The organism is Nitratireductor arenosus, assembly GCF_009742725.1.
GTDB classification, from domain to species: domain Bacteria; phylum Pseudomonadota; class Alphaproteobacteria; order Rhizobiales; family Rhizobiaceae; genus Mangrovimarina; species Mangrovimarina arenosa.
Genome location: NZ_WPHG01000002.1, coordinates 842,322 through 956,067, shown reverse-complemented (window position 1 = coordinate 956,067; position 113,746 = coordinate 842,322). Strand labels below are relative to the sequence as shown.

The following is a 113,746-nucleotide window of genomic DNA, read 5'->3' as shown; positions in this document are numbered from 1 at the left end:
ATCACCCACCGCGAGGTGCTGCAAAAGGGTCTGGCGGTGATGGATACCGCCGCGATTGCGCTTGCGCGCGAAAACAACATTCCGATAATCGTCTATTCGATACACGAAAAGGGTGGATTCGGAGCGATCCTCAAGGGAGAAGGCCGCTGCACCATTGTCTCCGACGATTGAGACAAGGTCCGCGAACGCCACCGGAAGACGGAGCCAGACAATGAGCAGCGCATATGATTACAAGGATTTGCAGCGGCGGATGGAGGGCGCGGTAAACGCCTTCAAGCACGATCTGGCGAGCTTGCGGACCGGACGCGCGTCGGCGAATTTGCTCGATCCGATCATGGTCACGGCCTATGGCTCGCCGATGCCGATCAGCCAGGTCGGCACCGTCACCGTTCCCGAACCGCGCATGATCCAGATTTCGGTCTGGGACAAGACGCTGGTCGGCGCGGTCGACCGCGCCATCCGCGAATCCAATCTCGGCTTCAACCCGATCGTCGACGGCACGACCCTGCGCATCCCGCTTCCCGAACTGAACGAGGAGCGGCGCAAGGAACTGGTCAAGATCGCCCACCAATATGCCGAGAGCGCCCGCGTGGCCGCCCGCCATGTCCGGCGCGACGGCATGGAGGGGTTGAAGAAGATGGAAAAGGACGGCGATCTCGGCCAGGATGAGGTCCGCTCGCGCTCCGACCAGGTGCAAAAGCTGACCGACGACACGATCGCCTCGATCGACAGCGTGCTCGCCGAAAAGGAAGCCGAGATCATGCATGTGTGATCGGACCAACGGGGCTGTTTGCTGATCTGAAAGGCGGCGATGACCAAACCGGCTCATATCGCGATCATCATGGACGGCAACGGCCGCTGGGCCAAGGCGCGCGGCATGCCGCGCACGGCCGGCCACCGCGCCGGCGTGGAGGTGTTGCGCAAGACCGTGCGCGCGGCCGGCGAAGCCGGGATCGGTTGGCTGACGGTCTATGCGTTTTCCTCCGAAAACTGGTCGCGTCCGGCAGCCGAGATCAACGATCTGATGGGCCTGCTCAAGCTTTTCATCCGCCGCGACCTTGCCGAACTGCATCAAAACGGCGTCAAGGTCCGCGTGATCGGCGACCGCAAGGGCCTGAAGCCCGACATCAAGGCGCTGCTTGAAGAGGCTGAGGCGCTGACCCACGACAATACCGCGATGAACCTCGTCATCGCCTTCAACTACGGCGCGCGCGACGAGATCGCCCGCGCCGCGGCCAAGATCGCGCGCATGGCGGCGGGCGGCGAGATCACCGCCGACCAGGTCACCGAGGACACGTTCGCCGCGTTTCTCGATACGGCCGGCATCCCCGATCCCGACTTGATCATCCGCACCGGCGGCGACCAGCGGCTGTCGAATTTCCTGCTGTGGCAAGCCGCCTACGCCGAATTCATCTACCTGCCGGGCCACTGGCCCGATTTCAGCCGCGACGACCTGCTCGCCGCCATCGAGACCTTCGAAAACCGGGATCGGCGCTTTGGCGGCGTTGCCGCCAGGGACGTGGCCTCGTGAACGCCGGGCCGGACCGATTGCCGGCCTCGCGTCGGGCGCGGCGATGAGCAATTTCCACCTGCGGCTCGTCTCCGCCGTCATCTTGGCCGGCGTCGCGCTTGGCCTGACCTATTTCGGCGGGGCGGCGTTTCGCGTGCTCGCTGTCGCCGTCGGCGGCGGCATTTTCATCGAATGGTGCCTGTTGAGCGGCCAGACCCGCCACAGGACGCATTTCGCGTTGATGGGCGTGGTGGCGAGCGTCCTTTTGCTGATGGTGCTTGCCGGACTGCCGCCATCGACCGTGCTGGTTGCGCTCGCGGCCGGCATCGGGCTGGCTCTGGCTTCGGGCCTGGTGTCGGGGCAGGGGCTTTGGGGCGCCGGCGGCATCGCCTATGCGGTCTTGCCGGTGATCGCCGCCTCCGCCATTCGCGGCGACGCGCCGGCGGGACTGGTCGCGGTGCTGTTCTTGTTCGCCGTCGTGTGGGCGACCGACATTTTCGCCTATTTCGTCGGCCGGCTCGCGGGCGGGCCGAAACTGGCGCCGGCGATCTCGCCGGGCAAGACCTGGAGCGGGGCAGTCGGCGGCGTGCTGTTCGCCGTTGTTGCCGGACTGGCCGTGGCAACCGTCTCGGGTCTGCGAATCGGCGGGCTGCTGATCGTATCGATCGTGCTTTTGAGCGCTGTCTCGCAAATCGGCGATTTGTTCGAATCCTGGCTCAAGCGTCATTTTGGCGCGAAAGATTCCTCCAACCTCATTCCGGGCCATGGTGGCGTCATGGATCGCGTCGACGGTCTTGTCGCCGCCGTGATTGGCCTTTACCTGATCGGCGTGGCCGCGTCGGGACCGAACGATCCCCTGGCCGCATTCGGATCCGGCTGAGCGCGGCTCGGCCTTCTCGCAAGAGCGGACCGACGCGTGCATGGGGCAACAGATAGATGGAAATGGGCGGCATGCTGGACTCGATTATCGGCGCGAACGGTCTTTTGATCGGTACAATCGTGCCGTTCCTGTTCGTGCTGACGGTGGTCGTGTTCGTGCACGAGATGGGGCACTATCTCATCGGCAGGCTGTGCGGCATCGGCGTCAACGCGTTTTCGATCGGCTTCGGTCCCGAACTGATCGGTTTCACCGACCGGCATGGAACGCGCTGGAAGCTCTCCGCCGTTCCGCTCGGCGGTTACGTCAAATTCGTCGGCGACATGAGCGCCACCAGCCAGCCTGACTCCGACGAAATGGAAGCGCTCAGCGAAAGCGATCGCGCGCGCGCCTTCCACCTGCAATCGGTCTGGAAGCGCGCGGCGACCGTGGTCGCCGGCCCGCTGTTCAATTTCCTGCTGACGATCGTGGTCTTCGCCGTGATGTTCGCCGCCTATGGTCGCTTCGTTTCCGAACCGGTCGTGTCGGAGATCCGCGCCGGCAGCCCGGCCGACGCGGCCGGCTTCCTGCCGGGCGATCGTTTCGTCACAGTGGACGGCAGCAAGATCGAGACCTTCGCCGACGTGCAGCGGCTCGTCTCGGGCCGCGCCGGCGACGAACTGACCTTCGTCATGCTGCGCCAGGGTGAGGAGGTGACGCTGCACGCGACGCCGGAAAGCACCGAGCAGACGGACGCGCTCGGCAACACGATCAAGATCGGGATCATCGGGGTCGTCAGCTCGCCGGAGGCCGGTCAACCGCGCGCCGTGGAGTACGGCCCACTTGAAGCCGTCGGCGAAGCCGTGAAGGAAACCGGCTATATCATCGCGCGCACCGGTCAATTTCTGAAACGGTTTGTGGCAGGGCGTGAGGACCGGTGCCAGCTCGGCGGCCCGGTGCGTATCGCCGACATGGCCGGCAAGGCGGCAAGCAAGGGCTTCGAGCGGCTGATACAATTGGTGGCGCTTCTGTCCGTCGGCATCGGTGTGCTAAACCTTTTGCCGATCCCGCCGCTGGACGGAGGCCATCTGGTGTTTTATGCCGTTGAGGCGGCGACCGGACACCCGGTCTCCGAACGCGTGACGGAGGCGGTTTACCGGGTCGGTCTGCTGCTGGTACTGGTGTTTATGGGATTCGTTTTCTGGAACGACATATTCGGGTGTTGAGGAACGAGAACGGCGGGCGACAGCGTATTGGATTGACTAGCCATTTACCATTTCCGGCAAATTGCGTGACGAGAAAGCCACGCACGGCGGATTAGTAAATGCAAATTAACCAGAAGCCTTGCGTGTATGGAATTTCCGGGTAATAGGGTATCAGGCACGATCAGATATCCGGTTTCTCGCCGTGGGGACTACGAGAACAAGGTAATTTAGCCCGATGAAGGCAACTAGGAAATTTTTGAGCGCCGCATCGGCGGCCGCTCTTTCGGCCGGCATGATTGTGTCCGGCTCTTTCGCGTTTCAAATGGCCACGGTCGCGGTGGCCGAGGCAGCCGTCGTTCGCTCGGTGGATATCCGTGGCAATCGCCGCGTCGACAATGAAACCATCCGCAGCTACCTGAACGTCCGCCAGGGCCAGAATTATTCCGGGGCCGACATCGACGAAGCCGTCAAGCGGCTGTTCGGCACCGGCCTGTTCGCCGACGTGCGGATCAATTTCCGCGGCTCGACGCTGGTCGTCGAAGTCGACGAATACGCGATCGTCAACCAGGTTATTTTCCAGGGCAACCGCAAGCTCAAGGACGCGGATCTGGCGCGGGCCGTCCAGTTGCGGGCGCGCGGGTCGTTCTCCAACGCGGCGATGGAAGCCGATGTCGACACCATTCGCCAGGCCTATGCGCAGATCGGCCGCGAGGACGCGCTGGTCAGCGCGCGCACCATCGATCTGGGCGAAAACCGCGTCAACGTCGTTTACGAGATCACCGAAGGCGGCCGCACCAAGATCGCGGCGGTGAATTTCGTCGGCAATAACGCCTATAGCGACAGGCGCCTGCGCGACGTGATCTCGACCAAGAAGTCGAACATCCTGTCGTTCCTGTTCCGCGACGACGTTTATGACGAAAACCGGCTGCGGGCCGACGAGGAGGCGCTGCGCCGCTTCTACTACAATCGCGGCTATGCGGATTTTCGCGTGATCTCGGCCTCGGCCGAACTCGACGAGACCTCCAACGAATACACCGTCAACGTCACGATCGAGGAAGGCGACCGCTACACGTTCGGCGACGTCTCCATCGAGACCACGCTCGACGGCATCGATACCGGCGCGTTCGATTCGTTGCTGGAGACCCGTCGCGGCAATGTCTATTCCGCCAAGGACGTGGAAGACACGATCATCGCACTGACCGAGCGTGCCGTGGGCATGGGCTACGCCTTCACCCAGGTCACGCCGCGCGGCAACCGCGATTTCGAAACCCGCACCATTTCGGTCGTCTATTCGATCGACCAGGGGCCTCGTACCTATGTCGAGCGCATCGAGATTCGCGGCAATGACCGCACGCGCGACTATGTGATCCGCCGCGAGTTCGACATCAGCGAAGGCGATGCCTTCAACCAGGTCCTGGTGCAGCGCGCCAAGCGGCGCCTCGAGCGGCTCGACTATTTCACCGCGGTCAACATCTCCACCGTGCCGGGATCGCAGCCGGACCAGGTCTATCTGGTCATCGACGTGGTCGAGAAGTCGACCGGCGAGTTCTCCGTCGGCGCGGGTTATTCCACCGGCGATTCGGCCCGCGGGCGCGAAGGCGTCAACATCGAGGGCTCGATCTCGGAGAAGAACTTCCTCGGCCGCGGCCAGTTCATCAAAGTGTCGGTCGGCGGCGGCAACGGCTCGCGCGATTACGGCCTGTCGTTCACCGAGCCCTATTTCCTGGGCCGGCGGATTTCGGCCGGCTTCGACATTTTCCGGCAGACGCGGTCGTTCGACAATTACACGTCCGAACTGACCGGCGCGACGGTACGCTTCGGCCTGCCGATCACCGAGGCGCTCACCGGACAGGTCGCCTATTCCTATTCGGTCGAGGAATACGGCCTTACCGGTGCCTGCGACAGCATCACGAACGGAACCGGTGTCGCCCCGCCTGATGGCATTCCCGATCCGGGCTGTGTGATCTCGCCGGCTATCGTCACCGCCGTCGGCCAGAGCCCGTGGGTGAAGTCGGCGGTCAGCGGCACGCTGCTCTACAACACCATCGACGACATGAAGAACCCACGCGAGGGCATCTATTCGACCTTCTCGGTCGAGGTTGCCGGCCTTGGCGGCGACGCCCAATACGTCAAGCTGACGGGACGCGGCACCTACTACCACACCTTGCTCGACGAGCAGGATGTCGTCGGCGTTCTGGTCGCCGGCGCCGGTCACATCATTCCGACCGGCCAGACCCTGCGCCTGTTCGACCACTTCCAAAACAGCGACCGCATCATCCGCGGTTTCGAGGGAAGCGGCATCGGACCCGCCTCGCTGACCTCTCCGACCGACCATCTCGGCGGCACGACCTATTTCCATGCCTCCGCCGAGGCGCAGTTCCCGCTGCCGCTGGTGCCGTACGGCTTCGGCCTGAAGGGCGCGCTGTTCGTGGATGCCGCGACGCTCTACGGCAACACGCTGCTTGACGCCGATCCGTCGACGACGGGCATGAAGTGGCGGGCTTCGGTCGGCGCCAGTATTCTGTGGTCGTCGCCTTTCGGTCCGATCCGCCTCGACTACGCGTTCCCGATCGTCAAGGAACCGACCGACGAGGTCCAGAATATCAACTTCGGTGTTTCCACCCGCTTCTAGGGTGGAAATCCGCTATCGCGGGCCGGGCGCATCCGAGCCCGCGCGACCGAGGGTTCGGATCCGGAATGGCTGAGCCGCAGTTCTACGTGCCATCGCGCTGCTATACGGCCGGCGAGGTCGCCACGCTGGCCGGAGCGGTGCTGGCCGACGAAGCGTATGCCGGCAACGAGATAAGCAACCTGGCCGCCGCCGAACATGGCGGGCCCGGCACGCTCGTCTATGTCGAAAAAGGCCGCCACGCCAAGCTGCTCGGCGGACTGATCGCCGCGGCCGTGCTTTGCCCGGCCGAACTCGCCGCAAGGGTGCCGGCCGGCATCGCCGCGTTGACGACCTCGTCGCCGGCCTTGGCTTTCGCCCAGATCGCGCGCGTCTTGTGCCCGGCCGCCGCCTCTCCGCAAGCGGTGACGGGCGAGACCGGGATATCGCCGGCCGCCCATATCGCGGCAGATGCGCTGATCGAGGCGGGCGCGATCGTGGAGGCCGGCGCGGTCATCGGTGCGGGCGCGGCGATCGGACGGGGGACGATCGTGGGGCCCGGCGCCGTGATCGGACCGGGATGCCAGATCGGCCGCGACGGTTATGTCGGCGCCTCGACAAGTATCCTCGCCAGCCTGATCGGCGACCGGGTGATCATCCACACCGGAGCGCGGATCGGCCAGGATGGCTTTCGCTTCATGCCCTCGGCGCGCGGCCTGGTGAAGATGCCGCAGCTCGGCCGCGTGGTGATCCAGGACGACGTCGAGATCGGCGCCAACACGACCATCGACCGCGGCGCGCTCAGCGACACCCTGATCGGCGAAGGGACCAAGATCGACAATCTGGTTCAGCTTGGCCACAATGTCAGGATCGGCCGGCATTGCGCGATTGCCGCCCATGTCGGCATCTCGGGCTCTGTGGTGATCGGCGATTTCGTCATGATGGGCGGGCTTGTCGGCGTCGCCGACCACGTCAAGATCGGCGACGGTGTCCATATTGCGGCGGCCAGCGGCGTTATGCATGACATTCCCGCCGGGCAAAAATGGGCGGGACTGCCCGCCCAACCCGCCAAGGACTGGTTTCGCGAGGTGAATATGATACGCAAGCTGGCCGGCAACAAGTCGCGAAAGGGAAGTGGGGATGTCTGAGACCCAGGACAATCCAGTTCTCGACACGCTGGACATCCAGTCATTGCTGCGCCACCTGCCGCATCGCTACCCGTTTTTGCTGGTTGACCGGATCGAGGAGGTCGACGGCGACAATTCCGCCGTCGGCATCAAGAACGTCACCGTCAATGAGCCGCATTTCCAAGGCCATTTCCCCGAGATGCCGGTCATGCCGGGCGTGTTGATCGTCGAGGCGATGGCACAGACGGCGGGCGCCATCTGCGTACGCAATTCCGGTCAGCACACGCCCAACCTGGTCTATTTCATGACTATCGACGGTGCGAAGTTCCGGCGACCGGTGGTCCCGGGCGACCAACTGCGCATCGCGGTGCGCAAGCTCAAGCAGCGCGGGGCGGTCTTCAAATTCGCGTGCGTTGCGACCGTCGAGGGAACCAAGGTGGCCGAGGCGGAGATATCCGCCATGATGACACCCAAACAAACCGGCTGAATACGCAGCTTCATGCAACATCGGTCCGAACACCTCATTCATCCGAGCGCGGTCGTGGAAACGGGCGCGAACCTTGCGCCCGACGTGCGCATCGGTCCGTTCTGCCATGTCGGCCCGGACGTGGTGCTGGGGGCAGGGGTCGAGCTGCTCAGCCATATTTCCGTCACCGGCGCCACCACGATCGGCGCGGGCACGAAAATCTATCCGCACGCAGCACTCGGCGGACAACCGCAGGACACCAAGCACAAAGGCGGGCGCACCAGCCTGTCGATCGGGCGCAACTGCACCATTCGCGAGGCGGTCACCATGCATGTGGGCACCGATGGCGGACGCCAGGCGACCGTGGTCGGCGACAACGGCTATTTCCTGTCTTATTCCCATGTCGCGCATGACTGCATTATCGGCAACAACGTCACCCTGACCCATGGCTCCACGCTTGGCGGGTTTTGCGAGATCGGCGATCACGTCATCGTCGGTGGGCTGACGGCGGTCCACCAGCATGTCAGGATCGGCACCCGCGCCTTCGCGGCCGGCTGCTCGGCGATCGTCGGTGATGTCATTCCCTACGGCATGGTGGCGGGTAACCGGGCCAAGCTTCGCGGCTTCAACATTGTCGGCATGCGCCGGTCGGGCATGCCGCGCGCCGAGATCCTGCGCATGCGTGAGGCCTATCGGAAGATTTTCGATCCGCAGCGCCCGCTGACGGAGAACCTCGGCATCGTCAAAACCGAGTTTTCCGACGTGGAGGCGGTGATGCAAATCGTCGCTTTCATGACCGACCGCGACAAACGCTATTTCTGCGTGCCACCGCGGGGGGACAGCGATGCGGCCACCGACGATGAGCACGTCTGAAACGATCGACACCGACGGGCGTGACCGGCGCATCGCAATCATCGCTGGCGGCGGCCGGTTGCCGGCCGATCTCGCCGCCGGCCTGGCCGAACGCGGGCAAAACCCCTTCGTGGTGATCGCCGGCGGCGAGGTGCAGCCGGGCTCCGAGCTCTGGCGCTACGAGCATGAAGTCATCGAGCTCGAGGAATTCGGCCGACTGGCCGAGGTGCTGAAAAAGGCCGGTGCGAGCCATGTCGTGCTTGCCGGGGCGATCGAGCGCCGCCCGGCCCTGTCGCGCCTGAAATGGACCCTCGACCTGATCGCGATACTGCCACGCGTTGTTGCCAGTCTGGGACGCGGCGACGATGGCATTTTGCGCGGCATCGTCGGCTTCCTGGAAGCGCGCGGCTTCACGGTGATGGGCGCACACGAAATCCTTCCCGACCTGGTGGCGACGACGGCGACGCTGACGCGCGCGCGCCCGACCGCGAAGGACCGGGTCGACATCGCCGCGGCACTGGCCGCCGCACGCGCGATCGGCGCCCTCGATATCGGCCAGGCCGCGATCGCCATCGGCGGACGGGTGGTCGCGCTCGAAGGCATCGAAGGCACGGACGGGTTGCTTGCCCGGACCGGCCAGTTGCGCTCGCATGGCCGCATCGCGGCGAGCAGCCGCGGCGTGCTGGTCAAATGCGCCAAGCCCGGCCAGGAATTGCGCGCCGACTTGCCGACGATCGGCCCCAACAGCGTCGAAGGCGCCCATGCGGCCGGCCTTGTCGGGATCGCGGTCGAGGCCGGAAACTCCATCATTCTCGACCAGAAGAGAGTCATCGAGGTCGCGGACAGGCTCGGGCTTTTCGTGACCGGGGTCGACGGACGCCAGCAATGAATACCAATCCGCCAGTCCGCATCGCGGTGGTTGCCGGCGAGGAATCCGGCGACCTTCTCGGCGCCGATCTGGTGCGGGCGCTGGCAAGCAGCCTCGGGAAGGAACCGCAACTCGTCGGTGTCGGCGGGCAACACCTTGCCGGGCTCGGCCTGCGCACGCTGTTCGACCCGGACGAGATCGCGCTGATGGGCTTTACGGCCGTCGTGGCCAGGCTGCCGCAACTGGCCCGCCGCATCGCGACCACGGCGCGAGCGCTGGCCGAAGCAAGGCCGGACGTGCTGATCACCATCGACAGCCCCGATTTCAGCCTGCGCGTGGCGAAGAAATTCCGGTCGATCGCGCCAAATATTCCGATCGTGCATTATGTCTGCCCGAGCGTCTGGGCTTGGCGTCCCGGGCGCGCGGAGCGGATGGCCGCCTTTGTCGACCATGTGCTGTGCGTGCTGCCGTTCGAGGTCGAGGTGCTGCGCCGGCTGGGCGGGCCGCCGGCCACCTATGTCGGCCACCGTCTGGTCCACGACCCCGCCGTCGAGGCCGCCGCGGATCGTCAGCGCGCCAAAAAGCCGGCGGCGGCGGGCGAGGCGGTCAGGCTGCTCGTCCTGCCCGGCTCGCGTCGCTCCGAACTGAAGCGGCTGATGGAGCCGTTTGGCGAGACCGTCGCGATTATGACGCGGCGCGGGCTGACGATCGATCTGACGATACCGACATTGCCGCATCTGCAAGAGACGGTTGCCACGGCGACGCGCGACTGGGCAACGGCGCCGAAAATCGTCACCGCGGCGGAGGGCAAATACGACGCCTTCGGCGCGGCCGATGCCGCCCTTGCCGCCTCCGGCACGGTTTCGCTGGAACTCGCCCTTGTCGGCGTGCCGATGGTGTCGTGCTACAAGGCCGACCTGCTTTTCAAATTGGCCTATTCGTTCCTGACGACATGGACCGGGTCGCTGCCGAACCTGGTCGCGGACTACCCCGTCGTACCGGAATATTACGACGCCTTCCTGCGCCCGGGCCTCGTGGCACGGCAACTCGAGCGCCTGGCCGCCGACACGCCCCAGCGTGCCGCCCAGCGCGCCGGCTTCGCCGACATCACAAAAGCGATGGCGACCGACCGGCCCGCCGGCGAGCTCGCCGCCGAAGCGGTCAAAAACCTTCTATACCAACGAAAAACGGCGCCGTAGGGCGCCGTTTGGAGAATACACGATCCGTTTCGCCGCGGCCTACCGTTTGGCGATCGCCACATAGTCGCGCGGCTTTTCCCCGGTATAGAGCTGGCGCGGCCGGCCGATTTTTTGATGCGGGTCCTCGATCATCTCCTTCCACTGGGCGATCCAGCCGACCGTCCTGGCCAGCGCGAACAACACGGTGAACATGGTGGTCGGAAAACCCATCGCCTTCAGCGTGATGCCGGAATAAAAGTCGATATTCGGATAGAGCTTCTTTTCGACGAAATATTCGTCCGTCAGGGCGATCTTTTCCAGTTCCATCGCGACTTCCAGCAGCGGATCGTCCTTGATGCCGAGTTCGGCCAGTACCTCGTGCGTGGTGCGCTGCATGATCTTGGCGCGCGGATCGTAGTTCTTGTAGACGCGGTGGCCAAAACCCATCAGGCGGAACGGGTCGTCCTTGTCCTTGGCGCGGTCGATGAATTCGGGGATCCGGTCGGGCGTCCCGATCTCGGCCAGCATGTTGAGCGCCGCCTCGTTGGCCCCGCCATGGGCCGGGCCCCACAGGCAGGCGATGCCGGCGGCGATGCAGGCGAACGGATTGGCGCCCGACGAACCGGCCAGGCGCACCGTCGAGGTCGACGCGTTCTGTTCGTGATCGGCGTGCAGGATGAAAATCCGATCCATGGCACGCGCCAGGACGGGATTGACCTTGTAGTCCTCGCACGGCACCGAAAAGCACATATGCAGGAAATTCGCCGCGTAGCTCAGCTCGTTCTTGGGATACATGAAGGGCTGGCCGATATGGTATTTGTAGGCCATGGCCGCGATGGTCGGCATCTTGGCGATCATGCGCATCGAGGCGACCATGCGCTGATGCGGATCCGAGATGTCGGTGGAATCGTGATAAAAGGCCGACAACGCGCCGACAACGCCGCACATCACCGCCATCGGATGGGCGTCGCGACGGAAACCGGTGAAAAACCGCGACATCTGTTCGTGCAGCATGGTGTGGCGTGTGACGCGATAATCGAAGTCGAGCTTCTGTGCCTTGGTCGGCAGCTCGCCGTAAAGCAGCAGGTAGCAGGCCTCGAGAAAGTCGCCATGCTCGGCGAGCTGCTCGATCGGGTAGCCGCGATGCAGCAAAACGCCCTCGTCGCCGTCGATATAGGTGATCTTCGATTCGCAACTTGCCGTTGAGGTGAAACCGGGGTCGTAGGTGAACATCCCGGTGTCCTTGTAGAGCGACGCGATATCCACCACGCTCGGGCCGACGGAACTTGGCCTGACGTTCAAATCAAAAGTGTTGCCGCCATATTCGAGCTTTGCGGTGGAACCTGTCATGGAGAACTCCTTCGTCTAAAATGGCTAGCCAAACGGGAACAGTCCGCGAGGAGATTTCGCGGTGTCAAAAGTGCGCTCTAGCTATCCTATTTCCCGTTTCGTGCCAAGCTGGCCGAAACGGTAATGCTGCGGTGCAAAAGAGCCGGCGAAGCCGGGCTCTGCGGACCACAATACCCTTGCGGGGCGCTGTCGTGCAAATTGGAATCAGGCGATGGCGTCGCCGATGCGGCCCAGGCTCTCCCCGCGTCCCAGCACCGCCAGCACGTCGAACACACCGGGCGAGACCGTGCGCCCGGTAAGCGCGGCGCGCAGCGGCTGGGCGACGGCGCCGAGCTTGAGCCCCACCTCCTCGGCGAACCGGCGGATTGCCGCTTCCGTCGTCGCCGCGCTCCAGTCCTCGCCGACCGCTTCGAGCGCCGTCTTGGCCCCGGCCAGCGTTTGGCGGGCCGGTCCTTCGAGCAGGGCGGCGGCCTTTTGGTCAAACGAAAGCGGGCGTTCGGCGAAAAGATAATGCGCGGTTTCAAGCAGTTCGGCGAGCGTCTTGGCCCGTTCCTTCAAACCGGGCAGGGCGGCAAGAAGCATCGACCTCCTCGCCGCGTCGAGCCGCTCGGCCACCGCCGCCCCGCCTTCCAGATAGGGAAGCGTCGCGACCAGCAGGTCGAGCAGTTCGGCATCCGCCATGCCGCGCAGATGATGCCCGTTCACCGCCTCCAGTTTCTTGAAATCGAAGCGGGCGGCGCCCTTGTTGATATCTTCGATCTCGAACCAGCCGATCATGTCCTCGGTCGACATGATCTCGTCGTCGCCATGGCTCCAGCCGAGCCGCGCCAGATAGTTGCGCAGCCCTGCCGGCAGATAACCCATGGCGCGATAGGCCTCGACGCCGAGCGCGCCGTGCCGCTTCGACAGCTTTGCCCCGTCCGGCCCGTGGATCAGCGGAATATGCGCCATGACCGGCACCTCCCAGCCCATCGCCCGGTAGATGATCGTTTGACGGGCCGCGTTGGTGAGATGATCGTCGCCGCGGATGATGTGGGTCACTCCCATGTCGTGGTCGTCGACCACCACGGCCAGCATGTAGGTGGGGGTCTTGTCGGAGCGCAGGATGACGAAATCGTCGAGATCCTTGTTCGGGAAACGGACCGCGCCCTGCACCCGGTCGGCAACCACCGTTTCGCCCTCGCGCGGCGCCTTGACCCGGATCACCGGGCTGACATCGGCCGGGGCTTCGGCGGGATCGCGGTCGCGCCAGCGCCCGTCATAGCGCGGTGGCCGGCCCTCGGCGCGGGCGGTCTCGCGCATCGTTTCCAGTTCTGCCTGGCTCGCGTAGCAATAATAGGCTTCGCCGCGCCGCACCAACTCCTCGGCGATTTCGCGATGCCGATCCGCGCGCCCGGCCTGCGAGACGGGTTCGCCGTGCCAGTCGAGGCCTAGCCAGGCAAGCCCGTCGAGGATCGCCGCAGTGGCAGCGTCGGTCGACCGTTCGCGGTCGGTGTCCTCGATGCGCAGCAGCATCCGGCCGCCCGTATGCCTGGCATAGAGCCAGTTGAACAGGGCGGTGCGCGCGCCGCCAATATGCAGATATCCGGTGGGCGAGGGCGCAAAACGCGTGACGACGGTCTTGTTCATGTCGATGTCCAGGAAATTCTTTGCCTCCCGCAGCGCCGATCGGCCGGCGCACGGGTGATTTTGATCGGCGTTCATGTAGCATAGGTGTCCGGCCGCGCAAGCGCTGGCCGCGTCGTGAGGCGACGGCCCGATGAGCACGATGGAGACACAACGCCCGGAAACGGTGGCGGCGCCCGCCGCCGATGGCGCGCGTGTCCCGGTCCGTCCGCACCCGAGCCGTACCAGTAGTGCCCCCCCGCCGGCCTTGTCGGGCGGCGTCTTTTCGCGGGGTGGCGCCAGGCGCGCCCTTGCCGCGATGATGGATATCGAACTGGCGCGCGGCACGCCGTTTCTGCTGGTGCCGGTGTTTTTCTGCGCCGGCGCCGCGATCTATTTCGCGCTGGCCTTCGAGCCCGGCTGGCCGTTTCTGCTGGCCGTGCTCGCCGGCCCGCTGATCGCGCGGCTTTTCGTCGGCAGGCAGGGTATCACCGCCAGGTTCTGCGTCGCCATGGCGTTTGCGGCGGCGGGCGCGGTCGCCGGCAAAGTCGAAACCGTGCGCGCCGACACCGCCATGCTCGGCTCCGCCGTCTCGACCGTCTTGACCGGACGCGTGATCAGGGTCGAGCATCAGGCAAGCGGGCGCACGCGCTACACGATCGACGTCGAGACCACCCGGCGGCCGCTGCTGCGCTATGCGCCCGAGCGCGTGCGCGCCACGGCGCGCGTCGATCCCGGCATCGCCGCCGGCGAGCGCATTCATGGCGTGGTTCGGCTTTTCCCGCCCTCCGGACCGGTCAGACCCCACGGCTACGATTTCGCCTTCGAAAGCTACATGGCCGGCATCGGCGCGACCGGCTTTTTCCTCGGCACGCCCGAAAAACGCCCATCCGCCGCCACGGACGGCATGTCCGGGCGGCTTGCCGCCGGCCTGGCCAATATGCGCCAGGCGATCGCCGGGCGGATCAGGCGCCATGTCGCCGGCGCCGAGGGCGAGATCGCCGCCGCGCTGATCGCCGGCACCCGCGCCGGCATCCCCGAGGAGGTCGACGAGGCGCTGCGCCGAGCCGGACTGGCGCATATCCTGTCGATATCCGGCCTGCACATGGCGCTGGTCGCCGGCACGGTGATGCTGGCGCTGCGCGCGCTATTCGCGCTCGCGCCGGGTTTTTCCTCGCGCCATCCGGTCAAGAAATACGCTGCCGCGCTGGCGCTCGCCGCCGCCGCCTATTATCTGGCGATTTCCGGCGCGGCGGTCGCCGCCCAGCGCTCCTTCATCATGATCGCGGTGATGCTGATCGCGCTGCTGTTCGACCGCGCGGCGATCACCATGCGCAATCTGGCGATCGCCGCGCTGATTATCGCCGCGCTGGCGCCGCACGAGGTGGTGGGGCCGAGTTTCCAGATGTCGTTCGCCGCGACCGCGGCGCTGATTGCCGCCTATACGGGCTGGTCGGAACGGGCATCCGCGCGCACACGCACCGAGCGCGTCCCGCCATATGGCGCGCTGCGCAACGCGGGCCGCCGCCTGGGTTATTTTACGATCGGGATCGCGGCGACATCGCTGATCGCCGGCGGCGCGACCACCGTGTTTGCGATCTGGCATTTCCACCGCGTCGCCCCGCTCGGGCTGGTCGCCAACCTCGCCGCCATGCCGGTGGTATCGACGCTGATCATGCCGCCGGCCGTCGCCGCCGGCGTGCTGATGCCGTTCGGGCTGGAAGGGCCGGCCCTCAAACTGATGGGGCAGGGGGTCGCCATCATGATCGCGGTGGCGCGCTGGGTCTCCGCTCACAGTCCGATCGACGCGGTCGGGGCGATGCCGCCGGCGGCATTGCTGTTGTTCACCGCCGCGCTTCTCGTCGTCACCATCGCCACGACCGGGCTGCGCTGGCTGGCGCTACCGCTGGCATTGGCCGCGACGCTGGCTTTTGTCGCGCGCGAGCAGCCGGACCTGCGCGTCTCCGAGGACGCGCGACTGGTCGCGATGATGCGCGATGACGGCCGGCTCGCCGTCAATCGCAAGCGGCCGAACGGCTTCACCATGGGCATTTGGCAAAAGGCGAGCGCGGCGTCCGGCTACGTCAAGCCACTCGACCAGGCCGACGGGACGGTATCCGAGGATGAGCTCGAGGAGGAGGCTGGCGCCGCGGCGCGGTTCGTCTGCGACGCCTCGGCCTGCCGGGCGGTCCATGCAAGCGGCGCGACGGTCGTGCATGCCAAAACCCACGCCGCGGCGGCGCGGTATTGCGGTCTGGCGACGGTCATCGTGATCGCCGACGCCACCGCCGTCAGCCCGTGCCGGGGACAAGACATTCTCGTCGTCACAGCGCGCGACCTCGCCCGCCGCGGCAGCCTCGATGTACGATTCAAGAACGCAGCATATGACGGCGGGGTCGGACCGGTGCGCGCGGCGGCGCGTTTCGCCCTGCCGCATGGCGAGCGGCCATGGTTCGCCCACCGCAAATTCTCGCGCGAAGCACGCGGCCTCGCCCCCCATAAGCGGGGCAAGGGCGGCAAGGGTAGCAAGGGCAAGCAGAACTGAGCCACGCCCCTAGGAGCGTTTCCAGGCGAAGTGGAAGCCGGGTCGCCGTTCACAAGCACGTTAAAACAATAAGTTAGAGCCGGTCTGCGATTCCGCGAAAAGCATAACGCCCCTGGGAGCGTCTAGGCCCGGCAGGCCTGCGGCGCCGGCACGGCCGGCCGCTCCACCAGCAGCGCTTGCCGGCGAGGTCGCGACAAGTCCCGACAACAGGGCGCGCGACTTTTGGCCGGAAGCGCCGACATGGGAACCGACCGGTTTTGAGCGAACCTTCCGGGTTTGGAGCGCCGGCGGCGCCGGCATGGTCGAGGGATCAGTAGCGGCGGATCAAGCCGACCAGCCGGCCCTGGACCTTGACCTGATTGGGACCGTAGATACGGGTCTCGTAGGCCGGATTGGCCGCCTCGAGCGCGATCGATTCTCCCTTGCGCCGAAAACGTTTCAGGGTCGCCTCGGCGTCTTCGACCAGCGCCACGACGATATCGCCGGGATTGGCGGTCACCGCGCTGCGGATGATGACGGTGTCGCCGTCGAGGATGCCGGCGTCGATCATCGAATCGCCGCGAACCTCGAGCGCGTAATGGTCACCGGCCGACAGCATGTCGGGCGGTACGGCGATCGCGTGAGTCTGGTGCTGGATGGCATCGATCGGCACGCCGGCGGCGATCCGCCCCATGACCGGCACCGACACGCCGCCACCGGCATCGTCATTGGCCGACACGGGCGGGGCCGATTTGGGTTTCGGCTTGCCGAGACTGCCTTCGATGACGCTCGGCGAAAAGCTGCGCGGCCGACCGAGACCCGGCGAGATCGATTCCGGCAGGCGCAGCACTTCGAGCGCGCGCGCCCGGTTGGGCAGCCGGCGAATGAAGCCGCGTTCCTCCAGCGCCGTGATCAGCCGGTGGATGCCGGATTTGGAGGCCAGATCGAGCGCTTCCTTCATTTCGTCGAAGGAGGGCGGAATGCCGGTCTCCTTCAGCCTTTGATGGATGAAAAGCAGCAGCTCATGTTGTTTTCGGGTTAGCATGGTCGCCCCCAGCGGAATCATCGATAAACAAAACCAGAACAAACACTATATGTTCCCACCTTGTTCCGCAAGCGTCTAAAATTTCGCTTCAGTTAAGTCGCCGACAATCAGTTGGCGCGGGCCTTTCGCCGCCCGGCCAGAGGGATGAGCGCGTGACGTCGGCCGGGTGCGACGCCGTCCAGGACGTGAAAGACCAAGATCGCGCAAGCCCGATAAACCAGACCTCACCGTCGAAGCCCTTGCCCGATAGTCACATCGCGCTACGGGCTGCTCCTTGCCGGAGCGAAAAATCCAGTCCATCAAACCGCCCCCATTCGAAGAGGAATGGCGCTAGGCCACTCGTCCGTGGAGGTAGTCGGCCGTGACCTGGTTCTTGGGCCGGTCCGTCAAATCGGCCATCGTCCCGTGTTCGAGCAGATAACCGGTTCCGCACTCCGTCCAAAACAGCGCGCATTCGTCGGCGATCCGTCTTGCCTGCGAAAGATTGTGGGTGACGATCACCAGTGTGACGCTGTCCTTGAGGTCGAGCAGCAATCGTTCGATCGTCATCGTCGACATCGGATCGAGCGCGCTGCACGGTTCGTCGAGGAGCAGAATTTCGGGACGCGTTGCAAGCGCCCTGGCGATGCACAGGCGCTGCTGCTGGCCGCCGGAAAGCGCGCAGGCGGACATGTCGAGCCGGTGACCGATTTCCGTGTGCAGGCCGACGGCGCGCAGACATTCGTCGATCCGCTTTTCCCGGTCGTCCCGCCGGCGCACGCCGAACTCGGTCAGCACGATATCGAAGTTCCGGCGAATCGAGAACGGGAACGGGTTCGGCTTCTGAAAAACCATCCCGACCCGTTTGCGCAACCGCAACAGGTCGGCGTCCCGCGCCAGCACATCCGTTTTACGCAAAAAGATGCGACCTGTCGCGTTCGCGCCCGGGATCAGGTCGATCAGCCGGTTGACGCAGGTCAGCAGGCTCGTCTTGCCGCAGCCCGACGGTCCGATCAGCGCGGTGATGCGCCGCGGCGGGATCGACAAGGTCACGTCCGACAAGGCTTTGATGGCGCCATAGGCGACGTTGACGTTTTCGACCCGGATCCGGCCTTCCTCGCCGCGCCCCGGTGGCGGAACGGCTTTCGCGGCGCCGGTGGTTTGAATATTCATATGAAATCCCTGCCTCGCTTGCCGTCCAATGCCGTAAACAGCGCAACCACCGCCGCCACCGACGCCAAAAGCACGGTGGCGGTGGCAAATGCGTTGCCGTCCCCGCCCGGAACGTTCATCGCCAAATCCAGGATGTGGACCGCCAGGGTCCGCCCGGAATCAAACACCGAATCCGGCATCCTCACCACGTAGCCGCTGGTGAAGATCAGAGCGGCGCTTTCGGCGACCGCGCGTCCGAAGCCGAGCCCCAGCCCGGCGAAAATGCCCGGCGCCGCCGCCGGCAGCATGATCGACCAGACAATCCGCCGCTGCGGCAGGCCGAGCGCGTAACCCGCCCTGCGGTCTTCGCCATGCATGCGCAAGGTGGTTTCCGCCACACAGGCCGCAATCGGCAGGATCATCAGGGCCAGGGTCAGTCCGCCGGCAAGGATGGAGAAGCCAAAACCGAGCCAGTCGCAAAAAATCATATTGCCGGCCAGGCCGAACACGATCGAGGGAACCGCGGCGAGCACACTCAGACAGCCCCTGGTCAGGCGCGCAGCCGTCGCCTCCGGGCGCACCGCCTCGACCAGGAACACGGCGGCTCCGACCGCCAGCGGCAATGCCGCCGCCAGCGCCACCGCCGTTACCGCCACGGTCGAGACAAGCACCGGCGCGATGCCTCCGGCGCGCCCGGCCGACCGTGGCGCGGTGGTGAGGAATTCCCACGTCACCAGCGCGGCGCCGCGCGTGACGACATGCAGCACGATGGCGGCCAGGACGAGCACCACCGCCGCTACCGCGGCCCGTACCAGGAAATCGTTGGCGAAAGGTCTAAAATTGCGGGTCATCGGGCCCGCCCCAATACCAGCGCATCGCAAGCAGCAGGCCGACCATGGCCATCAGCACCAGGCCCGAAACGAACAGGGCCGACCGGTGCACATCGATCGCGTAGGCCATCTCGAGCGCGATGTTGGCCGGCAGCGTGCGCACGGACGCAAACGGGCTGTCGGGCATGGCGACGGCGTTTCCGACCACCATCAGCACGGCCATCGTTTCGCCAAGCGCCCGGGCCAGCCCGAGCATGCAGGCGGCTGCGACCGGCCCTTTCGCGGACGGCAGAACGATGCGCTTGATCGCGGCGTGGCGTGCGCATCCGAGCGCCAGGCTGCCGAGATAGAGCGACGACGGCAATTGGCGCAGGCCCGCCTCGGCCAGCACGGCCACGGTCGGAAGCACCATGATCGACAGGACGACGACGCCGGCCAGAAGCGACGTGCCCGGCGGCTGCCACGCGGCAATGTGCGGCACCAGCACCGTCATGCCCCACAGGCCGTAGACGACCGAGGGGATGGCGGCCAGGGTCATCAGCACCACGCGAAAGGCGGCCCCGGCGAGATCGCCGGCATAGTAGCGGATGTAGACCGCGCACAAAATTCCAAGCGGCCCGGCGACCAGCAGTGCCCCGGCCGAAACCGCGAGCGTGGCCGCAACCATCGCCACCAGCCCGAATTCGCCGGCGGTGGGATACCAATCGGCTCCCAGGACGAATGCGGCCAGGCCGGCCTGCGACAGGGCCGGCGCGGAACCGATCGCCAGCACGATCAAAACGCCGGCCATCGCTCCGATCGCCAGAACGCCCGAGGCCCACAAGACGACGACGAAGACGGCGTCTTTCAGCGCGTTCGGGGTCCCGTGCCACCTAATTCGACGCCGGCGAGAAATAATGCTCGGAAATGAGGTCATGCACCTGTTCTCCGGAGGCAAACCGCAAAAACTCTTCGACCGGAGCCGCCGGGTCCGGATACGTCACCAGGTTCAGCTCTCGTCTGACCGGGTACGACCCGTTTGCGACATTGGCGGAGGTTGGTGCGACGGAACCAAGCGCGATCGCGCGTATCGGGGTCATGGCGCTTGCGTGATATTCGGCCGCGCCGATCGAGATGTAGCCCACCGCCCGGGGATTGCCGGCCACGACCTTCACCGCCTGCTCGTTGTCGCCGATAATGGTATGGGCGCGGATGTCACGAATATCGAGACCGAGATAGTGGACGAAAATTCCCAGCGTCGAGCGGCCTTCGGCCTTGCTGACGACGGTTATCGGCCCGTCCCAGGGGCCGAGCGCCTCCCAGCGCGTCACCTCGCCGGTGTAGATCGCCCGCACCTGGTCGTCGGACAAGCGCTCGAGCGGATTTTGCGCATGGACGATCAGCGCCACGCCGTCCCACGCGATCCGCGTCGCCGCGACGTCGCCTTCCTCCCTGCCGAGCGCCCGCGAGACCATGCCGATATCGGCGAGTTTGCGCCGCACGTCCGACAGGCCCCTGGAGGAGCCGCCGGTCTGGACGTCGACCTGCACGCCCGGATGCGACGCCTCGTAGCGCTGGGCGATGTCCATCATCAGCGGCGCGATCGTGCTTGAGCCGGTGACGACGATGCGCACCTCCTGCTGCGCATGCGACACGGCCTGACCGGCGAGCGCCAGCGCGGCGGACAAAATGGCGATCACGATCGTCCTGGCCGGCATCATGCGCTCCTTGTTGCCTGGTTCGCCGCACCCGGATGGTGCTTCCACCGCACGGTATCCGCGCCCGCGTGCATGGGCTGCTCCAGCAGCGCGCTGGTGATGGCCTCGGGCAGACTGCCGTCCGGCAGCAGCCAGCGCGGGCGGGTGAAATGGCTGATCGCCGGCAGGCGGGCCGTTCCGGTCTCGAAAACCAGTCCGCGGCCATGCGAGAACGCGGCCCTGACGCCGCCCAACGGGTTCAGACCGGGCACCGGCCGCGCCAGCCCCGCTTTCAGGCAATGCGCGACGTCCCAGTCGCTGCGGCGCGCCGCCGTCCCGGTGGCGATCCAGCAATGCATGCCGTCGGCGCGGCAGCCGGTGCGGTTCTGGCCGAAATAAAAACCGGCGAAATAGGCCGCCCGGCGCCCGGCCGCCCGCAGGCAGGCAAGCAAGGCGGTGTTGATGTCGACGCAGTTGCCCGACCGGATGCCGCAAAAGGTCGCCGGTCGCGCCAGGTCGGGATTTTGCCCGCCATAGCTGAACCGGCGCGCGACCGCCTCGACGATTTCCTCATCGCCGTCCGCCGCGCCGGCCCGCCCATCGAGATCGAGGAATTCGGACAGATCGCCGACAAGCCGGGTGTAGGCATTGTCGAAATCGGCAAATTCGTCGGTTTTTCCCGCCTCGGTCCCGGCGGCGAAATGGAAGGAAAATTCATGGTTTGCGCGGAAATCGCCCTCGAACAGATAGGCGCGCTGGCTGCTCTGGCTTTCGCGGACGATCTGGTAGGGCAAGGGGCAGGGGGCGCAAAACCCGACCAGCGTCTGGTGAACGGTGTTTGGCGGCTCCGGCACCAGCAGACCGATCGCGGCGGCGGCACGTTCGTCCGGGTCGATGCGCAGCGTTACGATCATGCCAGGCTCCGTTGTCTGCAAATCAGCGCTGGCGCGTCGCAGATCCCGGCCGGATCGACGCCCAAGAGCGCGGCCATTGTCGGGGCGACGTTGTCGAGGCCGCCGTCGCCAAGCGCCCAGTCGGCCCGGCTGCCGTCGGCGGTAACGATGGTAAAGGGCACCGGGTTGGCGGTATGCGAACCGAAGCCACGGCCCTGATCGTCCAAAAGCCGTTCAGCATTGCCGTGATCGGCTGTGACCGCCAGCGTCCAGCCGGTTTCACGGGCCTGGGCGACAATCTGGGAAAGAGCGTGGTCGACCGCTTCGGCCGCGAGCCGGCACAGGCCCACATCGCCGGAATGTCCGACCTGGTCGAGATTTGGAATATTGACGACGAACCCGGTTTCGCGGCTGCTTGTCATCACCCGGCGGCAGGCGTCCACCGTTTCGTCCACCCGCATGCGCGGGCAGGTTTCGGGACCGCCCGGCGTGTCGGGGATCGATATTTGCCGTTCGCCCAGCGATTGCCGGAACCCGTTGAAGAAATAGGTGACGTGCGGAAATTTGCAGTTTTCCGCGATCCGCGTCAGCGCGATGCCGCGCGCCTGCAGGGCCTGCGCCAGACCGCCCGAAAGGCTGCGGGTCGGAAAAAAGACGCGCGCGGCCGGCACCTGTTCTGAAATGCTGGTCAGCGTGGCCGGACGGCAGCGCGCGGCGAGCGCCTCGACCGTCTGCACGGCGCGGTCGGCGCGATGGCTGGTGACCAGTACGGCCTCGCCGGGCGTCAGCCGGGTGTCGGCATCGGCCCTGTGAGCGGGAAAATCGCGCTCGCTCTTGTCCCGGCAAAACTCTTCGAGCTGCCGGCGATCGAAGCGCGGCAGCGCGTCGGCGCTTAAAAGCGCATCGACCAGATGGCGCGCCAGGGCGCGGTTTCCGGTGCGGTCGGCGAACCAGGCCCGTCCGATCACGACCCCGATCCGCGCCGCCGGAACCCGCGCCGCCAGCGCCTGGCGCAGGGTGTCAAGCAAAGCGGGCCCCGAGCCGCGCATCGCATCGACCCCGTCGAGCACCGGGTGCACGACCACGGTGGAAAATCCGCTGCGCCCGGCCAGTTCCGCGCCCTGGACGATAGTGCGCCAATGGCCGTGCACGCCGGCGTCGGACACAAGGCCAAGAATGTGGAACCGGCCATTTTGGGCCGTCTCGTCGCGCAGGGTCTGCCAGACGGCGCTTTTCTTCCACGTGCCCGACCGGTAGGCGCGATCGATGGCGACGAGCGAGGAGACCACAGTGCGGCCCATGCCGAGGGTGAGATGCCCGACTTCGGAATTGCCGGCCTGACCGTCGAACAGCCCGACGGCGTCGCCGGAAGCCCTGAGCGGAACCATGCCGTAACGATCGAACAGGTCGAACAGCACCGGCATGCAGGCGCGGTCGACGACATTGCCGCGCGCCGGTGCGGCAAGGCCCGCGCCGTCAAGGATGATCAGTCCGGTTTTGGCCCGCCCGGTCATCGATCCGCAGCCGTGGCGACATGGATGACGAATTCGGACCGGTCCGGATCGAAAGCCGCCCCGCGCGGGCCGTGGAGCGCGTGCGCGTCAAAGCCGTTGGTCCCGATCGCCTTGCCGACCTCACTGGTTGTCCATGCGTGCGTTCGAATGGTGGCGGGCGCATGCCCGGCCGTCCGGTAGGTGATGTCGACAACGTCCCGCCCGACCACGGCAAGGTCGACCGAAGCCTTGAGGCCCGTACAGCAATAGGTACGGTCCTGCGCCGATATCCGGCCGGCGAGAATGGCGTCGTAGTTGCGATGGTCGAGCACGAGTGTGCCTCCATCGCGAACCAGCCGCCGGAAATTGCAAAGGGCACGATCAAGATCGGCGCGCGAAAACAGATGCGCGATCGAGTTGCCCATGCAGATGACCGCGTCGAAGGGGCCGGCCGGCAGGCTTTCGTGGTCGAGCCAATCGCCGACCGCGCAGGACACGGCCCGGCCGGCCATGGTGGCGATGTTGCGCCTGGCCCGTTCGACCATCTCCGCCGCTCCGTCGATTGCGGTGACGGCGAACCCGGCCTGCGACAACAGCACGGCGTGAAAACCGGTTCCGGTGGCCGTGTCCAGCACCGAGCGGACCTGGCACGCGCTCAACAGGTCGGCCAGAAAACTGCCCTCGGCGGCGCGTCGATCCGTCCAGCCAAGCAGCTCGTCCCATTGCGCCACCAGCGTCTTGTCATATTCGTCACGGTAATGCGTGGATGAGGTTTGCATCGTTTCCTCCCGGGCGCGGCTGCCAGCCAACTAACGGGCGAGACCATAGGATTCGGCCAGACGCGCATATTCGCTCCAGTAATCTGGAAAGGACTTCGCCACGCAGGCGGGGTCCTCGATCGTGATCTCCTTGTTCGTCAAGGCAGCGAGCGAGAACGCCATGGCGACGCGATGATCGTCATAGGTGTGCACCGAGGCGGGCCGCGGGCCGGTTCCGTCCGGCGCGATCTCCAGCCAGTCCGGACCTTCCTGGGCGCGAATGCCGATGCGTTGAAGTTCCTGGGCGGCCGCATGAAGCCTGTCGCATTCCTTCAGGCGCAGATTGGCGATGTTGACGATTTTCGTCCTGCCTTGCGCGAACGCGGCCACGACGGCGAGCGTGAGAACCATGTCCGGCATGGTCTCCAGATCGACCTCGATGCCGCGCAGGGCGCCTTCGGGCCCGCGCAGTTCAATGTCGGTCGGCGTAACCGACACCGCGCATCCCATTTCTTCCAGCACATGAACGAAGCCGACATCGCCCTGCGCGGAGGAACTGCCCACGCCCGAAATCCGGACCGCGCCACCGAGAATGGCGGCCGCGCCGAGGAAATAGGACATCGCGGAAGCATCCGGTTCCACCGCGATCGACGCGACGTCGGGCCGTTGGGGAAGCACACGCCAGGTTTGCGGCCCGACCGCACCGATATCGATGCCGGCCGCGCGCATGGTCTGGACCGTCATATCGACATAGGGACGCGAGACCAGATTTCCGGTCGCCTCGACGTGAACGGGACCGCGATCGGCATCCTGCCGCGCGGCCGATAGCAGCATGGAGCTGGTGAATTGGGACGAGACCGAGCCGTCGACCCGCCAATAGGTGTCGGTCGGTCGGCCGCCGACGATGCGCACGGGAAGGCATCCCGGATTGCCGGTTTCCAAGACCGGGCGACCGAGCGCCCGCAACGCCTCGATGCCGCTCGCCATCGGCCGCTCGCAAAGCCGCCTCGTTCCGGTAATGGTCGTCTCGCCCTCGGCGTCCGCGGCCATCGACAACAAGAAGCGGGCCGGTGTCCCGGCGGCGCCGATATCGAGCGGCTCATGCGGCGCGAGCGGTCGCTCGCCGGGGCACGAATTCTCCACATGGAAGGCGGCCCGACATGTGTCGGCCGCAACCGACAGACCGCCGAACCGGTTGATGCAGTCGGCGAACCGCACGGTGTCATCGGCATGCAGCGCCCCCACCACCCGCGTCTTGCCTTTGCGCGCCGCCGCCAGCGCCAGCGCCCGATTGGTGAGGGATTTCGAACCCGGCAGGCTGGGCTCGAAGATTGGCGATCGACCACGGGCGGAAACGGCGGGGGGTGCGATTGTCATCAAATTCACCAACAAAAACAGGCACAAAATCGTCCGCCGGCACATCGACGGAGCGGGAATGACGATCGGGAATGTCCCAATAGGGGCGGGAAGTCGGAGCACGACGGGATCAGTCGCCAAACGATCGCCACAGAACTAGTTTATTAGAATTTAGATACAACCAAAAGTCAATGTAATTTATTTAATGCAATTTATAGGGGAATTTGTCTAAAGCCGACGATTCCGGTCGACCCGCCTTCGCCGGCAATTCCCGTCACGCTTGACAGTATGCTGATACAACTATAAAGTTAGTTTTATAGTCGCATAACCAGTCCATACCCGATCGCGCCCGGCGCGGTCGCCGACGGCGCGCGCCGATGCGCCGGTATGTCGGCCGAGCCGACACGTGCATCGGAACCCGCCGAAATTCCGAACCCAAGGAGGAACACGACATGACCGAAACGATTTCATCCACCCATTCCGACAGCGGACCGGCTGGCGTAACCACCGGCGCGGTGCCGCCTGCCAAGTCGATCCCCTTCACACAGGTGCCGCTGGTTGATTTCCAGGGGTTCAGGGACGGCACGGACGCCGACAAGAAACGCGTCGCCGCCGAGATCGGCAAGGCGCTGAACGATGTCGGCTTCTTCTATCTCGTGAACCACGGCATCCCCGCCGGGGATGTGGCGGATGTTTTCGGCGCGGCGCGCGGATTTTTTACGCAGCCGGCCGGCCGCAAGGACGCGGTCTCCAGCGAAAACACCAGCAATCACCGTGGGTATTTTCCGATGGGCGGCGAAAATGTCGACCCGGCACACACGCGCGATCTCAAGGAAGGCTTCGACATCGGCTTCGAAGGACCCCTCGCGCAGGAGGCAGCAGGCAAGGGCGGCCTGCGCGGGCTCAACCAATGGCCGGACGACCCGCCCGGTTTCCGGCCCGCCCTGGAGCGTTACTACGAACACACCGTCGCGCTCGGCCGTGATTTGTGCCGCGCCTTCGCGCTGGCGCTCGACATGGAGGAAGACACGTTCGACCGCGAGATCGAACATTCCGAATCGCGCATGCGCCTTTTGAGCTACCCGCCGCAGCCCGGCGGTCCCAAGGACAGCCGCGCCTTCGGCGCCGGCGCCCATACCGATTGCGGCTGCCTGACCATATTGGCGCAGGATGCCATCGGCGGGCTATCCGCGCGCAACAGCGCCGGAGACTGGATCGCCGTCGACCCGATCGAAAACGCGTTGATCTGCAATGTCGGCGACATCATGGAGCAATGGTCCGGCGGACGTTTTGCCAGCACGGTCCACCGGGTCATCAACGATTCGGACCGAATCCGCTACTCGGTGGCGCTGTTCTTCAACCCGAACCTCGACGTGGTCGTCGACAGCTTCAAGAGCCTGACGGGAGCCAAAAGCGCCGGTGGCAAGTCGACGACCGAGGAATATCTCGGCTGCTGTTTCAGCGAAACCCGCTCGGCCTGCCAATTGCCCTGACCAAGCCCCGGTCGGCTGGAGGGCGTGGCGCGTGGCCGTGGCACGGGGCCATGGCGCGCGCTACGTCGCGGTCGCGGCGAAAACGTCCGCGATGATCGTCGCCAGTCGCGCGGCCAGCGGACCGCTGCCACCGGGCGAAGCGCTGAGCGCCAGATGGGTTTCGCCCAGATGGGGCAGCACCTCGTCGGCGATCATGCGCAGCCCGGGCTGGCCCGACAGCGTGCTTTGCGGCAACACGCCGACGGCGATGCCGGCGGCGATCGCGGCGCGAACCCCCGCCACGCTCTCGCTGGTCAGCACGATCCGGTAGTCGAGCTCGGATTGGCTCAAAAGATCGAGGCAGCGTTCGCGCCACCAGCAGGTCCGGTCGAACAACGCCACCGGCAGCGGGCGCCGGGCCTCGAGGTCCTGGAACGCGGGCCCGGCCCAGACCGCCCGTTCGGAGTGAACGATCCGATCGCTTTTGGCTACCTGTGGAGGCGAATGCAAGGCCAGGTCCAGTTCGCCCTGCGCCAGGGCGCGCGGAAAGTCCATGCTCGACGTGCAACGCACGAACAGGCGCGCCGTAGACTGTCCTTCCGTGAAGGCAGCCAGGATCGCGGGCAGGATCGTGTCGCTGTATTCCTCCGGAACGCCGAGGCGGATTTCCTCGCCGACCGGTTCGCCGCGCAATCGTGTCGCGGCCTGATCCAGCACGTCCACGACATGACGGGCGACCGGCAGCAAGGTCTCGCCGGCCGGGGTCATCACCACCCCGCGACCATGTCTTTCGAAGACGCGCGCGCCGACCGCTCTTTCCAGCTTTTGCACCTGCAGGCTGACGGCCGACTGCGTGCGCAAAAGTTGCGCCGCGCCAGCGCTGAGGCTTCCCGCCCTGGCGACGGCGAGGAACACACGCAGCAAGGTGCTGTCGAGCTGGCCGTTTTGTCCATCGGTTTTGCTCATGGTTGCTATTTATCCTATTCGTTTTGTCGATAAAAGCTTTTCCCTTATGGATCGAGTTCGAGGAGAGATGCCTTGAACATTGTCCTGTCGCGAGTCGACCGTCGGTTCATCCTCGCACTTTTGACGATCGCCGCCGGCATCGCCGCGGCAGCGCTGTGGCCGGCCAAGGCGCAAGGCGCGGCGCTGTTTGCGATCGTCAGCTTCGTGAAGGTCAGTCCGATGGTCGCGCTCGGGATCGTTCTTTCGGCATGGGTGGCGGCCAGCGGCGCGGGTGCCGTGACGGCCAATCTGTTCAAGGGTCGTCCGTCGACCGTGATCGTTACCGCCGCCGCGATCGGCGCGGTCACCCCGGTATGCGGCGTTACGGTGCTGCCATTGATGACCGGGCTATTGGTGTCGGGCGTTCCGCTGGCGCCGATCATGGCCTTCTGGCTGTCCTCGCCGGTGACCGATCCGTCGCTGTTCACCGCAACCTGGGCGGTGCTGGGCCCCGGTTTCGCCGTCGGCAAGACGATCGCCGCCTTCGCGATCGGGATCTTCGCCGGGCTGGCCACCACGCTGCTGCGCGGCACGCACATGGTGCGCGTGCCGCTACGGGCGCAGCGACGCGGCGAACAAAAATCCGGTTGCGCCCCGGCCCCCGACCGGTTCGGGCCGGCGATCTGGCGCGACCCGGTGCGCATGCGCGCCTTCGGGCGCGAGCTTTTGTGGATGACCAAGCTCGTCGTACTGTGCCTGTCGCTTGCCTTCGCAGCCGAGTATCTGCTGCGCGACCTGGTGCCGCCCGAACTTTTGAGTGTGTATGCCGGGACAAACGCGCCGCACGCGATCCCGCTCGCCGTGACGGTCGGCGCGCCGCTCTATCTCGACGGTTATGCCGCCCTGCCTCTGGTCCGCGGATTGCTCGATCTCGGCATGTCGCCGGGCGCGGCGCTCGGCTTCCTGGTCGCCGGCAGTGCCGTGAGCATCTGGGGCGTGCTGGCGGTCGTGCCGGTCCTGCGCGCCTCCACGCTGGTCTTGTTCGTGGCGCTGGCGGTCGCGGGATCGCTTGTCTCGGCCTATGCCTTCCAGGCGCTATGGGGTTTTTTTGGATAAAACCACCGCACCCCGCATCATCGGGTCCGGGTCGATCATCGCGGTTCACGGCCGGTATCGGCGTCCGGGACAGTCTTGACACCGATCCGCCGGACTAGTTTTATCGCGGTGAAGCGAGGAGAGGTGGGTTTTAAATGTTGTCCGCGCACGACGCTGCAAGGGGGTTTGACGCCGTCGGCGCGCCCGCACGCATCGTGGTGCTGCTGGCGCTGGTGCGCGCCGGGCCGGACGGACTTCTGATCGGAGAGCTGCAACGGCGGCTCGACATTCCGGCATCGACCCTGGCTCACCACGTCAGAATTCTGCTCAACGCGGGACTGATCAGCCAGGAGCGCCAGGGGCGAACCACCACCTGTCGGCCGAATTTCGCCGCCATAGAGGAACTTGCCGCCTTCCTGATGAAGGAATGCTGCGAGGACCGCACTCCGGAGCCCGCCGGGGGCGAAAAGGACGGCGCGCGGGCCTGAGCCTGTCGGATGCCGCGACCTTTGGAGGCCGCATCGGCGCATGCCTGGCGCGCTCAGGCCGCGCGCGCGGCGATCTTGACCAGGTTCTTGAGAAGCATGGCGCGCGTCAATGCGCCGACCGAGCCGTGGCGCGGCGTGACGAAGCCGGCGACATCCGCCACCGCGTCGTCGATGTCGGAGACGGTCTTGCCATCCGCGTCGGCCGATATCCCCACGCCGATGACGGCCGCGCCCGGCTTGACCATGGTCTTGGTCACCAGCCCGGCGACCCCGGTCGCCGAGATTACGATGTCGGCGCGGCGCACCGCCTCGGCCAGACCGGGCGAGCGCGAATGCAACAGGGTGACGGTCGTGTCCACCCCCTTCAGCGACAACAGCATGGAAAGCGGCCGGCCGACCAGCATGCCGCGGCCGATAATGGCGGCCGTGCGGCCGGAAAGCGGGATCTCATGGTGCCGCAGCAGGGCGAGCACGCCGGCGGGCGTGCAGGCTACGATATCGGGGGCTCCGGCGAGCAGCCGGCCGAGATTGGCCGGATGGCAGCCGTCGACATCCTTGGCCGGATCGATGGCGTCGAGAACAGCCGTCTCGTCCAGATCGGCGGGCAGGGGGAGCTGCACCATGAAACCGTGCACGGTCCGGTCGCGGTTCAGATCCGCGACGACATCGAGCAGGCGCGCCTGCGTCGTCTCCGCCGGCAGGCGCATAATTTCGGCCTCGATGCCGGTTTCGGCACAGTCCGCGCTCTTGCGCGCGACATAGGCGGCGCTGTCGGCACGGTCGCCGACGATCACGATGACCAGCTTCGGCGTGATGCCGCGGACCCTGAGGTCCGCGGCGGTGGTTGCGATCTCGCGCCGGAGCCGGGCGGCGAGCGCCTCTCCGTCCAGCAAACGGGCGCGAGGAGCCGATATCATTTCAGGCCGATCGCCGGATCGATGAAGCGGTTGGTCACGACATCCTCGGGCTTGACGTCCGGATTGGAGCGTTCGTCGAGCCAGGGCTTCACGATGACCTGCATTTCGGCGACACGCTCCATGTCGAAATCGCCCAGCGTGTCGTTGATGCCGTTGCCGACGATGCCGCGCTCCTTCATCGTCTTGGAGGCGTATTCCATCTTGCCCATCGGGGTCTTCCACCAACTGGTGGCGTGACCGGCCGCGTTGAATTCGTGAATGAGCTTGTTCACCTCGTCGGGATTGTTGATGTAGTCGATCCATGCCTGCTGCATGATCGGCACCACCTTCTCCAGGCAGGGCGCCAGCTCGTCCAAGCGCGGGGTCGCCACCGACAGCATGCCGGTATAATTGCGATAGCCGAGCTCGCCCACCGTCACGGCGTCGATCGGCTTGGCCCAGTTGTTACCGGTCGAGAAGCTGTAGGGTTCGCTGGTGACAAAACCCTGGTTGAGCCAGGTGCCGTTATTGGTGACGAAGTTCTCGCCGTCACCGCGATAGCCTTCCACGAATACGTCGCGCGACACGCCCGACTGGAGGAGGTAGAGACCGAAAGTGCGCTGGATCGTCGAGACATAGATCATGCCCTTACCCGAATCGGCGAACTCTTTCAGGTCGTCGAGCGAGTGGAAACCGTCCGGATAGGTGCCCTTGTCCCAGAACAGTCCCTGCGGCGCGTTGTCCAGCGGAGCGAACACGCCCACGGTGGGAAAGCGCTTGGAAAACAGGAAGGAATTGTCCAGTTCCTGGTAGCCCAGATGCGGCGTGACGCCGGCCCGCGAATTGCCGAGATGCAGCGCCGAATAGGCGGTTTCGCCGTCTCCGAGGCCGATGCCGCTGCCGCCCTCGAGGATCATCATGTCGATGCCGGTCGAGCCGAGCGGACCGACATATTTGCCCGCCGACATCTCGCCGCCCGCGCCGATCATCTGGTAGAAGCCGCCATGTTCGGCCTGCGCCAGCCAATCCTTCTGGATGATCAGCGGGTCGGGGCACACGTCGGCCAGCGGCGTGGTGTAGTTTTCCTTGGCGAAGGCGCCGGGTTCCTGGGCGCCTGCCGTGCCGATCGCGCCGGCGAGCAGGCCCGAGGCCAGGGCGGTTGCTAGTCTGTATTTCATCCGAGTTCTCCCATTTTCGGTTGCGAAGTGGTTCGGGGCTTGCGCCTTTTGGTGATCAGGTCGGTGCGGCGCCGGACTCATGCCATTCCGAAAACAGCCTGTTTCCGAGCCAGGCAAAGAACAGATAGACGCTGATCGATAGCGCCGAAGAGGCGATCAGCGCGGCATACATCTGTTCGTATTTGAAATCGATCTTGGCGTTGATCAACATCTGGCCGAGACCGCCGCGGCCGGCCAGGAAGAAGATCTCCGACACGATCGCGCCGATCACGGCAAGGCCGGCTGAGATGCGCAGTCCGGCAAACAACGACGGCGCGGCTGACGGGAAACCCGCCTTGCGCAGGATCACCGGCCAGCCGGTGCCCTGCAGCTTGAACAGGTCGATGACGCCGCGGTCGACGCTTTTCAGGCCGAGCAGCAGGGTGGTCGGAATGGCGAAGAAGGTGAACAGTGCCACGATCAGCACCTTCGGCATGAAGCCGAAGCCGAGCGCGCTCTGGATCAGCGGAATGATGGCCAGGATCGGGATCGACTGCAGCGCCACCAGATAGGGAAAGAAGGCGCGCTCCATGACGTGGAAGCGGAACATGATGACGCCCAGCACCATGCCGATCGGAATCGAGATGCACATGCCGACGATCGCGATGGTGATGGTCACCAGCGCACGGTCGAGGAGTTCGGCGCGCACCTCCGGCAGCGCAAAGGCGTTGGACCAGAGCGACCACGCGTCCGGCATCAGGAACTGTCGGTGCGGCTCGAGCTGGGCCCTGGTCCACCAGTAAAGCAGGATCAGCAGGAAGCCGAGAAGGATCGGCGGCATGATGGTGGTGAGAAAGCGCTGCAGCATGTTGGCCGGCGGCGGCAGCGGCACGGCGCGATAGGTCTGAGGCTTGGCTACGGGTGCTGTGGTCATGTCTGCCTCTCAATTCTCGATGGCCGCGCGCAGCGATACCGACAGGTCGCCGCACAATTCGGAAAATTCCGGCGCGTAGCGCAGTTCCGGCGTGCGCGGATAGTCGAAGGGAACGTCGTACACTTTCAGGATCCGTCCAGGACGACGCGACATGACGACGACCCGGCTGGACAGGTAGACGGCTTCGGGGATCGAATGGGTGATGAACAGTCCCGTGAACCCCTGGCGCATGAACAAGGCGATCAGCTCGTCGTTCAGACGCTCGCGGGTGATCTCGTCGAGGGCGCCAAACGGTTCGTCGAACATGAACACGCTCGGATTGAGCGCCAGCGAACGGGCCAGCGAGGCGCGCATCTTCATGCCGCCGGAAAGCCGCTTGGGATAGTGGTTTTCAAAGCCGGTCAGGCCGACCAGGTCGATCTGTTCCTTGGCGATGCGCCGCCGTTCCGCGGCCGGAAAGCCGCGCAGCTCCATCAAAAGCTCGACATTCGGCATCACCTTGCGCCACGGCAGCAGCGTCGCGTCCTGAAAGGTGTAGCCGAGATGGTTGCGGTCGACGTCGACCGTGCCCGCGGTATGGTTGACCAGCCCCGAGGCGATCTTGAGCAAGGTCGACTTGCCGCAGCCCGAAGGCCCGACGATCGACACGAATTCGCCCGGCTTGAGCGCCAGGGACACGTTGTCGAGCGCCTCGGTACCGTCGGGAAACTGCATCGACACGTGGTTGAAGGAAAGCGGCGCGCCGGCCGTCCCCTTGTCGGAACCGGCGGTCGACGTATCGGCAGGGTCGTTTTCGGGCGGCATTTTCAAAGCTTGTGCCGTCATGGGTATTCCTCCCTGGAATTGGTGGTCACGGACTGGTCATGCGGCCAGCCGCCTGGCGAATCGTTGTACGGAAAACGGCGTTCGATCGATCGACGACGGTCGGCCGACCATCAGGTCCGCGACAAGCCGCCCCGTCGAGGCGCCCGAACACATGCCGACATGCTGGTGTCCGAAAGCGAACACCACGCCCGGATAGCGCGGCGAACGGTCGATGACCGGCAGGCTGTCGGGAAGGCAGGGCCGGTGGCCCATCCAGCGCGACGGATTGCTGCGGTCGAGATCGGGAAACAACTCCCCGGCGATGTCGGCCAACCGGTCGGCGCGGGCGTAGTTCGGCTTCGCCTTCAGCCCGGCCAGTTCGACGGTGCCGGCGATCCTCAGACCGGGCCGCATCGGATTGACGAACACGCTGCGCTTGTTCCACATCACGGTGCGGCTTACCTCGATGCCGGCCTGCGGGAAGGTGACATGGTAGCCGCGCTGGGTTTCGAGCGGCACGACGGCGCCAAGCTTGCGCGCCAGGCCAGCAGACCATGCTCCGGCGGCCAGGACCAACCGGTCGAGCGGCTTGCGCCCCTGGTCGGTGACGAGCGCCGCCGGACCGTCCGGCCCCATCTCGATGTCCTTGACTTCCGCACGTACGAATTTGCCGCCATTGGCAAGCACCTGCGCCATCACCGCGTTCACCAACAGGCTTGGATCGATGGTCGACCCATTGTCGGGCGCGAAAATGCCGAGACGGAAGCGCCGCGCCAACGCGGGCTCGAGCTGGCGGATTTCGCTTTCGCCGATTTCGTCCATCGCCGCGCCCAGATTGCGCCGCAACTCCAGGGTCCACTTCGCCGCGTCGAGTTCGGCCTGGTTTTCATAAACATACAGACAGCCATTGCGACGGATCAGGGCGCGAAATTCGCCCTGCGGCAAAAGACGCTCATAATCCTCGAAGACCGGCTCCATCAAGGCGCGCATCGCGGTCGCCACCCGGGCCACTTCCTCGCGGCTGGCATGGCTCAAAAAGCGCATCAGCCACGGCGTGATCGACGGCAAATACGACCAGCGCACGGTCAGGGGACCCAACGGATCGATGAGCCAGCCGGGAATCTTGCGCAGCATGCCAGGCATCGCCACCGGCAGCACGGCGCTGGGGCTGATCGAGCCCGCATTGCCGAACGAGGTCGCCATGCCGGGATCGACACGGTCGACAACGGTGACGGCGTAACCCTCGCGCTGCAGGGAGGCCGCGCAGCATGCCCCGACGATGCCCGCACCGACGACGGTGACGTGACCTTGCGTGTCGGCGCTGTTGTTGGCTTGGTTCGTCATCCCGCGGACCGCTAGTGTTTCAGCATTTCAAGCCGGATCTTCTCGACGAAGCCCGCGGCATGGTCTGTGGAGATATTGTTGATGTCGTAAAGGGCGTGGTAGCGCACCTTCACGCGCGGATTGCAGATCACCCTGAGGAAGCGGGTGGCGTTCTTGCGCGGCGGGTCGCCGAGAACCATGGCGCGCCACCGTTTCGAACCATAGGTGGTGACGGTGGTCAGTTTGCGAATGTTGGTCAGGCCCGGTCCGATCTTGCCGTCCTTGAGCACGAACGAGACGTCGGGCAAAAAGACGCGGTCGAAATAGCCTTTCAGGATCGCCGGCCAGCCGAAATTCCAGACCGGGTGGCACAGCACCAGCGAGTCGGCGCGCCGCAGGCGCTCGACATAGGGGTCGATGCGCCGGCGGTTGATGTCGACATCGTGATAGCAGCGCCGGTCGTCGGCCGACAGCACCGGATCGAACCCCTCGCGGTAAAGATCGAGGTCGTCGACCTGATGCCCGGCCTCCTGCAGGCTTTCCACCACGGTTTTGTGCAGCGTCGCCGACAGGCTGTCTTCGAGCGGATGTGCATAGACTACGTGTACGTTCATGGTTCCGACGCTGGTTTCTACTTGGCGAAAAGGAAAGTCTTGCCGGGAACCGGCTTCCAGTCCGGCTCCGTCCAGGCGATCATCTTGCCGGGGTTCATCAGCCCCTTCGGGTCGGTCTGCTTCTTGAATTCGAGCTGGCCGACATCGGTCCTTTTCATCCCGCCTTCCTCCAGCGTCACGCGATGCGGATTGAACACCGGCAGGCCGAGCTTTGCCTCGATCGTCATGATGATCTCTTCAAGCCGCTCCTCGGAGGTGAAGCGCACCAGCGGCAGGCCGACCGGCGTCACGACGCCGTCGAAGCGGGTGAACTCGCAATGCATCATCAACTCGTCGCCGAAAGTCTCGCGTACGGCGGCGAAGCTCTCGGCGAGTTTTTCGCGCGGCAGCATCATCTGCAGATAGGTGATCGACGGATCGATGCGCAGCGCGCGCAGCGTGGTGTGGTTCCAGGCCAGCTCATAGACCGCCGGCAGCTTGCCGGGCGCTTCGGCCGCGTCGGCGCGGAACCTGAGATGCGCATGGTCGAGGCGCGACAGATGCGCGACCAGGGCGGGCAGAGTGTCGCGCGACACCATCATCGCGATCGCCGCTTCGCCGTCGACGAGGAAGGGGCCGTGGCGGCGGAAATAGAGTTCCGGGATAGGCGCCTCGAAGGTCGACAGCATCCGCTTGGAGATCGTGTCGTCCTCGCCGAGCGCGACCGCGAGTTCGGTCGCCCTGTCGAAGCCGTCAACGCCGATCAAGACGTCGACCCAGTCGGAAGCCGGATCGATCGGGATTTCGACCTCGGTAATGACGCCGTTGACGCCGTAGGCATGCGCGGCCTTGGAAATGTCGTCGCCGACCAGCTCGATGACGCGCGGCATCTCCTCCATCGTCACCAGGCGAAGCCGGCGCAGATTGGCCGGGTTGCGCAAACCGCCCCAGCGGATGGCGCCGACGCCGCTCGAACCGCCGGCGATGAAACCGCCGATGGTGGCCGTGCCCGCGGTCGAGGGGAACAGCCGGATTTCCCTGCCGCTCTCGCGCGCGGTCTTTTCCAGATGCTCGATCACCACGCCCGGCTGGGCGATCATGTGGTCGGTGCCGACCCTGACGATCCGGTCCAGATGTTTGGTGTGCAGCACCGCGCCGCCGAACAGAGGCATCGCCTGGCCGTAATTGCCCGTGCCGGCGCCGCGCACGGTGACCGGCACGTCGTGCTTCCAGCAGGTGGCGAGGATGCGCACGATCTCGTCCTCGTTACGCGGCGCGACGACGAAATCGGCCGTGACGGCGCCGAGCTGGCGCTTCAGGATCGGGCTGTACCAATAAAGATCCCGGCTCTTCTGCTGGACGGTCGCCGGATTGACGTCGAGATCGAGTCCCGACAGCGCCTCGATGCAGGCCTTCAAATCCCCGCTCATGCCTTCTCCTGTGCGGTAAATATGTCTCGCCGTTGCAGGAACGCCCCGTCAACCGGCCGGCCGTTGCGAACGACGCAGCGCGCAAGGCGCGAACGGCAAAATAGATCGATCCAGTCCGTGGCCGCGAACTGAACGAAGTCCGCCGGCAGGCCGGGCGCCAGCCGGCCATGGCCGGCCAGTCCCAGCGTCTCGGCCGGACGCCGCGAGAAGGCGTCGGCCCAGGCGCCGATCTCGCCTTCCAGATGCGCGACGCGCACCGTTTCGCGCATGATCTCGAACATGTCGAAATCGCCAAAGGGAAAGAACGGGTCGCAGATATTGTCGGACGCGAACGAGACCGGAATGGCGCGCTCGCGCATTTCCTTGACCAGAGTCAGCCCGCGCAGGCGCGGCGTCCTGCCGGCACCGCGATCCTGCAGGAACAGATTGGTCGTGGGTAGGGCGACGACATGCAACCCCGCCTTCGCCACCAGATCGAGGGTCGCGGCGGCCTGGTCATGCGGCTGCGCGGACAGGCTGCAGCAATGGCCGACGACCACGCGGCGCGCAAAGCCGGTTCGCTGAACCGCGTCGGCGATCATGGCCAGGCCGCCGGCTTTCGGATCGAGCGTCTCGTCGACGTGGAAATCGACGTCGAGCTCATGTTTGGCCGCAAGCGAGAACAGGCGATCGAGCCGGTTGGCATTCTCCATCGCGGGCGGGACGAACATGCCGAGCACACCGCCGAGACGCGAAAGCTGGGCGCATCGGTCGGAGTAGTCGGCGTCGTCGACCCGCTCCAGCGCCATCAGCGCCACCGCCTGAAGCGAAAGCATGTCGCCGAACTCGTCGCGCAAGGTGGCGAAAACCCGCCAGGCCGGGCTTTGGTCGGGCAGTTCGGGCGTGTCGAGATGGGTGCGCAGGGCGACCGTGCCGTTGGCGTAGGCGCGTTGCAGGGACCGGCGCATGCGCGCGCGCAGATCGTCTTCGGTGCGGTTCGGCGCGTCGGCGATCGACAGGCGCACGGCGTCGAGCAGCCCACCGTCGGGCAGGCCGGTGCGATGCACCGTATAGGCCTTGTCGAGATGGACATGCATATCGACGAACCCGGGCAACACCAGCGTGCCGGCCGCGTCGATCGAGATACCCTCTTGCGTATCCGGCCGAGCGGCGAGCCGGCCGTCGCGAATGAAAAGGTCGGCCGTGGCCAGACCCGATGCGGCGTCTGCGTCGCGCAGGCGGATACCGTCGCAGACCGCGATCGGCACACGCGCGTTCATAATGGCAAAGTTGCCGTCGGTCGCGTTTGGAACGGAAGTCACGGTCACGCCGGGCCTGTCGTGCGCGGCAGGTCGTGCCGGGCGACTTCCTCGATCAGGCGTGCATAGCGTATGGCCGCGTGCTCGACGATGCGCGCGCCGATCTCCGGGGTCGCGGCGGAGGCGTCGCCGGCCGCCCCGTCAGCATGCAGGTCCTCGATCGACCAGCCGGCCGAGACCGGCCCCATCAGCCGCAACACCTCGTTGGAGCGGGCGATTTCGGCCGATGCAGGCACGAAATGACGCGCCTTGCTCATGTCGACGAGATCGGGTCGGAAATGAAGCATGGCGGCGGTTTCGACCAATCCGCCATGAATGCCTTCCTGCGCCTCGCGCGGCGAGACGACGCCTTCGGGAAACCCCATGCTGACCCAGCCGGCGGCGACGCAGAACAGGCCGAGTTCGACGCGCAGGCGCCGGATGACGATCTGCAGCACGGGCACGTTGCCGCCATGGGCATTGAGGAAAACGACGCGCCTGACGCCGGCGCGGGCGATGCTGCGACCGATCTGCGTCAGGATGGCGATCAGCGTCTCGGCGTCCAGGCTGACCGTGCCTTGAAAACCGAGATGTTCGTCCGATTTGCCATAGGCGACCACGGGCAAGACCAGGGCCCGCGCATCGGTGACCCGCGACGCGGTCTCGCGCGCCATTTCCTCAGCCAGAACGGCATCGGTCGACAGAGGCAGGTGAGGGCCGTGCTGCTCGATCGCGCCAACCGGAACGACCGCGACGGCATCGGCGAGCGCGGCGTCGCCAAAGTCCCGGTGGTTCAAGTCCGCCCAGAAGGTGAAAGGCATCAAACTCTCGATTATCGAACTAATGTTCGCAAATAGTACAGAACGGGCAAATACCGTCAAGCCAAAAATGACCGGACGGTGACGCCTTTCCCCATTCGCGCTAAGTGCCGACTGCGCGCGCAGCCCCTGGCTTGACATCATGGGCCGGGTCGCGATTTATGATATTAGAACAAATGTTCTATTATCGACCGATCAGACCAGGAGCCCCGGCGTTGATCAAACCCGTCTTATTGACTCCCGACACATTCGCCCCGTTCGGTCGGGTTCTGCAGCCGGGTCTGGGAGCCGTGAAGACGATTCGCGACGGCGCGGTGCGGCTGTCGCAGAATCCGGACTTTCTCGACCACGACGGCGACGCCGTCGATCTCGCGCTCGATTTTTACGACGTGGCCCCGCACGGCGCCCGGCTCGACGCGGTCCAGGCCGAGCGCCATCCGCATTCCGCCCAGCTTTTCGTACCGCTCGTCGAGGCGCGCTACCTGGTGGTCGTGTGGCCGGAGCGGCCGGACGCCGCCGCCGCGCTCGCCTTTGTCGGCGGCCCCGGCCAGGCGGTGATCTACAAGCCCGGCATCTGGCATCACGGCATCGTCGCCCTCGAACGCCAGACATCGTTCGCCTCGCTGCTGTGGCGCACCAAAACCGGCGGCGACACGGAATTCTTCTCCCTGCCGGCGCCGGTCGTCATCGATCTCGAGAGGCCGGCCCAATGAGGATACTGACCGCCGACATCGGAGCGCGTTTCGTGGATATCGCGCTTTCGGCCGACGGTTTCTTTCATGCCCGAAAATACCCGATCGGCGCGCGCGCTCCGGCCCCAGTCCTCCTGGACGCCGTCGACGCTATGCTGGCGCAACGTGGTCTCGCGCATCGCGATCTGGCGGAGATCCGCGTCGGATCGACGGGCGCGGTCAACGCGCTGATCGCGCGTTCCGGTCCCCGGATCGGTCTGGTCGTCACCCGCGGTTTTGCCGACACTTTGGCGCTCGCGCGCCAGAACCGGATCGACCTTTACGATCCCGTCGCCCGCTCCGCGGGACCGACCTTCCTGGTGGCGCGCGACGACATCGTCGAGATCGACGGGCGGATAGCGGCCGACGGCGGGGAGGCCGAGCCGCTCGATCCCGATGGGCTGGCGCGGGCGGCGGAGCATTTTCGCCAGAACGGAATCGCCAGCATCGCCGTTTGCCTGCTGTTTGCGCATCTCGACCCGACGCACGAACAAAAATGCCGCGCCAGCCTGGCAGCCGCGCTGCCGTCGGCCGACATCGTGCTGTCGCATGAGATCGACGCGCAGCCGCGCGAATACGAGCGCATGGTGTCGACCTGCGTCGAAGCGTGGTTGCGGCCGCGCGAAACCGGGATGATGGACGGTTTCGCTGTCGGCCTCGAAACGAAAGGTTTCGCCGGCACGATCCGCTACGCCGATGCCGGCGGCGCCCTGATCGCGCAAAAGCAGGCGCGCCGGCGGGTTTCGTCCTTGCTCGGCAACGGCCCCGCCGCCGCCATCCGTCTCGCGGCGGCGGTCGTGCGTGTCGAAAACCATGGCCCCGCGATCTCGCTCGACATCGGTTCCACCAGCACCGATTTCGCGCTCGTCGACCGACAAGGCCCGGCCTCTCTCACCGAAACGCTGTTCTGCGGCGTGCCGTTGCGCCAACCGATGGTGGACATGGAAAGCATGAAAATGGGCGGCGACAGTCGCTTCGAGACCGGAGAAGGCGGCGAGGCGGCCCTCAGCGACGCGGTGGCCACACGTTTTTTCGCGGGGCGCGCCGATGCGGCCGGTCTGTCGCAGGCCACCGCACGGACCGTCATCGACCGGGCTGAAACCGAGATCGCGGCGCGGATCATCCGTCACAGCGTGCGCCGCAACGTCGACGCGGCCGGCGCGGTACTGGTGGCGATGGGCGGGCTCGGCGGCGTGCTGGCCTGCGGCATCGCCGAAAAGCTGGGCATGGCGACAGTCATCGTACCGGCCGCCCCGGCCGCGGCGGGCGCGCTCGGGCTGCTGTTGAGCGCGCCGGCGCAGTCGGCCGAAACCCAGATCGGCGAGACGGTGACAAAATTGTCCGACGCGGCCCTGGCGGAGGCGGCGCACGCGCTGGCCGAAACCCTTGCCGTGCAGGACGGGGCGAGGGGGGAAAACGTTCCGGTCCCCCCGATCTATTCGATTCGCGCCGCCGCCAACCGGCATATGCATGGTTTCACGCTCCGCCTCGGGGTTGAGCCGCCCATCACCGCGGCGATCCGCGCCGCGATCGACAGCCATTATCGCGAGCGCTACGGCGTCGCCTGTCCCGGCGAGGGCTATCTGTTTTCGTTGAGCGCCCGGATGGAGCACGCCGTTTCGAGCGCGCTGCCGGCCCTGCGCGGCGGTGATGCGCAGCCGGAGCTGGCGCGTTCCGGCGCCGTAGCCACGCCCTGCGGCGATCTGGTGGTGGCAGACGGCTGGCGGGTCGCGAACGCATACGAAACGCATTTTCTCCTGACACGGAGCCTGCATCATGGATGACTCCCGCCTGACGATCCTGCAGATGCGCCTGGACGGGATCGCCCAGGCCATGCAGGACACGCTGTTTCGCTGCGCGGTGTCGCCGGTGGTGCGCGAGGGCAACGACGCCGCCGCCGCGCTGATGGCCGCCGACGGCGAATTGCTGGCGCTGTCGGATGCGATTCCGCTGCTGCTCGGCGCACTGCAGGGCTCGGTCGAGGCGATCCTGGCGCACTATCCGGCCGAGGAGATGCGGCCGGGCGATCTTTATTTCATGAACGATCCCTATAGCGGCGGCACCCATTTGCCCGACATCACCGTGGTGATGCCGGTTTTTGCCGGTCCGACCCTGATCGGCCTTGCCGCGACCATTCTGCACCACCAGGACGTGGGCGGCATCCGCGCCGGCTCGGTTCCGCCCGACGCGGTGGAAATCTTTCAGGAAGGCCTGCGCCTGCCGCCGATGCGGCTGGGGCAGGGCGGCGCCATCGACCCGGCTATGAAACGGCTGATCGAGGCCAATTCGCGCACGCCGGCAACGGTGCTCGGCGACATCGGCGCGCAGATCGCGGCCGCAAATCGCACCGCCGAGGCGCTGGGCACGCTGGCAAGCGAACTGGGCACTGACGGTTTTCTGGCCGCGGCCACCGCCTGTCGCGACCGGGCCGAGGCACAAATCAGGGCGGTGATCGATGCCCTGCCGCCGGGGCCGTTTTTCGGCCTCGACGGTCTCGACCCGACGCCGGGCCTGCCGGAGATCGATGTCCGGGCAAAACTGACATGTGCGGACGGAATTTTCGACGTCGACTTCACCGGTACAACGCCGCAGGTTGCCGCGCCGATCAACTGCGTGCGCTCCGGGCCGCTCGCCGCCGTCTTCTACGCGCTGCTCAGCCTCGCCGGCCCGGCGCTGTTGCGCAATGGCGGCGTGCTGCGCGCCATCCGCCTGACCCTGCCGGAGGCCTGCATCATCAACGCCCGCCCGCCGGCGGCCGTCAACGCGCGCATGGGCGTGGTGCGCGCCACCACTTCGGCCGTGCTGCAGGCCGTCGCCCAAGCCGCGCCCGACCAGATGCCGGCGGCGAATTCTGGCATGTCCTACGTGCTCGCCTTTTCCGGCCGCAACGACGACGGCGCGCCGTTCCTCGTCACCGAGATCATCGCCGGCGGAGCCGGCGGCGGACCGCGCAGCGACGGCGCGCCCGGCATTTCGACCGATGTCGGCAACGCCATGAACATGCCGGCCGAAGCGCTCGAAGGCATGGTTCCGGTGCGGCTGGTCAGCGCGCAGATCCGACAGGGTTCAGGCGGGGCCGGCCGCTATCGCGGCGGCGACGGCATTTGCCGCGTCTACGAGGCGCTGGCCGACAACATTGCCGTGTCGCTGCGCGGCGAGCGTTTTCACCGGACGCCGGACGGGCTACGGGGAGGTGGGGCGCCATCGCATTCGCAGGCGCGGATTTTGCGTGCCAACGGTTCCGAACAAGCCCTGTCGTCGCGCTCGGCGGTGACGCTCGACAAGAGCGATCGGCTGATCGTGGAAAGCTGCGGCGGCGCCGGTTATGGCCAGGCCGCGAACAGATGATGACCGAGGCGGGTGCCTCATGTTCCGGCGCGCGGCTGGCGGACAGGTTTGCCTTTGGGCAAAAAAAGCCGATAAGGCGACGGCTGGGATTCGCAATTACGCTCATTCGTCGAGAGGCGCTCGGTGCTGAACGAGAACGACAAGGAAATATCGCTCACCTTCGCCAAGGGCCTGTCGGTGGTTCTGGCCTTCGAGGGCAACGACCGGTCGTTGTCGATGACCGAGATCGCCAAAAAGGTGAACCTCAACCGGGCGGTGACCAGAAGGCTGGTGCGCACGCTCGAGCAGCTCGGCTACGTTTCCTACGATCGCGGACGCTACGAACTGACCCCGCGCATCCTGCGGCTTGCCCAGGGGTTTATCGAGGGGCGCGGCATCTCGCAGTTGATCCAGCCGATCCTCAGGCAATCCTCGCAAGACATCGGCGAATCGGTGTCCTTCGCCATGCTCGACGATCAGGACGCGGTCTATGTCGCGCACTCCTTCGTGCCGAGCAAATTCACCTTGAACATGGTGACGGTGGGCAGCCGCGCGCCGCTGTTGCCGACGGCGGTGGGCCGGGCGATCCTGGCCTTTCTCAACGATTCCAAGAAGGAGGAGATCATTTCCTCCGAACAGTTCAAGGCCTATACGGAAAAGACCGAAACCAATCACGACCGCTTTCTGAAGCTGTTGAACGCGGTCAAGGAAAAGCGGTTTTCGTTCGCCGAAAGCGAATATGTCGAAGGGGTCAGTTCGCTGGCCGTTCCGGTGTTCGGTTCCAATTTCCGCGTCATCGGCGCCGTGTCGATCATCTTTCCGAGCGGCACCTACACCGCGGCCGAGATCGAACCGGATCTGGTCAACAAGCTGAAGCGCTGCGCCGCCGATATCGGCGGCACCTTCTGAGCGCGGCCGCGGGGCCGGCGGTTTTCGCGGCGTGGGCTGCCTGACATGGCCGAACGCAAGACACGCCTTTTCAAGGGCCTCGATCTCGCCGCCCGCATAAACACGGAAAGCCGCACACTGGCCGCCGGGCTCGACACGCCGCCGGTCTGCCTGGTGCTGGCCGACCGCGACAATGCAGGCGCGCGCGCCTATTGCGAGCGGCAGGCGGCAACCGCCGCGCAGGCCGGCATCGACATGCGGATCGCCGACTATGCCGGCACGGCCAATGCCATTCACGCACAGATCGACGCCATCGCCGCCGCCGCCGACATCGACGCCGCGGCCATGCTTTTGCCCCTGCCGCATGGCTGCGAGCCGGTCGAGGCCGCGCTGCGGCTCGGTCCCGAAAAGGATGTCGACGGCCTGCATCCGCTCAACGCCGGCCGGCTCGCAATCGGCCTGCCGGCGCGACCGCCGGCAACCGCGATGGCGTGCCTGTTATGCGCTGAGGAAATTTTCGGCGCGCTGCGCGGTCTCGACGTGGCGATCGTCGGCGCCTCGCGCATCGTCGGACGCCCGCTCGCCACGCTGCTTCTCGACGCCGAGGCGACCGTCACGCTGTGCCACGTCGCCACAAGCGATCTCGCCGCCCACACACGGGTCGCCGACCTGGTGGTGACCGCCGCCGGCGTGCCGGGCCTGATCGGCGCCGGTCATCTCAAGCCGGGCGCGGTCGTGCTCGACGTCGCAGTCACCGCAACGCCGGACGGCTTGCGCGGCGACGTCGATCTCGCCGCCGTCGACGGCCATGCCGGCCTCGTCTCACACGTGCCGGACGGGGTCGGCCCGGTCACCACCGCCTGCCTGTTCCGCAACATCGTGGAAGCCGCGCTCGCACGGCGCCGGGCGGCGCTACAAGCCACGCGAACGGCTCACTGAGGCAACGAAGGCTCGCCATGACGACAGACGACACCCCCGACATCGCCCTTAAGAATACGATCCGACAGGCAGCGCTCGCCCGGCGGGACGCGCTGGCGCCAAGCTGGCGCGCCGACATCTCCGCCCGGCTGGCCGGCGTCGACGGACCGGCGATCGCGCTCGATCCGGGGGCCGTGGTCGCCGGGTTTCATCCGATCCGTTCCGAGCTCGACGTGCGTCCGTTGCTGGCGCGGCTCGCGGACCATGGCGCACGAATATGCCTGCCGGCGATCGTCGATGCCCATACGATCCTGTTTCGGCGCTGGATACCGGGCGCGGCGCTGGTCGAGATGGCGCTCGGCACGGTCGGGCCCGGCGATAGCGCCGAAGCGCTCGATCCCGACGTGATCCTGATGCCGCTGTCGGCCTTCGACCGCCATGGCGGCCGCATCGGTTATGGCGGCGGGTTCTACGACCGGGCGATCGCGGCCTTGCGGACGCGGGGCCTGTCGCCGCGCCTGATCGGCGTCGCCTTCGACTGCCAGCAGGCAGACCGCGTGCCGACCGAGCCGCACGATATCGCGCTCGACGAGATCCTGACCGAATCGGGCCTGCGCCGCCTGCCTTATTGAGCGCGGCATGCCGCGCGCTTGTCGCGACGTCCCGCGTGGCTTGTGCTCGGTATCGTCTTCAAGACCATTCCATCGTCCCGTTCTCACCCCGACCGTCGCGTACCGCGATAGCTGAACAGTCACGACGCGCTGTCAGGCCGGTTTGTCCCCCGGTATCGATCGGCCATTGTTCGATTTGCTCGCGCGCGGCATTCGCGGCACACTGTTGCGGCGCGAGAGATCGCGGTGCGTGGCGTAGCGGAGGGAAACGGTGAGCGACAGCTATCGGGAAGTGACCCGGACCTCGTGGTTCGGACGCATCGGCAATTCGATCGGCGGTGTCGTTTTCGGCCTGCTTTTAATCCTCGCCATGATCGTGGGCCTGTTCTGGAACGAGGGCAGGGCGGTCCAGACCGCCCGCTCGCTTGCCGAGGGCGCCGGTATCGTCGTGTCGGTCGGCGCTGAGCGCATCGACCCCGGCAAGGAGGGAAGCCTGGTCCATGTCGCAGGCCGGGTGACGACCGACCAGGAGCCAGCCGATCTCGCCTTCGGCATCACCGCCGAGGGAATCCGGCTCGAGCGCAAGGTGGAAATGTATCAGTGGCGACAGAAGGCCAGTTCGGAGACGAAAAAAAAGCTCGGCGGCGGCGAGGAGACCGTCACCACCTACAGCTATGATCGCAGCTGGTCGGCGCAGCCGATCGACTCGGGCAGCTTCAAGAAGCCGGAAGGCCACCAGAACCCGGCGATGCGCTACCGCAGCCAGGATTTCCAGATTGCCGCCGCCAAGCTTGGCGCCTTCGATCTCGACGGCCAGGTACTCGGCCGGATCGGCGGCGGCCAGGAAGTGCCGATCACGCCCGGCCTGCTGCCTTCGATCGAGCGTGCCTTCACCGGCGGCGAGCCGCTGTCGATCGCCGACGGCCGCATCTATCTGGGTGACAATCCGGCCACCTCGCGGATCGGCGACTACCGTATCGCCTATCGGCTGGTTCCGCTCGGCACCGTCAGCCTCGTCGCACGCCAGGCCGGAACCGGCTTCGCGCCGTATCAGACCGAGGCCGGCGACCGGCTGTTGATGGTGGAAACTGGCACGGTGGCGCCGGAAAAAATGTTCGCCGACGCCGTCACCGGCAACACGGTCTTGACCTGGGTACTGCGGATCGGCGGTCTGGTTTTGTTGATGGTCGGCTTTTCCCTGATCATGCGCCCGCTCGGCGTGATCGCGGACGTCATTCCCTTCCTCGGCAGCCTGGTGCGCATGGGTACCTCGGCGGTGGCGTTCGTACTTGCCGTGCTGGTCGGTTTCACGACGATCGCGATCGCCTGGTTCTGGTACCGCCCCTTGCTTTCGATCGCGCTGATCGTGATCGCGCTGGCCGCCGCATGGGTCGTCGGGCGTCTTGGCAGGCGACAAGCGGCCGAACAGGCCCCGGCTTAAGCGCGCCTTACGGACGGGCGATGGCGATACGGCCCTGGCCGCGCCGCGAGCCTGCCTTGGGAAGATAGGCTTCGATCAATTCGGCCATATGGGCGTTGCGCGCGCGCGCGGTTTTTTCGCCCATCACCACGGCTACGACACGGCGACCGTCCCGGCCGACGGAGGTCGCCAGGTTGAAGCCGGACGCGCGCGTATAGCCGGTCTTGATGCCATCGGCGCCGCGGACCGTCTCCAAAACCTTGTTGTGGCCACGTATGGTCTTGCCGCGATAGGCAAAGCTGGTCAGCGAAAAATAGGGATAATAGGCGGGAAAACGCCGCCTGAGCGACATGCCGAGCTTGGCCATGTCGCGCGCGGTGGTGCGCTGGCGCGCATCCGGCAGACCGGAAGCGTTGCGGAACACGGTGCCGACCATACCGAGTTGACGCGCCTTGGCCGTCATCATCGCGCCAAAACGCTCCTCCGTTCCGCCCAGAAACTCCGCCACGGCAGTTGCGACGTCATTGGCCGATTTGGTCGCCAGCGCCCTGATCGCGGTATCGGTGGGCAGGGTCTGGCCGGCCTTGAGGCCAAGTTTCGAGGGTGGCCGGCTTGCCGCGTAGGCCGAAACCGGGATCGGGGTGTCGCGGTTCACGCGGCCCTGTTCCATCGCCTCGAACAGGAGATAAAGCGTCATCATCTTGGTCAGCGAGGCCGGGTAGCGCGCGGAATCGGCGTTGCGCGCGAAAAGCACGCGTCCGTCGCGCGCGTCGACAACGATCGCGGCGTATTTCGACGACGAGGAGGAGGTCGAGGTCGGAACCGCCGTACGCAGGGTTTCCGAAGTCGAGCAGGCCGCGACCAGAACGACCAGGCCCAGACAGAAAAAACTCCTGGCAAGAAAGGCGAGCGCCGCAACCCCGCTTTTTTTGTGACGATCCGGCCCCCGCGCCGCGGGGCTGCAAAATTCACCCGACGATATGTCCATGCCCACGCCCATTTCGTTCCCCACTCCCGGCGGACCATGCCACGCCAAGCTTTCCCAAGGCTATTCACATCACATATGATTGCAACCGCGCCGCCGGCAATTCTGCCGGCCGCCCATGCGCATATGGAATGAATGCACCGGTCGCGGGGGCCGCGCCGGGCGTCATTGTCCGACAAAACACAAGGCGTACGGGCCCGGCTTGCACAGCGCGCCCAGTTGGGGCAGATGGGCGGTATGTCCGTTGCCGCATATCCGCTTCCGCTCGATCACCTGGTTCTCCCGACGGCCGACCTGGCGACGGCCAGCGACCGTCTTTCCGCTTTGGGCTTCACGGTCGCGCCGACCGGCACTCATCCCTTCGGCACAGTCAACCGCTGCGTTTATTTTGCCGATGGCTGTTTTCTGGAGCCGCTCGCGATCGGCGATCGGGGCCGGTGCGCCGCCGCGATCGCCGAGGGCAATGTGTTCGTGGCCCGCGACGACGCCTTTCGCCAAGCCCGCGGCGAGGAGGGGTTTTCCGCGATCGTGTTCGCCACGCCGGACGCCGAGGCCGAACACGCCCGTTATGTTTCCGGCGGCATCTCACCGGGAAAGCCGCTTTCTTTCGCGCGCCCCTTCGTCGACGCGGACGGACAAGCGGGAGAGGCGAGCTTCAGGCTGGCATTCGCCACCATCGCCGGTTTCGACGAGCCGTTCTTCTTCGCCTGTCAGCGCATCGGCGTTCCCGCCGTCGACCGCTCCGCACTGGAAGCCCATGAAAACGGTGCACGCCGCCTGGCCGGTGCGATCGTGATCGCCGACGACACGGACCCGATCCGACAAGCGATCGCCACGATCGCCGGCGCCGCCGCGCCGCCCGGCGCCGGGCCCGCCACGCTGGCGTTGCCGAACGCGGCGATCGAGGTGATGCGGCCGGACGATTACCGCCGCAGGTTCGGCGCCAATCCGGACTGTGGACGCTCCGGTTTCGCGCTGATACGCGTCGGGGTCGACGACATCGAGGTCACCCGCGCGCTTTTGACAAGCCGCACCATCGTCAACCGTATTGTCGGCAATGGCGTGTTGGTGCCGCGCGCGGCCGGGCAGGGGGCCGACATTCTTTTCGAGGCCGGAGCAGCATCATGACGCCCAATCCCGAAATCAGGCTCGAGGGCGGCGCCGTCTTCGCCAACCGCGGACCGCTGGCGCTGATCGCCGGCCCGTGCCAACTCGAAAGCCGGCAACACGCCTTCGACATGGCCGGCGCGCTCAAGGAACTGACCGCCGGCCTCGGCCTCGGCTTCGTCTACAAGACCAGCTTCGACAAGGCCAACCGGACTTCCCTGGGCAGCACGCGCGGGGCGGGCCTCGACACCGCCTTGCCGATCTTTGCCGATCTGCGCAGGGAACTCGGCGTTTCGGTGCTTACCGACGTTCACACCGCCGAACAATGCGCGCCGGTGGCCGAGGTCGTGGATGTACTGCAGATACCGGCCTTCTTGTGCCGGCAGACCGACCTTCTGGTCGCCGCCGCGCGAACCGGAAAGGTCGTCAACGTCAAGAAGGGACAGTTTCTCGCGCCCTGGGACATGAAGAATGTCGTCGCCAAGGTCACCGGTTCGGGAAACCCCAATGTGCTGGTGACCGAGCGCGGCGCTTCCTTCGGCTACAACACGCTGGTCTCCGACATGCGCGCCTTGCCGATCATGGCGGAGATCGGCGCGCCGGTGATCTTTGACGCTACCCATTCGGTCCAGCAGCCCGGCGGGCAGGGCGCCACGTCAGGCGGCGACAGGCGGTTCGTGGCGACCCTGGCTCAGGCGGCGGTCGCGGTCGGCGTGGCCGGCGTCTTCATCGAAACGCACGAAGACCCCGACAATTCGACCTCGTCCGACGGCCCGAACATGGTTCCGTTAAAGGACATGCCGGCGCTGCTGGAGCGATTGATCGCGCTCGACCGGGTCGCCAAGAGCTGAGCATCGCACGGGTTACAAGGTTCTAAGTTTTTGTTGACGCACCGGATTTTGCCGAAAACCGGTTCCCATGCCCCGGTCCGATGCTCTAGGCTGCCCGGGTTCATTCAAGGAGGCAGCAATGTCAGTCGCACGCGTCACCGAAATCACCGCATCCTCCGAAAAGAGCTTCGACGACGCCGTCGAGAAGGGCATCGCACGCGCGGTGAAAACATTGAAACACGTTACCGGGGCCTGGATCCAGGAACAGAAAGTGACCGTCGAGGACGGCAAGATTTCCGCCTACCGGGTCAACATGAAGGTGACCTTCATCCTCAAGGACTGAGCCCTTTCGCGCACGCATAGGCGCGCGACAATCACCCGTCGCGCTCGCCGCCTGGCGGGAACGGGAGCTGTCGCCGTGCTGGCCGGTTGACCACCCGTCATCCTCGAACGCGGATCGAGGAACGGACCGTCAGTTCCGCAGTTCCTCGATCTGGCCCGCGAACCAGGCGACGTCGTTTTGCCATACCGACCAGTCCGGGTGCTTTTCCACCAGTTCGGACATGATGCGATGGCCTTCGCGCAGATGCTCAATCGCCTTGGACGGCTCGCTTTCGGCCCGGTAGATCAGCGAGAATTTCGCATGGCTGACCGCCACGTCGCGCTGCCAGTCGGGATTGGCCGGGTCTGAATTGGCCAGCCCCTCGATGATCGCCGCACGGGCCCGGTATTCGGCCATCGCGTCGGCATATTTCTGCTGCTCGTAATAGACGTCGCCGATCTTCTCATGCGCGATGGCGACGTCGCGCTTCCAGGTGACGTTGAGGGGGTCGGACGCGGCCAGCTTTTGCCGGATTTCCAGGCTGTCGCGCTGGTGGGCCAGCGCATCGTCCATCTTCTGCTGCGCGATCAACACCTTGCCGATCTTTTCATGCGACAGTGACAGGTCGCGCAGCCAGGCCCTGTTCTGCTCATCCGTCGCCACCAGCCGTTCGGCGATCTCCATGCGTTTGCGATAGCTTTCCAGCGACGCGTCGAGATTGCCCAGCGAGAACTGCGCGTCGCCGATCTTCTCGTCGGCGATCGCCAGGTCGCGCAGCCATATGGTGTTTTGCGAATCGGTTTCGATCAGCCCCACCGTCGTCTCGCGGCTGTCGTTCAGCGTCTTCAGCGCCTCGTCGTATTTGCCCTGCTGCAGCATGATGTCGGCGAGCCGGCCGAGCGCCACGGTCACGTCGCGCTGCCAGATCGCGTTCCGGGCGTTGGAATCGGCCAGTTCCTTGATGATCGTGTGCGCGCGTTCGAGTTTCTCGCGGGCAGGAGCGAGGCGTCCGAGATAGATTTCGGCGTCGGCGACGTACCAAAGCCCCGCATAAAGGTCGAAGCGCCAGCCGGCGTTCTGGGGATCCTTTTCCACCAGTTCCTCGCGGATCACCAGGCTGGCCTCGTGGGCTTCCAGCGCGCCCTCGAGATCGCCGGTTGCCGCGCGGATGCGTCCGATACGTTCGTGGGCGGTCGACAGATCGCGCTTCCAGGTGACGTTGAGCGGGTCCTTTTCGGCGAGTTCGCGCGCCATTTCGGCACGCTGGCTGTAGGCATTGAGCGCCCCGGCCAGATTGCCCTGGGCGACCAGCACGTCACCGATCTTTTCGTGCGACAGCGACCAGTCGCGTTTCCACACCAGATTGTCCGGGTAGGCGCGCGACAGCGAGGAGATGATCTTTTCGGCGGTCGAGAACGCCCGCAGCGCCGCCGCCAGATTGCCCTGCGAGACGCGGATGTCGCCGATCCGGTTGAACACCACGGAATAGTCGCGCCGCCACACCGCGTTGTCGGGGTCGCTCGCGACCATCTCCAACAGGATGTCGCGCGAGCGTTCCAGCTTTTCGACCGCGCTGGCGAGCCGGCCCATGCTCACCTCGACATCGGCGACGTTCCACAGCGAGCCGTTGACGTCGAAGCGCCAGTTCATGTTGTTCGGGTCGCCTGCGGCCAGATCCTCGCGGATCGACAGCGCCCGGCCAAACGCCTCCAGTGCCTCGACCAAATGCCCCTGGGAAAACAGAACGGAGCCGATCCGCGTCGCGGAATAGGCGAGGTCGCTCTGCCATTCGGTGTTGTTGGCGTTGCTCGCCGCCAGCCGGTTGACCGGCTCGGCCCCGGCGTTGAACGCGGCAAGCGCGCGGGCCAGATTGCCCTGGCTCTTCAAAACGTCGCCAACCTTGCCCCACGCCACCCCGAGATCGCGCTGGAACAAAGTGTTGTCCGGCTCGATATCGGCAATCTGCACGGCGGCGTCGAGGCGCCGTTCAAACGCCTCCAGAGCGCCGGCGAGGTCGCCGATGTTCAAAAGCACGTTGCCGATCCGCTCGAAGGCGACCGAATGATTACGGATCGCGTGCAGATCGTCGGGATTCTTGTCGACATGCTCCTGCGAGATGGTCGCAGCCGCCTTGTAGAAATCGAGCGCGCGGTCGAGCCGCCCCTGCGCCTTGGTGATGTCGCCCTGTCCGAACGCGGCCCAGATCCGGTTGCTGATCTGGCCGTCGTCGCGCGCCCGTGTGCTGGCTTCCCGGAAGGCGCGCAACGCCTGCGCGGTCGAACCGGAATCGCGCGAGGTGTAGGCGAAATTCATCCAGGTCTGGATATCCTCGGGCTGGAGTTCGGCGGCTTGCCCGAAAAACCGCGCCGCCTTGCCGACATCCTTGGGCCATGCCAGCGAGGCGATATGGCGGGCCGCCTCGGCGGCCTCCACCCGCTGCGCGGTTTCGATTTCGGCCGCCGCGCGGGCCTGGGTCGCCTTGGTTTCCAGCACCTCGGTGAACAATTCCTCCGCGGCGGTCTCGTTGCCCTCGCGCAAGAGGGCGAGCGCGCGCTCGGCGCGGTTGTCGTTGCGCTTGATCAGCGCCTTGCCGGCCTTGGAAATACCGTCGAGGATGCGCTGCCTTTCCTCCTGCGTCAGGTCCTGCTGACCGTCGAGACCGGCGCTGCGGACATAGGCCGCGCCGATCTCGGCGAGTTCTTGGTTGCGGGCGTTTTCCTGGCGCAGCTTCTCGACCTCGACACGCAAGGCCACGGCCTGGGGATCGTTGCTGCACCGGTCGCCGGCCAGACAGGCTTCCGGCGCGCCGCCGCGAATAAGGATTTCCGGGATCTGGGTGAAATTCGCGGCCGTGGTGCGTTCGATCACCCGCTTGGAGACGCGATCGAGCATCTGGGCGAACGGCGCGGTGGGCTCGTTCTCCATCCAGTGGAACAGCGCTTCGGCGAAGGGCGAATGCGTGCCGGGCAAGCCGTCCTGGGCGAGCTGGCCGGCACGTGTCGAGGTGATCAGCAGGAAACGCGACGCGCTGTCGGGAACGGCGAAGCTGTCGAAGGACAGCGGCCGCGCGCCCCGGTCGAGACATTGCTGCGCCTTGAACGGGTCGTTGCGGCAGGCATCGAGAATGACGATCTTCTGGTCCGCGCCCTCCATCGCCTCCAAAACGTCGTCCAGGAGCACTTCGCGGCGGGCCTTCCAGGTGCCGCAGGACAGTTCCATGTCGGTCGGGGCAAGCACATTGCCCTCGGCGGTCTGCATGCCGTGGCCGGCATAAAAAACCAGCGCGACGGCCGCGCCGTCCGCCATATCCTCGAAATCCTCGAGCGCGTCCTCGAGCGAGCCGCGATCGAGATCGAAGCAGCCCGGTTTCGCACCGTCGCAACTCATCACGTCGAAACCGTTGGTCATCAAGGTCTCGGCGAGACGCGTCGCGTCGCCCACCGGATTGTTGAGCGCACTCATATTCTCATAAGCGTTGTTGCCGATGATCAGCGCGACCCGTTCCGCCGCGGTCGCCATCGCGACCGGTGCGAACAGCGTCGCGACCGCGATCATGCCGAGCGCTTTTACGCATCGTCGCATAGCCATTACCACCCATAAAACCCGGCGCAGGCGACTATATCATATGGGCGACAAGATGGCCAAAGCGCCGAAGCGTCAAGATGCGAAGCAATCCTCGCCTTTTTTGATCTATCGCAAGGTGTAAATTCCGACTGCCCGCACGATGTCGAAGAACAGCAAAAACGGAGACGGTTCATGTATGACACGATCCTCGTTCCGGTCGACCTCGCCGACAGCGGCAAGGCACCTGCCATGATCGCGGCGGCCAGGAAGATGGCCAATGACGGCGCGCGCATCGTGCTCGTCCACATCGTCCAGGACATTCCAACCTTCGTTGCCGCCGAACTGCCCGGCGGGGTCATGGAAAAGACGCAGAACGAGGCGCGCAAGACACTGGAGGCGATGGCGTCCGAATACGGCGCGGGGATCGAGGTTGACGTCGGGATCGGCCAGCCGGCCTCGGGCATTCTGGCCGTGGCCAAGGAAAGACAGGCGGACGTGATCGTCATCGCCTCGCACAAACCCGGCCTGCAGGACTATCTGCTCGGCTCCACGGCGGGCCGTGTGGTGCGCCACGCGACTTGTTCCGTACATGTGATGCGTTAGCCTTACCGGCCATTTCGCGGCGGGATCGGCTAGGGATCGCGGGCCGGTGATCGCGCGGCTTGTCGCGATGGCCGATCGCGCGCCATAATCGGTAAAATGGTCGACCGACACTCCGCTTTCGCAAAGTCGCTCGCCAGCGCTTGCCGTGATGGCGGGAAGGGCGCCCGCCAGCCAGGCGATCGGCCGACCGGTGGCAGCGGCCCCGCGCTCAGGCCGAAAACCCGGCGCAAGACGCAGCGCCCGCGGCTCTTCAAGGTCATCCTCGTCAATGACGATTTCACGCCGCGCGACTTCGTCGTGGCGGTGCTGAAGGCGGTGTTCCGGGTCTCCGAGGACCAGGGCCGCCGCATCATGATGACCGCGCACCGGCGCGGCGTGTGCGTGGTCGCGGTCTATACAAGGGACGTGGCCGAAACCAAGGCGACCGAAGGCACCGAAGCGGGCAGGGCAGCCGGTTATCCGCTGATGTTCACCACCGAGCCGGAGGAGTGACATCGCACCCGGTCGTGACGCGGTCGGGCTTGCTGGGGCACTCCGGCAGCAGCCTGATCGCGAACCGGCAGGGGGTTGCCGAGACCTCCGCCTGGCTACTTACAGTTTTGCTCCCGGCAGGCAGCTTGCCTGCCTCACCCAATCCGCGATCCGGGCCTCGTCCAGCGCGTCGTTCTCGTGGAAGTTGACGTATCGCGTGCCTTCGACCTTGGACGCCACCGGAGGCACCGGTTCCAGAGACGTCCCCCGCATGAAGGTCAACTGGACGTATTTCCTGTAGCAGTACATGGCGAGGAACCACCCGTCTTCCTTGCCGTAGAGGGGCGTGTTCCATTTGACTGCCTTGCGGACGGCGGGATAAGTCCGTTCGACGATTTGGTCCAGGCGACGCCCAATGTCGCTTTTCCATCCTGGCATGGCGGCAATATAGGCCTGCACGGGCGCATTGCCTTCGCCCTTGGATATCTGGGGGTTGCCGCTGGATAGCAGTTTTGGTTTGTTCTTCTCGCGCATGGCGACCCAGATACCACAACACATTGCGGTGGTCGAACGACCGGGGACCACGAGCCGGCGGGAGGCTGCCTGACGCATCGCCGACCTGGCCACGCATCGTATCGCCGTATAGCCGCCACATATCAAAGTCGCATAAGATATATTATGGAACTTTTTGCCTGGATGGAAACGGCCTGAATATCCAGAAGCCGACCTTGTCGCGGTCCGGCGCCGCCGGTGGCTCGACCGCCTGCTTGGCGTCGGCCCAGGCCGCGCGCCGCCATTGCTGAAAGATCGGCATCCACAGCCATGACAGGCCCAGCAGGCCGGAACGGAAAACCGTGAGCACGAGATGCCGCCATCCGGTCTGCTGGCGCCGGTGGTCGTCGATATAATCGAGCCCCGCGCACTGAAACGCGTATCCGGTTTGCCGGCCGACAATCGTTTCCCTGTAGCGTTCGATATCCGGCGCCCGGCCGTAGAGCCGTGCGTAGTCGTGCGTGGCCCGCGCGATGGCGACGCCGAGATCGTAGCGCGTATGCGCGCGCACGCCGCTTGAAACCAAAAGCAGATGGGCCGAAATCGGACCGGTCATCGTCAACCGGCCGGCAAGGCCATGATAGCGCCGCCACGGACTGGTGGCCGGGTCGCGCATTGTCGTGCGCATCGCCGCGCGATAAATCTCATAGAAGCGAACGATCGTCAGATAGGCGAATTCGGGATCGCGGCGCGTCGCGAGAAAACCCATCCAGCGCTGCGTCGTGCGCAGATAGATCCCGGCAAACAAGGTGTGGACGCGCCGCGCCGGCAGATCGGACATTGCGGCGAAGCATTGCTTGTCGGCCTCGATGCGACCGACGACCGCCAGTGCCTCGTCCCGCAACTGCTCGACAAGGCGCGCCTCGGCCCGCCTGTCGTAGCCTTCGCTCGGCCGCGGCCGCGTTGCGTCCCCCCTTGACATAAAACGATGATAGCAAAACCGGTCGAGCCGGTCACCCACCTCCTCAGGCGGCGATGTCGCAGACCCTCGCGCCGGCCGCCGCCGCCAAGGCGCCGGGCTCGCAGGAAAACACCGCGTCATGCGCGCCGGCCGCCGCCCAGACGATGTCGAAATCGCACAAATCCCGGTCGGCGAAGGCCGCGACCGGTTCCAGATGGCCGAGCGGCGCCACGCCGCCAATGGCGAAGCCGGTGCGCTCGCGCACCAACCGCGGATCGGCGCGCGCCAGATCCTCGCCGGCCAGCGCGGCCGCCTTGGCCTGGTCGAGCCGGTTGACGCCCGAGACCAAAAACAGAAACAGTTTTTCGGTGCGCGCGCCCTGGAAAATCAGCGATTTGACGATCTGGGCGACGCCGACGCCGCATTGGGCAGCCGCTTCCTCGGCGGTTCGGGTCGATTCGCCCATGCGCCGCACTTCGATCGACAAACCGGCAGCAGCGGCGGCGGCGCGCACGCGCTCAATGCTCTTGCTCACCGAATTTTCCCTTCAGATTCAACATCATAAAATCGAAAACTCAAGTACGAGTCCATCGTGGCCCGGCACCACGTGATCCGGCGTCTCGCGCAGCACCGTCTCATAGTCGAGCGGCACGTGCATATGGGTCAGCACCGCCTTTTTGGGCGCCAGCCGACCGATCCAGCCAAGCGTTTCCTCCAGTGACAGATGCGAGGGATGCGGCCGGTATTGCAGCGCGTCGATCACCAGCAGGTCGAGGTCGAACAGCCGGTCGACCGTGTCGGGCGGAAAGTCGCTCACGTCCGGGCAATAGGCGAGGTCGCCGACGCGAAAGCCGAGCGAGACGATCTCGCCATGGATCTGCGGCAACGGCGTGAAGGTCAGCGCACCGCCCTCTCCCGTGATCGTCACGGCGGCGTCATGGTCGATCTCGTGCGCGTTCAGGATCGGCGGGTAGGAACTGCCGGCCGGCGTCTCGAAACAATAACCGAAGGCGGCGCGCAGCCGCTCCAGCGTCTGGCGGTCGGCATAGATATCCATCAGCCGGCGCTGCTCGAGCACGTAGCCGCGCAGATCGTCGACCCCGTGAATGTGGTCGGCATGCGCATGAGTGTAAAGCACGGCGTCGAGCCGGCCCACGCCGGCGCGCACCATCTGCTCGCGAAAATCCGGCCCCGTGTCGATGACCACCCGCGTCGCGGCGCCGTCGGGCCGGATACGCTCGACCAGCGCCGACGCGCGCAGGCGCCGGTTGCGCGGATTTCGTGGATCGCATTGGCCCCAGTCGCCGGTGATGCGCGGCGTGCCCGGCGAAGAGCCGCAGCCGAGGACCGTCAGCCGCAAACGGTCTGGCGCCGAACTCATGAACGTCCGCCGCCCGCCGATCGCGGGACCTTGGAAAACAGGCGGAAGAAATTCTCCGTCGTCCTGGCGGCGAGGTCGTCCGGCGTCAGGCCGAGCGTGTCGGCCAGGACGGCGGCTGTGTGGGCGACGAAGGCCGGCTCGTTGCGTTTGCCGCGATGCGGCGGCGGCGCCAGATAGGGCGCGTCGGTTTCCACCAAAATCCGGTCGTGCGGCAGATCGCGCGCGATCGCGCGCAGCTCATCCGATTTGCGAAAGGCAAGGATACCGGAAAACGACACGTAGCCGCCGAGCCTGATCCCGGTTTCGGCAAGCTGCCGGCCGGAGGAAAAACAGTGCAGGACGAACGGGAATGCGCCTCTGCCCGTTTCCTCCTCCAGGATCGCGGCCATGTCGGCATCGGCGTCGCGGGCGTGGATGACCAGCGGCAGGCCGGTCTGGCGGGCGGCGGCGATGTGCCGGCGCAGGCCGGTCGCCTGGGCCGCGCGCGGGGCCTTGTCGTAAAAATAATCGAGCCCGGCTTCGCCGATCGCCACCACCTTGGGATGGGCTGCGAGCTGCACCAGTTCGTCGGTGGTGACGTCGGTCTCCTCGCCGGCATTGTGCGGATGGGTGCCGACCGAGCAGTAGACGCCGTCATAAGCCTCGGCGATCGCCAGGATCTCGGCGAAACGCCTCACCCGCGTCGAGATCGTGACCATCAGGCCGATGCCGGCCGCATGGGCGCGCGCGACCACCTGGTCGCGTTCGGGTGCGAAATCGGGGAAATCGAGATGGCAGTGACTGTCGACCAGCATGATGTTTCCGTTGTCAGCCGGCCGCAGCGCGATCCTGTTCGACATAACGCGGGAAAACCGGCGCTGGCGGCGGCAGCGGATCGCCCGGCGCCAACACCTGGCCGAGATCGGCGAAAGTCCGGCGTTCGGGGACGACGGCCAGAAGATCGAGCAGCTTGGCCGCCGCGTCCGGCACAAAGGGTTGGCACAGGATCGCCACCCGCCGCACCGTTTCGGCCGTCACGTAAAGCACAGTCTGCATGCGCTGTGGATCGGTCTTTTTCAGCGCCCAGGGCTCCTGCCCGGCGAAATAGCGGTTGGCCTCCGACACGACGCCGAAGATCGCGGCGAGCGCTGTGTGGATCGCCTGGTCGGCAATCGCCTTGCGGGCGGCGTCAAGCGCGCCGTCGCACTGATCAAGGATCGCCTGATCCGCGTCCGTCAGCATGCCCTTGTCGGGCACCCTGCCCGCGCAGTTCTTGGCGATCATCGACAGCGAGCGCTGCGCCAGATTGCCGAGATCGTTGGCCAGATCGGCATTCGAGCGGTTGACAATCGCGTCATGGCCATAGCTGCCGTCCTGGCCGAACGGCACCTCGCGCAGGAAGAAATAGCGTACCTGGTCGAGGCCGTAATGCTCGATCAGCGCGAACGGGTCGACGACATTGCCGACCGATTTCGACATTTTCTCGCCCTTGTTGAACAAGAACCCGTGCGCATAGACGCGCCTGGGCAACTCGATGCCGGCCGACATCAGGAAAGCCGGCCAGTAGACGGCATGGAAACGCACGATGTCCTTGCCGATGACGTGGAGGTCGGCCGGCCAGTAGCGCCATTTCTGTGCGTCGTCGTCGGGAAAACCGCAGGCGGTGATGTAATTGGTCAGCGCGTCGACCCACACATACATGACGTGTTTTTCATCGCCCGGCACCGGCACCCCCCAGGAGAAGGTCGAGCGCGACACCGACAGGTCGCGCAACCCCGACTTGACGAAGCTGATCACCTCGTTGCGCCGTTCGGCCGGACCGATGAAGTCTGGATTGGCCTCGTAATGGGCAAGCAACCGCTCCTGATAGGCCGAAAGCCGGAAGAAATAGGTCTCTTCCTCGTTCCACTCGACCGGCGAACCGAGCGGCTCGCGGCGCACGCCGTCCTCGCCGACGATCGTTTCGCTTTCGTCGAAATAGGCCTCCTGGCGCACCGAATACCAGCCGGTATAGCGGTCGAGATAGATGTCGCCATTATCGGCCATGCGCTGCCATATCGCCTGGCTGGCCTGTTTGTGGCGCGCTTCGGTGGTGCGGATGAAATCGTCGTTGGAGCCGCCGAGCGCCTCGACCATGGTGCGGAAGATTTCAGAATTGCGGTCGGCCAGCGCCTGCGCCGAAACCCCTTCCTTTTCGGCCGTCTGCTGCATCTTCAGCCCGTGCTCGTCGGTGCCGGTCAGGAAAAACACGTCCTTGCCGTCGAGCCGGTGGAACCGCGCCAGCGCGTCGGTGGCGATCACCGTGTAGGCATGGCCGATATGCGGCTTGCCGTTCGGGTAAAAGATCGGCGTTGTCAGGTAGAAACTGTCTTGGGGCATGAAAATTCGTGTCCGAAAGGATTGACGGCGGTGGGATAGCGCATTGCGGCTGCCATGGCCATCCTGCAATCGACCGCGCGACCGGGCGGCGGACCGATCAGCCGGCGAGCGCGGCGTGCATGGCGCGCATCAGCCCGGCGACGTGTTGGCGCTTGTCGAGATTGTAGGTTTCGGCCTCGACGATGGCGCGGTTGGCGTCATGCCAGAACTGCGACAGCGCGTCCGCCCGCGCCAGGGCGCCGGAATGCGCGGCCTCGACCGCGAGCGCCGCGGCGTGGTCGAGGACGTGGCGGTTGAAGAGCGAAAAGGCCATCGTCCGGTCGCGCGCGGCGGCCGCATCGGCAAGCCGCCATGTCTTGGCGACGTCGAACCGCGCAACGGTGGCGATCTCCTCGATCGCCGCCGCGATTTCCAGGCCGCCATATTGGGTCAGCAGGATCGCCTCGCGCACGCTGCCGCCGGCGCGCGCCATCAGCGCCTTCGCTGTTTCCGTGTCTTGCGGCGCGATGCCGAGACCGGTCAGCGCACTGGCGAAGTCCGTCTCCGCGAGCGGCTGCAGCCGCACGATCTGGCAGCGCGAGCGGATCGTCGGCAGGAGGCCGCCCGCGGCGTGCGTAATCAGGATGAACTGGGTGCGCGCCGGCGGCTCTTCCAGGTTCTTCAACAAAGCGTTGGCCGCGTTCTGGTTCATGTCGTCGGCCGGATCGATGATCACCACCCGGTAGCCGCCATCATGGGCGGTAAAAGACAGGAAACGCTGGACCTTGCGGATCTCCTCCACCGTGACCGCGGTGCGGAACGCCTTAGTGCGCTCGTTGACGGGACGGGTCAGATGCAGGATCGAGGGATGCCCGCCATTGGCGATCAGCTTGAACAGCGTCGTTTCGGGATCGGGCGCGGCAAGGGTTTCAGGCGCATCGGCGGCATCGGGATAGCGCAACAGATGATAGGCGAGATGAAACGCCAGCGTCGCCTTGCCGATGCCGCGCGGCCCGGCCAGCACCAGTGCGTGATGCAGCTTGCCGGCCCGGTGCGCCTTGGCGATCCGCGCCACAACGTCCCCGTGACCGAACAGGATCGGGTTTTCCGCCGGCTCCGGGATATCCTCGAGCGTGTCGTGCTGTAGCGCGCCGCTGCGTTCGAAACTCATTCTTCGGCTGCCACCATCTCATATTGTTCGAGCAGGTCGGCGACGTGACCGGCAACGGTCGCGGCGACCTCCTCCTCGCTTTCGGACGCGTCGATCACCTTGCAGCGCTCGGGATCGCTGCGGGCGATATCGCGGAATGCATCGCGCCGCCGCCGGTGAATGTCCAGCGTTTCCTTCTCGTAGCGATCGGCCTGCCCTTCCCCGCGGCGCGCATTGGCGCGGTCGAGGCCCTCGACCGGGTCGATGTCGAGGATCAACGTCAGGTTGGGGATCATCTCGTTGACCGTGACCCGTTCGAGCGCGGCCATGAAGGCGGGGTCGAGCCCGCCGGTGACGCCCTGATAGACGCGCGAGGAATCCATGAACCGGTCGCACAACACCATCGTACCGCTTTCGAGCGCCGGACGGATCACCTGCTCGACATGGTCGGAGCGCGCGGCGGCGAACAAGATCGCCTCCATGGCCGGCCCGAACGGTTCGGCCGCCCCCGACAAAAGCACGTGGCGGATTGCTTCGGCACCGGGCGAACCGCCCGGCTCCCTTGTGACGAGCACGTCGTAGCCCCGCGCGCGCAGCGTGTCGGCCAGAATGCGGATCTGGCTCGACTTGCCGGCACCCTCGCCGCCCTCGAAAGTGATGAACAATCCACGCTGCACGGCCGATTTGCCCTTTCTTCGGCTGTCGGCCGCCTTCTTACTGCCGCGGGCCGGCAAAATCCATGCATATGGCACCGGATCGCCGCACGGATTCGATCCCCGCATCGGCCGCCCGCGGGCCCGGACCCGATATTGTCCGCACCGGGCGGCTGTGGCATAGCGGCTTACACGTCGATCTCCGAAGGTGGGTTGCCCTTGAACACGTCAGGCGCCAAGCGGGACCGATCCTGGCGCCGGCTGTCGCCGGGCGAGGACTGCACCCCGCTTTCCGCCGCCCTGCTGGCGATGTCGGGATGGGCGCTCGTCTGGGTGGCGATGGCCATTGCGGCCGCCTATCACTGGCCGCTGATCGTGCAGGACGATGCGCGCCATTTCGTCGTCTGGCTTCGTCAGCAAGCCGAGCCGTCGCTTTTTCCAGGCGATGCCATTGCCGATCAGTTTCGCGCGCTGACCCCATGGGGGTACGAATGGCTCTACCGGCCGTTTACGCTGGCGGGCGCCGACGCGCTCCTGGTGCACCTGCTTTTCATGATCGCCGCGCTCGGGGCGCTGCTTTCGGTCTCGGTCCATCTCCTGACCTATGAATTGTGGCCGTCGCGGCTCGGCGCGGCCCTGGTCGGCGCGACCGCGCCGCTGGTGCTCGGCGGCCCGATGGTTGCGGTCGGGCTGCCGAAGACGTTCGGCGTGATCATCATCGCGCTGTCATTGCTTGCCTTTCTGCGTCGCCGGCCGCTTCTGACCGCAACTGCGCTGTTTGTCGGCACCGGGCTTTATCCCGCCACCGTGGCCGTCAGCGGCCTGGCGATGGCATTGCTGTGTCTCAGGCCGGGCTTTCCTTTCGTCGCAACCGATCGCAGAACGCTGGTCACGCTCGCTGTCGGCGGCATCGCCGCGCTCGTCGGCGGGTTTTTCTTCATGCGCGAACTGGCCGCGCTCGGCCCGACCTTTTCGCTGGAGCAAGCCCGGCAGGCGGCGATCTTTACGCCCGGCGGCCGGCTCGCCTTCTTCGAGGAAAACGGCGCGCTGGGCCTGTGGTGCAATCGCAACGGCTATGCCACGTTCTGTTTTCGCATCCTGGCACCGCCCTGGCGCGGGATCGTGGCCGGCCTGGCGCTCGCCCTGCTTTTCGGCCTGTCCTGGCAGGTCGTCGCTGGCCGCAGCGCGGGCCTGATGCGCCGGCTCGGCATGCCGGCCGTGCCGCGGCGTCTCGCCGTCGTCGCGCTTGCGATCCTCGCTTCGGGCGTCATCCTGCACAGCCTCGCCTATCTGGTGCTGTTCAGGCTGCACGAGCCGAGCCGCTACGGCCACAACGCCATCAGGACCGCCTTCGTGCTCGTCGTCCTGCCTTTCGCGGCCGCCCTGGTCGTTGCCGGCGCGCAGCGGCTCAAGCGGCACGGCTGGGAAAAGGCGGCGGGCGTGCTTGTGCTCGCGCCCGGCCTGGTCGTCGCGGTCGTGATGGTGGCGACCAGTTGGATGCTCTTTTCCGCATCGCCGAGCGTTCACGCCTATCTGCGCCAGACGCCGAAGGACACGCTGGTCGGCGGGCTGTCGCGCGAACTCGACCTCGTGCCGGCCTTTTCCTCGCGCAGCGTCTACGCCGCCCACGAATTGATGATCCCCTACAAAAAAACCTATCACGACCTGCTCTACGACCGCGTCGCCGCCACGGCACGCGCCATGTACCAGACCAGCCCCGATGCCTTTGCCGCCTTCGCGCACGACAGCGGCGTCGATTATCTGCTGGTCGACCGGGACGACAAGCGCCAGCGCGACCGGCTGCGCCGCTGGCGGGCGAGCGTGCCGGCGGTGGCCCCGGCTTTGGACTTTCTGGAAGCGGGAAACGTACCGTTTTTCAAGCCGCTGGAGGCGCGTTGCGCGGTCGCCAGCAGCGAACGCCATCTGCTTTTCGACGCCGCCTGCCTTGCCGCTCGCACCGGCGAGCGCTGACGCGGCGCGTCTATCCGCACTCGTAGCCGATCCTGCCTTTGGGGCTGTTCTTGAACGGATCGATCAGCGCGTCGGTATAGCCGTCCGCCAGAAGCCGTTTGCGCGCTAGAAGATGAGTGCGGAAGAAACGGCTGACTGCCGCCAGCCTTGCGCCATGCGAGGTAAGCTTCACGCAGCCATCCTCGATGACCACCGTGCCGGATTCGACCTGCTCGGTCAGCCGCACGTCGACCAGGCGGTATTCCGGCAGATATTCCTCGGCAAACATCCGTCCGATCGCGTCACGGCGAATGCCGCCGCCGCGCTGCTCGAGCTTTTCCAGGATGTAGAAGGACAGCGACCGGTCGAGCACGGTCGGCACCGAAATCGCAAAGGCATAGCCGCCCAGAAACCATACCACCACCAAAAGCATCGTCTCGAAGCTGTTGAAGGGCAAAAGCCGCCGCAGCGCCACGACAGCCGCCACAAGCACCACAAGCGCCGCGAGCGCATCCTGCAGCGCGCTGTAAAGCACCACGTCGACAGGCAGGAAACGGACATGGACGGCGTAAAGGCCAAGCAACAGGACCACATAGACGAGGCTCAGCAGGACCGCATAGGCGAATTTCATCGCACGAACACCAGAAAACGGTTGCCGGCATAGCTGAGGCTGACCTGCATCGCGGTCGCGATCACGAAACCGACACGGAAATCGTGGCCGAGATAGTCGGTCCAGACCAAAAGCACGAGGCCGTGCAGGACGGCGATCGCCCCGTACAGTCCGCCGAATTTGACCATCTGGCGCAGCATATGTTCCCGCGTCTTGCGGAAAACGAAATAGCGGCTGCCGAGAAAGGACGCGGTGATGCCGACGATCGCGGCGAGAAAATTGGCGAGCCCCGCCGACGGGATCGCCAGGACGGCGAGGTTGAAGGTCAGCACGCCATAATGCACGACCGTCGCGGCAAGCCCGTTGAGAATGTAACGCAGCACTTCGGCAAGGCGCGCGTTCACGGCGTTGCGGCCTCCTGGCCGGTTTCGAGAACTTCGTCGACAAAGGCCAGATAGGCGGTCGAGCTGGCAACCGTGCCGCCGCGCATGACGCCGGTCAGCATCAAGGTCATCAGGGCGAGCGCGCCGGTCTGCAGGAAGATCAGCACCAGAATGCCGAGCACGACGGAAAACCAGCCCGGCGTGGAAAAACCGGCCAGCTTGAGCGCCACCGCCACGATCGCGCCGACAACCGACAGCGCCGCCGTCAGCGTGCAGGCGATGCCGACCCGCACCAGCACGTCCTCGGCGAACACCATCAGCCCCTTGAAGCCGTGCAGTGTCAGGCCGACGAAATTCATCCTGGATTGCCCGGCATAACGCGGGCCGCGCGGCAGCGCGCACAACCCCGTGCGCAGCTTGGACGCAAGCACGGTGCCGGCGACATGAACCGACAGTTCCTGCATGGAAACCAGGCGCCGGACAGCATGCGCCTTCAGCGCCATGAAATTGCCGAAGGAGATGGCGCGGCCGGTCATCAGGCTGAAAAACCGCTTGTAGATCGCGTAAAACGCCTTGAACCAGACCGTCTCGACCCGCTTTTCGCGTTGTGCGACCACGACATCGACATCGTCGGCCCGAAGCCGGTCGAGCAGGCGCGGGATGGTGGCGGGCATATCCTCGCCATCGGAATCCATCACCACCACCTCGTGCCGAGGCCCGATATGCTCGGCCACGTAACCCAGACCGATGGCGATCGCCTGCTGATGGCCGACATTGCGCCGCAGCCTGAGCACCGCCCCGTCGAGCCCGGCCGCGCGCAGGCATTCGATATCGAGCGGCTCGCGGACGGAGCCGTCGTCGACCGCCACCAGAAAAAGCGCGGCGCCGAACTGAGCCGAAAGCACGCCGAACAGGCGCGTCGCCGCCTCGCGATCCTCATAGACCGGTGTGACGATGACGAGCCGCTTTTCCGACAGATTCATCTCAATCTTCGACCATGTGACGCCGCCGCCGGCGGACGGCTCGGATCGGCAGAACCGCGCGGCGGCATTGGTCTGGTTTGCCCGAAAAGACGCAAAGATGAAAGCGGACACGACGATTTCGATGCGCCGGACCGCGAACACTCCCCTTTGTCCGGTCGAAGCCGGGATGGCTTATGACGCCGGGCGTTACCTCAGCCAGCCGATCAGCAATTCCTCGATCGCGTCGAGCGCGCGACGGTGCAGAGGCCCGACATCGACGTCCTCGGCGGCGAAAAGCGGGGTTTCCTGGCTGAGCGTGTCGCCGACCCACACTTTCAGCGCGCCGACCGGCGTGCCCGTCGACACCGGCGCCGACACGGGGCCCTCGTAGACGATGCGCGCGATCAGGCGGTCGCGATTGGTGATCGGAATGAAGATCGACACAGGACCGTCGGCCTTGAGCGCCACGCCGGTCTTGGCGCCGCCGAACAGTTTTGCCTCGCCGACCACCTCGCCGGCCCCGAAAATCTCGCGCTTGTCGAAGGCGCGCATGCCCCAGTCGAGCACCTTGCGCGCCTCCTCGGCCCGCACGGTGGCGCTCGACATGCCGCTGAGCGCGACGAACAGCCGTCGGTTGCCGCGCTTGACCGAGCCGACAATGCCGTAACCCGATTCCTCAGTGTAACCGGTCTTCAGCCCGTCGGCGCCGATATCCATCTTCAAAAGCGGATTGCGGTTCGACTGCTTGATGTTGTTCCAGGTGAAATCGGGCTGTGCGTAATAGCGGTAGAACTGCGGATATTCGCGCCAGATATGCAAAGCGAGCCGCGCCAGTTCGCGCACGGTCACCACCTGGCCGTCGGCCGGCAGGCCGGTCGAGTTCTTGAACACCGATTTTTCCAGCCCGATCGCGCGCGCCCGCTCGGTCATCAGTTGGGCGAAGTTTTCCTCCGAGCCGGCCATGCCTTCGGCGATGACGATGCAGCCATCATTGGCCGACTGGACGATGACGCCCTGGATCAAATCTTCGAGACGGATCGAGGATTTGAGTTCGGCGAACATGGTCGAGGTGCCCGACGGCGCGCCGCCGGTCCTCCAGGCGTTCTCGGAGACCAGGAATTCGTCGTCGAGCGACAGCCGCCCCGATTTGACGGCGTTGAACACCACCTCCATCGTCATCAGCTTGGCGAGCGAGGCCGGCGGGATCGGCGCGTCGGGGTCCTTGGACAACAAAACCGTGCCGGTTTCGGCGTCGATCATGAAGGCGGACTGGGCGCGCGTTTCGAAAAGCTGCGCCCGGGCCGGCGACGAAAACGCCATCGCCACGGCGAAAACGCCGATCAGGGCGGTCACGACCGCCCGGTATTTCGCATATGTCACGCCAACACCCCGTGTCCTCGCGGCGCCGCGCCTTGTGCCTCGTCCAGCGAGCGCGCAGGCACCGTCCAGAAAGCCCCGGGCGAACCTAGAACCGTTCATCGCCAAATGGAAGCGGTCGGGTGAAATGGAGTTTGGTTGGCGCCGGCAAGCGCCCCGCGACAGCAAGCCCCCGATCGGGGCGCCGCCGGCCGGAACGACCGATCGGCAAGCGGACAAACGTCAGTCGCGAACCGTCAGCGCCTGGTCGGCGCCCGCCGCCCAGGCCCGGCGCAGCATGTCGTCGAGCGGCGCGCGGCCGTCCGGACGCAGATTGACCGTGTACCAGGAACCATCTTGGCCGCGTTCCGCGATCAGTTCGGGCCGGCCGTGGGCGGCCAGCGCGGCGATGATGTCTTGCGCCTCGTTGCGATCGGCGAAAGTGCCGACGGCTATATAGTCGGTGGCCGCCTGCGGGGCTTCCAGCCGGTCGGCCTTGCCGCTGCTTGCGGCAGGCGGTGTCTGCGGTGCGCCCTGCCCGGCCAGCATCGCGTCGAACGCTCCGGCAGCACGCGCCACGCGCTGATCGGCATAAGACAAGGCCGCGACCGCCACCGGCGCGTCCAAGCCGCCGGGCAAGGGGCGTTCCGGCACGGACGGACCGAACGCGGGCAAGAGCGGATCGCCGTCGGTGATCGCCGTGCGGATCGGGCCGGCCTGCGCCGTCGCCGCGGCAAGCGCCGATACCGGCGCCGACGGCGTCGGGCCGTTCATGGCGATCATCACGCCGGGCGAGATTTCCTCCGGACCGCCATCCTGGTCGCCCGGGCGATAGGAGGCCATCAAATATTGATCGTCCTGGCCGTGCAGCGGCGCGCGGCCGACATATTCAACCTTCACCTTGGCGACGCCCGAATGGGTGTAGTCGAGCATTTCGGCCGCCCGTTTCGACAGGTCGATGACCCGGCCATGCGCAAACGGGCCGCGGTCATTGACGCGCACCACCACGGAACTGCCGTTCTTCATATTGGTGACGCGGGCGTAGCTCGGCAGCGGCATGGTCGGATGCGCGGCCGTGAGATGGGTCATGTCGTAGACTTCGCCATTGGCCGTAAGCCGGCCGTGGAAGGCCGAGCCATACCAGGACGCGGCGCCGACCTTGACGTAATCGGGATCTTCCTTGGGGTAATACCACTTGCCCCTGACCTTGTAGGGCTTGCCGGTCTGGTCGCGGCCGCCGCCGCGCTTCAGCCCCGAGCGTTTCATCGACACTTTCGGGCTGGCCTTCACGCCATATTCGGATTCGGAAAAATATTCCTTGGAACCAGCGCTGGCCACGGATGCCTTCGGCGTCGGATCGCCGGCGCAGGACGCCAGAACGGCGGTGGCACCGATCAGCGCGATGGAGGCCGTGATCCGCGACAGACACCGGCGAGAGCGCAATGACATTGAAAAACCGTCCCCAGAAATCGTCATTCGATACCGCTACCAAGTCCCCTGCGGTACTTGATCGACGCCGATCGGACAACCCTCTCCCAACCGACAGCGCCATCAGTACGAAAAAACTGCTTAGCGTGCTGTTAATCCCTTGTGGCGGGAACGGGGCGATTTTGTGACCGCGCGGACGCATTTTGCACCGCCGGAGCCGGTTGGCGGGACGGGTCCGATCGGTTGCGTCGGCCTCGCCGGCGCAATCGGCGCCTTGCTCTTGCGCCCGACGCGGCCAATCTTGCAAAGCGAGGCGGCTTCGCGCATTAACGGGCCGAGGCCGGAGGGATGGCCGAGCGGTTTAAGGCACCGGTCTTGAAAACCGGCGTGGCAGCGATGTCACCGTGGGTTCGAATCCCACTCCCTCCGCCACTATTTCGCTCACGGGAGTTTCGCTTCGCTCAACGCCTCCGCGGGGGCGGCCTGACCGGCCGGCGGGCAGTCGCCCGCTGGGCTCCGAGTTCGAACTTCGTCCCGAACTCTCCGCCACTTGCCAGCCGATTGCCTTTTATGGCGCGACTTGCAGCCGATTGCCGCGTCGCACCAAGCGGGATAATAAACCGCCGCTTCTACGCTTCGGCCCGATATATCTTGGCTCGGGTTACAGCCAGGTAGAGCGCATCACGACCGCTATCGACCTCAATTCAGCCGTTCGAGCCGGCCGCGTCAAACCCGCAAGCGGTTATTCGCGGACCTGGGGTGATGACAGCTTCCCCCTTGGTCGCCGGTCGTCCGGAGCGCGCCGCATCCCAAGGCCCTTACAATTCAAGCAGCCAAGCTGAGGCGAAGAGCGGATCGATCGTCATTGTCTGCTTTCGGGAGCATAATGGAGAACGACAACGCCGGACTTGAGCGTCCTCGTCTCCAGATGCCTCAGGGGGATCCGGTTCGCGCCGCCCTTGAAGAGCGGCGTGCCTTTCGCGAGAATGACAGGGTTGATCCCGAGGCGATACTCGTCAATCAGGCCGTGCTCCATCAGGGTCGCCGTGAGGTCGGCGCTGCCGAACACGAAGATGTCTCCGCCGTCCCCGGTCTTCAGCTTGGAGATTTCTTCGAAGACATTGCCGTTGAAGAGTTTGGTATTGTTCCAGTCGGCGCTTTTCAGCGTGCGCGAGAAGACCACTTTTTCGATCTTGTTCATAAAATTCGCGATCCAGCCTTGCTCGGACGGCCAATAGGCTGCCATGAACTCGTAGGTCACGCGGCCGAAGATCAGCGTGTCGGCCTTTTCCTGGGTCTTACGAATGTAGTTTTCGAGTTCGTCCTCGAAGACGAACCAGCTGATGTCCCTGTCCGGACCTTCAAGGAAGCCGTCGACGGTCACCATGTCCCATATGATCAGTTTTCTCACAGGCCCCTCCTCTTCGTATATCCCTGGGTGAATTTCGGCACTATCCCGCGAAGCGGAAGCGCATGTCGGTGATCTGCCCGGCTTGCGAAAGCGCGCTCTTCCGCATCCCGATCGGCTCCATGCCGTTTTGACCGAACGGGCGGATGCCGTCGCCGACGAGAACGGGGCGCGATATGGATGACGGCCTCGTCCAGGCGCCAATTTCGAGCCAGCGGGAAGCCGTAGTTTTTTTCAGCCGGATTTGACGAAGCGTTCCAGTTTGCCCAGCGTTTGCAGGCCCAGTTCCACGGCGCCGAAACCCTTCGCCTGCTGGAACTCGGCAGCGGTGCTGAATACCATGCCCAGCGTAACCTTCGTCGCCCCGTCCTGATCCTCGAACGAGGCCCATGCGTCGGCATGTTTCGGCCCGTTCTCGCCCCACAGCAGTGTGTAGCCAAACCTTTCCTCGGCGCGAACCTCACCATAAAGGTGGTGGTTCGGGAAGACCGTGCCGTCAGGCGCGATCATGTCGAAAACCCATTCGCCGCCCGTCCGCAGGTCGATCCGCTTCGTCCGGCAGGAGAACCCGTCCGGTCCCCACCATTGCGGTAGCGTTTCAGGGTTCATCCATGCCCCCCACACGATGGATCGCGGCGCCTGTATCACCCGCTGCAGCACCATAGTCCGTTCGGCCGCACCCGCGAGATTGTCCAGTCCCGCAGCGAAGCCCTGTCGGTAGCCCGCCTCCATATCCTCGGCCAGCGAGGAAAGCTGCACCGTTACGACCAGCCGGCTGCGCTCGTCCGCGCCCGAGAAATCAGCCGTCACCAGCGCTGCCGCTTGCGTCACACCCCCGGACGAGATCACCTCGTAGTTCACACTGCACACCGCTGGCTGCAAGTCCAGCCAGCCGCACTCGCAGCGGATGTCGGGCTGGCCCTCCACCTTGCACAGCGAGACCTCGCGTCCACCTACCCTGGTGTCGGCCTCCAAGAATTCCACCGTCACCGACGGCGATGGCGCAGCCCAGACCGCCCGCGCGGCCGGGGCCGTCCACACCTCCCACAATACGGCCAGTGGAGCGGCCACGTCCCGTTCGAAGGTCAGCGTCGCAAAACGATCGCTCCCGTCATCGGGCGCGGTCCGGGGCGTAATGCCCGGCTTCAAGGTCGGTGTCATTTTCCGCGTTCCTTCATCACGTCCATTACAAATGCGTCCAGCCGGTCGAGCCGCGATTCCCAGATGGCTCGCTGTTCATCGATCCACGTTCGCACCGGTTCCATCGCCTCGAGGACAATGGCGCAGGTGCGTACCCGCCCGTCCTTGGACGTAGCGATCAACCCCGCCTCCTCCAGTACGGAAAGGTGACGCATCACCGTGGGCAGTCGCAGTCCCGTGGGATCGGCCAAATCCGTCACCCGCGCCGGCTTTTCGGCGAGTTGGGTCAGGATCGATCGACGGGTCGGGTCGGCCAGGGCATGGAAGAGCAGCGAAAGGTCCGAATGATGCTTAGTCATAATGCTAACTATCATCGGAGCGGGCGGCGAGGCAATCGAAAACTTCGCCAATATGCTAAGTTTCTCTGTCCGAACGCGCCGGTTTGCCGGAGCGGGCGGCTTCGGTTGCCGAGCCCGCCGAGAAATCGCTCGCAGCGATGCGGGCGCACGCCGATGCCTGCAATTCAAGCGTCACTCGATTCGGGAGGGTCGTTGAGGGCTGTCGCCTAGCCGTAGTTCTCCGCGTCACCGTTTTCGGCCGGCCAAATCCCGCCTGGGTCCGGCCCGGAGACATGGGCGACGGCTTGTACCCAGAATATAGGCGCCACCCCCGTGGAGAACGGGTTGTCGATAGTTTGCAGGGGCTGGCCCGTGTCGAAACCCTCGCCCGATTGTCATATCGCGCTGCGGATTTTTCCTTGCCTGACCGAAAAATCCATTCCGTCAGACCGCTCCCAATTAAGGAGGAACGGCTCCACACAGCTTTCTTCCTCAACTCGGCAGAGCCGAGCCTGCCGCGTCCGTCGAGCCGGCTCTCTTGTTGCCGTGCCTGAAAATTGCCATAGGTCGGCCCTTGAAAAATGGAGATGCCGAATGGCCGAACTGGTCCTGACCACTTTCGATTGGGTCCCCGAAACGCCGCGCGGTTATGTGCGCGACATACGCGTACGCTGGGCGCTGGAAGAGGCCGGCCTGCCCTATCGCGTCGACAGCGTGTCCTTTGGCGAGCGCAAGGCCGAGCATTTTTCGCACCAACCGTTCGGCCAGGTGCCGTGGTTGACCGATGGCGATTTGTCGATCTTCGAGAGCGGCGCGATCCTGCTTCATCTGGGCGCGCGCAGCGACGCGCTGCTGCCCGCCGATCCGCGCGCCCGCAGCGAGGCGGTGCAATGGCTGTTCGCCGCGCTCAATTCCGTCGAGGCAGCGAGCCTGCCCTGGTCGATATTCGTGTTTTCCGGTTTCACCGGGGACACGCCGGGTTGGAAGCAGTTGGACGAATTCCTGGAGGCCCGTCTGCAGCATCTGGAGCCGGTGCTGGCGGGACGCGAATGGCTGGCCGGCGATTTTTCCATCGCCGACATAGTGATGGCGGATGTGCTGCGTCTTGTCGACCGGTTCGACAGGCTGGAGAAACATCCCGCCTGCCGCGCCTATGTCGCGCGCGCCACCGCGCGCCCGTCCTTCATCAAGGCGCACGCCGATCAGATGGCGCATTTCGCCGCGTCGGACTGAGACTTGCCGAAACCGAACGCGTCATCTACCGCTCGGCGAACTGTTTTTGGAAGAACGGGATCCGCATCGCCATCTCCTGGTCCTTTGCCGCCGCGGCTTTCGCCGCCGGGCGCGCGCCGGTCCGCGCGAGGTAGGCCCGGAAAGCCGGCCGCTCGGGCAGAACCTTCATCATGTCCATCGTATATCCGATGGCCGCGCCGAGCTGGATATCGGCGGCGGTGAAATCGTCGCCGCAGACATAATCGTTCTGCGACAGATGGCGGTCGACATGGTTGACCATGTCGTCGAACGTGCCGAAGGAATAGTCGTTGCTGCCATACACAAGCCCGTGGACACGTGCGGCGACTGCCGGGTCGAACACAGAATCGGCATAGACCAGCCATTTCAGATAGGTCGCGCGGCGCGGGTCGCCGATCGCGGGCGCCAGCCCCGCCTCGGCGAAGACGTCGCCGAGATAGATCGAGATCGCCGCGCGTTCAGTCACGATCGTGTTGTCGTGGTCGATCGCCGGCACCTTCTTGTGGGGATGGATCGCGCGATAGGATTCGGGTGCGCCATCCTCGCCGCGAACGTCGACGATCTCTATCCGGTAGTCGACGCCGAGTTCCTCCAGGAGCCAGAGAATGGAAGAGGAGCGCGACCAGGGGGCGTGGTGGAAGGTGAGCATGGAGTTCGTCCTCGTGTTGAATGGGTCTCACCTAACAGACCGCTGCTGACAACAGACTGTCAGGAGCGGCTGCGGATCGACACGAAAAAGGGCGCCCGCAGGCGCCCTTCTCAATCACGACGTCGAGGCTTCGTTACTGAGGCAGCTTGTCGTCCACGCCCTTGACGTAGAAGTTCATGCCCAAAAGCACCCCTTCCTCGGCAACCTCGCCCTCCTTGAGCCATTCGCTGCCGTCCTGCTTCATGATCGGCCCGGTGAACGGGTCGAACGCGCCGGACTTGATCTTGGCTTCGGTATCCTCGGCCGCCTTCTTCACCTCATCGGGCATATTGGTGTAGGGCGCCATGACGACATGGCCCTCGGCCATGCCGTGCCAGACGTCGTGCTGTTCCCAGGTGCCGTCCATCACCGCCTTGACGCGCTCGATGTAATACGGGCCCCAATCGTCGATAATCGAGGTGAGCTGCGTCTCCGGGCCGAACTTGATCATGTCGGAGGCCTGGCCGAAGGCCTTGATGCCGCGTTCGGCGGCGACCTGCATCGGCGCGGTGGAATCGGTGTGCTGGGTAACGATGTCGACGCCCTGGTCGATCAGCACCTTGGCCGCGTCGGCCTCCTTGCCGGGATCGAACCAGGTATTGGCCCACACGACCTTGACCTTGAAGTCGGGATTGACCGACTGCGCGCCGAGCACGAAAGCGTTGATGCCCATCACCACCTCGGGGATCGGGAAGGAGGCGATGTAACCGGCAACGCCTTTCTTCGACAGGCTGGCGGCGATCACGCCCTGGACGTAGCGACCCTCATGGAACTTGGAATTGTAGGTCGCGACGTTGGGATGCTCGCGCTTGAAGCCCGTTGCATGCTCGAACTTCACGTCGGCAAACTTGCCCGCCACCTTGTTGGTGGCGTCCATATAGCCGAACGAGGTGGTGAAAACGATGTCGCAGCCGGAGCGCGCGAAACGCTCGATGGCGCGTTCGGCGTCAGCACCTTCCGGCACGCTTTCCAGATAGGCGATCTCGACCTTGTCCTCGCCGCCGAGCTTCTCCTGCATCTCGAGCGCGCCCTGATGGTGCTGATAAGACCAGCCGAAATCACCGATCGGGCCGACATAGATGAAGCAGGCCTTGGTCTTGTCCTGGGCCATGGCGCCAGTGGCGACGAGCATCGCCGCCGAAGCCGTCAGTGCAAGCAGTACTTTTCTCATCACTGGATACCTCTCTGTTGGATCCTCTGGAGGACGTTTCCGTCTTGGTGCCGTTTTGCGGTGTCAGCGGTCCGGCACGAAGGGTCTGCCCAGTGAAGCCGGTGTGTTCATCATCGTCAATCGCCTGTTGCGCGAGATTAGAACAAGTACGACCACCGTGGCCAGATAGGGCAGCGCGGAAAGAAACTGCGATGGGATCGACTTGACGAGCTCGGCCAGCCAGTGGACCGGCGCCGGCCAGGACGCCAGATCGCTCAGATTGGTCGCCTGGATGTGAAGCTGGGCGATGGTGATCGCGCCGAACAGATAGGCGCCGGCAAGCACCCGCCACGGCCGCCAGGAGGCAAACACCACCAGCGCCAGTGCGATCCAGCCGCGGCCGGCGGTCATGTTTTCGATCCATTGCGTGGTGTAGACCAGCGAGAGCTGCGCCCCGGCGAGCCCGGCGCAGGCGCCGCCGAACATCACCGCCAGATATCGGATCGCCACCACCTTGATGCCGAGCGCGTGGGCGGAGGAATGGCTGTCGCCGACCGAGCGCAGCGTCAGCCCGGCGCGGGTGCGAAACAGGAACCACATCACTCCGCCGGTCAGAAGCAGCGAGATGTAAAACATCGGATCCTGGCCGAATAAAAGCCGGCCAACCAACGGCAGCTCCGACAGGACCGGAATGTCGAGCGCGCCGAGCTTGACGCCCGGCTGGCCGACAAACGCCTCGCCGATCATGCCCGATAGGCCGATGCCAAGCAGGGTCAAGGCCAGCCCGGTCGCCACCTGGTTGGTCACCAAGGTGAGCGCCAGAAACCCGAACAGCAGCGAAAACAGCGTGCCGGCAAGCGCGCCGGCCAAAATGCCGAGCCAGGGTTGGCCGGTGGTCAGCGCCATCCCGAACCCGGCCACAGCCCCCATCAGCATCATGCCCTCGACGCCCAGATTGAGAACGCCGGACCGTTCCACGACGAGTTCGCCGATCGCCGCCAGCAGCAGCGGCGTCGCCGCCGTAGCGATAGTCAGCAAAATGGCTTCAGCGATGCCCATGTGCGGCCTCCGTGGAAAGCGGTTCGGCGGAGGCCGCCGGGACAGGTCGGACGAGGCGGATCCGGTAGTGGATCAGCGTGTCGCAGGCGAGCACGAAGAACAAAAGCATGCCCTGGAAGGCGCGCACCGTCTTGTCGGTCACGCCGATTTCGATCTGGGCCGCCTCGCCGCCGAGATAAGACAGCGCCAGCACGAGGCCGGCGGCGACGATGCCGAGCGGGTTCAGCCGCCCGAGAAAGGCGACGATGATGGCGGCGAAGCCGTAGCCGGGAGATATTTGCGGCTGCAACCGGCCGATCGCCCCGGAGACCTCGGTGATCCCGGCCAGGCCGGCGAGCGCGCCGGAAACGAGGAAGGCAAAGACGATGGTTCGGGCGGTCGAAAACCCGCCAAAGGCGCCCGCACGCGGGCTCTGGCCGACCACCTTGACCTCGAACCCCTTCAGCGTCCTGGCCAGCATGAACCAGACGGCGAAGGCAGCAACGAGCGCGAACACGATGCCCCAATTGGCGCGCCCGGAGGCCGGCAGCAGCTCCGGAATGACCGCCCAGGAATGGAAGGCCGGCGCCTGCGGAAAGCTCATCGCCGCCGGATCGCGCCAGGGACCTCTGACGAGCCAGTCCAGGATAAGCTGGGCGACATAGACCAGCATCAGCGAGGTCAGGATCTCGTTGGTGTTGAAACGGGCCTTCAACAAGGCCGGAATGGCGGCGTAGAGCGCGCCGCCGGCCGCGCCGAACACCAGCATCAGCGGCAATACGGCCACGTTGTGCATGTCGGGAAAATAGAGCGGCAGCGCCGCGCCGGTGATGGCGCCGATCGTGAACTGGCCTTCCGCGCCGATGTTCCAGTTGTTGGACAAAAAGCACACGCTTAGCCCGACAGCGATCAGGATCAGCGGAGCCGCCTTGATGGCGAGTTCGTGCAGCGACCAGATTTCGGTGAGCGGCTGGACAAAATAGGCGTGGAGCCCGGTGACCGGATTCTTGCCGAGCACAAGGAAGATGACCGCGCCGGCGACAACCATCAGGCCGAAAGCGATGAACGGCGACAGCGCCGAAAACAGCACCGATTGCTGCGATCGTCTGACGAGTTCGATCCGCATCACGCCACCTCCATCCGCGCATGCGGGACGTGACCGGGTTCCGCGCCGCCCATCAAAAGGCCGATCTTTTCGAACGTGGCGTCTGCGATCGGTATCGGCTTGGACAATTCGCCATTGTGCATGACAGCGATCGCGTCCGATATCTCGAAAAGCTCATCGAGGTCCTGGCTGATGACCAGCACCGCCGAACCGGCCCGCGCCAGCTCGATCAGCGCCTGGCGGATATGCGCCGCCGCCCCCGCATCCACGCCCCAGGTTGGCTGGTTGACGATCATCACCGCCGGCTTGCGGTCGAGCTCGCGGCCGATGATGAATTTCTGCAGGTTGCCGCCCGATAGCGCCGAGGCGGCCGGATCCTCGGCGTTCTTGCGCACGTCCATCACCTCGTTGATACGCCGTGCCGCCGTGGCCAGCGCACCGGTCTGCACCGTGCCGGCGCGGCCCACGAAGACGTTGCCGTCGGTGGTGTGCCGGGACAGAAGCAGGTTTTCCGACAAGGTCATCGCCGGCGCAGCGCCATGGCCGAGCCGTTCCTCCGGCACGAAGGCCGCGCCCTTGAGGCGCCGCCCGGAGATGCCAAGCAGCCCGACATTTTCGCCGCGTATGCGCACCGTGTCGGCGCGCGCCTGGGTCGCCTCGCCGGAGATCGCCTCGAAGAATTCGCCCTGGCCGTTGCCGGCCACGCCGGCGATTCCGATCACCTCGCCCGCCCGCACCGACAGCGAAACGTCGCGCAACGGGATCGAAAACGGCGTCGCCGGCGCCCGGTCGAGATGGTCGACCTCCAAGAGCACGGCGGCCGCGTCGGCGCCCTCAGCCGGCTCGCGGACGATCTCGTGAACCTCCGCGCCCACCATCATGCGCGCCAGCGAGGCGGCCGTCTCCTGTTGCGGATCGCAATGGCCGACCACCTTGCCGTGTCGCAGCACGGTGGCGCGGTCGCACATGCGTTTCACTTCCTCCAGGCGGTGGGAGATATAGAGGATCGACTTGCCCTCGCCGCGCAGCCGCTCCAGCGTCTCGAACAACCGGTCGGCCTCCTGCGGGGTCAGCACCGAGGTCGGCTCGTCGAGGATGATCAGGTCCGGCGTCTGCAACAGGCACCGGATGATTTCGATGCGCTGGCGCTCGCCCACCGACAGGTCGCCCACCAGCGCATAGGGGTCGAGCGGCAGACCATAGCTGTGCGACAAGGCCTGGGCCTTGGCCGCGATGGTGGAGATCGGCGTGTCGGAGGCTAGCGACAGGGCGATGTTTTCGGCCGCCGTCAACGCCTCGAACAGCGAAAAATGCTGGAACACCATGCCGATGCCGAGCTGGCGCGCGGCGTTCGGGCTGGTTATGCGCACGGGCTTTCCCCGCCACAGGATTTCGCCCGCATTCGGCTCCAGAGAGCCGAACAGCATTTTTACCAGCGTCGATTTGCCGGCGCCGTTTTCGCCGAGAAGCGCGTGGATTTCACCTTTCGAGATCGTCAGGTCGACGCCGTCGCAAGCGCGCAGGGTCCCGAATATCTTGGTGAGACCGCGGACGTCGAGAAGGGCTTCGCCCAGCCGAGCGTGATCACCCGTCACAAGAATTCCCCTTGATGTGTTCTTTTGTTCCCAGCTTCGATCGTAGGCGCGCCTCTCGCCTCACGCAAAGTGTTTTGCGCCTTGAAACTGCTTCAACAATTCAAGCGCAATCCGAAATCACGGCAGCAGAATACTGGTGCCCGTCGTCTTGCGGCCTTCAAGGTCGGCATGCGCCTTGGCCGCATCGGCCAGGGCATAACGTTGATTGATCTCGATTTTTACCGCGCCGCCGGCCACGACCGAAAACAGGTTTGCCGCCGCCGATTCAAGGTTCGCGCGCTCGGCGACATAGGTGAACAATGTCGGCCGGGTCGCAAACAACGATCCCTTTTGTGAAAGTATCGCAAGGTTGAACGAGGGAATCGGCCCCGACGATTGGCCGAAGCTGACGAACATGCCCATTGGCCGCAGGCAATCGAGCGAGGCGGGAAACGTGTCCTTGCCGACCGAATCGTAGACCACGTCGCACATCCGCCCGCCGGTGATCTCCCGCACCCGCGCGACGAAATCCTCTTTCGAGTAATCGATGACGTGATCGTAGCCATGCGCCAACGCCAGTGCGATCTTTTCCGGCGTGCTCGCCGTGCCGATCACCGTCGCGCCCAGATGCTTGGCCCATTGCCCTACGATCAGGCCGACGCCGCCTGCCGCCGCGTGGTAAAGGATGGTGTCGCCCGGCTTCACCTTGAAGGTGCGGCGCAGGAGGTATTCCGCCGTCATGCCCTTCAGCATCATCGCAGCCGCCTGCTCGTCGGATATCGCCTCTGGCGTCCTGACCAGCCGGTCGGCCGCGATCAGTCGCTCCTCGGCATAGGCGCCGAGCGTGCCGGCATAGGCGACCCGGTCGCCCGGTTGCAGGTTTTCCACACCCTCGCCGACGGCGATGACTTCGCCGGCGCCTTCATTGCCCGGCGTGAACGGCAAACCATTGGGGGCCGGATAAAGGCCGGTGCGGAAATAGACGTCGATGAAATTCAGGCCCACGGCACGGTTGCGCACCCGCACCTCACCCTTGCCGGGCTCGGCCGTCGCGACGTCTTCATATGACAGCACCTGCGGTCCGCCATGGGCGCGGATCACGATCGCTTTAGGCATTTTTCAGCTCCCCCGCGCCGAGTTTCGGAAAAAGCTGCATGAGCCCACCGATGAAAAACAGATAGACGCCGGTGGCCGCGATGCCGAGTTGGACCCATAACTGGGCCTGCATGGCCTGCAACAACGCCACGGCGCCGAAAAAACACCAGGCCAGGAAGACCGGCAGATTGATCTTGCGCAGCCGCCTCACGCGAACTGGATGAAGGAAATTCATCGGCACGAAGGTCAGGATGCCGGAGATCACCACGACCGCGAAGGAGGCCCATTCGCCGGGTTCGATCACGAACAGGGTGAACACGATCATGTTCCAGACCACCGGAAAGCCCTTGAAGAAGTTCTCCTTGGTCTTGATGCCGGTGTCGGCGTAATAAATCGCGCTCGAAACGACGATGATCGCCGCCGACAGGAAGGACAGCCCCTCGCCCATGAAGCCGCGCTGATAGAGAGCGAAAGCCGGGATCAGCACGTAGGTGACATAGTCGATGATGTTGTCGAGCATGTCGCCGGACCAGGTCGGCAGTATCTCCTTGACCTCGAGCTTGCGGGCGATCGGCCCGTCAATGCCGTCGACCAACAGCGCCAGACCGAGCCACCAGAACATGGCGGTCCAGCGCTGCTCGCTGGCCGCGACCAGCGACAAAAACGCCAGGAACGAACCTGACGCCGTCAACAGATGAACCGAAAAGGCGCGCGCCTGCGGCCAGGTAACCTTCTTTTTCTTCACGGGCCACGCCAATCGAGCTTGCAGACTTCGGCCGAGCGGCCGGCAAAATTCCAGTTGCGACCGAAGGCGCGCATACGGCTCTTGTCCGACCGGGCCACCGTGATCTCGGGCGCGATCCAGTATTCGGAATTGGCGATGACGGTGTCGTTGTCGCGATCCTTGCCGCGGATCGGCGTGATCGCCCCGTCGATGATGTTTGGGATCTGGAAAATGCGCGTCTTGTTCTCGACGGCATAACTGATCGGCACGCGCTCGATGCCGAGGAAATTGCCGACCAGGATCGACAGCAGCGCTGTGGTGCCGCCGGCCTTGCCGGAAAATATCTTGCCGATCGCCTTTTGCGCGTAGATCGAGGCGCGCTCGTCGACGAACAGTCCCGCCGTCCAGTTGCCGCGGCTCATATAGCCGGGGATCTCCATCACCAGGCCGAGATTGAGGCCAGACAGGTCGACATCGCCGAAATGGCCGGCGTCGATGCGGAAGCCGGCCCAGGTCTGGCAATAACCTTCGGTCGGCGGATGATAGCCCAGCGACAGCACGCAGGGACAAAACACCGTGCAGTTGCACGACAGCACCAGTTCGCCCTTCAAGGTCCAGCTTTGATCCGCCATCGGCCTTGCCGTCATCCTCCGCCTTTCAGCGACACTACAAGCAGCGCTCCCGACCAGACAAGCAGTATCGCACCGGAAACGCGCTGGAATTTCCGACCTGTCGCCTGTTTTTCAACAAGCGCGAAGACGGCCAGCAGCGCCATCCAAAACGGGTTCATGATACCGACGGCAAACATCACCAGCATCAGCGCCCAGCAGCAGCCGAGGCACCACACGCCCTGGGCAAGCCCGAGACGAAAGATCGCCGTCGGCTGGTCGCTCCAGCGCGCAAACAGCGTTGCGAACGGGTCGCGGCACCGCGTCAGACAGGCGTCCTTGAGGCCGGAGAACTGATAAAGTCCCGCGATCGCCAGCGCGGTGGCGCCGGCGACGCCGCGCATTGGAGCAAGCCCGGCCTGCGGCGAGGAAAACGACACGATCACGGTCAGGCCCGCGAAACCCACGGCGGCCGCCAGCCATACCGCGAGATAGCCGGCAAGCAGTACCGCCGGATGAACCACCGCCTTTGCGCCGGCCCGCGCCGTGTCGGCGATCTCGCAATAGGTGCGCATCATCGGCGCGGCCGAAGGCAGCATCATCGCAAGCGACATCAAGAACCACATTGCCGCCAACGCTGAAAATCTTCCTGCCCGGCCGGCGCCCGCCTCAACCGGCTGGGCGCATAATTGCACGAACCAGGCAAGGCCGGCGGGCCAGTCGACTTGTGGCAGCCAGCCCAGCACAGCCGCCCCCGGACCGGCCGCATCCGGCGCGGACACCCGCGCCAGTTCGATCGCCATCACGCCGAGCACGGCCCACGAAACCAAAATCAGCAGCAACAGCGCCGCATAGACGGGCGCTCTTGGTTGGCGGGCCAGCGCCGCGACGGCGCGGCCGGCGCCGTCGAGATTGGAAAAATCGTCGTTGCAGTCGACCAAAAGAAAGCTCCCTGGGGCATTCGGTCCGATTGATCGCAGGCGCGGCCCTGCCATATAGGATGGGTCGACATCGCACCAGATGCATGCCGCCGCCATGGCGGTTATGTGGGCGAAACCAGGGAGTCCGGGCCATGGACAGGCAAAGCTCGACACCGATCATCGTCGCCGGCACCGGGCCGGTCGGCCTGATTGCCGCGCTGGCACTGGCGCAGGTCGGCTTTGACGTGCAACTCGTCGGGCCGCCGGCGCGCGAGGACGACCGGCGCACGACCGCGCTGATGGCGCCTTCGCTGGATTTTCTTAGCGGGCTGGGCGTCGGCGAGCGTCTGCGCGCCGACGCCGCGCCGCTGAAGACGATGCGCATCGTCGACGCGACCGGGCGCCTGGTGCGCGGCCGGCCCGTCACTTTCCGCGCTTCCGAGATCGGCGAGGACGCGTTCGGCTACAATATCCCCAACGTCGTGCTCAACCGTGAGCTGGCGGCCGCGGTAACGGCGCACGACAGCATTAAGTGGATCACCGCGCTGGTCGGTGCGTGGCAGCCAGGCCCGGACGGCATCGCGGCGCAGCTCGATAATGGCGCGACCGTTGACGGCCGGCTGGCGGTCGCCGCCGACGGGCGCAATTCGGCCGCGCGCGAGGCTGCCGGCATCCGCGCCCTGCAGCATCGCTATCGGCAGGCGGCGCTGGTGCTGAATTTTTCCCACAGCCGCGAGCACGCTTTCACCTCGACCGAATTTCACACCGAAACCGGTCCGTTCACCCAGGTTCCCCTGCCCGGCCGTCGCTCGAGCCTGGTGTGGGTGGTGCGACCACAGGAAGCCGAACGGCTCTCGGCGCTGCCCGACGCCGAGATTGCCGCCCTGATCGAGGATAAGATGCAATCGATGCTCGGACGCGTCAGCGTCGAACCGGGACGCCAGATCTACCCTCTGTCGGCCGCCCTGCCCGCGCGCTTCGCCGACAACCGGATCGCGCTGGTGGGCGAAGCCGCGCACGTGTTCCCGCCCATCGGCGCCCAGGGGCTCAATCTGGGCATTCGCGACGTGCGCGACCTGGTCGCGGTGGCTGGCGCGCACGCCGGCGATCCCGGTTCCCGCCAGGCGCTGGCGCGCTATTCGGCACGGCGCCGGCCCGACATCGCCGCACGCACGGCCGCCGTCAACGCGCTCAACGCCTCATTGCTGTCGGCCTTCCTTCCCGCCCAGGTCGCACGCACGGCCGGCCTCGGCCTGCTGTCGGCGATCGCCCCGCTGCGCGCCTTCTTCATGCGCGAGGGCATGGAACCGGGCAGCGGCTTTTCGCGGCTCTTTCAGCCGCCCGGAAACAGGTCCGGCGGCAGCAGGCCGGACTTGACCAGGTAAAGAAGCGCGGTCACCGTGGCGACGGACAGGATCGTGGTGATCAAAACGCTGGCCGAGGCCCGCTCGACCCAGACACCGTATTGCTGGGCGATGACGAACACGTTGGTGGCCGTCGGCAGGCCGGCAAGCAGCACCGCCGTCCACACCCAGATCGGGTCGAAATCGCCGACGGCGCTCAAAACCACGTAACACACCAGCGGGTGCAGCACGAGTTTCAGGACGGCGATCGGGGCGAGCTCGCGCGGGACCCGTTTCAGCGGTCGCAACGCGAGCGTGACGCCCATGGCAAACAGCGCGCAAGGCGCGGCCGCGCGCGCCAGCATCTCCAGCAATCGCGCCACCGGCGCCGGCGGCGCGAAGGAGAGTGCCGCCGCCGCCACCCCGACAGCCGTCGCGATGATGAAGGGATGCAGCGCGATCCGGCGCACGACATCGAGCGCCACCGCGCCGGGCTTGCGGCGATCGTCGCCGGCGAGCGCCATCATCATCGGCGTGATCGCGAAATGCATGATGTTTTCGAAACAGAAGATCAACGCGACCGGAACCGCCGCCTGCTCGCCAAAGGCCAGCAGCGCGATGCCCGGCCCCATATAGCCGATATTGCCGTAGGCGGCGGCCAGGCCCTTGACCGTGCTTGCCGCGATCTCGCCGCGCGAGACGATCACCGACATCACGAACATCAGCGCGAACACGACGTAGGTTGAAAACACGGCCGCGAAAATGAAGCTCCATTCGGTGAGTTTTTCGATCGGCGTGCGGCTCAAAAGCTGGAAGAAAAGCGCCGGCAGCGCGACATAGATGATGAAGATGTTCATCCAGCCGAGCGCGTCGAGCGGCTGGCGAACGACCCGGGCGACGAAATAGCCGAGGAAGATCAGGCCGAAGAAGGGAAGAACGAGGCCGAATATGTCTGCCATCAGAGCGCGGTCCGGTTACAAGCCTTGGCGGCCGGAGCCGCTCATTCTTAAATCGATGCGGTTTGATGGAATGGTTTTTTCGGTCCGGCAAGGAGAAAACCGCCTGGACGATCAACGACAGTTGCGGCTCGTCGCCTTCCCGCCAGGCCGCGGCGCTATTGAACTGAGGTCGCTGCTGCGCCAAATAGGACCGTGGGCGGTAGCTATTATGACTGACATGAGAAAAGCGAAATTCCAGATCGGCCAGGTGGTCAGCCACCGGATTTTTCCGTTCCGGGGCGTGATCTTCGACGTCGATCCCGAATTCGACAACACCGAGGAATGGTACCAGGCGATTCCGGAGGATATCCGGCCGCCCAAGGACCAGCCCTTCTATCATCTCCTCGCCGAAAACGAGGAGACGGAATACATTGCCTATGTGTCGGAGCAGAACCTGGTTCCCGACACGTCCGGCGAGCCTGTACGCCATCCCCAGATCGGCGAGTTGTTCGACAAGACCCCGGACGGGCGCTACGAACCCAAGGCCGCGGCGATGCACTGAACCGGCGACCGGCTTGTCGAAAAAAACACGACAGGACATGAAAAAAGCGGGGCCGAGCCCCGCTTTTTCGTCATTGTCCGCGATCTCGGGGACCCGGTTTATTCGCTGGCCTTCGCCTTTTCCTGCTCTTCCTTGAGCTTCTTGGCGAAATCCTCGTTGTTCTTGGACACGAAGTCCTGCAGCTTCTTCTGTCGCTCCTCGATATCGGACTGCTGCAAAGGCGGTCCGTCGAAAGCGTCGGTGAAGCCCTGCAGCGAAACCTTGATTGGGTTCGGCTTGTTCTGGAAATTCACCGAGGTCAGGGTCAGTTCGCCGCCTTTCTTGAAGGAGGCGATGATCGAATCGGTCAGCGGCACCTCGGCCACGCAGCGATCCGGCAGGCAGACCGCGTAATTGACCTTCTGCGCCTTGCCGCCGTCGACCTGCAGGCCAACGCCCGGCGCCATCAGGCGCCCGGTCGGCACCGTCACCTGGAACACGTTGCGGTTCACCTTGCCCTTGATCTCGATCAGGCTGACGCCGGTGATGAGCTGGCCGGAATCGGCCAGAACGATGTTCTGCACATTGCAGATATCGACGTCTTCCTGCTTGGAGCAGGCCTTGAACCAGCCGCGCGGAATCTGCGGCTGCTGCGCCTGCTGGGCTAAGACCGGGATGGCGTTGGCAGCGAGGAAACCCGCCGCGGCGACCGCCAGCACTGCTGTGCGTTTCGCGCTGGTGCGGTTCATCTTCATTCCGTTGTGATCCTTTCGAGTGTTCCGGTTCCGGCTCGTCCTGCGCTACCTGTTCGCCAAATGCGGCGACAGGATGGCTTCGCGCGTCCGGGCGGCCATTGCGCGTTTCCGCGCCGTGTTACACCGCCACCGCCCGCGAATCCAGCCATCCGCGTCCATTTCGTGGTGATTTGCCGCGGTACGGACATGGAGGGCGAACATGCTAGGGTCGACACGAATCGATCCCTTGTCACCACGCCGGAACGCCATGAAACGTCTTCTATGTCTGTCGATCGGCATCGCCGCCAGCCTCGCGGCCGCCTGTCTGGCCGCCGCCGCCGAACCGCGCCACGCCATCGCCATGCATGGCGAACCGGCCCTGCCACCGGATTTTCAGCATTTTTCCTACGTCAACCCCGACGCGCCCAAGGGCGGCACGGTCGACTATGCGGTGCAAGGCTCGTTCGACAGCCTCAACCCGTTCATCATCCAGGGCTCGGCCGCGCGCGGCACGCTCGACCTGGAATTCGGCTACAACGTCTTCGAAAGCCTGATGCAGCGCTCCTATGACGAGCCGTTCACGCTTTATCCGCTGATCGCCGAATCGGTCGAGACCGACGCCGAGCGGACCTTCGTCGAATTCACGCTCGACGCACGGGCGCGATTTTCCGACGGCGAGCGGGTGACGGCCGACGACGTTATCTTCACCTTCAAACTGCTGCGCGACAAGGGTTTTCCGCGCTATAAGCGCACCGTCGACAAGATCGCGACAATGGAAAGGCGCGACGAGCGCACGGTGCGTTTCACATTTGGCGAAGGCGACCGCGAACTGCCGCTGATCATCGGCCTGATGCCGGTCCTGCCCGAGCACGCAACCGACGCGGACAGTTTCGACAAGTCGACGCTGAAACCGATGATCGGCTCCGGCCCCTACACGATCGGAACGGTCAGGCCGGGCGAATTGCTGGTGCTCGACCGCAACCCCGACTACTGGGCCAGGGACATTCCCTCCAAGCGCGGCTTCGACAATTACGACCAGATCCGCGTCAACTATTTCCGCGACGACAACGCGCTGTTCGAGGCCTTCAAGAAGGGCTTGATCGACGTCCATGTCGAAAACAACTCCAACCGCTGGACCGGCGACTACGATTTTCCCGCGGTGACGGGCGGCGACATCGTCAAGGACAGTTTCGACGGCGGCCTGCCCTCGGGCATGTACGGCTTCGTCATGAACACGCGCCGCGACGTCTTTGCCAATCCCAGGCTGCGCGAGGCGCTCGCCGGATTGTTCGATTTCGAATGGGCCAATCGAAATCTGTTCTCGGGCGCCTACAAACGCACCAAAAGCTATTTCGACGGCTCGGAACTGTCCTCCAGCGGCAATCCGGCGACCGATGCCGAAAAGGCGCTGCTCGCCCCCTTCCCCGACGCCGTTAGTCCCGAGATCCTGCAAGGCACGTGGGAGCCGCCGGTTTCGGATGGAAGCGGGCGCGATCGCGCTTTCCTGCGCCGCGGCTTCGATGCGCTCAAGGCCGCCGGTTATGAAATGCGCGGCGACAGCCTGGTTGGCGCCGACGGGACGCCGCTCGCCTTCGAAATCATGCTCAAGGCCAAGGGTGGCCAGGAACTGGCGCTTGCCTGGCAACGCACGCTCGCGCGGCTCGGCGTCAAGGCAAGCCTGCGCTCGGTCGACGCCGCGCAATACCAGCAGCGGCTTCTGACCCATGATTACGACGTGATCCTGCATCGTTATCCCTCCTCGCTGTCGCCCGGTGTCGAGCAGATCGGTCGCTGGGGCTCCGGCTCGCGTGACGCGCAGGGATCGTGGAATTTCGCCGGCGCCGCCGATCCGGCGATCGACGCCATGATCGACGCCCTGCTCAACGCGCGCGAGCGCGACGCCTTCATCGACGCCGTTCGCGCCTATGACCGGGTGCTTTTGAGCGGCTTTTATGTCGTGCCGCTTTATCACCGCGACGACAAATGGGTGGCGCGCTGGAACCATATCCGGCATCCCGATGCGGCGCCGCTCTACGGCTACCAGTTGCAAAGCTGGTGGAGCGCCCCAAAATAGGGGCAAACAGGAGATCGGCATGAGCGAACCCCAGACGGTCCAGGTCGACGTCGTCTCCGACGTCGTGTGCCCCTGGTGCTATATCGGCAAGAAGCGGCTCGAACGGGCGCTGGAGGAGGTCGGCGACGTCGCCGTCGACCTGCGCTGGCGTCCTTATCAGCTCGACCCGACCATTCCGGCCGAGGGTCACGACCGCAAGGCCTATATGCTGGCCAAGTTCGGCAGCGGCGAAAAGCTCGCCGAGGCGCACAAGGCGGTGAAGGCCGCCGGCGCGCAGGAAGGCATCGCCTTCGATCTCGGCGCGATCGCCGTTTCGCCCAACACGCTCGACGCGCACCGGCTGATACGATGGGCCCAGACGGTCGGTTCCGATGCCCAGACCCGGCTCGTCGGGTTGTTGTTCAAGGCCTATTTCGAGGACGGCAAGGATGTTGGCGACCGCGCGGTGCTGATCGAGGCGGCGACCGAGGCGGGTCTGGACGCCGCGCTCGCCGAAACCCTGCTTGCCACCGACGCCGACCGCGACGCGGTGCGCAACGAGATCGAGACCGCCCAGCGCATGGGCGTCCGCGGTGTGCCGTGTTTCCTGATTGAAAACAAATACGCCGTCATGGGCGCGCAGGACCCTGCCACGCTGGCCGACGCGATCCGCCAGGTGGCGGCGATGAAGGCGCGCGGCGAGCTGGAAGCCGCGTCATAAGGCACGCCGGCGGCCGGTCCGCCCGTCAGGCGGCCGCCTTGTCGGCCAGCCGCGACAATTGCGTCATCACCACGGCCGCGCCCGCCAGCCGCTTTTCGGCCGTCGGCCAGTCGCGCGACAAGACCACCGAGTGGTCGGAGCGGATCTTGGCCAGCGACCCCTGCTCGGCGATGAAGCGCACGAGCCCGGCCGGGTCGGCAAACACGTTGTCGCGGAACTGGACGACCACGCCTTTCGGCCCGGCATCGAGCTTGGCCACGTTGGCGCGCCGGCACAGCGCCTTGATATAGACGATCTTCAAGAGGTGCTGCACCTCGACCGGCAGCGGCCCGAACCGGTCGATCAACTCGGCCCCGAACGCGTCGATCTCCTCGGTCGTTTCCAGTTCGGCCAGCCGCCGATAGAGCGCCAGGCGAAGCTGCAGGTCGGGCACGTAGTCTTCCGGGATCATCACGGCGGTGCCGACCGTGATCTGCGGCGACCAGCCAGTATCGGCCGTCTCGCCAGAGCCGCGCAATTCGGCCACCGCCTCCTCCAGCATCTGCTGATAGAGCTCGAAGCCGACCTCCTTGATGTGGCCCGACTGTTCCTCGCCCAGAAGATTGCCGGCGCCGCGAATGTCGAGATCGTGGCTGGCGAGCTGAAAGCCGGCGCCGAGCGTATCAAGCGATTGCAGCACCTTCAGCCGCCGGTCGGCATTGGCCGTCAGCGTACGGTTTGCCGGCAGGGTGAACAGCGCGTAGGCGCGCACCTTGGAACGGCCGACCCGGCCGCGCAGCTGGTAGAGCTGGGCCAGCCCGAACATGTCGGCCCGGTGTACGATCAGCGTGTTGGCGGTCGGAATGTCGAGGCCCGATTCCACGATCGTGGTCGACAACAGCACGTCGTACTTGCCGTCGTAAAAGGCGTTCATGATGTCGTCGAGCTGGCCGGGCGGCAATTGCCCATGCGCGGTCGCGACCTTCAATTCCGGCACGGATTCACGCAGGAATTCAGAGATTTCGGCAAGATCGCTGATGCGCGGCACGACATAGAAACTCTGTCCGCCGCGATAACGTTCGCGCAGCAGCGTCTCGCGCACCACCAGGGGATCGAAGGGCGAGATGAAGGTGCGCACCGCCATCCGGTCGACCGGCGGCGTAGCGATCAGCGAGAGTTCGCGCACCCCCGTCAGCGCGAGCTGCAGCGTGCGCGGGATCGGGGTCGCCGACAGGGTCAACACATGCACGTCGGATTTAAGGTCCTTGAGCCGCTCCTTGTGCTTGACGCCGAAATGCTGCTCCTCGTCGATGATCAACAGGCCGAGATTTTTGAAATGTACCGAGGCCCCGAGCAGCGCATGGGTGCCGACGACGATGTCGACCGTGCCGTCGGCCAGCCCCTTCTTGGTCTCGGCGAGGTCTTTTGCGCCGACCAGGCGCGAGGCCTGGCGCAGCCGGATCGGAAGACCGCTGAAACGTTCCGAAAATGTCTTGAAATGCTGGCGCGCCAAAAGCGTGGTCGGCACCACCACGGCGACCTGGAGCCCTTCCATGGCGGCCAGGAAGGCCGCGCGTAGCGCGACTTCGGTCTTGCCGAAGCCGACATCGCCGCACACCAGTCGGTCCATCGGCCGCCCGGCGCCGAGATCGCCCATCACCGCGTCGATGGCGTTTTGCTGGTCCTCGGTCTCCTCATAGGGGAAACGGGCGGCGAACTCGCCGTAAAGGCCATCGGGCGGGCGGACCGCCGGCGCGCCGCGCATTTCGCGCTCGGCCGCGATCCGGATCAGTTGCCCGGCCATCTCCAAAAGCTTTTTCTTCAGCTTGGCCTTGCGCGCCTGCCAGTTGCCGCCGCCAAGCCGGTCGAGCGGCGTATCGGCCGCGTCCGAGCCGTAGCGCGACAGAAGGTCGATGTTTTCCACCGGCAGGAACAGCCGGCCGTCGCCCGCATAGTGGATTTCCAGGCAGTCGTGCGGGGCGCCCGCCGCCTCGATCGTCTTCAGACCGATGAAACGGCCGATACCGTGATCGGCGTGCACGACAATGTCACCCGACGAGATCGCCGACAATTCGGTGATGAAGTCGGCGTTGCGCTTGCGCTTCGAGCGGCGCACCAGCCGGTCGCCGAGAATGTCCTGTTCCGAAACCAGCGCGAAACCCTCGGCCTCGAACCCGGTCTCGATCGGCAGCACGGCCGCCCCCGCCTCGCCGCCAGACAGCTTTGCCGCCTCGGCAAGGTTTTGCACCCGGGTCAGGCCGCCGAGCCCGTGCTCGCCCAGGATCTGGCCGAGCCGGTCGAGCGAGCCTTCGGTCCAGCCGGCGACCAGCACGCGCCGGCCGGCGCTTCTGAGACCGGCGATATGGCGCACCGCGTGATCGAACACATTGGCCGAGGGGTCGGCGCGTTCGGCGGCGAAGGTGCGCCCGGCCTTGGAATGCGCGTTGACGATCCGGCGGCCGGCCGATTCGGGCGTGTCGAACGGGGTCAGGTCGCAGACCAATCGTTCGGCGCCGGCGGCCGCGATCTCCTCGGCCGTCAGATAGAGCAGGTCGGGCGGCGCAGGTTTGTAGGGGGTCGAATCGGCGAGCCTGCCGCCGTCGGCCTGGTTGCGCCGCGCCTCGTAATGATCGACGATCACGCTGCGGCGCTCCGTCAGCGCGTCATGGGCGAGCGCGTCGAACACCACCGGACCCTCGGGCAGATAGTCGAACACCGTCTCCAGCCTTTCGTGGAAAAAGGCCAGCCAATGTTCCATGCCGGCGAAACGCCGGCCTTCGCTGATCGCGGCGTAAAGCGCGTCGTCGCGCGACGGCGCGCCGAAAGCCTCGATATAGGCGCGGCGAAAGCGGCTGATCGCCTCGGGCGTCAGCGTGACCTCGCTCGCCGGCTGCAGCACCATCTCGGCGCGCTGGCTGGTGGTGCGCTGCGTGGCCGGATCGAAGGCGCGAATCGATTCCAGCGTGTCGCCGAAAAAATCGAGCCGGAGCGGCTCGGGCGCGCCCGGCGCGTAAAGATCGACAATGCCGCCGCGCACCGCGTATTCGGCGACGTCGCGCACCGTGCCGACGCGCTCGAAGCCGCTGGTCTGCAGCCGGTCGATCAGCGCCTGCATGTCGACCTGGTTGCCGGGCCTGGCCGCAAACAGCCGTGCCTCCAGCGTTTCGGCCGGCGGGATGCGCTGCAAGACGGCATTGACAGTGGCCAGGATCACCGCCCGGTGCGGCGCCTTTTTCAGCGCGATCATCGCCGCTAGCGCGTCGAGACGGCGTGCGGCCGCATCGGCGCCCGGCGACACCCGGTCATAAGGCAGGCAGTCCCAGGCCGGCAGTTCCAGCACCGGCAGGTCGGGCGCGGCAAAGGCGAGCGCGTCGCGGATCGCAGGCAGCCGCTGGCCGTCGCGGGCGACGAACAGCAATGGCCGACCGCCCCCCGCTTCGGCGACGATGCGCGAAAGCACGAAGGCCTCGAAACCGTCGGCGACCCCGGCGACAGTCACATGACCGGCACGTCCCGGTTTCAGGCCGAGTGTGGGAAGCAGCGTCATGGTGTCGTCTTATCCAAACGGCATGACCCGGCAAAATGCCTGGATCCTGCGAAACAAGTCGGTGTCGTGATGCTCGGCCACCGGCACTTCGCCCGTGAGCCATTTGAACAGCTCCGCGTCGGGCACCTCGAGCAGATCCTCGAACAGATCGAGCTCGGCCGCCGACAGCGCGTCCAGCCGCGCATCGGCGAACGTCCCCAGCAAAAGGTCCATCTCGCGCATGCCACGGTGCCAGGCGCGAAAACGCGCCTTGCGCCGGCGAACGTGGAGGGGGCCGGTACTTCTCTTCGATCCGCTCATAGCCTTCAATACCCTTCGCGGGCGCATATATCGTGGAACAATGCCGGTGTCAGCCTTGCGCACAGCCCGCACCCCCATATTGTTGCCGCATGCGCCCATCCCTGCTCGATCCCCTGTTTGCCTCCGCCACCACGCTCGACGGGGTCGGGGCCAAAATTGCCGGCCTGTTGGAAAAGATCGTGCCGGCCGACATTTCCGGGCGCGAGCCACGGGTCGGCGACCTGATTTTCGTATTGCCGCACACGCTGATCGACCGCCGCAACCGGCCAGGCATCGCATCCGCGCCCGAGGGGGCGATCGTCACGCTCGACCTGCGCGTCGACCGCCACCAGCCCGCCCCGCACGGCCGCAAAAACGTGCCCTACCGGGTGTTTGCCAGCGACGAGACCGGCGAGATCGCGCTGACCTTCTTCCACGCGCGCCAGAGCTGGCTCGAACAGGTGCTGCCGGTCGGCGAACAGGTCGTCGTCAGCGGACGCATGGAATGGTTCAACGGCCGCCCGTCAATGGTCCATCCCGATCATATCGTAGCCGCCTCCGAGGCCGCCAGCCTGCCGCTGGTCGAGCCGGTCTATCCGCTCACCGCCGGCCTGGCGCCACGCGTTCTGCGCCGCATCGTCGAGCAGGCGCTGGAAAAATGTCCCGACCTGCCGGAGTGGCTCGACGCCGAGCTGATGCGCCGGCAGGGTTTTCCCGCCTTCACCGCCGCGCTGAGGCGCCTGCATCACCCCGCCGATCCGCTCGATGTGGCGTTAGACAATCCGTCGCGGCGGCGGCTCGCCTATGACGAATTCCTCGCCAACCAGCTTTCGCTGGCGCTTGTGCGGGCAAAAATCCGCCGCCTGTCCGGACGCCCGCTCGCCGGCGACGGCCGGCTGGTCTCCGCCGTTCTGGCTGCCCTGCCCTATGCGCTCACCCGCTCACAGGACGAGGCGTTCGCCGAGATCGCCGCCGACCTTGCACGTCCCGAACGCATGCTCCGGCTGCTGCAGGGCGATGTCGGCGCCGGCAAGACGGTGGTGGCGCTGCTTGCCATGGCGCGCGCGGCCGAGACCGGCGGGCAGTCGGTGCTGATGGCGCCGACCGAAATCCTGGCGCGCCAGCATTTTGCCACCATCGCCCCGATCGCCGAAAAGGCCGGCCTGCGCGCCGCTATCCTGACCGGACGCGACAAGGGCCGCGAACGCCAAAAACTGCTTGCCGGCATCGAGGACGGCTCGGTCGATTTCGTGGTCGGCACCCACGCTCTGTTCCAGGAGGAGGTGGTTTACCGCGAGCTGGTGCTGGCGGTCATCGACGAGCAGCACCGCTTCGGCGTGCATCAGCGGCTGGCGCTGACCGCCAAGGGAGCGGCGCCCGACATGCTGGTGATGACGGCAACCCCGATCCCGCGCACGCTGGTGTTGACCGCCTTCGGCGACATGGACGTGTCGCGGCTGACCGAAAAACCAGCCGGACGCCGGCCGATCGCCACGGTCACGCTGCCGACGGAGCGCCTGCCGGACCTGCTCGGCCGGATCGAGAACGCGCTCGCCGAAGGCCAGAAAATCTACTGGATCTGCCCGCTGGTCGAGGAATCGGAGGAAGTTGACCTGATGTCGGCGGAAGAGCGCTTCGCCGCCCTGCAGCCGCGCTTCGGCGCCGTGCTCGGCCTGGTCCACGGCCGCATGAAAGGGGCCGAGAAGGACGAGGCGATGCGCGCCTTCAAGGCCGGCGAGACGCGCCTTCTGGTCGCCACCACCGTGATCGAGGTCGGCGTCGACGTGCCCGACGCCACCATCATGGTGATCGAGCATGCCGAGCGTTTCGGGCTGGCCCAGCTTCACCAGTTGCGCGGCCGGGTTGGACGCAGCGACAAACCGTCGACCTGCGTGCTGCTTTACAAGGGTCCGCTTGGCGAAACGGCCAGCCGGCGCCTGTCGGTGATGCGCGACAGCCAGGACGGGTTCCTGATCGCGGAGGAGGATTTGAAGCTGCGCGGCGAAGGCGAGCTTCTGGGCACGCGCCAGTCCGGCACGCCGGGTTTCCAGGTGGCCCGCGTTGAGGCGCATGCCGATCTTCTGGAAACCGCGCGCAACGACGCGCGGCTGGTCCTGGAACGCGACCCGGAGCTGACATCGGCGCGCGGCGAGGCGCTCAGGCTGCTGCTTTATTTGTTCGGTCGCGACGACGCGATCCGGCTGTTGCGGGCCGGATAAAAGCCGCTATTCGGCGGCTGAGCGCTTCGGCTGCCTGACGAGCGCGTCGTCGGCGAGCTTCTGGGTCATCTTTTGGTACTCGGGCGTGACCAGCCCGGCCGAGATCACCAGCTTCGCCGCCTCCTCGACCGACATCGACAGCTCGATCAGTTCGGTCTTGGGCACGTACATCAAAAAGCCGGTCGTCGGATTGGGAGTCGAGGGCAGGAAGACGGCGATCGTGCGCCCGGCATGCGGCTCGAGCAGATGGTTGACCTCCGATTCGCGTTCGCTGGAAATGAAGACGATCGCCCAAGCGCCGCGGCGCGGATATTCGATCAGGCCGACTTTCTTGAACACGTCCGATTTGTGCGACAGTACCGTCTCGAAGATCTGCTTCAGGCCGCGATAGATCGAGCGGACGAGCGGCATGCGCCCGAGCAGATACTCGCCGTAGGAAACGATGGTGCGGCCGATGAAATTGGCGGTCAGAAAGCCGATCAGCGTGATCAGGACCACCGCCACGATCAGCCCGAAGCCGGGCACGGCGAACGGCAGATAGCTGTCGGGATTATAGCGCAGGGGAATATAGGGTTTGACCCAGGAATCCACCCAGCCGATCAGCGACCACGACAGATAGGCCGTGATCGCCAACGGCGCGCACACGACGAGTCCGGTCAGGAAATAATTGCGCAGGCGGGTCATGCCGCGATGCTTGGCGGTGTCGGACATTGGCTCCAGGAACGCTCTTGGTCAAACGATGCACGATACATAGGGCAACACGACCAAATTATGAAATCACGGCCGCGCGGCAGCGCGAACCGTCAGAGCGAAGCGGCTTTTGCCCGCACGCCGTCGGCGTAGATTATTCCACCGTCACCGATTTCGCCAGATTGCGCGGCTGATCGACATCCGTGCCCATGAACACGGCGGTGAAGTAGGCCAGCATCTGGATCGGCAGCGCGTAGATGATCGGCGCGATCATCTCCGGCACGTCGGGCAGGACGATCGTTTCCAGCGTCTCGATGCCGGCTTTCGCCGCGCCCTTGGCGTCGGTGATCAAAATGATCTTGCCGCCGCGCGCGGCGACTTCCTGCATGTTGGACACGGTCTTGTCGAAGATATGATCGTGCGGGGCGATTACGATCACCGGCATGTTCTCGTCGATCAGCGCGATCGGCCCGTGCTTCAGTTCGCCCGCCGCGTAACCTTCGGCATGGATATAGGAGATTTCCTTGAGCTTGAGCGCGCCTTCCATGGCGAGCGGGTAATTGGTGTCGCGGCCGAGGTAAAGCGCATGTTTGTAATGCGACAGCTCGCGCGCCACCTTTTCGATCTGCCGGTCGAGCTTCAGCACCTGGCTGGCGATCCGCGGCGTTTCCGACAGGGCGCGCACCAGGGCCTTTTCCTCCTCGGCCGAAATCGTGCCGCGTTCCTTGGCCGCGCGCAGCGCGAGCGAGGCCAGCACCGAAAGCTGGCAGGTGAAGGCCTTGGTCGAGGCGACGCCGATTTCCGGCCCGGCGAGCGTGGGAAAGATACAGTCGGATTCGCGCGCGATGGTGGATTCGGCCACGTTGACGATCGCGCCAATCGGAATGCCTTCCTTGCGGCAGTAACGCAGCGAGGCCAGCGTGTCGGCGGTCTCGCCCGATTGCGAGACGAAGAACGCCGCGCTGTTCTTGACGAGCGGCATTTCCCGGTACCGGAATTCCGAGGCGATATCGATGTCGACCGGCAGGCGCGCCAGCCGCTCGAACCAATATTTGCCGATCAGGCCGGCGAGATAAGCGGTGCCGCAGGCCGAGATCGCGATCCGGTCGAGGGTGGCGAAATCGAACGGCAAGGCGTCGCTGCGCGTCGTGCGCTCGGTGAAATCGATATAATGCGCCAGCGTGTGCGAGATCACCTCGGGCTGCTCATGGATTTCCTTTTCCATGAAATGGCGGTGATTGCCCTTGTCGACCAGAAAGCGCGTCCCGATCGATTGCTGTTGCGCCCGTTCGATACGCTCGCCGTTCATATCGTAGATTTCCAGCCCGCCGCGGCGCAGCACGACCCAGTCGCCGTCTTCCAGGTAGGTCACGATATTGGTGAACGGCGCCAGCGCGATCGCGTCGGAGCCAAGATACATTTCGCCGTCGCCGTGGCCGATCGCCAGCGGCGGACCGCTGCGCGCGCCGACGATCAGGTCCTCGTCGCCGCGAAACAGGATGGCGAGCGCGAAAGCGCCCTCCAGGCGCTTGAGCGCGGCAAAGGCGGCGTCGACGGGCGCGGCTCCCCGGTCGATCTCGCGCGAAATCAGATGCGCGACCACCTCGGTGTCGGTCTGCGAGGCAAAGACGTAGCCGTCAGCCTGCAATTCAGCGCGAATTTCGGCGAAATTCTCGATGATGCCGTTGTGCACGATGGCGACATCGTTGGAAAAATGCGGGTGGGCGTTGGTTTCGTTGGGAACGCCGTGCGTGGCCCAACGCGTATGGCCGATGCCGATGGTGCCGTCGAGCGGACTTTCGGCGATGCGGCGCTCGAGATTGACCAGCTTGCCCTCGGCGCGGCGCCGGTCAAGGCGGCCGTCCAGGATCGTGGCGACACCGGCCGAATCGTATCCGCGATACTCAAGCCGTTTGAGCGCATCCACGATGAGCGGCGCGACCGGCGCGCGGCCGACGATTCCAACGATTCCACACATAGACGAACAAGTCCCCGCGTTGTTTCTCACCCTCGGTGATCGACGATTTAGGTGCTTCCAAGGCAAACCGGAAGTAAAAAGACTTTTCAGACAATGACAGTCGCCAAGCGAACGGCGCGGGTCACACAGGTCGGCGCCCGTTACTCCATCGATTGACGGGCGGCGCCCAGCAGTGTCTCGACACCCTTGGCCATATAGACATGTTCGCTGCCGAGCGCGAACAGCTCGTAGCCCATCGCCGCATAACGCCCGCACAGCGCCGGATCGACCACGTAGATACCGGCGCGCTTGCCGGCTTGCGCCGCGCGCGCGGCAATATCGGCGATCGCCTCCATCATCGCGCCGAGGCCGGGGTCGATGCGCTCGCCTTCACTCCAGGCGATGGAAAAGTCGGACGGCCCGACAAACACGCCGTCAATGCCCGGAACGGCAAGGATGTCGTCGAGCGCGGCCAGCGCCTCGCGCGTCTCGATCATGGCGAAGGCCGTCGTGGCCCCGTTCTGCGCGTGCAGCCAGTCCTGCGCGCCGGCCGGGCCGCGACGCGGCATGCCGAAGGTCGGCCCCCAGGAGCGCTGACCCACGGGCGGGTATTTCATCGCCGCCGCGAAGCGCCGCGCGTCGTCGACCGAATTCACCATCGGCGCGATGACGGCTTCCGCGCCGAAGTCGAGCGCGCGGCTCGCCATGTCGAAGCGGCCGACCGGGATGCGCACGATCGCGTGGCGGCCGGCCGCCAGGACCGGCGCGATCGAGCGCACCACGCTGTCCTCGTGATGGCCGCCATGCTGCATGTCGAGCGTGACGGCGTCGAACCCCTGCCCGGCGACGATTTCGACGGTCAGGGCATCAGGTACCGACGACCACGCTGTAAACAGCGTTTCGCCGCCGGCAAGGCGCTCGGCAAGGCTCATCAAAATGCTCTCCGCTGCTTGCGGCGCTCACGCCGTGTTCGCGTCCCGGCAACGCCAACCCGCCCGCGCGGGACGACGTGGGACGGTTTTGCGTGAAAAATCAGCTTTGCCTGATCTGCTCGACCGCGACGGCCAGCAGCTCATCCATTGTGCGGCGGATTTGATGGTCCGACTGGCCAACGCCGGCCGCGTCGAAATCCTTGCGCACTTTGCGGAACACGTCGTCGTCGCCGGCCTCCTCGAAGTCGGAATTGACCACTTCGACGGCATAGGCGTCGGCGTCGGGGCCGGTCTTGCCGAGTTTTTCGGCCGCCCACAGGCCCAGAAGTTTGTTGCGGCGCGCCATCGCCTTGAACTTCAGTTCCTCGTCATGAACGAACTTCTTCTCGAACGTGTCCTCGCGATCTTTCATGCTGGCCATCGACGGTCCTCCGGTAGGGGGATTGAATATCGGTTCTCCATAGGGCGAGTGGGGCGTGAAATCAAAGGCTTTCGCCCCCGGTCAACAGCCGAACCGCGTCCCGGCGCGGCGCGAAACCGGTTGATCCGGAGCATTTGCCGATTGAGTAGCTGATGCAGTTGCGCTAGAGCACGCGGACGATAAACCGACAAGGCGGCCGGTTGGCTGCATCCCGACCGGTTCGCGCACATCCACTCAAGGACCCGAGCCATTTCCATGAATCGTCGCCGCCGCATCTATGAAGGCAAGGCCAAGATCCTTTATGAAGGACCTGAACCGGGCACCCTGGTCCAGTTCTTCAAGGACGACGCCACCGCCTTCAACAAGAAGAAGCATGACATTGTTGACGGCAAGGGCGTTCTCAACAATCGCATTTCCGAACATATCTTCACGCATCTGAACCGGATCGGCATTCCCACGCATTTCATCCGACGCCTCAACATGCGCGAACAGTTGATCAAGGAAGTGGAGATCATCCCGCTCGAGATCGTGGTCCGCAACGTTGCCGCCGGCTCGCTGGCCAAGCGCCTCGGTCTCGAGGAAGGTACGGTGCTGCCGCGCTCGATCATCGAATTCTACTACAAGGCCGACGCGCTCGACGACCCGATGGTGTCGGAGGAGCACATCACGGCTTTCGGCTGGGCCAGTCCGCAGGAGATCGACGATATCATGGCGTTGGCGATCCGGGTCAACGACTTCCTTTCGGGACTGTTCCTGGGAGTCGGCATCCAGCTCGTCGACTTCAAGATGGAATGCGGCCGGCTGTGGGAAGGCGAAATGATGCGTGTCATCGTCGCCGACGAGATTTCACCCGATTCGTGCCGCCTGTGGGATGTCAGCACCCAGGAGAAACTCGACAAGGACCGGTTCCGCCGCGACATGGGCGGCCTCGTCGAAGCCTATCAGGAAGTCGCCCGCCGGCTCGGCATCATGAACGAGAACGAGACGGTGCGCCCGACCGGCCCCACCCTGGTCAAGCACTAACCGGCATTTCCGCCGCCGTGGTCGCCGACCGCGCCGGCGGCCACCTGGAGACAGACCGACGATGATAAAAGCCCGCGTCACCGTAACGCTCAAGAACGGTGTGCTCGACCCGCAGGGCAAGGCGATCGAGGGCGCGCTCGGGACGCTCGGCTTTTCCGGTGTCGGCCATGTGCGCCAGGGCAAGGTGTTCGATCTCGAACTGAACAGCGCCGACAGGGCAAAGGCCGAGGCCGATCTCAAGGCGATGTGCGAAAAGCTGCTCGCCAACACCGTGATCGAGAACTACGCGGTGGAGATCGCGTGATGGCGCGGGCGCTTCGGCTCGACGAGGATCTGCGCCACGCCACGCCGCCGCTGGCGCCATTGCCCGACGCCTCGGAGAAGGAACGATGAAATCCGCCGTCGTACTGCTTCCTGGCCTCAACCGCGACCGCGACATGATCGCGGCCCTGACCAAGATCGGCGGCAGGCCGCCCGCCACCGTGTGGCAGACGGATACCGAAATTCCCGATGTCGACCTGATCGTCATTCCGGGCGGGTTTTCCTACGGCGACTATCTGCGTTGCGGTGCGATCGCGGCACGGATGCCGGTCATGCGCGCGGTGGCGAAAAGGGCCGAACAGGGCGTGCGGGTGATCGGTGTGTGCAACGGTTTTCAGATCCTCTTGGAAGCCGGCCTGCTGCCCGGCGTACTGATGCGCAACGCCTCGCTCAAATTCGTCTGCCGCGAGGTCATGCTCGAAGTCGCCAATCCGGACACTGTTTTCACGCGTGGTTACCGGCACGGCCAGGTCATCCGCTGTCCCGTCGCCCATCATGACGGCAATTATTTTACCGATGCCGAGACGCTGTCGCGCATCGAAGGCGATGGCCGCGTCGTGTTTCGCTATGCGCAAGGCACAAATCCCAACGGTTCGCTCAACGACATCGCCGGCATCGTCAACGGGGCCGGCAACGTGCTCGGCCTGATGCCGCATCCCGAAAACCTGATCGAGGCGGCCCATGGCGGAACCGACGGCCGCGCCCTGTTTGAAAGCGCGCTACGATGCGAGGCCGCCTGAAGCCCGCCGGCGATAGCGCCTGTAACCTGGAGAGGGGAACGACCCCGGCCATGGCTCCGCAACCAAGCGTGACGAACCGGCTTCCCGGCAAAGCACCCGGTCGCAAGGCGACCATCGTGCGCCTTGCGCCGCTGTTTGCGGGATTGATACTCGCCAGCCTCGCCATGATGACGTGGGTGCAGGGCGCCCGGGCGCGCGACCACGATGCCGCGCAGGTCTATTTCGTCCGCGGCTTCATGGGCATTTTCTCGACCGGCCTCGACGACATGGCGGCACGCCTCAATGCACGTGGTGTCAGGGCCCAGACATATGGGCATCTGAGCGGCCCCGCCGTGCGCGGCGACATCGTGCGCAGCCACAAGGCCGCGCCCGGCCTGCCGGTCATTCTCGTCGGCCATTCCTTCGGCGGGAACGCCGCCCTCCAGGTCGCCGCGCTGCTCGCGCAGGATGGCATCAAGGTCGATCTCGTCATCACCGTCGATCCGACCCGCGACGGCCCGATCTCGCCCAATGTGCGCCGCTACATCAACTATTACCTGTCGGCCAACGCCATCGGCTCTGAACTCGCCGGCGGCGGCGCGGCGGCGCGGGTCGTCAATATCGACATTCGCGACCGGACCGATATCGAGGGCCTAGCGACCGGCCATTGGACCATGACCGTGAACCAGAAGATCAAGGCCGAGATCTTGGGCGCCATCCTGCGTGTCGCGCGACAACCCGCCGGAAATTCGCGCTCTCGAACACTCAGGGCGCAGCGACAGGACGCCGGTTCTCGGCCTGCGGGCGCGTTGGGCCGATAGCCCGGCCGATCTCACGCTTGTATTCGTGGAAATCGACCTCGATCGCATGACGGCGGCTATTGACGAAGCGCCGCCGATCGCGGGCGATTTCGTCGCGGATACGCCGGCCTAGATCGGCGGGCGGACGCCAGCGGCCGGCAATCTTTTCGGCGACCAGTTCGGCCTGGCGGTCGGCGAGCGCCCAGATGCACCCTATCGGTTGAATAAGACCGACGAAGTAGAGATTGTCGACGTCCTCCGGCAGGATTTTTAGGTAAAGCGGTACCTCGAGCGTATTCGACCAGTCGCAAAAGCCGTCCTCGAAAAACGGAAAGTCGATCCGGTAGCCGGTCGCGTGAACGATCGCGTCGAACCGCTCGGCAGCCCCGTCGACGAAACGCACGATCTCGCCGTCGGCACCGGCGACGTCGGGGCGCGGCGTCACGCGGCCATGACGAAACTGATCGAGAATGTCGCTGTTGAGCGTGGGGTGCATGCCGACCGGCGAGGCTTCCGGCTCGGCCAAGCCGTATTTGCGGTAGGGACCGACTGTGAGCCGCAGGCCGAAGGCGACGAACAGCCGCCGCAGGAAAGCCGGAAAGCGTTGCAGCTTGGCATATTGCGTGTCCACCGGGCGGCCGAACATCAGCTTCGGGATGATATGTTGCGGGCTGCGCATGCTGAGGCTGACATGGGCCGCCACGCGGGCCAGTGCTGCGGCGATGTCGCAGGCCGAGTTTCCGCCGCCCACCACCAGCACCCGCTTTCCCTTATAGGCCTCCGTCGTCCGAAACGCGGCCGAATGGATGCGGTTTCCTGAAAAATCCGCCGTGTTTTGCGGCATCTCCGCCTCGCGGTGATGGCCCGAGCAGACGATCAGATGGCTTGCGGTATCACGGAACGGGCCGTTCCGATCCTCGCCCTCGATCACCCAACCCCCGTCCGTACCGCGCCGCGCCCGCGTCACGCGCGAGCCGAGACCGATATGCCGCTCCAAAGCGAAATGCTCGGCGTAGGCACGCATATAGGCAAGCACCTGGCGGTGCGAGGGAAAGTCCGGATAGGCGTCCGGCATCGGGAAATCGCGGAACTGAGACAGTTGCTTGGACGAGATCGTATGCGCGGCGTCATAGACGCTGACACGCGCCGGATCGGGACTGTAGGCCCAGATGCCGCCGATTTCGCGCTGCGCTTCATGGCACTTTATGTCGGCAATCCCAGCCTGAACCAGGTTCTTGACCGTCGTCAGACCGCACGGACCGGCGCCTATGACGCAAACCTCGCTATGAGCCATCGCCCACGAACGCCCCCATTCAACAATCCGTCATAACCCAACGGGCCGGGACGGTGTCAAGACGGTCGAGGAGGGCCGCGTCCTCATGCGCTTTCGCGGCCGATCGGTTTGGTGCATGGTCGCGCCGATAGAAGCCGGATTCGGCGCGGCGCTGACGCAGCCGTCCAACAATATGGGAATGATGCGCAATGTGGCAAAATCGTCCGGATGAAAAGGGCCAGGTCGGCCAGGATCCGGCCTTTGGCCGGTTTCGGCGCGATCAATGCCGCCGCGAGCGCCCTTCACCGGCCACCGTGCTGGGCCTGTCGGTGCTTGGCCTCTCGCTTCTCGCCGCCGGTTGCCAGGCCGGTCCGTCGGGGCCCGGTTCGATGTCGGCGCCAGGCAAGTCGGCCGCGCTCAAGACCATGGAACATATCGCGCTGGCCGTACAATCGTGCTGGTTCGCCAGCCGCGACCCGGCCTTCAAGCCCTATCGGATGGCCGACGAGCTGAACTCGTTTTCCGGACGCCCGCGTATCCTGCTGGTGCCAGCGCGCAATCCCGAGGCGCGCCCGCTCCTGGTCGTCCAGGCCGAAGGCGACCCGGCCAAGGTCGACGCCTTCGGGCCGCTGATGGGCGACAAACTCGGCAACCGCGCCGCCGCGGACCTGCGGCGCTGGACCGCCGGATCGAAGGCGTGCGCCTGAAGCGCGTTGCGGCCTGGCAAGGCCGGCCGCGCGAGGGAGCGACAGACGCCCCCTCGCCGCAAACCGACGGGATCAGTCCCAGAAATGGCGGCCGCTTTCGCGCCGGGCCTGCTGCTCGCTCAGACCGATGTCGCGCAATTGCTCGACCGTGAGGTCACGCAGCGCGCGGCGGCTGCGCTGCCGCTCCGCCAGCCGATCGAGACGCAACCACATCGAGACAAGCCTGACGGTGATGCGCCGCACGTAATCGGCCCGGTAACGCCGGACCGCGCCGGTCCAATGCAGACTGTCGACCTTGATTGTATCAATTGCACCCTTCATTGGTGCCTCCTCAGGGTTTGCCGCAACAAGCCTCCCGGAGCGCGTTTCTGAATTGACTCATCTGGGATGACAATATTAATATTGACACCATGACAAATTGGCTCCCGAACCTCGATGACGGCGCGGCGCCGCTTTATATGCGCCTGGCCGACCGGATCGAGGCCGACATCGCCGCCGGCACCCTTCCCGCCGGTGCGAAGCTGCCGCCGCAACGCAATCTCGCCTTCGATATCGGCGTCACCGTCGGCACGGTCGGCCGGGCCTATGCGTTGGTACGCGAACGCGGGCTGGTTTCCGGCGAAGTGGGGCGCGGCACCTTCGTGCTTGGCCAGTCCGGCGCCGATACGGGCACCCCGGTCGCGAACGCCGCGTTTTTCGGCGGCACCCGCGCGCCGTCCGCGCCCGGCATGACACGCATGGATTCGACCGCGGCCCCCGATGTCGACCAGGACCGGGCGATTGGCGATCTGATCGTGCGCCTCGGGCGCGAGCGTTATGAGGAAAACCTCGACTATGTGCGCGCGCCCTGCCCCGCCTGGCTGGAGGCGGGAAGCCGCTGGCTCGCCCATGCCGGCTGGCGACCGGCCGAAGACACGATCGTTCCGGCGCTCGGCGGCCACGCCGGCATCCTTGCCGTCATCGCCTCGATCACCGCGCCGGGCGACCGGATCGTGTTCGAGCACCTGACTTATTCCTCGATCGCGCGCAGCGCCAATCTGATCGGCCGCCGTCCGGTGGCGATCCCGGCCGACGCCGGCGGCCCGGTTCCGGAGGAATTCGAAAGACTGTGCGCCCAACAGCACCCCAAGCTCGCCTTTCTGATGTCGGCGCTGCAGAACCCAACGCTGACGACGCTGAGCGAGGCGCGCAAACGCGCCATCGTCGAGATTGCCCGCAAGCACAATGTCTGGCTGATCGAGGACGCGATCTACGGCGCGCTGCTCGAGCAGCCGCCGACGCCGCTGGTCACGCTGGCGCCGGAGCGGACGTTTCACATCGGTTCCATGTCGAAGACGGTCGCCGCCGGCATTCGCGGCGGCTGGGTCGCCTGCCCGCCGCATTTCGCGCCGCGCGTTCAGATGGCCTACAAGATGTTGACCGGCGGCAAACCCTTCTTACTCGCAGAACTGGCCGCGCAACTGGTGCTGTCGGGCGAGGCCGACGCGATCCGCGCCCGCGTCCGCGCCGAAATCGAGGCGCGCGAGAAGCTGGCGCGCACGATCCTGTCGGGCTTCGATTTCACCTCCCATCCGCGCGCGCCGTTCTTGTGGCTGAAGCTGCCCGAGCCATGGCATTCTGGAACCTTCAAGAAGGCGGCCGCCAATGAAGGCGTGCTGATCGACGACGAGGACGAATACAAACCCGCCCGCACCGACAAGGTTCACCATCGCGTCCGGGTCGGCTTTTCGGTTCCGCCCACGCGGGACGCGGTGCGCTCGGGGTTCCAGATCCTGCGCCAGCTCCTGGAAGGCGGGGTCGCCGGCTACGACAGTTTCGGCTGAGCCGTGGAAGGCTGGTCCGCCGCGCGGATTTTTCGCTTTTTGCGGTGTCATGCCCGACGCGCTTGCGCTAAGGGAGCCTGACCAAACGGCTTTGCGAAACACGCGTTCATGACAATTCCCAACACCATCCCGATCACGCCCGAGCTCGTGGCCGCCCACGGTCTCAAGCCGGAGGAATATCGGCGCATCCTCGACCTGATCGGTCGCGAACCGAGCTTCACCGAGCTCGGCATTTTTTCGGCGATGTGGAACGAGCACTGCTCGTATAAATCCTCCAAGAAATGGCTGCGCACCCTGCCGACCGACGGGCCGCGTGTCATTCAGGGGCCGGGCGAAAACGCCGGTGTGGTGGATATCGATGACGGCGACTGCGTCGTCTTCAAGATGGAGAGCCACAACCATCCCTCCTATATCGAGCCCTATCAGGGCGCGGCGACAGGTGTCGGCGGCATTTTGCGCGACGTTTTCACCATGGGCGCGCGCCCGGTCGCTGCCATGAACGCGCTGCGCTTCGGCGCGCCTAGCCATCCCAAGACGCGCCATCTGGTCGCCGGCGTGGTGGCCGGCGTCGGCGGTTACGGCAATTCCTTCGGCGTACCCACGGTCGGCGGCGAGGTCGAGTTCGACGCCCGCTACAACGGCAATTGCCTGGTCAACGCCTTCGCCGCCGGGTTGGCCAAATCGGACGCGATTTTCTACTCCAAGGCCGAAGGCGTCGGCCTGCCGGTGGTCTATCTCGGCGCCAAGACCGGCCGCGACGGTGTCGGCGGCGCCACCATGGCCTCGGCCGAGTTCGACGACGCGATCGAGGAAAAGCGCCCAACGGTCCAGGTCGGCGATCCGTTCACCGAAAAATGCCTGCTGGAAGCCTGTCTGGAACTGATGGGTTCGGGCGCGGTGATTGCCATCCAGGACATGGGCGCGGCCGGCCTGACCTGCTCGGCCGTCGAAATGGGCGCCAAGGGCGATCTCGGCATCCTGCTCGATCTCGACCGCGTTCCGGTTCGCGAGGACGCCATGTCGGCCTATGAGATGATGTTGTCGGAAAGCCAGGAGCGCATGCTCATGGTGCTCAGGCCGGAAAAGGAAGAAGAGGCCGAGGCGATTTTCCGCAAATGGGGGCTCGATTTCGCGATCGTCGGCACCACGACCGACGATCTGCGTTTCCGTGTCATGCACCAGGGCGAACAGGTCGCTGACCTGCCGATCAAGGAACTCGGCGACGAGGCGCCCGAATATGACCGGCCGTGGACGGCGCCGGCCGCGCCGAAGCCGCTGTCGGACGATGCCGTGCCCGCCGTCGACGTCGCAGATGCGCTCCTGACCCTGCTGGCCTCGCCCGACCAGTCGAGCCGGCGCTGGGTGTGGGAGCAATACGACACGCTGATCCAGGGCAATTCGCTGCAATTGCCGGGCGGCGATGCCGGCGTGGTTCGCGTCGAGGGCAGCGCGCACAAGGCGCTCGCCTTTTCCTGCGATGTCACGCCGCGCTATTGCGAGGCCGACCCCTTCGAGGGCGGCAAGCAGGCGGTGGCCGAATGCTGGCGCAACCTGACCGCCGTCGGCGCGGAGCCGCTGGCGGCGACCGACAATCTGAATTTCGGCAATCCCGAGCGCCCCGACATTATGGGGCAGTTCGTGCGCGCCGTTCAGGGCATCGGCGAGGCCTGCCGCGAACTCGCTTTCCCGATCGTGTCGGGCAATGTCTCGCTCTACAACGAGACCAACGGCCAGGCCATCCTGCCGACACCGACGATCGGCGGCGTCGGCCTGATCCGCGACTGGCAGAAAATGGCGCGCATCGCCTTTGCCGGCGAAGGCGACACCATCTTGTTGATCGGCGCGCCGGCCGAATGGGGCACGCATCTCGGCCAGTCGGTTTTCCTGCGCGACGTCTGCGGCCGCCTCGACGGTCCGCCGCCGCCGGTCGACCTTGCCCACGAAAGACGGGTCGGCGCCTTCGTGCGCGGCTTGATCGCCGACGGGCTCGCCACGGCGGTGCACGACCTCTCCGACGGCGGCCTGGCGCTCGGATTGGCGGAAATGGCGATCGCGTCGGGCATCGGCGCGCGTATCGATCTTCCCGGCGGCATCGCCGCCCTGCCCGCCCTGTTCGGCGAGGACCAGGGCCGTTATCTGATGACGATACCGGCCGCCGAGACCGATCGTTTCTTCGCCGAACGCCTGCCTGGCGCGCGGGTCGCCGCGGTTCGCATCGGCATGACCGGCGGCGGCGAATTGAAACTGGGCGGCACGCGTGCCATATCCGTACAGCAATTGAAGACCACCCACGAATCGTGGTTTCCACGTTTCATGAACGGCGCCGACTGAGGTTCTTGCCATGGCCATGGATGCGAACGAAATCCGACGCATGATCCAGGAGGCGATTCCGGACGCCCAGGTGACGATCCGCGATCTTGCCGGTGACGGCGACCATTACGCCGCCGAAGTGGTGGCGGAGAGTTTCCGCGGCAGAAGCCGGGTTCAGCAGCACCAGATGGTCTACGAGGCGTTGAAGGGCAAAATGGGCGGCGTTCTGCATGCGCTCGCCTTGCAGACCAGCGCCCCGGACTGAACGCGGCTCGTCATCGCCGGGCCGGATCGTGGCCGGGGACGGCTCGGCGGCGCAAGCGCCACTCCTGACAGGCCGCGATTGCGAAGGGCCGATTTGTGCAATAGATAGGGCAAAGCACGTGATTTCGCCGGGCCTTGCCCCCGGCCGAGAAAGGATAAGCAATGACCGCCATCAATGAATTCATCAGCAATGAAGTGAAAGCCAACGACGTCGTCGTGTTCATGAAGGGCACGCCGGGATTTCCGCAGTGCGGCTTTTCCGGTCAGGTCGTTCAGATTCTCGACTATCTCGGTGTCGACTACAAAGGCGTCGATGTGCTGACCTCCGACGAACTGCGCCAAGGGATCAAGGAATTCTCCAGCTGGCCGACGATTCCGCAGCTCTACGTCAAGGGCGAGTTCGTCGGCGGCTGCGACATCATTCGCGAGATGTTCCAGGCCGGTGAACTTCAGCCCTTCTTCGGCGAAAAAGGCGTCTCGGTGAAGGGCGCCGCCTGACCCCGTCTTCCATGCATGACCGTTCGGCGCGCCGGACGGTCGCGACAGGCAATGCCTCATGCGCCGGTTTTCCGGCGCATTTTCGTTTCCGCCTACCGACAGGACCAATGGTCATGGACCAGCAAGCAACCAAAGAGCCGGCCTACGCGCTTGCCATCCCGCGTTGGGAGTTCATCGCCCTGGCCGCCGCGCTGATGGCGATCAACGCGCTGGCGATCGACATCATGCTGCCGGGCCTGCAGCAGATCGGCGCCAGCCTCGGCGTGGCCGACGAGAATGCGCGGCAATATGTCATAACCGCCTATATCACCGGTTTCGGGCTCACCCAGCTCGTCTTCGGCCCGGTATCCGACCGTTTCGGTCGCCGCGGGCCGCTGCTTGTCGGCCTCGTGATCTATGTCGCGGCGGGTTTCGCCTGCGCCTTCGTTCCGAATTTTTCCGTGCTTTTGCTCTTGCGCTTCGTCCAAGGCCTCGGCGCCGCGGCTACCCGCGTCATCGCGGTGTCGATGGTGCGCGATTCGTTCGGCGGCCGTGCGATGGCGGAAGTGATGTCGCTGGTCTTCATGGTCTTCATGATCGTGCCGGTGCTGGCCCCCGGCGCCGGCCAATTGATCATGCTGTTTTCGGAATGGCGGGCCATCTTCCTGTTGATGGCGGTGCTGGCCCTGATCATCACCGCATGGACCTGGCTGCGGCTGCCCGAGACCCTCAGGCCCGAATATCGTCGCCCTTTCACCGCAAGCTCGATCCTGGACGGCTTCCGCATCGTCGTGACCAACCGGCTTTCGGTCTGCTACTCGATCGCCGTCACCGGCATTCTGGGGGCTCTGTTCGGCTTCATCAATTCCGCCCAGCAGATCTATGTCGGTCTTTATGATGTCGGCGCGATGTTTCCGGTCTATTTCGCGGTCGTGGCCGGGCTTATGGCGGTGTCGTCATTCATGAATTCGCGCCTGGTCGGCCGGTTCGGCATGCGTCGTCTCGCCCATGGCGCGCTGCTCGGCTTTCTCGCCGCGACCGGCCTCGCTTTTGTCCTGTCGCTGGTCGGTCCGCTGCCCTTCTGGCTGTTCTTGTTCCTGTTCGCCGTGGCCATGGTCCAGTTTTCCTGGATCATGTCCAATTTCAACGCGCTGGCCCTGGAACAGCTCGGGCACGTCGCCGGAACCGCCTCCTCCACGCAGGGCTTCGTGCAAACGCTCGGCGGCGGTCTGGCCGGCGCGGCGATCGGCCAAGCCTTCGACGGCACGGTGACGCCGCTTTCCGGCGGCTATTTCTTCGCCGCGGTGCTGGCGCTCGTCATGGTGCTGATCGCCGAGCGCGGCCGCCTGTTCCGCTCGCTCAACCCGCCGGTGTGAGCGACGAACCGGTTCCCATCGGAACCGGTCGCTCCTGGATATCCAGCCCAGTAAAGTCGAACAAGTCGCGGTCCAGAAGATGCGACGGCCGCACATGGGTGAGCGCGCGGATCATCGTATCCTTGCGGCCGGGCATGCGCTGTTCGATGTCGTCGAGCATTGCCTTCATGGCGTTGCGCTGCAGCCCCTCCTGGCTGCCGCACAGGTCGCAGGGGATGATCGGAAAGGCCATCGCCTCGGCGAACCGTGCCAGGTCGGCCTCGGCGCAATAGCTGAGCGGCCGCAGAACGAACAGATCGCCCTCGTCGTTGACGAGCTTGGGCGGCATGGCCGCCAGCCGGCCGCCATGGAAGAAGTTCATCAGGAACGTCTCCAAAATGTCCTCGCGGTGGTGTCCCAGCACCAGCGCCTGGCAGCCCTCCTCGCGCGCGATCCGGTAAAGGTGGCCGCGCCTGAGGCGCGAGCACAAGGCGCAATAGGTGCTGTTCTCGGCGATCTTGTCGGTGACGACCGAATAGGTGTCCTGGTATTCGATCCGGTGGGCAACCCCGATCGACGACAGATAGTCGGGCAGCACATGTTTGGGGAAATTGGGCTGCCCCTGGTCGAGATTGCAGGCCAGGAGTTCGACCGGCAGCAGGCCGCGCCATTTCAGATCGAGCAACAACGCCAACAGCCCGTAGGAATCCTTGCCGCCCGACAGCGCGACCAGCCAGCGCTCGCCGGCGCGCGCCATGGCGAAATCGTCGATCGCCTGGCGCATATGCCGCAACAGCCGCTTGCGCAGCTTGTTGAACTCGACCGAGGACGGCACCTCGCGAAACAACGGGTGGCAGCCCTCGCCGCCGGCGTCGGGCATTCGCGCGATCACGGTCATCGGCCGATCCACCCCCCTTTTCCGCTCGTCTGCATGGTGGTTTTGACTATCCGACCTGCCGCCCAAAGAAAAGGCCGCCAGAGCGGCGGCCTTTCACATGCGGTTCCGATGAAAAATCAGCGCGAGTAGAACTCGACCACCAGATTGGGTTCCATCTGCACCGCGTAGGGCACGTCGGCGAGCTGCGGAACGCGGGTAAAGGTGGCTTTCATCTTGGAGTGGTCGGCCTCCACATATTCCGGCACGTCACGCTCGGCGAGCTGCACGGCTTCCAGCACCATGACGAGCTCGCGCGACTTCTCGCGCACCTCGATCACATCGCCGGGACGGCAGCGGTAGGACGGGATATTGACCCGCCGGCCGTTCACCTTGATATGGCCGTGATTGACAAACTGGCGCGCGGCGAAGATCGTCGGCACGAACTTGGCCCGGTAGACCACCGCATCGAGCCGCGACTCCAGAAGACCGATCAGGTTTTCCGAGGTATCGCCCTTGCGGCGATTGGCCTCGTCATAAATTCGGTGGAACTGCTTTTCGGAAATATCGCCGTAATGACCCTTGAGCTTCTGCTTGGCGCGCAGCTGGATGCCGAAATCCGAAAGCTTGCCCTTGCGGCGCTGGCCGTGCTGGCCGGGTCCGTATTCGCGGCGGTTGACCGGCGATTTCGGACGGCCCCAGATGTTTTCGCCGAGACGGCGGTCGAGCTTGTATTTGGACGATTCGCGTTTGCTCATCGCATTTCCTTTCACATCATCACTACCCGGAACGCAGACCGTCCGGGCGAAGGAAACGCGCCCTCCTCTGGCCCCCTGTTTCGGAGCCTGACAGGGTTCTTGCGCACGCTAGAGCGAAGAGACCCACGGGACACGTCATTGAAAACACCGGCTCTGACGAACCGGTGCTGCGGCTAGCTAGGCGATCGGCCGTAAAAAGTCAACGACCGCCGCGATGGATCGATTTGAGCGTGGCGAGTTCGGAGGTTTCCGCAGCGGCCTGCGGCGCGGCCGCGCTCTTTTTCGACGTCGCCGACGCCGCGGCATGCTGGCGCACGAAACGTTTGAACACATAGCCCGTGCGCCCGTCATGCACGACCTGGCACCAGACCCGGCACTTGACGATACCAACCTTGGCCCCGGCCGGGATAACCGAAACTATCCCGGCGCCATTGTCGGGGCCGCGACGCATATTGACGGCGGTGGTGATACGGCCCGTGCCCTGTGCGGCCGGGGTTGCGGCCGGATCGGCATCGAGCGCAGCTTCGGACGGCTTGGTGGTGTCGGTGGCCTTCTGCGCCTCCGTTTCGACCGCCCCGTCGCCCGTGCCCGGCTTGCGCATCAAGGCGGGTTTGGTGGCATCCGACACATAGGCGAGCGTATCGGGCGCGGAAACCTTGGCCGCGCCATCGTCCTTTCCGGCAAGTACGGCGACCGCCGCCTTGGCGGCAACGCTTCCGCCCATGGCGGCCCAGCGCGGATTGTCCTTCGAAAGCGGTTCCTCGCCGGTCGAGGCCACGACTGCCGCCACGGTCTCCGGCTCACCAGCCCCCGTTTTTTCTCCGGCACCGTCCTTAGTCGCTGCGGGGCCGTCATCGGCCTCGTCTTTCGACGACGCGCCAGTCCCGCCATTGTTCGGAATCAGCTCCGGTTCCGCTTCCAGACTTGCCAGCGCCAGTTTCTGGGGCGCCGCGCCGGTGCCCGCCGATGTCGGCTCGCCCGACATCGCGATAATGCCGATGGCAAGCCCGGCGCCCACCACGACGGTGACAAACAGCGCCGGCAGCGCGACCCCTTTCGGCCTGCCAAGGGCGGGCTGGGTCTGGAATACGGTGATCGGTTCGTCAAATGGCGACGACGCAAAGCGTCCGCCCGTGTCGGTCTTGTTCACAGTATAACGCGTCACTCTCCGGCCTCCACGCGAGATTACCACCGCTCCTGCGGTGATCATCGTGCGCCCCCGCCAGTCTGGCATTTGCCCGCGTCTCGTTGCGAGACGTTCGTCGTTGGAACCGCGATACGGTTCGAACGGTGGCCACTATCGGCGGGGAATGTGGCATTCATTTGATCATCGCGATGCCGATCGGGCCGAAGACGGGCGCGCTCAATCGCCCTTCTTGTCGGGCAGACCCTTGCGGGAAGTCGAGGCGAGTTCTTCCAGCTCGGCTTCGCTCATAGTGTCGAACATCTCCTTCGATGCCCCGACCAATTCGCCGGGGGAAATCTCGCCGCGCTTAGCGGCCAGTGCCGCGCCCGCCGCCTTCTGCTGTGCCTTCGATGTCGCCGGCATGATATGTCTCCTTCTGCTGCGGAAGGACAATGCCCGCATCGCCCGCCCGGTTCCCGAAGCGGCTGGAAACGCCTTAGATCAGCGCCAGTCCGAAACCCTGGATCAGCCGGCGGATCGCCGGGTCCGGTTCGGCGGCGGTGAAGACGGCAGGATCCGGCCCGGCCGGGACCGCGGCGCCCTCGCCAGGGCCCAGCAGGGAAAAGGCGCGCCGGGCGATCGCCTCGGCCGGGTCGATCCAGTCGACCGGCCATGGCGCGGTCTTGCGCATGCGGTTTGCCAGAAACGGGTAATGCGTACAGGCGAGCACGACAATGTCTGTGCGCCGCCCGTCCATCTCAACGAAACAGGGCGCGATTTCGGCCCGCACGGCCTCCTCGTCGACGAAACCCTGCCGCAGATAGGTTTCGGCAAGGGCGGCGAGCCCGACGCTGCCGACGAGCCGCACATGGCATTTCGAGGCCCATTGCGTGATCAGGTCACGCGTATATTGGCGCTTGACCGTGCCGGGCGTCGCCAGAACGGACACCAGGCCCGAGCGTGTCCGCTCCGCCGCCGGCTTGATCGCCGGTACGGTGCCGACGAAGCGGCGCCTGGGATAGGCTTTGCGCAGGGCGTCGATCGCCAGCGTCGAGGCGGTATTGCAGGCAATAACCGAAATTTCGGGATCGAATCTGGCCAAAAATCGGCCGAATAACCCGACAATATGGGTTTTCAGCGCCCGTTCCTCCCAATTTCCGTAGGGAAACGCCGCATCGTCGGCGACGTAAACGAAACGCCGGTCGGGCATCAGCACGCGCGCCTCGCGCAGCACCGTCAGCCCGCCAATGCCCGAATCGAACACCAGGACGGGCCTCTCAGCCATCGTCGTTCTCGCTCTTCGCCCCGCGCGTCCGCTGCGCCGGCGCGCCCGCGCCGCGCGGCTCGGTCGGCGAATATCTTTCAAGCGAGGAGATGACGCCGCGCAACAGTTTGATCTCGGCGTCGGTGAAGGCCGGCCGGGTCAGGACGGAACGCAGGTTCGACACCATTTTGGGCCGCTTTTCCGCCGGCCGGAAATAGCCGCGCGCCGCCAGCGCGTCTTCCAGATGATCGAGGAAACTGTGCAGGGTCTGCTTTTGCGCCGGCTCCATCTGCGGGCCGCAAAACGCGGTTTGCGCCTCGCTGGCCAGACCCGACTTCATCCATTCATACGACATCAGCAGCACCGCCTGAGCGATGTTGAGCGACGAAAAGGCCGGATTGACCGGAAAGGTGACGATCTCATCGGCGAGCGACACTTCCTCGTTCGACAGTCCGAATTTCTCGCGACCGAACAAGATGCCGGTCCGCTGGCCGGCGCGAAAACGCGTTCGCAGGACGCGCGCGGCCTCCACTGGCGCACGAACCGGCTTGAACCCGTCCCGTGCCCTGGCCGTGGTGGCGTAGACGAAGCCGAGATCGGCAATCGCATCCTCGGTGGTGGCATGAACCGTGGTGCGCTCGATGACATGGTCGGCCCGGCTTGCCGCCGCCCGCGCCTTGTCACTCGGCCATCCGTCGCGCGGATTGACCAGGCGCAGCTCCGCCAGGCCGAAATTGGCCATCGCGCGGGCCACCATGCCGATATTTTCGCCAAGCTGCGGCTCGACAAGGATGACGACCGGTCCCTCGGCGATCAGCGGCCTGTCGCGATTGTCGTCGGCCATGGTTTCGGGCCCCGTTTCTGGGTTGAAATATCGGTCAAATTGCGCGCGCGCAGCGTCCCTGCCATATTCGTCCGGCAAAGAGAAGCGTTTCGAGGAACTCCGCCATGACCACGGTCCTCGCCGAGCGGGTGCGCGCCCTGATTGCCGACGATCCCAATACCGGCGAAATCCGCATGTTCGGCGGCATCTGCTTCACCTTGAACGGCCATATGCTGTGCGGAACGATGAAGGGCGGCGACGCCATGTTCCGCGTCGGGCCCGAGCAGGAGGCCGACGCCCTGTCGCGGCCCGGCGCCCGGCCGATGGATTTTACCGGCCGACCGATGAAGGGATTCGTGATCGTGTCGCAGACCGGCCTCGCCGACGACCAAACGATCAGCGAATGGATCGCGGTTGCAACGCGTTTTGTCGG

At 65.3% G+C, this 113,746-nt stretch carries 109 protein-coding genes and 1 tRNA gene (2 of these 110 only partly in view); 46 read left to right on the top strand and 64 right to left on the bottom strand.

All coding sequences use genetic code 11. The annotated features are described in order from the left end of the window. The 11 genes from pyrH to lpxB all read left to right on the top strand — a co-directional run. A protein-coding gene (pyrH, locus tag GN330_RS11610; protein WP_156712798.1) for a UMP kinase crosses the window boundary here: on the top strand, nt 1–171 show its 3' portion. It extends 552 nt beyond the left edge of the window; only the last 171 of its 723 coding nucleotides appear in the window; its start codon lies beyond the left edge, outside the window; it ends in the stop codon at nt 169–171. A 40-nt stretch (nt 172–211) separates the two neighbouring features. Beyond that, nucleotides 212–772: a ribosome recycling factor gene (frr, locus tag GN330_RS11605; RefSeq protein ID WP_156712797.1), complete on the top strand. Its 561-nt coding sequence runs from the start codon at nt 212–214 to the stop codon at nt 770–772. Nucleotides 773–811: 39 nt separating this feature from the next. Beyond that, a complete protein-coding gene (locus GN330_RS11600) occupies nt 812–1,531 on the top strand; it encodes an isoprenyl transferase (protein ID WP_156712796.1) in 720 nt (239 codons plus the stop codon). A gap of 43 nt (nt 1,532–1,574) precedes the next feature. After that, entirely contained in the window at nt 1,575–2,390 is an 816-nt protein-coding gene (locus GN330_RS11595) for a phosphatidate cytidylyltransferase (protein WP_156712795.1), read from the top strand. 62 nt (nt 2,391–2,452) lie between these two features. Beyond that, complete coding sequence (gene rseP, locus GN330_RS11590) at nt 2,453–3,592, top strand: RIP metalloprotease RseP (RefSeq protein WP_246188656.1); 1,140 nt, start codon at nt 2,453–2,455, stop codon at nt 3,590–3,592. Between the two features lie 214 nt (nt 3,593–3,806). Then, nucleotides 3,807–6,203 carry an outer membrane protein assembly factor BamA gene (bamA, locus tag GN330_RS11585; RefSeq protein WP_156712793.1) on the top strand — a complete coding sequence of 799 codons (2,397 nt, stop codon included), beginning with the start codon at nt 3,807–3,809 and terminating at the stop codon, nt 6,201–6,203. 65 nt (nt 6,204–6,268) lie between these two features. Next, nucleotides 6,269–7,327, top strand: coding sequence for a UDP-3-O-(3-hydroxymyristoyl)glucosamine N-acyltransferase (lpxD, locus tag GN330_RS11580; protein ID WP_156712792.1), 1,059 nt, complete (start codon nt 6,269–6,271; stop codon nt 7,325–7,327). Then, nucleotides 7,320–7,793, top strand: coding sequence for a 3-hydroxyacyl-ACP dehydratase FabZ (gene fabZ, locus GN330_RS11575; RefSeq protein WP_156712791.1), 474 nt, complete (start codon nt 7,320–7,322; stop codon nt 7,791–7,793). The genes lpxD and fabZ overlap by 8 nt, the downstream gene beginning before the upstream one ends. Before the next feature lie 12 nt (nt 7,794–7,805). Then, a complete protein-coding gene (gene lpxA, locus GN330_RS11570) occupies nt 7,806–8,645 on the top strand; it encodes an acyl-ACP--UDP-N-acetylglucosamine O-acyltransferase (protein ID WP_156712790.1) in 840 nt (279 codons plus the stop codon). Then, nucleotides 8,632–9,513, top strand: a complete 882-nt coding sequence (locus tag GN330_RS11565) for an LpxI family protein (protein WP_156712789.1) — start codon at nt 8,632–8,634, stop codon at nt 9,511–9,513. Before lpxA ends, GN330_RS11565 begins: the two co-directional genes overlap by 14 nt. Further along, a complete protein-coding gene (gene lpxB, locus GN330_RS11560; RefSeq protein ID WP_156712788.1) occupies nt 9,510–10,691 on the top strand; it encodes a lipid-A-disaccharide synthase in 1,182 nt (393 codons plus the stop codon). Before GN330_RS11565 ends, lpxB begins: the two co-directional genes overlap by 4 nt. A 39-nt stretch (nt 10,692–10,730) precedes the next feature. Here lpxB and gltA read toward each other — a convergent pair whose 3' ends face one another. Together gltA and gltX are read right to left on the bottom strand one after the other, a co-directional pair. Continuing rightward, nucleotides 10,731–12,020 (bottom strand): citrate synthase, encoded by a 1,290-nt coding sequence (gltA, locus tag GN330_RS11555; RefSeq protein ID WP_156712787.1) that lies wholly within the window; start codon nt 12,018–12,020, stop codon nt 10,731–10,733. 204 nt (nt 12,021–12,224) lie between these two features. Then, on the bottom strand, nt 12,225–13,649 hold the full coding sequence (gltX, locus tag GN330_RS11550; protein WP_156712786.1) for a glutamate--tRNA ligase: 1,425 nt from the start codon (nt 13,647–13,649) through the stop codon (nt 12,225–12,227). Between the two features lie 130 nt (nt 13,650–13,779). On the opposite strand from gltX, the gene GN330_RS11545 reads away from it, so the two are divergent. Next, complete coding sequence (locus GN330_RS11545; RefSeq protein WP_156712785.1) at nt 13,780–16,170, top strand: ComEC/Rec2 family competence protein; 2,391 nt, start codon at nt 13,780–13,782, stop codon at nt 16,168–16,170. A gap of 310 nt (nt 16,171–16,480) precedes the next feature. Here GN330_RS11545 and lexA read toward each other — a convergent pair whose 3' ends face one another. The 9 genes from lexA to aroA form a co-directional block, all read right to left on the bottom strand. Then, nucleotides 16,481–17,194, bottom strand: a complete 714-nt coding sequence (lexA, locus tag GN330_RS11540) for a transcriptional repressor LexA (protein ID WP_156712784.1) — start codon at nt 17,192–17,194, stop codon at nt 16,481–16,483. Between the two features lie 330 nt (nt 17,195–17,524). Next, entirely contained in the window at nt 17,525–18,346 is an 822-nt protein-coding gene (locus GN330_RS11535; RefSeq protein WP_156712783.1) for a phosphate ABC transporter ATP-binding protein, read from the bottom strand. Next, nucleotides 18,343–19,176 (bottom strand): PstA family ABC transporter permease, encoded by an 834-nt coding sequence (locus GN330_RS11530; RefSeq protein ID WP_156712782.1) that lies wholly within the window; start codon nt 19,174–19,176, stop codon nt 18,343–18,345. The genes GN330_RS11535 and GN330_RS11530 overlap by 4 nt, the downstream gene beginning before the upstream one ends. Next, the gene (gene pstC / locus GN330_RS11525) at nt 19,160–20,071 is read right to left on the bottom strand and encodes a phosphate ABC transporter permease subunit PstC (protein WP_156712781.1); all 912 of its coding nucleotides are present in this window, start codon (nt 20,069–20,071) and stop codon (nt 19,160–19,162) included. The genes GN330_RS11530 and pstC overlap by 17 nt, the downstream gene beginning before the upstream one ends. Beyond that, nucleotides 20,028–20,852 carry a phosphate ABC transporter substrate-binding protein gene (locus tag GN330_RS11520; protein ID WP_197435125.1) on the bottom strand — a complete coding sequence of 275 codons (825 nt, stop codon included), beginning with the start codon at nt 20,850–20,852 and terminating at the stop codon, nt 20,028–20,030. The genes pstC and GN330_RS11520 overlap by 44 nt, the downstream gene beginning before the upstream one ends. After that, the gene (locus GN330_RS11515; protein ID WP_156712779.1) at nt 20,852–21,745 is read right to left on the bottom strand and encodes a transglutaminase domain-containing protein; all 894 of its coding nucleotides are present in this window, start codon (nt 21,743–21,745) and stop codon (nt 20,852–20,854) included. The genes GN330_RS11520 and GN330_RS11515 overlap by 1 nt, the downstream gene beginning before the upstream one ends. Further along, nucleotides 21,742–23,238 carry an alkaline phosphatase family protein gene (locus GN330_RS11510; protein WP_156712778.1) on the bottom strand — a complete coding sequence of 499 codons (1,497 nt, stop codon included), beginning with the start codon at nt 23,236–23,238 and terminating at the stop codon, nt 21,742–21,744. Before GN330_RS11510 ends, GN330_RS11515 begins: the two co-directional genes overlap by 4 nt. Then, nucleotides 23,235–23,996: a class I SAM-dependent methyltransferase gene (locus GN330_RS11505; protein WP_156712777.1), complete on the bottom strand. Its 762-nt coding sequence runs from the start codon at nt 23,994–23,996 to the stop codon at nt 23,235–23,237. Before GN330_RS11505 ends, GN330_RS11510 begins: the two co-directional genes overlap by 4 nt. Before the next feature lie 30 nt (nt 23,997–24,026). Further along, nucleotides 24,027–25,352, bottom strand: a complete 1,326-nt coding sequence (gene aroA / locus GN330_RS11500) for a 3-phosphoshikimate 1-carboxyvinyltransferase (protein ID WP_197435124.1) — start codon at nt 25,350–25,352, stop codon at nt 24,027–24,029. Nucleotides 25,353–25,783: 431 nt separating this feature from the next. Here aroA and GN330_RS11495 point away from each other — a divergent pair, with 431 nt between their 5' ends. Beyond that, the gene (locus GN330_RS11495; RefSeq protein ID WP_197435123.1) at nt 25,784–26,824 is read left to right on the top strand and encodes an isopenicillin N synthase family dioxygenase; all 1,041 of its coding nucleotides are present in this window, start codon (nt 25,784–25,786) and stop codon (nt 26,822–26,824) included. Between the two features lie 60 nt (nt 26,825–26,884). On the opposite strand, the gene GN330_RS11490 is transcribed toward GN330_RS11495, so the two are convergent. Continuing rightward, on the bottom strand, nt 26,885–27,769 hold the full coding sequence (locus tag GN330_RS11490) for a LysR substrate-binding domain-containing protein (RefSeq protein WP_156712774.1): 885 nt from the start codon (nt 27,767–27,769) through the stop codon (nt 26,885–26,887). A 72-nt stretch (nt 27,770–27,841) separates the two neighbouring features. Between GN330_RS11490 and GN330_RS11485 the strand changes: the two genes are divergently transcribed. Together GN330_RS11485 and GN330_RS11480 are read left to right on the top strand one after the other, a co-directional pair. Next, nucleotides 27,842–28,864: a permease gene (locus GN330_RS11485; RefSeq protein WP_156712773.1), complete on the top strand. Its 1,023-nt coding sequence runs from the start codon at nt 27,842–27,844 to the stop codon at nt 28,862–28,864. A gap of 134 nt (nt 28,865–28,998) precedes the next feature. Beyond that, nucleotides 28,999–29,331, top strand: a complete 333-nt coding sequence (locus tag GN330_RS11480) for an ArsR/SmtB family transcription factor (RefSeq protein WP_156712772.1) — start codon at nt 28,999–29,001, stop codon at nt 29,329–29,331. 53 nt (nt 29,332–29,384) lie between these two features. Here the strand turns inward: GN330_RS11480 and GN330_RS11475 are convergent, their stop codons facing one another. From GN330_RS11475 to GN330_RS11435, 9 genes are read right to left on the bottom strand one after another with little or no spacing between them, the layout of a single operon-like run. Further along, on the bottom strand, nt 29,385–30,248 hold the full coding sequence (locus tag GN330_RS11475; RefSeq protein WP_156712771.1) for a bifunctional 5,10-methylenetetrahydrofolate dehydrogenase/5,10-methenyltetrahydrofolate cyclohydrolase: 864 nt from the start codon (nt 30,246–30,248) through the stop codon (nt 29,385–29,387). Next, nucleotides 30,245–31,405, bottom strand: a complete 1,161-nt coding sequence (locus tag GN330_RS11470) for a hypothetical protein (RefSeq protein ID WP_156712770.1) — start codon at nt 31,403–31,405, stop codon at nt 30,245–30,247. Before GN330_RS11470 ends, GN330_RS11475 begins: the two co-directional genes overlap by 4 nt. Nucleotides 31,406–31,460: 55 nt before the next feature. Beyond that, nucleotides 31,461–32,318 carry an ABC transporter permease gene (locus GN330_RS11465; RefSeq protein ID WP_156712769.1) on the bottom strand — a complete coding sequence of 286 codons (858 nt, stop codon included), beginning with the start codon at nt 32,316–32,318 and terminating at the stop codon, nt 31,461–31,463. Between the two features lie 9 nt (nt 32,319–32,327). After that, on the bottom strand, nt 32,328–33,143 hold the full coding sequence (locus tag GN330_RS11460) for an ABC transporter ATP-binding protein (RefSeq protein WP_197435122.1): 816 nt from the start codon (nt 33,141–33,143) through the stop codon (nt 32,328–32,330). A gap of 36 nt (nt 33,144–33,179) precedes the next feature. After that, entirely contained in the window at nt 33,180–34,466 is a 1,287-nt protein-coding gene (locus GN330_RS11455) for an NAD(P)/FAD-dependent oxidoreductase (protein ID WP_156712768.1), read from the bottom strand. 11 nt (nt 34,467–34,477) lie between these two features. Further along, nucleotides 34,478–35,059, bottom strand: a complete 582-nt coding sequence (locus GN330_RS11450) for an NAD(P)H-dependent oxidoreductase (protein WP_156712767.1) — start codon at nt 35,057–35,059, stop codon at nt 34,478–34,480. A 17-nt stretch (nt 35,060–35,076) separates the two neighbouring features. Then, complete coding sequence (locus tag GN330_RS11445) at nt 35,077–36,468, bottom strand: FAD-binding oxidoreductase (RefSeq protein ID WP_156712766.1); 1,392 nt, start codon at nt 36,466–36,468, stop codon at nt 35,077–35,079. Continuing rightward, entirely contained in the window at nt 36,465–37,769 is a 1,305-nt protein-coding gene (locus GN330_RS11440; protein WP_343040597.1) for a cytosine deaminase, read from the bottom strand. Before GN330_RS11440 ends, GN330_RS11445 begins: the two co-directional genes overlap by 4 nt. A 2-nt stretch (nt 37,770–37,771) precedes the next feature. Beyond that, nucleotides 37,772–38,566 carry a creatininase family protein gene (locus GN330_RS11435; protein ID WP_156712764.1) on the bottom strand — a complete coding sequence of 265 codons (795 nt, stop codon included), beginning with the start codon at nt 38,564–38,566 and terminating at the stop codon, nt 37,772–37,774. A 212-nt stretch (nt 38,567–38,778) separates the two neighbouring features. On the opposite strand from GN330_RS11435, the gene GN330_RS11430 reads away from it, so the two are divergent. The 7 genes from GN330_RS11430 (at nt 38,779) to GN330_RS11400 (ending at nt 46,479) form a co-directional block, all read left to right on the top strand. Beyond that, nucleotides 38,779–39,276, top strand: coding sequence for an ureidoglycolate lyase (locus GN330_RS11430; RefSeq protein WP_197435121.1), 498 nt, complete (start codon nt 38,779–38,781; stop codon nt 39,274–39,276). Next, complete coding sequence (locus GN330_RS11425; RefSeq protein WP_156712762.1) at nt 39,273–41,078, top strand: hydantoinase/oxoprolinase N-terminal domain-containing protein; 1,806 nt, start codon at nt 39,273–39,275, stop codon at nt 41,076–41,078. The genes GN330_RS11430 and GN330_RS11425 overlap by 4 nt, the downstream gene beginning before the upstream one ends. Further along, the gene (locus GN330_RS11420; RefSeq protein ID WP_156712761.1) at nt 41,071–42,642 is read left to right on the top strand and encodes a hydantoinase B/oxoprolinase family protein; all 1,572 of its coding nucleotides are present in this window, start codon (nt 41,071–41,073) and stop codon (nt 42,640–42,642) included. The genes GN330_RS11425 and GN330_RS11420 overlap by 8 nt, the downstream gene beginning before the upstream one ends. A gap of 123 nt (nt 42,643–42,765) precedes the next feature. Next, entirely contained in the window at nt 42,766–43,530 is a 765-nt protein-coding gene (locus tag GN330_RS11415) for an IclR family transcriptional regulator domain-containing protein (protein ID WP_156712760.1), read from the top strand. Nucleotides 43,531–43,575: 45 nt separating this feature from the next. Further along, a complete protein-coding gene (locus GN330_RS11410; RefSeq protein ID WP_156712759.1) occupies nt 43,576–44,448 on the top strand; it encodes a bifunctional 5,10-methylenetetrahydrofolate dehydrogenase/5,10-methenyltetrahydrofolate cyclohydrolase in 873 nt (290 codons plus the stop codon). Between the two features lie 17 nt (nt 44,449–44,465). Continuing rightward, entirely contained in the window at nt 44,466–45,059 is a 594-nt protein-coding gene (locus tag GN330_RS11405; protein WP_156712758.1) for a 5-formyltetrahydrofolate cyclo-ligase, read from the top strand. A 250-nt stretch (nt 45,060–45,309) separates the two neighbouring features. Further along, nucleotides 45,310–46,479 (top strand): TMEM43 family protein, encoded by a 1,170-nt coding sequence (locus tag GN330_RS11400; protein ID WP_343040566.1) that lies wholly within the window; start codon nt 45,310–45,312, stop codon nt 46,477–46,479. A 7-nt stretch (nt 46,480–46,486) separates the two neighbouring features. On the opposite strand, the gene GN330_RS11395 is transcribed toward GN330_RS11400, so the two are convergent. Continuing rightward, the gene (locus tag GN330_RS11395; RefSeq protein ID WP_156712941.1) at nt 46,487–47,446 is read right to left on the bottom strand and encodes a D-alanyl-D-alanine carboxypeptidase family protein; all 960 of its coding nucleotides are present in this window, start codon (nt 47,444–47,446) and stop codon (nt 46,487–46,489) included. Nucleotides 47,447–47,680: 234 nt separating this feature from the next. Between GN330_RS11395 and GN330_RS11390 the strand changes: the two genes are divergently transcribed. The 3 genes from GN330_RS11390 (at nt 47,681) to GN330_RS11380 (ending at nt 49,723) form a co-directional block, all read left to right on the top strand. Then, nucleotides 47,681–48,571, top strand: coding sequence for a VOC family protein (locus tag GN330_RS11390; protein WP_156712757.1), 891 nt, complete (start codon nt 47,681–47,683; stop codon nt 48,569–48,571). Then, a complete protein-coding gene (kdsA, locus tag GN330_RS11385; RefSeq protein WP_156712756.1) occupies nt 48,568–49,401 on the top strand; it encodes a 3-deoxy-8-phosphooctulonate synthase in 834 nt (277 codons plus the stop codon). Before GN330_RS11390 ends, kdsA begins: the two co-directional genes overlap by 4 nt. Nucleotides 49,402–49,519: 118 nt before the next feature. Beyond that, nucleotides 49,520–49,723 carry a dodecin family protein gene (locus GN330_RS11380; protein WP_156712755.1) on the top strand — a complete coding sequence of 68 codons (204 nt, stop codon included), beginning with the start codon at nt 49,520–49,522 and terminating at the stop codon, nt 49,721–49,723. Nucleotides 49,724–49,852: 129 nt separating this feature from the next. Here GN330_RS11380 and GN330_RS11375 read toward each other — a convergent pair whose 3' ends face one another. Beyond that, on the bottom strand, nt 49,853–53,290 hold the full coding sequence (locus GN330_RS11375; protein WP_156712754.1) for a caspase family protein: 3,438 nt from the start codon (nt 53,288–53,290) through the stop codon (nt 49,853–49,855). A 168-nt stretch (nt 53,291–53,458) separates the two neighbouring features. Between GN330_RS11375 and GN330_RS11370 the strand changes: the two genes are divergently transcribed. Further along, nucleotides 53,459–53,869, top strand: coding sequence for a universal stress protein (locus tag GN330_RS11370; RefSeq protein ID WP_156712753.1), 411 nt, complete (start codon nt 53,459–53,461; stop codon nt 53,867–53,869). A gap of 96 nt (nt 53,870–53,965) precedes the next feature. Continuing rightward, nucleotides 53,966–54,361 (top strand): ATP-dependent Clp protease adapter ClpS, encoded by a 396-nt coding sequence (clpS, locus tag GN330_RS11365; protein WP_156712752.1) that lies wholly within the window; start codon nt 53,966–53,968, stop codon nt 54,359–54,361. A gap of 99 nt (nt 54,362–54,460) precedes the next feature. Here clpS and GN330_RS11360 read toward each other — a convergent pair whose 3' ends face one another. The 8 genes from GN330_RS11360 to tmk form a co-directional block, all read right to left on the bottom strand. Then, the gene (locus GN330_RS11360) at nt 54,461–54,874 is read right to left on the bottom strand and encodes a DUF1801 domain-containing protein (RefSeq protein ID WP_343040565.1); all 414 of its coding nucleotides are present in this window, start codon (nt 54,872–54,874) and stop codon (nt 54,461–54,463) included. Between the two features lie 142 nt (nt 54,875–55,016). Further along, entirely contained in the window at nt 55,017–55,814 is a 798-nt protein-coding gene (locus GN330_RS11355) for a DUF5995 family protein (protein WP_156712751.1), read from the bottom strand. A gap of 43 nt (nt 55,815–55,857) precedes the next feature. Beyond that, nucleotides 55,858–56,328: a YbaK/EbsC family protein gene (locus GN330_RS11350; RefSeq protein ID WP_343040564.1), complete on the bottom strand. Its 471-nt coding sequence runs from the start codon at nt 56,326–56,328 to the stop codon at nt 55,858–55,860. A 24-nt stretch (nt 56,329–56,352) separates the two neighbouring features. After that, a complete protein-coding gene (locus tag GN330_RS11345; RefSeq protein WP_156712750.1) occupies nt 56,353–57,174 on the bottom strand; it encodes an MBL fold metallo-hydrolase in 822 nt (273 codons plus the stop codon). Then, nucleotides 57,171–57,968: a TatD family hydrolase gene (locus tag GN330_RS11340; protein ID WP_156712749.1), complete on the bottom strand. Its 798-nt coding sequence runs from the start codon at nt 57,966–57,968 to the stop codon at nt 57,171–57,173. The genes GN330_RS11345 and GN330_RS11340 overlap by 4 nt, the downstream gene beginning before the upstream one ends. 13 nt (nt 57,969–57,981) lie before the next feature. Continuing rightward, a complete protein-coding gene (gene metG, locus GN330_RS11335) occupies nt 57,982–59,532 on the bottom strand; it encodes a methionine--tRNA ligase (protein ID WP_156712748.1) in 1,551 nt (516 codons plus the stop codon). 97 nt (nt 59,533–59,629) lie between these two features. Then, complete coding sequence (locus tag GN330_RS11330; protein WP_156712747.1) at nt 59,630–60,682, bottom strand: DNA polymerase III subunit delta'; 1,053 nt, start codon at nt 60,680–60,682, stop codon at nt 59,630–59,632. Continuing rightward, nucleotides 60,679–61,338, bottom strand: coding sequence for a dTMP kinase (gene tmk / locus GN330_RS11325; protein WP_343040563.1), 660 nt, complete (start codon nt 61,336–61,338; stop codon nt 60,679–60,681). The genes GN330_RS11330 and tmk overlap by 4 nt, the downstream gene beginning before the upstream one ends. 195 nt (nt 61,339–61,533) lie before the next feature. On the opposite strand from tmk, the gene GN330_RS11320 reads away from it, so the two are divergent. After that, nucleotides 61,534–63,285 (top strand): hypothetical protein, encoded by a 1,752-nt coding sequence (locus tag GN330_RS11320; protein ID WP_156712745.1) that lies wholly within the window; start codon nt 61,534–61,536, stop codon nt 63,283–63,285. A gap of 10 nt (nt 63,286–63,295) precedes the next feature. Here the strand turns inward: GN330_RS11320 and GN330_RS11315 are convergent, their stop codons facing one another. The 5 genes from GN330_RS11315 to GN330_RS11295 all read right to left on the bottom strand — a co-directional run bounded on the left by GN330_RS11315 (nt 63,296) and on the right by GN330_RS11295 (nt 68,024). Next, entirely contained in the window at nt 63,296–63,895 is a 600-nt protein-coding gene (locus GN330_RS11315) for a hypothetical protein (protein ID WP_156712744.1), read from the bottom strand. Further along, complete coding sequence (locus tag GN330_RS11310; protein WP_197435120.1) at nt 63,892–64,278, bottom strand: GtrA family protein; 387 nt, start codon at nt 64,276–64,278, stop codon at nt 63,892–63,894. Before GN330_RS11310 ends, GN330_RS11315 begins: the two co-directional genes overlap by 4 nt. Next, nucleotides 64,275–65,240, bottom strand: coding sequence for a glycosyltransferase (locus GN330_RS11305; RefSeq protein ID WP_156712743.1), 966 nt, complete (start codon nt 65,238–65,240; stop codon nt 64,275–64,277). Before GN330_RS11305 ends, GN330_RS11310 begins: the two co-directional genes overlap by 4 nt. Nucleotides 65,241–65,426: 186 nt before the next feature. Continuing rightward, nucleotides 65,427–66,539 (bottom strand): D-alanyl-D-alanine carboxypeptidase family protein, encoded by a 1,113-nt coding sequence (locus GN330_RS11300; RefSeq protein WP_197435137.1) that lies wholly within the window; start codon nt 66,537–66,539, stop codon nt 65,427–65,429. A 279-nt stretch (nt 66,540–66,818) separates the two neighbouring features. Continuing rightward, nucleotides 66,819–68,024, bottom strand: a complete 1,206-nt coding sequence (locus GN330_RS11295; protein ID WP_156712741.1) for a septal ring lytic transglycosylase RlpA family protein — start codon at nt 68,022–68,024, stop codon at nt 66,819–66,821. 321 nt (nt 68,025–68,345) lie between these two features. Here GN330_RS11295 and GN330_RS11290 point away from each other — a divergent pair. Then, nucleotides 68,346–68,435, top strand: a tRNA-Ser gene (locus GN330_RS11290). 430 nt (nt 68,436–68,865) lie between these two features. Here the strand turns inward: GN330_RS11290 and GN330_RS11285 are convergent. The 3 genes from GN330_RS11285 to GN330_RS11275 all read right to left on the bottom strand — a co-directional run bounded on the left by GN330_RS11285 (nt 68,866) and on the right by GN330_RS11275 (nt 70,910). Beyond that, nucleotides 68,866–69,414 carry a dihydrofolate reductase family protein gene (locus GN330_RS11285; protein ID WP_343040561.1) on the bottom strand — a complete coding sequence of 183 codons (549 nt, stop codon included), beginning with the start codon at nt 69,412–69,414 and terminating at the stop codon, nt 68,866–68,868. Nucleotides 69,415–69,645: 231 nt separating this feature from the next. Then, nucleotides 69,646–70,572, bottom strand: coding sequence for an SRPBCC family protein (locus tag GN330_RS11280; protein ID WP_156712739.1), 927 nt, complete (start codon nt 70,570–70,572; stop codon nt 69,646–69,648). Then, entirely contained in the window at nt 70,569–70,910 is a 342-nt protein-coding gene (locus GN330_RS11275; protein ID WP_197435119.1) for an ArsR/SmtB family transcription factor, read from the bottom strand. Before GN330_RS11275 ends, GN330_RS11280 begins: the two co-directional genes overlap by 4 nt. A gap of 573 nt (nt 70,911–71,483) precedes the next feature. On the opposite strand from GN330_RS11275, the gene GN330_RS11270 reads away from it, so the two are divergent. Further along, a complete protein-coding gene (locus GN330_RS11270; protein ID WP_156712738.1) occupies nt 71,484–72,122 on the top strand; it encodes a glutathione S-transferase family protein in 639 nt (212 codons plus the stop codon). Between the two features lie 25 nt (nt 72,123–72,147). Here the strand turns inward: GN330_RS11270 and GN330_RS11265 are convergent, their stop codons facing one another. From GN330_RS11265 to GN330_RS11225, 9 genes are all read right to left on the bottom strand, one after another. Continuing rightward, on the bottom strand, nt 72,148–72,789 hold the full coding sequence (locus GN330_RS11265; RefSeq protein ID WP_156712737.1) for a glutathione S-transferase family protein: 642 nt from the start codon (nt 72,787–72,789) through the stop codon (nt 72,148–72,150). A gap of 133 nt (nt 72,790–72,922) precedes the next feature. Then, on the bottom strand, nt 72,923–73,999 hold the full coding sequence (locus GN330_RS11260) for a BMP family ABC transporter substrate-binding protein (protein WP_156712736.1): 1,077 nt from the start codon (nt 73,997–73,999) through the stop codon (nt 72,923–72,925). A 63-nt stretch (nt 74,000–74,062) separates the two neighbouring features. Next, nucleotides 74,063–75,037: an ABC transporter permease gene (locus GN330_RS11255; protein WP_156712735.1), complete on the bottom strand. Its 975-nt coding sequence runs from the start codon at nt 75,035–75,037 to the stop codon at nt 74,063–74,065. After that, entirely contained in the window at nt 75,024–76,142 is a 1,119-nt protein-coding gene (locus GN330_RS11250) for an ABC transporter permease (RefSeq protein ID WP_156712734.1), read from the bottom strand. Before GN330_RS11250 ends, GN330_RS11255 begins: the two co-directional genes overlap by 14 nt. Further along, complete coding sequence (locus tag GN330_RS11245; protein ID WP_343040557.1) at nt 76,142–77,716, bottom strand: ABC transporter ATP-binding protein; 1,575 nt, start codon at nt 77,714–77,716, stop codon at nt 76,142–76,144. Before GN330_RS11245 ends, GN330_RS11250 begins: the two co-directional genes overlap by 1 nt. Before the next feature lie 117 nt (nt 77,717–77,833). Beyond that, the gene (locus GN330_RS11240) at nt 77,834–78,811 is read right to left on the bottom strand and encodes a quinone oxidoreductase family protein (protein WP_156712733.1); all 978 of its coding nucleotides are present in this window, start codon (nt 78,809–78,811) and stop codon (nt 77,834–77,836) included. Continuing rightward, nucleotides 78,804–79,559 (bottom strand): phosphatidylcholine synthase, encoded by a 756-nt coding sequence (gene pcsA / locus GN330_RS11235; protein WP_281349412.1) that lies wholly within the window; start codon nt 79,557–79,559, stop codon nt 78,804–78,806. Before pcsA ends, GN330_RS11240 begins: the two co-directional genes overlap by 8 nt. Then, nucleotides 79,532–80,146: a DUF1326 domain-containing protein gene (locus tag GN330_RS11230; protein WP_156712732.1), complete on the bottom strand. Its 615-nt coding sequence runs from the start codon at nt 80,144–80,146 to the stop codon at nt 79,532–79,534. The genes pcsA and GN330_RS11230 overlap by 28 nt, the downstream gene beginning before the upstream one ends. 11 nt (nt 80,147–80,157) lie before the next feature. Next, entirely contained in the window at nt 80,158–81,063 is a 906-nt protein-coding gene (locus tag GN330_RS11225; RefSeq protein ID WP_246188617.1) for a DUF2182 domain-containing protein, read from the bottom strand. A gap of 131 nt (nt 81,064–81,194) precedes the next feature. Between GN330_RS11225 and GN330_RS11220 the strand changes: the two genes are divergently transcribed. After that, nucleotides 81,195–82,427 carry a UbiH/UbiF family hydroxylase gene (locus GN330_RS11220; protein ID WP_156712730.1) on the top strand — a complete coding sequence of 411 codons (1,233 nt, stop codon included), beginning with the start codon at nt 81,195–81,197 and terminating at the stop codon, nt 82,425–82,427. Here the strand turns inward: GN330_RS11220 and GN330_RS11215 are convergent. After that, complete coding sequence (locus GN330_RS11215) at nt 82,376–83,344, bottom strand: AEC family transporter (RefSeq protein ID WP_156712729.1); 969 nt, start codon at nt 83,342–83,344, stop codon at nt 82,376–82,378. The two genes, GN330_RS11220 and GN330_RS11215, sit on opposite strands and share 52 nt — an antisense overlap. Before the next feature lie 217 nt (nt 83,345–83,561). On the opposite strand from GN330_RS11215, the gene hspQ reads away from it, so the two are divergent. After that, nucleotides 83,562–83,885 carry a heat shock protein HspQ gene (hspQ, locus tag GN330_RS11210; protein WP_156712934.1) on the top strand — a complete coding sequence of 108 codons (324 nt, stop codon included), beginning with the start codon at nt 83,562–83,564 and terminating at the stop codon, nt 83,883–83,885. A gap of 98 nt (nt 83,886–83,983) precedes the next feature. On the opposite strand, the gene GN330_RS11205 is transcribed toward hspQ, so the two are convergent. Continuing rightward, nucleotides 83,984–84,619 (bottom strand): invasion associated locus B family protein, encoded by a 636-nt coding sequence (locus tag GN330_RS11205; protein ID WP_156712728.1) that lies wholly within the window; start codon nt 84,617–84,619, stop codon nt 83,984–83,986. Between the two features lie 247 nt (nt 84,620–84,866). Between GN330_RS11205 and GN330_RS11200 the strand changes: the two genes are divergently transcribed. Beyond that, nucleotides 84,867–86,672 (top strand): extracellular solute-binding protein, encoded by a 1,806-nt coding sequence (locus GN330_RS11200; RefSeq protein ID WP_156712727.1) that lies wholly within the window; start codon nt 84,867–84,869, stop codon nt 86,670–86,672. 19 nt (nt 86,673–86,691) lie between these two features. After that, nucleotides 86,692–87,372: a DsbA family oxidoreductase gene (locus tag GN330_RS11195; RefSeq protein WP_156712726.1), complete on the top strand. Its 681-nt coding sequence runs from the start codon at nt 86,692–86,694 to the stop codon at nt 87,370–87,372. A gap of 25 nt (nt 87,373–87,397) precedes the next feature. On the opposite strand, the gene mfd is transcribed toward GN330_RS11195, so the two are convergent. Together mfd and GN330_RS11185 are read right to left on the bottom strand one after the other, a co-directional pair. Continuing rightward, nucleotides 87,398–90,898: a transcription-repair coupling factor gene (gene mfd, locus GN330_RS11190; RefSeq protein ID WP_156712725.1), complete on the bottom strand. Its 3,501-nt coding sequence runs from the start codon at nt 90,896–90,898 to the stop codon at nt 87,398–87,400. Nucleotides 90,899–90,907: 9 nt separating this feature from the next. Next, nucleotides 90,908–91,120, bottom strand: coding sequence for an FAD assembly factor SdhE (locus tag GN330_RS11185; protein WP_425487161.1), 213 nt, complete (start codon nt 91,118–91,120; stop codon nt 90,908–90,910). A 167-nt stretch (nt 91,121–91,287) separates the two neighbouring features. Here GN330_RS11185 and recG point away from each other — a divergent pair, with 167 nt between their 5' ends. Further along, the gene (gene recG / locus GN330_RS11180; RefSeq protein WP_156712724.1) at nt 91,288–93,396 is read left to right on the top strand and encodes an ATP-dependent DNA helicase RecG; all 2,109 of its coding nucleotides are present in this window, start codon (nt 91,288–91,290) and stop codon (nt 93,394–93,396) included. A 6-nt stretch (nt 93,397–93,402) separates the two neighbouring features. On the opposite strand, the gene GN330_RS11175 is transcribed toward recG, so the two are convergent. From GN330_RS11175 to GN330_RS11160, 4 genes are all read right to left on the bottom strand, one after another. Continuing rightward, nucleotides 93,403–94,107 carry a DUF502 domain-containing protein gene (locus GN330_RS11175; protein WP_156712723.1) on the bottom strand — a complete coding sequence of 235 codons (705 nt, stop codon included), beginning with the start codon at nt 94,105–94,107 and terminating at the stop codon, nt 93,403–93,405. A gap of 133 nt (nt 94,108–94,240) precedes the next feature. Beyond that, a complete protein-coding gene (glmS, locus tag GN330_RS11170) occupies nt 94,241–96,064 on the bottom strand; it encodes a glutamine--fructose-6-phosphate transaminase (isomerizing) (RefSeq protein ID WP_156712722.1) in 1,824 nt (607 codons plus the stop codon). A gap of 140 nt (nt 96,065–96,204) precedes the next feature. Next, entirely contained in the window at nt 96,205–96,975 is a 771-nt protein-coding gene (locus GN330_RS11165) for an HpcH/HpaI aldolase family protein (RefSeq protein ID WP_156712721.1), read from the bottom strand. Nucleotides 96,976–97,075: 100 nt separating this feature from the next. Next, nucleotides 97,076–97,396 carry a DUF1476 domain-containing protein gene (locus tag GN330_RS11160; RefSeq protein WP_156712720.1) on the bottom strand — a complete coding sequence of 107 codons (321 nt, stop codon included), beginning with the start codon at nt 97,394–97,396 and terminating at the stop codon, nt 97,076–97,078. 255 nt (nt 97,397–97,651) lie between these two features. Between GN330_RS11160 and purC the strand changes: the two genes are divergently transcribed. The 4 genes from purC (at nt 97,652) to GN330_RS11140 (ending at nt 100,280) form a co-directional block, all read left to right on the top strand. After that, the gene (purC, locus tag GN330_RS11155) at nt 97,652–98,419 is read left to right on the top strand and encodes a phosphoribosylaminoimidazolesuccinocarboxamide synthase (protein WP_156712719.1); all 768 of its coding nucleotides are present in this window, start codon (nt 97,652–97,654) and stop codon (nt 98,417–98,419) included. Nucleotides 98,420–98,480: 61 nt separating this feature from the next. Next, complete coding sequence (gene purS / locus GN330_RS11150) at nt 98,481–98,723, top strand: phosphoribosylformylglycinamidine synthase subunit PurS (protein ID WP_156712718.1); 243 nt, start codon at nt 98,481–98,483, stop codon at nt 98,721–98,723. An 85-nt stretch (nt 98,724–98,808) separates the two neighbouring features. Further along, entirely contained in the window at nt 98,809–99,480 is a 672-nt protein-coding gene (gene purQ / locus GN330_RS11145) for a phosphoribosylformylglycinamidine synthase subunit PurQ (protein WP_156712717.1), read from the top strand. A 50-nt stretch (nt 99,481–99,530) separates the two neighbouring features. Continuing rightward, nucleotides 99,531–100,280 carry a lipase family protein gene (locus GN330_RS11140; RefSeq protein WP_156712716.1) on the top strand — a complete coding sequence of 250 codons (750 nt, stop codon included), beginning with the start codon at nt 99,531–99,533 and terminating at the stop codon, nt 100,278–100,280. Here the strand turns inward: GN330_RS11140 and GN330_RS11135 are convergent. Next, on the bottom strand, nt 100,225–101,553 hold the full coding sequence (locus GN330_RS11135; protein WP_156712715.1) for a flavin-containing monooxygenase: 1,329 nt from the start codon (nt 101,551–101,553) through the stop codon (nt 100,225–100,227). The two genes, GN330_RS11140 and GN330_RS11135, sit on opposite strands and share 56 nt — an antisense overlap. 188 nt (nt 101,554–101,741) lie before the next feature. Here GN330_RS11135 and GN330_RS11130 point away from each other — a divergent pair, with 188 nt between their 5' ends. Next, nucleotides 101,742–102,239, top strand: a complete 498-nt coding sequence (locus GN330_RS11130; RefSeq protein WP_246188616.1) for a hypothetical protein — start codon at nt 101,742–101,744, stop codon at nt 102,237–102,239. 72 nt (nt 102,240–102,311) lie between these two features. Here the strand turns inward: GN330_RS11130 and GN330_RS23790 are convergent, their stop codons facing one another. Then, nucleotides 102,312–102,560 carry a DUF1127 domain-containing protein gene (locus tag GN330_RS23790; protein WP_246188615.1) on the bottom strand — a complete coding sequence of 83 codons (249 nt, stop codon included), beginning with the start codon at nt 102,558–102,560 and terminating at the stop codon, nt 102,312–102,314. An 89-nt stretch (nt 102,561–102,649) separates the two neighbouring features. Here GN330_RS23790 and GN330_RS11120 point away from each other — a divergent pair, with 89 nt between their 5' ends. The 5 genes from GN330_RS11120 to GN330_RS11100 all read left to right on the top strand — a co-directional run bounded on the left by GN330_RS11120 (nt 102,650) and on the right by GN330_RS11100 (nt 108,489). Next, a complete protein-coding gene (locus tag GN330_RS11120) occupies nt 102,650–104,062 on the top strand; it encodes an aminotransferase-like domain-containing protein (protein WP_156712714.1) in 1,413 nt (470 codons plus the stop codon). Between the two features lie 108 nt (nt 104,063–104,170). Continuing rightward, the gene (gene purL / locus GN330_RS11115) at nt 104,171–106,393 is read left to right on the top strand and encodes a phosphoribosylformylglycinamidine synthase subunit PurL (RefSeq protein WP_156712713.1); all 2,223 of its coding nucleotides are present in this window, start codon (nt 104,171–104,173) and stop codon (nt 106,391–106,393) included. 10 nt (nt 106,394–106,403) lie between these two features. Beyond that, nucleotides 106,404–106,637: a BolA/IbaG family iron-sulfur metabolism protein gene (locus GN330_RS11110; protein ID WP_156712712.1), complete on the top strand. Its 234-nt coding sequence runs from the start codon at nt 106,404–106,406 to the stop codon at nt 106,635–106,637. A 161-nt stretch (nt 106,638–106,798) separates the two neighbouring features. Further along, nucleotides 106,799–107,134, top strand: a complete 336-nt coding sequence (gene grxD, locus GN330_RS11105) for a Grx4 family monothiol glutaredoxin (RefSeq protein ID WP_156712711.1) — start codon at nt 106,799–106,801, stop codon at nt 107,132–107,134. A 113-nt stretch (nt 107,135–107,247) separates the two neighbouring features. Next, nucleotides 107,248–108,489 carry a multidrug effflux MFS transporter gene (locus tag GN330_RS11100; RefSeq protein ID WP_156712710.1) on the top strand — a complete coding sequence of 414 codons (1,242 nt, stop codon included), beginning with the start codon at nt 107,248–107,250 and terminating at the stop codon, nt 108,487–108,489. On the opposite strand, the gene ttcA is transcribed toward GN330_RS11100, so the two are convergent. The 6 genes from ttcA to GN330_RS11070 all read right to left on the bottom strand — a co-directional run bounded on the left by ttcA (nt 108,473) and on the right by GN330_RS11070 (nt 113,334). Further along, on the bottom strand, nt 108,473–109,366 hold the full coding sequence (ttcA, locus tag GN330_RS11095) for a tRNA 2-thiocytidine(32) synthetase TtcA (RefSeq protein WP_156712709.1): 894 nt from the start codon (nt 109,364–109,366) through the stop codon (nt 108,473–108,475). The genes GN330_RS11100 and ttcA overlap by 17 nt on opposite strands. A 116-nt stretch (nt 109,367–109,482) precedes the next feature. Next, on the bottom strand, nt 109,483–110,100 hold the full coding sequence (gene rpsD, locus GN330_RS11090; protein WP_156712708.1) for a 30S ribosomal protein S4: 618 nt from the start codon (nt 110,098–110,100) through the stop codon (nt 109,483–109,485). A gap of 199 nt (nt 110,101–110,299) precedes the next feature. After that, a complete protein-coding gene (locus GN330_RS24125) occupies nt 110,300–111,265 on the bottom strand; it encodes an SH3 domain-containing protein (protein WP_156712707.1) in 966 nt (321 codons plus the stop codon). A 198-nt stretch (nt 111,266–111,463) separates the two neighbouring features. Further along, nucleotides 111,464–111,649 carry a DUF3008 family protein gene (locus GN330_RS11080; protein ID WP_156712706.1) on the bottom strand — a complete coding sequence of 62 codons (186 nt, stop codon included), beginning with the start codon at nt 111,647–111,649 and terminating at the stop codon, nt 111,464–111,466. A gap of 73 nt (nt 111,650–111,722) precedes the next feature. After that, nucleotides 111,723–112,511: a glutamate racemase gene (gene murI, locus GN330_RS11075; RefSeq protein ID WP_156712705.1), complete on the bottom strand. Its 789-nt coding sequence runs from the start codon at nt 112,509–112,511 to the stop codon at nt 111,723–111,725. Beyond that, nucleotides 112,504–113,334 carry an RNA methyltransferase gene (locus GN330_RS11070; protein ID WP_156712704.1) on the bottom strand — a complete coding sequence of 277 codons (831 nt, stop codon included), beginning with the start codon at nt 113,332–113,334 and terminating at the stop codon, nt 112,504–112,506. Before GN330_RS11070 ends, murI begins: the two co-directional genes overlap by 8 nt. A 104-nt stretch (nt 113,335–113,438) precedes the next feature. On the opposite strand from GN330_RS11070, the gene GN330_RS11065 reads away from it, so the two are divergent. Next, a protein-coding gene (locus GN330_RS11065; protein WP_156712703.1) for a TfoX/Sxy family protein crosses the window boundary here: on the top strand, nt 113,439–113,746 show its 5' portion. The gene runs 28 nt beyond the window's last position; the window shows 308 of its 336 coding nt (coding positions 1–308); it begins with the start codon at nt 113,439–113,441; its stop codon lies beyond the right edge, outside the window.

Coding starts and splice junctions, on each gene's coding strand:
- frr (WP_156712797.1), top strand. CDS start 212: ATGAGCAGCGCATATGATTACAAGGATTTGCAGCGGCGGATGGAGGGC.
- GN330_RS11600 (WP_156712796.1), top strand. CDS start 812: ATGACCAAACCGGCTCATATCGCGATCATCATGGACGGCAACGGCCGC.
- GN330_RS11595 (WP_156712795.1), top strand. CDS start 1,575: ATGAGCAATTTCCACCTGCGGCTCGTCTCCGCCGTCATCTTGGCCGGC.
- rseP (WP_246188656.1), top strand. CDS start 2,453: ATGGGCGGCATGCTGGACTCGATTATCGGCGCGAACGGTCTTTTGATC.
- bamA (WP_156712793.1), top strand. CDS start 3,807: ATGAAGGCAACTAGGAAATTTTTGAGCGCCGCATCGGCGGCCGCTCTT.
- lpxD (WP_156712792.1), top strand. CDS start 6,269: ATGGCTGAGCCGCAGTTCTACGTGCCATCGCGCTGCTATACGGCCGGC.
- fabZ (WP_156712791.1), top strand. CDS start 7,320: ATGTCTGAGACCCAGGACAATCCAGTTCTCGACACGCTGGACATCCAG.
- lpxA (WP_156712790.1), top strand. CDS start 7,806: ATGCAACATCGGTCCGAACACCTCATTCATCCGAGCGCGGTCGTGGAA.
- GN330_RS11565 (WP_156712789.1), top strand. CDS start 8,632: ATGAGCACGTCTGAAACGATCGACACCGACGGGCGTGACCGGCGCATC.
- lpxB (WP_156712788.1), top strand. CDS start 9,510: ATGAATACCAATCCGCCAGTCCGCATCGCGGTGGTTGCCGGCGAGGAA.
- gltA (WP_156712787.1), bottom strand. CDS start 12,020: ATGACAGGTTCCACCGCAAAGCTCGAATATGGCGGCAACACTTTTGAT.
- gltX (WP_156712786.1), bottom strand. CDS start 13,649: ATGAACAAGACCGTCGTCACGCGTTTTGCGCCCTCGCCCACCGGATAT.
- GN330_RS11545 (WP_156712785.1), top strand. CDS start 13,780: ATGAGCACGATGGAGACACAACGCCCGGAAACGGTGGCGGCGCCCGCC.
- lexA (WP_156712784.1), bottom strand. CDS start 17,194: ATGCTAACCCGAAAACAACATGAGCTGCTGCTTTTCATCCATCAAAGG.
- GN330_RS11535 (WP_156712783.1), bottom strand. CDS start 18,346: ATGAATATTCAAACCACCGGCGCCGCGAAAGCCGTTCCGCCACCGGGG.
- GN330_RS11530 (WP_156712782.1), bottom strand. CDS start 19,176: ATGACCCGCAATTTTAGACCTTTCGCCAACGATTTCCTGGTACGGGCC.
- pstC (WP_156712781.1), bottom strand. CDS start 20,071: ATGACCTCATTTCCGAGCATTATTTCTCGCCGGCGTCGAATTAGGTGG.
- GN330_RS11520 (WP_197435125.1), bottom strand. CDS start 20,852: ATGCCGGCCAGGACGATCGTGATCGCCATTTTGTCCGCCGCGCTGGCG.
- GN330_RS11515 (WP_156712779.1), bottom strand. CDS start 21,745: ATGATCGTAACGCTGCGCATCGACCCGGACGAACGTGCCGCCGCCGCG.
- GN330_RS11510 (WP_156712778.1), bottom strand. CDS start 23,238: ATGACCGGGCGGGCCAAAACCGGACTGATCATCCTTGACGGCGCGGGC.
- GN330_RS11505 (WP_156712777.1), bottom strand. CDS start 23,996: ATGCAAACCTCATCCACGCATTACCGTGACGAATATGACAAGACGCTG.
- aroA (WP_197435124.1), bottom strand. CDS start 25,352: ATGACAATCGCACCCCCCGCCGTTTCCGCCCGTGGTCGATCGCCAATC.
- GN330_RS11495 (WP_197435123.1), top strand. CDS start 25,784: ATGACCGAAACGATTTCATCCACCCATTCCGACAGCGGACCGGCTGGC.
- GN330_RS11490 (WP_156712774.1), bottom strand. CDS start 27,769: ATGAGCAAAACCGATGGACAAAACGGCCAGCTCGACAGCACCTTGCTG.
- GN330_RS11480 (WP_156712772.1), top strand. CDS start 28,999: ATGTTGTCCGCGCACGACGCTGCAAGGGGGTTTGACGCCGTCGGCGCG.
- GN330_RS11475 (WP_156712771.1), bottom strand. CDS start 30,248: ATGATATCGGCTCCTCGCGCCCGTTTGCTGGACGGAGAGGCGCTCGCC.
- GN330_RS11470 (WP_156712770.1), bottom strand. CDS start 31,405: ATGAAATACAGACTAGCAACCGCCCTGGCCTCGGGCCTGCTCGCCGGC.
- GN330_RS11465 (WP_156712769.1), bottom strand. CDS start 32,318: ATGACCACAGCACCCGTAGCCAAGCCTCAGACCTATCGCGCCGTGCCG.
- GN330_RS11460 (WP_197435122.1), bottom strand. CDS start 33,143: ATGACGGCACAAGCTTTGAAAATGCCGCCCGAAAACGACCCTGCCGAT.
- GN330_RS11455 (WP_156712768.1), bottom strand. CDS start 34,466: ATGACGAACCAAGCCAACAACAGCGCCGACACGCAAGGTCACGTCACC.
- GN330_RS11450 (WP_156712767.1), bottom strand. CDS start 35,059: ATGAACGTACACGTAGTCTATGCACATCCGCTCGAAGACAGCCTGTCG.
- GN330_RS11445 (WP_156712766.1), bottom strand. CDS start 36,468: ATGAGCGGGGATTTGAAGGCCTGCATCGAGGCGCTGTCGGGACTCGAT.
- GN330_RS11435 (WP_156712764.1), bottom strand. CDS start 38,566: ATGCCTTTCACCTTCTGGGCGGACTTGAACCACCGGGACTTTGGCGAC.
- GN330_RS11425 (WP_156712762.1), top strand. CDS start 39,273: ATGAGGATACTGACCGCCGACATCGGAGCGCGTTTCGTGGATATCGCG.
- GN330_RS11420 (WP_156712761.1), top strand. CDS start 41,071: ATGGATGACTCCCGCCTGACGATCCTGCAGATGCGCCTGGACGGGATC.
- GN330_RS11410 (WP_156712759.1), top strand. CDS start 43,576: ATGGCCGAACGCAAGACACGCCTTTTCAAGGGCCTCGATCTCGCCGCC.
- GN330_RS11405 (WP_156712758.1), top strand. CDS start 44,466: ATGACGACAGACGACACCCCCGACATCGCCCTTAAGAATACGATCCGA.
- GN330_RS11395 (WP_156712941.1), bottom strand. CDS start 47,446: ATGGACATATCGTCGGGTGAATTTTGCAGCCCCGCGGCGCGGGGGCCG.
- GN330_RS11390 (WP_156712757.1), top strand. CDS start 47,681: ATGTCCGTTGCCGCATATCCGCTTCCGCTCGATCACCTGGTTCTCCCG.
- kdsA (WP_156712756.1), top strand. CDS start 48,568: ATGACGCCCAATCCCGAAATCAGGCTCGAGGGCGGCGCCGTCTTCGCC.
- GN330_RS11380 (WP_156712755.1), top strand. CDS start 49,520: ATGTCAGTCGCACGCGTCACCGAAATCACCGCATCCTCCGAAAAGAGC.
- GN330_RS11375 (WP_156712754.1), bottom strand. CDS start 53,290: ATGGCTATGCGACGATGCGTAAAAGCGCTCGGCATGATCGCGGTCGCG.
- GN330_RS11370 (WP_156712753.1), top strand. CDS start 53,459: ATGTATGACACGATCCTCGTTCCGGTCGACCTCGCCGACAGCGGCAAG.
- clpS (WP_156712752.1), top strand. CDS start 53,966: ATGGTCGACCGACACTCCGCTTTCGCAAAGTCGCTCGCCAGCGCTTGC.
- GN330_RS11360 (WP_343040565.1), bottom strand. CDS start 54,874: ATGCGCGAGAAGAACAAACCAAAACTGCTATCCAGCGGCAACCCCCAG.
- GN330_RS11355 (WP_156712751.1), bottom strand. CDS start 55,814: ATGTCAAGGGGGGACGCAACGCGGCCGCGGCCGAGCGAAGGCTACGAC.
- GN330_RS11345 (WP_156712750.1), bottom strand. CDS start 57,174: ATGAGTTCGGCGCCAGACCGTTTGCGGCTGACGGTCCTCGGCTGCGGC.
- GN330_RS11340 (WP_156712749.1), bottom strand. CDS start 57,968: ATGCTGGTCGACAGTCACTGCCATCTCGATTTCCCCGATTTCGCACCC.
- metG (WP_156712748.1), bottom strand. CDS start 59,532: ATGCCCCAAGACAGTTTCTACCTGACAACGCCGATCTTTTACCCGAAC.
- GN330_RS11330 (WP_156712747.1), bottom strand. CDS start 60,682: ATGAGTTTCGAACGCAGCGGCGCGCTACAGCACGACACGCTCGAGGAT.
- GN330_RS11315 (WP_156712744.1), bottom strand. CDS start 63,895: ATGAAATTCGCCTATGCGGTCCTGCTGAGCCTCGTCTATGTGGTCCTG.
- GN330_RS11305 (WP_156712743.1), bottom strand. CDS start 65,240: ATGAATCTGTCGGAAAAGCGGCTCGTCATCGTCACACCGGTCTATGAG.
- GN330_RS11300 (WP_197435137.1), bottom strand. CDS start 66,539: ATGGCGTTTTCGTCGCCGGCCCGGGCGCAGCTTTTCGAAACGCGCGCC.
- GN330_RS11295 (WP_156712741.1), bottom strand. CDS start 68,024: ATGTCATTGCGCTCTCGCCGGTGTCTGTCGCGGATCACGGCCTCCATC.
- GN330_RS11280 (WP_156712739.1), bottom strand. CDS start 70,572: ATGACACCGACCTTGAAGCCGGGCATTACGCCCCGGACCGCGCCCGAT.
- GN330_RS11275 (WP_197435119.1), bottom strand. CDS start 70,910: ATGACTAAGCATCATTCGGACCTTTCGCTGCTCTTCCATGCCCTGGCC.
- GN330_RS11270 (WP_156712738.1), top strand. CDS start 71,484: ATGGCCGAACTGGTCCTGACCACTTTCGATTGGGTCCCCGAAACGCCG.
- GN330_RS11265 (WP_156712737.1), bottom strand. CDS start 72,789: ATGCTCACCTTCCACCACGCCCCCTGGTCGCGCTCCTCTTCCATTCTC.
- GN330_RS11260 (WP_156712736.1), bottom strand. CDS start 73,999: ATGAGAAAAGTACTGCTTGCACTGACGGCTTCGGCGGCGATGCTCGTC.
- GN330_RS11255 (WP_156712735.1), bottom strand. CDS start 75,037: ATGGGCATCGCTGAAGCCATTTTGCTGACTATCGCTACGGCGGCGACG.
- GN330_RS11250 (WP_156712734.1), bottom strand. CDS start 76,142: ATGCGGATCGAACTCGTCAGACGATCGCAGCAATCGGTGCTGTTTTCG.
- GN330_RS11240 (WP_156712733.1), bottom strand. CDS start 78,811: ATGCCTAAAGCGATCGTGATCCGCGCCCATGGCGGACCGCAGGTGCTG.
- GN330_RS11230 (WP_156712732.1), bottom strand. CDS start 80,146: ATGGCGGATCAAAGCTGGACCTTGAAGGGCGAACTGGTGCTGTCGTGC.
- GN330_RS11220 (WP_156712730.1), top strand. CDS start 81,195: ATGGACAGGCAAAGCTCGACACCGATCATCGTCGCCGGCACCGGGCCG.
- GN330_RS11215 (WP_156712729.1), bottom strand. CDS start 83,344: ATGGCAGACATATTCGGCCTCGTTCTTCCCTTCTTCGGCCTGATCTTC.
- hspQ (WP_156712934.1), top strand. CDS start 83,562: ATGAGAAAAGCGAAATTCCAGATCGGCCAGGTGGTCAGCCACCGGATT.
- GN330_RS11205 (WP_156712728.1), bottom strand. CDS start 84,619: ATGAAGATGAACCGCACCAGCGCGAAACGCACAGCAGTGCTGGCGGTC.
- GN330_RS11200 (WP_156712727.1), top strand. CDS start 84,867: ATGAAACGTCTTCTATGTCTGTCGATCGGCATCGCCGCCAGCCTCGCG.
- GN330_RS11195 (WP_156712726.1), top strand. CDS start 86,692: ATGAGCGAACCCCAGACGGTCCAGGTCGACGTCGTCTCCGACGTCGTG.
- mfd (WP_156712725.1), bottom strand. CDS start 90,898: ATGACGCTGCTTCCCACACTCGGCCTGAAACCGGGACGTGCCGGTCAT.
- GN330_RS11185 (WP_425487161.1), bottom strand. CDS start 91,120: ATGCGCGAGATGGACCTTTTGCTGGGGACGTTCGCCGATGCGCGGCTG.
- recG (WP_156712724.1), top strand. CDS start 91,288: ATGCGCCCATCCCTGCTCGATCCCCTGTTTGCCTCCGCCACCACGCTC.
- GN330_RS11175 (WP_156712723.1), bottom strand. CDS start 94,107: ATGTCCGACACCGCCAAGCATCGCGGCATGACCCGCCTGCGCAATTAT.
- glmS (WP_156712722.1), bottom strand. CDS start 96,064: ATGTGTGGAATCGTTGGAATCGTCGGCCGCGCGCCGGTCGCGCCGCTC.
- GN330_RS11165 (WP_156712721.1), bottom strand. CDS start 96,975: ATGAGCCTTGCCGAGCGCCTTGCCGGCGGCGAAACGCTGTTTACAGCG.
- GN330_RS11160 (WP_156712720.1), bottom strand. CDS start 97,396: ATGGCCAGCATGAAAGATCGCGAGGACACGTTCGAGAAGAAGTTCGTT.
- purC (WP_156712719.1), top strand. CDS start 97,652: ATGAATCGTCGCCGCCGCATCTATGAAGGCAAGGCCAAGATCCTTTAT.
- purS (WP_156712718.1), top strand. CDS start 98,481: ATGATAAAAGCCCGCGTCACCGTAACGCTCAAGAACGGTGTGCTCGAC.
- purQ (WP_156712717.1), top strand. CDS start 98,809: ATGAAATCCGCCGTCGTACTGCTTCCTGGCCTCAACCGCGACCGCGAC.
- GN330_RS11140 (WP_156712716.1), top strand. CDS start 99,531: ATGGCTCCGCAACCAAGCGTGACGAACCGGCTTCCCGGCAAAGCACCC.
- GN330_RS11135 (WP_156712715.1), bottom strand. CDS start 101,553: ATGGCTCATAGCGAGGTTTGCGTCATAGGCGCCGGTCCGTGCGGTCTG.
- GN330_RS11130 (WP_246188616.1), top strand. CDS start 101,742: ATGTGGCAAAATCGTCCGGATGAAAAGGGCCAGGTCGGCCAGGATCCG.
- GN330_RS23790 (WP_246188615.1), bottom strand. CDS start 102,560: ATGAAGGGTGCAATTGATACAATCAAGGTCGACAGTCTGCATTGGACC.
- GN330_RS11120 (WP_156712714.1), top strand. CDS start 102,650: ATGACAAATTGGCTCCCGAACCTCGATGACGGCGCGGCGCCGCTTTAT.
- purL (WP_156712713.1), top strand. CDS start 104,171: ATGACAATTCCCAACACCATCCCGATCACGCCCGAGCTCGTGGCCGCC.
- GN330_RS11110 (WP_156712712.1), top strand. CDS start 106,404: ATGGCCATGGATGCGAACGAAATCCGACGCATGATCCAGGAGGCGATT.
- grxD (WP_156712711.1), top strand. CDS start 106,799: ATGACCGCCATCAATGAATTCATCAGCAATGAAGTGAAAGCCAACGAC.
- GN330_RS11100 (WP_156712710.1), top strand. CDS start 107,248: ATGGACCAGCAAGCAACCAAAGAGCCGGCCTACGCGCTTGCCATCCCG.
- ttcA (WP_156712709.1), bottom strand. CDS start 109,366: ATGACCGTGATCGCGCGAATGCCCGACGCCGGCGGCGAGGGCTGCCAC.
- rpsD (WP_156712708.1), bottom strand. CDS start 110,100: ATGAGCAAACGCGAATCGTCCAAATACAAGCTCGACCGCCGTCTCGGC.
- GN330_RS11080 (WP_156712706.1), bottom strand. CDS start 111,649: ATGCCGGCGACATCGAAGGCACAGCAGAAGGCGGCGGGCGCGGCACTG.
- murI (WP_156712705.1), bottom strand. CDS start 112,511: ATGGCTGAGAGGCCCGTCCTGGTGTTCGATTCGGGCATTGGCGGGCTG.
- GN330_RS11070 (WP_156712704.1), bottom strand. CDS start 113,334: ATGGCCGACGACAATCGCGACAGGCCGCTGATCGCCGAGGGACCGGTC.